Below are 114,242 nucleotides of genomic sequence, written 5' to 3' on the forward strand. Positions count from 1 at the left end.
CATCGCCAGTATGAGCGAAGGCGTCGAGTGGCTCGAATCCGGTAAGCAGCAGATGAACGACCTTGACTCAGGTGGGAAGGCGACGAACATGAACGCTGACATCATCGCCCACTACAAGCGAGCGATCGAAGGTTTGGACCACGTCATCGGCAGGCTCAAGGCCGACATCGCCCACGACAAAGGGGCCTAGTCCTCTTCCCCGGCTTATTAGCTGACAGGCTTCGGTTTCCTGTCGCCTGTTTGCTGAGAGTGTGCGTTATGCACAAGAAAACCCTGGGGTCCTACATTGACGATGAATACGTTTGTAGGCACATGTAACCAATCCGGTGCGGAGATTTCCGTCTGGATAAGGGGTGCCGGTGGGGAACGCTGAGGTTTGGACGCCCAGCGTCCCCCTCCGACTAGCGCAGTGATCGCTACCTCAAATCGGCTTGGACTCCGATTCGCATTGGTCCGGTCTCGACTGGCCTATATCCCGTGTAATGCCTGCAGTGACGCGCTGACAAGAGTCCCATGTGCTTAACCCAGGGGTATTTTGAGTTTCCCACAGGTTGACCCGGCCCTCAGTCTCGCCTGAGTTTATGCCGATCCAGTGCCATCTCGTAGATCACACGGTTCGCCGCCGACATCGCAGCCAACGTTAGGAACCCGAAGAGTGCCCCGTGCCAGAAGGTTCCAAAGGCCATGTAGCCAAGGAACGCTCCTATCGCTGCCATCGCCGTCGTTTCCCAAAAGACCATCAGTCTCCCCTCGCTTGTCACTTCTTACGCAAAAGCTCCCAAAGGACCGCCACGGCCATGAGGCAAAGGACGGCGGGAACGTAGATGAGATACAGGACCCCTGCCTTCGTGCTAAACCCGGTGTAGCCCCAGAAGGCCATTATGGCGAGTATGCCGATCAGGCCCATGAAACGCTTCATGCCGATATCTCGGGGAGCAGCTTTCCCTCCTCCTCGGCTGCAGCCCTAAAGGGTCCCCTGACGCTCTCCGGTGGGACCTCATCGGACATCGCAGTAACACACGCTTGGACAGCTTCGGTCCACCGAGGGCCTCGCTTGGTCCACGTCATGAGAACCTCAGCGCAGGCCTCCACGCTCCCGACGTTGTAGCGGTGCCCCTCAAGGTTCCTCACGGGCACCTTGGGACTGAACCAATGCTCGGCCATCTGCACGTTCTCCGAAGGGGACCTCAGGGTTCCTCCAGGGTCGCGACCTTTGTCAGAAAAATTCGTATCCGCTAATGTTAGAGAGGGGTAGCCTCAGTCCCCCCGTGGGGGATCCCTATAGTACCTAATGTCCACCTATACGCGCGATCATTGGCACGCTGTTTTAGGACGACGATGCCTTTCATCAGCATCAAATCAACGGCCCGAAATCCGCGTTTCGAGCTATGCGCCCAACACATTCCGTAGAATAAAAGCTAAGTCTGGCACAAGCTCTGATCGACCACCCTTACGACATGAGGACGGGGCCCCAGCGGGCCCCGTTTTCGTTTTGTCGACACATCCTGCACCGGTGATGCTCGATACCCGCCGGCGGCTATCCAAACCGACGCCGGCGCCGTCGAAACCCCGTCAATCATCTTGAACGGCAGATGAACGCCGGCATCAGAGCCGGTTCAGTTGCATCAGGGCATTCTCCGGCGTGTTGAAGGAGACCGACCCGATGCTTGCTCGCCGCTTCACCATCGTCTGCCTGCTGGTGAGCCTGTTTGGAATGTTCTTCGCCATCCTCGTCGCCGAAGCGGGCCGTCCGGCCCGCGCCTGGGACGAAGCCAGTTCCAGAACCTGCCGCCTCGCCTGCCCCACCCATCTTCGCAACTGAACAAAGAACCAAGACCTCGAAAAGAAAAGCTGAAACACCATGAACCGCATCGCCGCCAACGCTCTCAAGACCCTTCGGCTTCTGCCGCGGGCGGCGCTTATCCTGGCGGTTCTGGCCGCTCCGGTTCTGGCCGTGCCGATGATGCGCTCAGATGCCGGCTCGACGATCGACGCACCAGCCCTGAAGAAGTCCGGCGTCGGCTTTGTGCTCCTGGTCAGCCTGCAGCGCGGTTGAAGAAAAACGGCGCGTTGGCCGCCTTCGGTCGCGACACCCCTCCCAAGTGCCGATCCAAGTCTCTATATTGAGCTATGGAAAAGCGAATCTACCCACAAGCCATCGAATCTGTCGTCATGCCGGAGCCTTTTGGCCGGCAAAGCTTTGATAGCGCCGAGAAAGCCGTCAAGGCACTGCAGGCGCTTTACGACCGCAACACCAAATTCCTGCGCGACTCGTTCGCAGAGCTGGCGGCAGCAGGCGGCGACAATGGCAAGCGCTACCGGGCCTTTTATCCGGAGATCGGTGTCACCACCAACTCGTTCACCCAGATCGACTCGCGCCAGGCCTATGGCCATATGCCGACGCCCGGGCATTTTTCCACCACCATCACCCAGCCGGGCCTGTTCGAAAGCTACCTCGTCGAGCAGTTGCGCCTGATCATGCGCAATCATGGGGTTGCGGTCACGGTGTCGGAATCGACCACACCCATCCCGCTGCATTTCGCCTTCCTTGAAGGCACCCATGTCGACGGCGCGACGGCAGAGCGCATCAAGCGGCCGATCCGCGACCTGTTCGACGTGCCGGATCTCGATGGCACCGACGACCAGATCGCCAACGGCACCTTCGAAGTCGCCTTCGGCGAGCCGAGGCCTCTGGCGCCCTTCACGGCGCAGCGCATCGATTATTCGCTGCACCGGCTGTCGCACTATACGGCAACCACGCCGCAGCAGTTCCAGAACTTCGTGCTGTTCACCAATTATCAGTTCTACATCGACGAGTTCGTCGCCCGCGCCCGCGACCTGATGGCCAATGGCGGCGGCGGATACACGGAGTTCGTCGAGCCGGGTAATGTCATCACCAAGAGCGGGCAAAGCGCGCCTAGCGAAGGCGTTGCACCGCCGCGCCTGCCGCAGATGCCGGCCTATCACCTGAAGAAATCGGGACATGGCGGCATCACCATGGTCAATATCGGCGTCGGGCCCTCCAACGCCAAGACCATCACCGACCATATCGCGGTGCTGAGGCCGCATGCCTGGGTGATGCTCGGCCACTGCGCCGGCCTGCGCAACACCCAGGCGCTGGGCGACTATGTGCTGGCGCATGCCTATGTGCGCGAGGACCATGTGTTGGACGACGATCTTCCGGTCTGGGTGCCGATCCCGCCGCTGGCCGAGATCCAGGTGGCGTTGCAGGAAGCCGTCGCCGAAGTCACCGGCCTTTCCGGCTACGACCTGAAGCGCATCATGCGCACCGGCACCGTCGCCACCATCGACAATCGCAACTGGGAACTGCGCGACCAGCGTGGCCCGGTACAGCGTCTGTCGCAATCTCGCGCCATCGCACTCGACATGGAATCGGCGACCATCGCCGCCAATGGCTTCCGCTTCCGCGTTCCCTACGGCACGCTGCTGTGCGTTTCGGACAAACCGTTGCATGGCGAGTTGAAGCTGCCCGGCATGGCGACCGAATTCTACAAGCGCCAGGTGGCGCAGCACCTGACCATCGGCATCAGGGCGATGGAGAAGCTCGCGGAAATGCCGATGGAGCGGTTGCATTCGCGCAAACTCAGAAGTTTTTCGGAAACGGCGTTCCAGTAGGCCGATGCCACGCATCGAGGCGGCATTTCTCATCTTGATTGGGCCGCATTTCTGCCGATAAGCAGGCGGCATGGAGAGAGCGAGCCTCGGGACATTGCTGATTTCGGTTGCATTCCTGGCAATGCTGGCCTGTTCGATCGCGCTGGTGGCCGGGTTTTTCGGAACGCTGCATCCCGCCTTCGATTCCTTCTCGCATTTCCGCGTCCACCTTGCCGTGCTGATGGCGCTTTGCGCGCTGCCGCTGCTGGCCACGACATTTCGCCTGCAGGCGGCCGTGGCACTGCTTTTTGCCGTGGCGGCCTTCGCCACCACTTCCGGGTCGCTGTCCTTCTCCCGCCTGTGGCCGGTTCAGGCCGCCTATGAAGCCAAGAACGAAGACCGCGCAATCTACAAGCTGCTGCAGATGAACCTGCGCTACGACAATCCGACGCCGAAGAAGGTGCTGTCGCTGATCGGCCGGACCAATCCCGACGTGATCACCCTCGACGAGGTATCGGCGATGTGGGCGACCGAGCTTGGCTATATCAGCAGCGCCTATCCATACCGGGTCCTCTGTCCCTATCCCAACGGCATATTCGGCGTCGCGTTGCTCTCGCGGAGGCCCTTTGCCGCGGGCACCGAGGCGCGTTGCGAAAGGCGCGGCGCCATGGCGACAGCGACCGTCGACTTCGGCGGCATCGACGTCGATGTCGCGGCGATCCACCTCAGTTGGCCGTGGCCACGCGAGCAGTACTGGCAGATCGGCGAATTGACGGAGCCGCTTTCCGCGCTCGGCGAGACGGCCATCATGGCGGGCGACTGCAATGCCGCGCCATGGAGTGCCGCCGTGCGGCGGGTCGCGGCGCTTGGCGGGCTGACCGTGATGCCGTCCGCCGGCCCGACCTGGATCCACATCAAGCTGCCGGACTTCCTGCGGCGCTTCGCCGGCCTGCCGATCGACCAGGTTTTCAGCAAGGGCGGCGTGACCATCCATTCCGCGACACGGCTGGAGGACACCGGCTCGGATCACCTTCCGGTCATGGTGGAGTTCTCGCTCAGGCTGAACCAGCAAAAGCCGCTCGATGAACATGAAACCGCGACCGCGGCCATAAGCCAGACCGGCAAGACGCCAGGCTGAAGGATCAGGGCCTGACCAAAGCGATGACGAGATGCTGGACATGGCCGCCATCGCGATGCTCGCGCGCATCGAAAGCGAGCTGCTTGGCCTCATATGCGGCATTGGTGGCCTTGATACGTCGCTGTGCCTCGCGACGTGTCTTGTAGCAGAACCGGTCGTCGGCAATCCTGAGGCCGGAGATCGATCTTTCCGTGGCCTGCATCATCTCCCTGGCGATACGGCCATGGGTTTCCTCATGGGCGCGGACGCCGGCGAAGAACCGCGTCCATCGCTTCCGGAGCGTCGGCGTGGTGGCCGAGGCGACACGCGGAAACGTATAGAAGAGATTGAGCGTGCCGTTGGCGCGCCGCAAGCGGCAAACGCCATTGTCCTGGCTGGTGTCAAGGTCCCAATCCACTGCGTAGCCGGTCAACGCGATGGCGTGCGTCATGAAGCCGTGCTTCGGCCCCTTGCGGTCCATAGCCTGCATCAGCGCCAGCCCCGTGGTCCCGGTGATGTCGTAGGTCCGCGTCTTGACCACCACCCTGGTGCCGGCCGAGGCCGCCGAAGCCAAACCGAACAGCGCACCGATCGCCACAAGGCATGCCAGAACCGCCAGGCGCATTGGCCATCTCCTTATCGTCAAGGAATGGAACCATAAGCGCGCGGCAGTTTCAACAGTCCTAATGTTTCACATGCGACGGGAGACCCGAGCCGTCGTCGGGTCCTTTGCACGCTGTGGCCGGCGCGGGCCTACATGCCCTGGTAGACCGGGCCTTCTCCGCCTTGCGGCGGCACCCAGTTGATGTTCTGGTTCGGGTCCTTGATGTCGCATGTCTTGCAGTGGACGCAGTTCTGCGCGTTGATGACGAAGCGCACATCCTTGGCCGTGGGATCGGCGGCGGCATTGCCGTCCTTGTCGACCCACTCGTAAACCCCGGCCGGACAGTAGCGCGTCGAGGGGCCCGCAAAGACATCGTGCTCGGAACGTTTCTGCAGTTCCATGTCGCCGACAAGCAGGTGGACCGGCTCGTTTTCCTCGTGATTGGTGTTGGACAGGAACACCGAGGACAGCCTGTCGAAGGTCAGCACGCCATCTGGCTTCGGATAGGCGATCTTCTTGTGCCGGGCGGCAGGCTCGAGCGTCGCATAGTCGGCCTTGCCATGCTTCAGCGTGCCGAAGGGCGAGACACCGAACAGCGTGTTCAGCCACATGTCGAGGCCGCCGAGGCCGACACCGACGATCGTGCCGAAGCGCGACCACAGCGGCTTGACGTTGCGCACCTTCTTCAAATCCTTGCCGATGTCGGTCGCGCGCCAGGCTTCCTCGTAGGAAGCGAGTTCGTCGTTGGCGCGCCCGGCACCGATCGCCTCGGCGACATGCTCGGCCGCCAGCATGCCGGACAGCACGGCATTGTGCGAGCCCTTGATGCGCGGCACGTTGACGAAGCCCGCCGCACATCCCATCAGCGCACCACCGGGGAAGGAGAGTTTCGGCACCGACTGCCAGCCGCCCTCGGTGATGGCGCGCGCGCCATAGCCGAGGCGCTTGGCGCCGTCGAAAGTCCCGCTGATCGCCGGATGGGTCTTGAAGCGCTGGAATTCCTCGAAGGGCGACAGATAGGGGTTCTTGTAATTGAGGTGGAGGACGAAGCCGACCGCCACCTGATTGTCCTCGAGATGGTAGAGGAACGAGCCGCCGCCGGTCTTCAAGTCAAGCGGCCAGCCGAAGGAATGCTGGACCAGGCCCGGACGGTGGTTCTCCGGCTTGACCTGCCAGAGTTCCTTCAGGCCGATGCCGTATTTGCCCGGTTCGCGGCCATCGGAAAGCTTGTATCTGGCGATCAACTGCTTGGCGAGCGAGCCGCGAGCGCCCTCCCCGATCAGCACATATTTGCCCATCAGCGCCATGCCGGGTGCGAAACCCGGACCGTGCGTTCCGTCCTTCTCGACGCCCATGTCGCCGGTGACGATGCCGGTGACGGCGCCTTGCTCATTGTAGAGCAGGCCGGCGGCGGCAAAGCCCGGATAGATCTCGACACCGAGCGCTTCGGCCTTGGTCGCCAGCCAGCGGCAGACATTGCCGAGCGAGACGATGTAGTTGCCATGATTGTTCATCAGCGGCGGCATCAGCATGTTGGGCAGGCGAAACGAGCCGGCAGGACCAAGGACCAGGAAATGGTCCGATGTGACCCGCGTCTTGAAGGGATGGCCGTCCTCGTCGCGCCAGCCCGGCAAGAGCCGGTCGATGCCGATCGGATCGACAACGGCGCCGGAGAGGATATGGGCGCCGACCTCACCGCCTTTCTCCAGGACGACGACCGAAAGCTCGGGATTGACCTGCTTGAGGCGGATGGCGGCGGCGAGGCCCGCCGGTCCGGCACCGACGATAACCACGTCGAATTCCATGCTTTCGCGTTCGATGTCGCTCATCAACCCCTCCGCACTGGCTTATCCCATTCGGGTATCTTGCTGGCTCCCGCGCTGCATAGCGCATCAATTGACGACAGGAAACCGGCGCATACGTGACAATGCCGTTTTGGCCAAAAAGTCGCGCATTGCGAGGCTGGAAGACTGCTTTTCGCCCGGCATTGCCTGCGAGGCGCGCGTTTTTAATTGTTCGACGGCTTGCTTATCGGCCATACTTCACGCCATGCGCATTCCTGGGCCAGCCGGCTTTTCATCGACGCGCTTTCTTTTCCCGCCCGGCCGGATCCGCCGGGCGCTCCTTTTGGCCCTTCTGATGCTGGCGCCGCATCTCGCTGCCGCCGACGAAGTGAAGGTCTGGGCGGCAGGCGCCTACTCCTTCTCCGACGAGCTTGGCGGCTTCCGCATCACCGGCGCCTCGGGCATCGGGACGAAGGATGATCCGTTCGTCATCACCGAAGAACTGAATTCGTCAACGCCGGTGACGCTGACGATCCGCACGACAAAGCCGATCCAGGCCTTCGGCAAGGCCGGCGAATTCGCCAACGGCATGATGTATATGCGCATCGAGGTGCTCAACAACAGCGGCCAGGCCTGGGTCGAATTCCAGTTCGAATTGCAGGAGATCCTGAATCGGCCGAGCGTGTTCGGCGACGGGCTTTCCTTCGACCAGCGCAACAAGACGCCGGACAATATCTTATCGAGCAATTTCGCCGATTTCGATCGCGATTTCGAACCCTATGACCGGCTGCTGTTCAGGAATGGCAAGGTCGACCCGCTGAAAACCGCCAGGTTCGAATTCCTGATGACTGATTACACACCGCGATGGACCTTCTATCTGGTGCAGGATCCGCGCATACCAACGGGGTAGAGAAGCGGACGCGGGGACGCGCGCTCCCCCCTCGAGGGGGAAATGTTGCCGAAGGCGACAGAGGGGGTCGGCACGACCGGACGCGACTCCCCTTCGCCGACAGAGGAGGCTGGCGCTCTACGCGCGGCGACCCCCTCTGGCCTGCCGGCCATCTCCCCCTCAAGGAGGGAGATCAGCTTTCACCGCCGCTTTCGCCAATCACCGATGTTGCAAATCGCCTCTCGGCAGACGAATGTGCCAGGCATGACTGCCGCCTCCCCCAACAACCGATCCGACATTGCCGACCTGCTGGCCTTTTATGCCAGCGTGGGCGTCGACGAGGCGCTTGAAGACCAGCCCGTGAACCGGTTTGCCGAGGTTGCGCCAAAGCCCATGGAGCGCGCGGCGGCGTCTTCGGGCGATATCGCCCCACCGCAGCGTTCGACGAATATGTCTCGCCCCGAACCAGGTGACAGATCAAGTGCGCCGCCGGTTGCGCGCCCAACGTCGGCCACCGTTCCCGACGAAGCGCAGGCGGCACTTGCCCGCCAATTGGCGACCACAGCAACGACGCTGGACGAGCTTCGCCAGCACATGGCGGCATTCGAAGGCTGCAATCTCAAGGCCACCGCCAAAAGCCTGGTGTTCGCCGACGGCAACCCGGAAGCCGCCGTGATGCTGGTCGGCGAGGCACCCGGCCGCGACGAGGACATCGAGGGCCTGCCCTTCGTCGGCCGATCGGGCCGGCTGCTCGACCGCATGCTGGCGGCGATCGGGCTCGACCGTACTTCAGTCTATATCGCCAATGTCATTCCCTGGCGGCCGCCGGGCAATCGCACGCCGACGCCGTACGAAACCGAGATCTGCCGGCCGTTCATCGAGCGGCAGATCGAACTGGTCAATCCGAAGGTGCTGATCAACCTTGGCGGCCCGTCAGCCAAGACCTTGCTCAACACCTCGGAAGGCATATTGCGGCTGCGCGGCAACTGGCGCGCCCACACGACGGCGTCCGGCATCGCCATCCCGGCCATGCCGACGCTGCATCCGGCCTATCTCCTGCGAACCCCGTCGCACAAGAAGCTGGCGTGGCGGGATTTTCTCGAAGTCAAGGCGAAGCTGCGCGCACTTGGGTGATTGGCCAATCTCCTCCACGAGGGGGGGAGATTGGCTGTCATCTCCGCTTTCGCCAATCTCCAATGTGGATAGGCGAACGCCGGCAAGAACTATGACCTCAGACGTAATTGAAATGCCCCCCTCTCCAGTCTAACCATGCCCTCATGACAACAGCCCAAACCTCCGCCGGCAGCCTCATTCGCGAGTGGCGCACCCGCCGCCGCATGTCTCAACTCGACCTCGCCATGGAGGCCGAAATCTCGCAGCGGCATCTGAGCTTCGTCGAAAGCGGCCGCGCCGCGCCCTCACGCGACATGGTGCTGCATCTGGCCGAGCAATTGTCGATGCCGCTGAGGCAGCGCAACCAGTTGCTGCTCGCCGCCGGCTTTGCGCCGAGCTTCGGCGAGCGCTCATTGACCGACACCACGATGGCGCCGGCGATGGCGGCGGTCGAGATCGTCCTCAAAGGCCACGAGCCGTTCCCGGCACTCGCCGTCGACCGCCACTGGAACCTGGTTTCGGCCAATGCCGCCATTGCCCCCTTCCTTGCCGATGTCAGCGAGGCTTCGCTGCTGACGCCGCCGGTCAACGTGCTTCGCCTCAGCCTGCATCCCGGCGGCATCGCGCCACGCATCGTCAATCTCCAGGAATGGCGGACGCATCTGCTCGAGCGCCTGAAACACCAGAATGACGCGAGCGGCGACGCGGTGCTGATCGAACTCGAGCGTGAGCTGAGGACTTATCCGTCCGGCTTGAAAGGCAGCCGGCCGGTGTCGGTAGAGCCGAACCCCATCGTGCACCCGCTCAGGCTTGCGCACGGCGACCAGGTGCTGTCGTTCATCAGCACCATCACCGTGTTCGGCACGCCGCTCGACGTGACCCTTTCGGAACTGGCGATCGAATCGTTTTTTCCAGCCGACGAGCAGACGAGGACGGTGCTGGTTCGGTTGGCGAAGGAGCGAGCCGAGCTGTCGTAATCACCCTTCAGGCAAAGATGCCTTGCGCGTGCGGGTCCGCTCCAGGCCAAGCTGGCGTTCGCGCCAGATGATGAAGATGCCGGCGGCGACGACGATCAGGCCGCCGGCAAGCATATGGAGCGTGGCGACGTCGCCGAAGACGAGATAGCCGACGACGACGCCGAGGATCATCGACGTATATTCGAACGGCGCCACGACCGAGGCTTCGGCATGGCGATAGGCTGCCGTCATCAGTATCTGCCCGAGGCCGCCGCAGAAGCCGGCGGCAACAAGGAGAGCCGCCTGGAGCGGCGTCAGCGCCTGCCAGCCGAATGGCAGCGACAGCAGCGACATGACGCTCGCCGTCACCGAAAACCACAGCACGATGGTCGCCGTGCGCTCGCTTTGCACGAGATTGCGCACCAAGAGCATGGCGACGGCCGAGATCGCCGCGGCGACAAGAGCGGCGATGACGCCAAGCACTTCCTGGTCGTCGAGCGCCTCGTCGGAACTCAGCAGCGTCAGTTCCGGCCAGGAGATGATCAGCACGCCGACCAAGCCGACCGCGACCGCACTCCAGCGATAGACACGGATGGCCTCGCCGAGGAAGATGGAGCTGAACACCACCACCAGCAGCGGCTGCGCGTAGTTCAGCGTGATCGCTTCCGGCAGCGGCAGCCGGGTCAACGCAAAAAAGCCGAGCCCCATGGCGCAGACGCCGACAAGGCCGCGGGCGATGTGGTTGAACGGACGGTTGGTGGTGAAGGCAGTGCCGAGTTCTTTCCTGAAGGCCAGGAAGGCGATGATCGGGAAGATAGCGAAGAAAGAGCGGAAGAAGACAATCTGGCCGGCCGGAACCGTGCCTGCGGCTTTGATGCAGGTCTGCATGCCGACGAAGACCGCCACCGACACGATCTTGAACATGATGCCGGTTAGCGTGTTGTGCCCGCCGGCATCATTGCCGGCTGTGGCCGGGGGGCTGCCGGGGCCTGCTGTCACGCTCCCGACGCTTCTCGGATGGTCGCCCAGATACGCGCCGGCGTTGCCGGCATGTCGATGTGCTTGACGCCATAGGCGCGCCAGAGCGCGTCAGTCACCGCATTGAGTGCCGCCGGCGTCGAGCCGATGGTGCCGGCCTCGCCCGCGCCCTTGATGCCGAGTGCATTGGTGGTCGAAGGCACGTTGCGGGTCTCGAAATGGAAGAACGGGAAATTGTCGGCGCGCGGCATGGCGTAATCCATGAAGCTCGCCGTCAAAAGCTGTCCGTCCTCGCCATAGATGGTGTCCTCGGTCAGTGCCTGGCCGATGCCTTGCACGACGCCGCCATGCACCTGGCCGGCGAGCAGGATCGGGTTCACGGTGACGCCGAAATCGTCGACGATGGTGTAGCGGACGATCTCGGTCGCGCCGGTGTCGGGATCGATCTCGACCTCGCAGATATGAGTGCCGTTGGGATAGGTGCATTCGTCCTGCACGAACTCGCCAAAGCCCTTGAGATCATCCGGCGTCTTGGCGGCCTTGGCGATGGCGGAAAAATCGATCGAGCGATCGGTGCCGACGATGCGGGCAACACCATCAGACAGCTCAATGTCGCCGGCCGAGGCTTCAAGCTCGTCGGCGGCGATGCGCTTGATCTTGTTGGCCAGATCCTCGCCCGCGCGGGAAGCCGATACACCCCCCAGCGGTATGGAGCGCGAGCCGCCGGTGCCGCCGCCGGCTTTCAATTCATCGGTATCGCCCTGGCGGACATGGATCTTGTCGATGTCGAGATTGAGCTTTTCCGACAGGAACTGGGCATAGGCGGTGGCGTGCCCCTGTCCGTTGGTCTGGGTGCCGATCTTCAGCGTCACCGTGCCATCGCCGTTGAGTTCGACGAAGGCCGGTTCGGAGCCCGGAAAGGCACAGGCCTCGATATAGGTCGCCATGCCGAGGCCGCGGATTTTTCCGCCGGCCTTCGATTGCGCCAGCCGCTCGGGAAACGCTTTCCATTCGGATTGCTCAATAGCGCGCTCCATATGGCCTTCGAATTCACCGGTGTCGTAGAGGCGGCCGGTTTGCGTCCGGTAGGGAAATTGCTCCGGCCGGATGAAGTTGCGGCGGCGTATCTCCTCGACAGGCAGGCCGAGATCGTGGGCGCAGGCATCGACCAGCTTTTCCAGCAGGAAGGCTGCTTCCGGCCGGCCGGCACCGCGATAGGCATCGACCGGGCAGGTGTTGGTGTAGAGGCCGGTCACCGAGACGTCGAGCGCCTGGATATCGTAGACACCGGTCGACATGGTGACGCCGATATAGGGGATGAACGGGCCGTATTGCGAGATATAGGCGCCGATGTTGGCGAGCAGGTCCACCTTCATGCCGAGAAAGCGGCCGTCCTTGTCCAGCGCCATCTCAGCCGTGACGACATTGTCGCGGCCTTGCGCGTCGGTCAGGAAGTGCTCCGTGCGGTCACCGGCCCATTTCACCGGGCGGCCAAGCCGCTTTGCCGCTTCCAGCACCAGCGGATATTCGCGGTAGACGAAGCTCTTCGGCCCGAAACCACCGCCGACATCAGGCGTGATGACGCGCAGCTGGTCCTTCTTGATCTTGAACACGCTGGCCAGGATATACTGCATGGAGTGCACGCCTTGCGACCCGGTGGTCAGCACGAAGCGCTTCTCCTCGACGTTCCATTCGCCGATCGCGGAGCGCGGCTCCATGTAGTTGCACACCAGCCGGTTGTTGACGAACTCGATGCGGGTGACATGGGCGGCCTTGGCGAAAGCCGCTTCGCTCTTTTTCTTGTCGCCCATGTGGTAGCTGAAGGCGCGGTTGGAACCAAGCTCCGGCCAGACCAGCGGCGTGCCTTCGGCCAATGCCGTTGCCGTCCCGGAGGCCGCATCTTCGCCGTCATAGTCGACATCGATCAGTTCGGCGGCATCCTGCGCCAAGGCTCGGCTGTCGGCGACGACGAAGGCAACGGCATCGCCGACATAGTTGACGCGGTCGCCGCACAGGATCGGGATGTCGCGCGTCGGAGCCTTGGTGCCGTCCGGCTGTTCCTGCATGACGCCGGATTTCAGATCGCCGAGATGGGCAAGATCCTTGCCGGTCAGCACCAGATGGACGCCAGGTGCCGTCTTCGCCGCCTCGGTCGAACCGATGGTGAAGCTGGCCTTGGCGACCGGCGAGCGCAGGACATAGCCATGCAGGACGCCAGCCGGCTGGATATCGTCGGTATAGCGGCCCTGGCCCTGGATGAAGGCGGCATCCTCGCGCCGCAGCACGGATGCGCCCATGCCGAATTTCGGTGTGACGACGGTCATGGGTGCCTCGTGATGATGACAGGAGAAGGAACGCCTGAAATAGGCATTGCCTCAGTTTTGTCGAGGGGCCGTTTCGTGTAAAGAGCGCGGACTTCAAATTTCTTGGACCAGCGGACACAATCCGCCGCAACGCAATCGACAGGAAAACCCACGGAATGCGCACGGACACCGGCCAGGTCTTCAAACTCGAAGACTATCGCCCCAACGACTACCTCATTCCGAAAACCGACCTTACCTTCCGCCTTTCGCCAGACGCAACGCGTGTCACCGCCGTGCTCACGGTAGAACGCCGTGACGACGTCTCCGTGTCGGCACCGTTGGTGCTCGACGGCGACGGGCTGACGCTCAAGCGCATCGAGATCGACGGCAAGAAGGTAAAACCGGCGGATCTGCTGGCGACGCCTGACCAGTTGACCATCCTCAAGCCTCCGGCGGCGCGTCGCTTCCAGTTGCTCATAGAGACCGAGGTGGCGCCGGCCGGCAACGAAGCCCTGATGGGCCTCTACCGCTCGAGCAATGTCTACTGCACGCAATGCGAAGCGGAGGGCTTTCGCCGCATCACCTATTTCCTCGATCGTCCCGACATCCTGTCCGTCTACACGGTGCGCATAGAAGCAATGCGTGACGAAGCGCCGCTGCTCCTGTCCAACGGCAACCTGGTCGACAGGGGCGACCTCGGCGACGGCTGGCACTATGCAGTGTGGCACGACCCTTTCCACAAGCCATCCTATTTGTTCGCGCTGGTGGCCGGCAATCTCGGCCAGCTTGCGGACAGTTTCGTCACGCTGTCGGGCCGCACGGTCGAACTCGGCATCTATGTCGAGCCCGGCAAGGAGAAGCTGGCCGGCTACGCGATGGATGCCCTGAAGCGGTCGATGAAATGGGACGAAGAGGCATTCGGCCGCGAATACGATCTCGACGTCTTCAACATCGTCGCCGTGTCAGACTTCAACATGGGAGCGATGGAGAACAAGGGCCTCAACATCTTCAACGACAAATATGTGCTGGCCGACCGGGAGACCGCGACGGACGCCGATTTCGCCAATATCGAGGCGATCATCGCGCATGAGTATTTCCACAATTGGACAGGCAACAGAATCACTTGCCGCGACTGGTTCCAGCTCTGCCTGAAGGAAGGCCTGACGGTTTTCCGCGACCACGAATTCTCCGCCGACCAGCGCTCGCGCGCGGTCAAGCGCATCGCCGAAGTGCGCACCTTGCGCGCCCACCAGTTTCCCGAGGACCAGGGCCCACTGGCGCATCCAGTGCGGCCGCGCCGCTACCGCGAGATCAACAATTTCTACACCGCCACGGTCTACGAGAAGGGCTCTGAAGTGGTGCGCATGATCCGCACAATTCTCGGTGCCGACGTCTTTCGCGCCGGCATGGACCTCTATTTCGAGCGGCACGACGGTGACGCAGCGACGATCGAGGATTTCATCAAGGTGTTCGAGGATGTGTCCGGCCGCGACCTGTCGCAGTTCGCGCTCTGGTATCATCAGGCAGGCACGCCGAACCTGACGATCAGTTCGACGCACAATCCGGCGGCGCAAGAGTTCACGCTCGAAATCGAGCAGTCGGTACCGCCGACACCCTCCGAAAGCCGCAAGCGGCTGATGCACATCCCGCTGGCTTTCGGCCTGATCGGCGCCGGCGGCAAGCCTGTGCCGTATAGCGGCGTCGAGGGCGCCAGCGTCGAGGACGGCGTCATCCATATCCGCAAGCGTCGCCACATGGTGCGGTTTTCAGGCGTCACCGAGCGCCCGGCCGTGTCGCTCAACCGCGGCTTTTCGGCGCCGGTGACATTGTCCGTCGAGCAGAAAGCCGACGACCAGTTCTTTCTCGCCCGCCATGACAGCGACGCCTTTTCGCGCTGGCAGGCCTTCAATACTTTGCTGACCGATGCACTGATCACCGCCTTCCGCGAGATCCTCGGCGGCAAGCAGCCGGCCTTTGCACCGCGGCTGATCGAACTCGCCGGCAGCATCGCCGGCGACGAGACGCTGGAGCCGGCCTATCGAGCACTGGCGCTGGCATTGCCCGGCGAAGCCGACATCGCCCGCGACATCGGCCGGAACATCGACCCCGATGCTATCTATGCGGCTCGCGAGGCACTGGCGTTGGCGATCGGCACTGCGAACCGGGACGCTTTTTCGGGCCTTTACCGCGGCCTTGCAGACAAAGCAGCGTTCAGCCCCGACGCGGCGAGCGCCGGACGACGCGCCTTGCGCAACACCTTGCTGGATTATCTGTCGCTGCAGCCGGGTGGAGCAGCACTCGCCGCCAGGCATTTCCAGTCGGCGACCAACATGACCGACCGCGCGGCAGCACTTGCCGTGCTCGCGCATCGTCACCACGGTTCGCCCGAGGCGGTCGAGGCGCTGGCGGCTTTCGAGACGACCTATGGGTCCGACCCGCTGGTCATGGACAAATGGTTCCAGATCCAGGCCAGCGTTCCGGGACCGCAAACCGTCGACACCGTGAAGGCCCTGACCAACCACCCGGCCTTCTCGATGGGCAATCCGAACCGGGTTCGCTCGCTGATCGGCACCTTCTCCAGCGCCAACCAGACCGGCTTCCATCGTGCTGACGGCGAAGGCTACTGGTTCTTTGCCCAGACTGTGCTCGAGGTTGAAAAGCGCAACCCGCAAGTGGCGGCCAGGCTGGCGACGGCGCTCAGATCGTGGCGTTCGCTCGAACCTTTGCGGCAGGCCAAGGCCAGGGAAGCGCTGCTGTCGATCGCCGGCGCCGAAAACCTGTCGGCGGATCTGCGGGATATTGTCGAGCGCACGCTGGCGTAGGGAGAGCGATCTCCCCCACGAGGGGGGAGATCGACCATTTCGACGTTATTTTAGTCGATTTTTAATCTTTTTTGGCCGGACCACTGGACAAGGCGAATCACCTTTGATTCTTTACTGACGATTCGGATGTGCGGCGTTTGCCGGATCACCAAGCAGCATAGGCAAATTCGGGGAGTGCCATTTATGGCGAAGGCGGACGCGTGGGGCGCGCCCGGAGGGACGGCTTTTGCGCGTCGTGAGACGCGCGGCGACGGTCTTGCCGGGAATACGCGGCTCATCGCCGAACCGGCCTATCGACGGCTTCTGGCCGCCGAGCCGCTGCTGCGCCGATCGATACCCGTCCTCATCATCACCTTCCTGATCGTCATCGCGGCGCTGCGCGTGCTGTCGCTGATGAACGAGCGCGACGATGTCGAGCGCAATGCCAAGGCGATCCTGACGCTGGCGGCGGGCCAATTGGCCAGTTCGCTCGCCACCACCTCGGAAACGATGCCCGGCGCCATACAGGACCTGCTGGAGACCACCAGCCGTCAGGGCGCGATGGGCCGCAGCCATGTGCTTGTCATCACCGACAGCGCTTTCAAGATCGTCGCGGTGACGCCGCGCTCCATGCCATGGCAGGGCCATTCACTCGACGGCCTCGTCGAGGGCGGCCAGCCCTTGTTCATGTTCGGCGATCGTGCCGGCGTCATGGACGTCAACATCGACGGACGGGATTGGTACGCGGCGGTCAGCCTGGCGGATGGCGGAAAGGGCGCATCGGCGGCCCTGGTGCCACAGGACGCGGTTTTCGATGCCTGGCGCAAGACCGTTTCACTGAACGTCACCCTGTTCGTGCTGACGGCCGGCGTGCTGATCGTCATCCTCTATGCCTATTTCGGCCAGGCGGCACGTGCGCAGGCGGCTGACCGCATCTATCTCGAAGCGCATCAGCGCATCGATATGGCGCTGGTGCGCGGCCGCTGCGGCCTGTGGGACTGGGACATGGTGCGCGGCAAGATGTACTGGTCGCGCTCGATGTACGACATGCTCGGCTACAAGCCCTGCGACACGATGCTGTCCTTCGGCGAGGTCGATCAGATCATCCATCCCGAGGACGGTGACCTGTTCGAACTCGCCAACAGAATTGTCGCACGCGAGATCGATCATATCGACCAGGTGTTCCGGATGCGGCATTCCGACGGCCAATGGGTCTGGATGCGCGCACGGGCACAGGTCATCGATCCGGAAGCGCCGGAGATCCAGCTGATCGGCATTGCCGTCGACGTCACCGAACAGCGTCATCTGGCGCTGCGTTCCGAGGCTGCCGACCTTCGCCTCAGGACGGCGATCGAGAACATCAACGAATCCTTCGTGCTGTGGGATTCGACGCAGCGCCTGATCATGTGCAATTCCAAATACCAGCAGGACAATGGGCTTTCGGACTGCGACGTGATGCCGGGCACCGCGCGCGCGGCGCTGGAAGAACGCATGCTGGCCTTTGCTTCCGAACGGCGGCTCGCCCACACCAGCGGCCTGCAGGGCGGCGCCACTTTCGAGCGCCAGCTGGCCGACGGCCGCTGGCTGCAGGTCAACGAACTGAAGACCCGGGACGGCGGCATCGTCTCGGTCGGCTCCGACATCACCCAGATCAAGCTGCACCAGGAGAAGCTGGTCGACAGCGAGCGCCGGCTGATGGCGACGATCCATGATCTCAGCCTGGCGCGGCGGGCCGAAGAGGAGCGTTCGCGCGAACTGGTCGACCTCAACCGCAAATACATGAAGGAAACCGAACGCGCCGAAGCGGCGAACCGGGCCAAATCCGAGTTCCTGGCCAACATGTCGCATGAGTTACGCACGCCGCTGAACGCCATCATCGGCTTCTCCGAACTGATGGAACAGGGGCTGTTCGGCCCGCTCGGATCGGAGCGCTACGAGGAATATGCCACCGACATCAACAGCAGCGGCAAATATCTCCTGGGCGTCATCAACGACATTCTCGACATGTCCAAGATCGAAGCCGGCCAGTTTTCGCTGGACCGGGAAGAGATCGACCTCGGCCCGCTGATCAGCGAAACCGTACGCGTCGTTTCGCTGCAGGCGGCGCAAAAGGCCATCACCGTGGAAACGCGCATTGCCGATGCGCTGACGCTGGTCGCCGATCGCCGTGCGATCAAGCAGATCGTCATCAACCTTTTGTCCAATGCGGTGAAGTTCACCGGCCAGGGCGGCCACATATCGGTCAGGGCCCGCAACACATCCGGCGCGCTGGTGCTGACGATCGAGGACAATGGCTGCGGCATCCCCAAGGATGCGCTCGGCAAACTCGGACGGCCTTTCGAGCAGGTGCAGAACCAGTTCTCCAAGAGCCATGCCGGGTCCGGCCTTGGTCTTGCCATCTCACGTTCACTGGCCGAACTCCAGGGCGGCGCGCTGAAGATCCGGTCGAGCGAAGGAGTCGGCACGATCGTGTCGGTGCGCATCCCGGTGAAGAAGGCCGCGCCGGCGATCAAGGCCGCAGCCTGAAGATTTCATCACCATTCCAGGCTTGATCCCACCTCGCAGGCCCGAGGTGAGATGCTTTGACAAAACTATCTATTTTATCTATTTTAGATAGAAAAGAGAGGCATTGCTATGCGAGTGACTTCAACAGAATTCCAGCAGAATGTCGGGCGTTTCCAGGACGTTGCCCAGCGTGCGCCGGTCGCAATCACAAAGAATGGCCGGACCCACACGGTACTCCTGTCGGCGGCGATGTTCGAGGTGTTGGTCAAGGGACGAGTCGCCCGTAACGCGGAAGAATTGGACGATGAGACGCTGAACGCCATCGCCGAAAGCGCCGTACCGAGCGAATATGCCGGGCTCGATGCGATGCTTAAAGACTGGACACCGTGAGCCTGCCCAAACCTATCCCGGGTCTGTTGATTTCCTATTCTTACCTCTGGGTGAGAGAACACGAAAAGGGTGCCGAAGAAGGTCGCAAAAACCGACCATGCGCCATTGTCGCCGCGCGCCGGGTCGTGGAGGGCCGTGAAGTTATAACGGTCGTTCCGGTCACACACTCGCCACCGGCTGATCCTGCCGATGCAGTAGAAATACCTGCGCTACTCAAAGCCCATCTCGGCCTCGATGATACGCCGTCATGGATCGTCGTGACCGAAACCAATGACTTCCTCTGGCCGGGTCCCGATCTCAGGCCCATCGCGGGCAGCAAACCGTCCCGATCGACTATGGCATGCTGCCGCCGCGTTTCTATGCCTATCTGCGCGACCGGATTTTGCAGTCTCACGCGAGCCGGGCGCTCCAGCAGATTCGGCGAACAGAGTAGCTGCATGAGACCGGAAGAGCACGAAACGTCTTCGGTTCCAGGGGACGATCGCTTCACGGTCATCCCGTACGAAGCAAAAGATCGAAATCCTTCCTGACCGTCTGCGACGTCTCCTTGAGGTGTGCTTCCAGCACACCGAAATCCGGCAGGTCGGTCACCGCCAGAAGCAGATCCGAAAGCCCCGGCGGAACGTCGTCGCGCTCAAAGGCTCCGGTGAGGCACAGCCGCGTCATCTGGGTCAGTGCAAGATAGAGCGCGTAGGCGTCGCCAAGCTCCTGCCTCACCCCGGCATCGGCGAAGCCCGGTGCCAGGCGCGACAGGATCTCGGCGGTGCCGGTGGCGCGGCGCCCGGTCTCGACCTGCCCGGTAATGACGGCCACCTGGGCGATGAATTCCAGATCGATCAATCCTCCGGGAATAAGCTTGATGTCCCAGAGATCGCGCGGCGGCTTTTCCTTCTCGATCATAGCCCACATGTCCGCAGCCTCGGCCATCACCTTTGCAGCATCGCGCGGCTGGCCCAGCACCGCCGCTACTTCCGCTTCAACCTCGCCACACAGGCTGGCGTCGCCAGCAATGGCACGGGCGCGGGCCAGCGCCATGTGTTCCCAAGTCCAGGCTTCCTGGCGCTGGTATTTCTTGAAGGCATCGATATGGGTGGCCACCGGTCCCTTGTTGCCGGACGGCCGCAGGCGCAGGTCGAGTTCGTAGAGCACCCCCTCCGCCGTCGGCGCGGACACCGCCGCGATCAGCCTTTGCGTCATGCGGGTGTAGTAATGCGAAGGTGCCAGCGGCTTGTCGCCATCGGACTCTTCGGCATCCGGCGCGTGGTCGTAGAGCAGGATCAGGTCGACGTCCGATCCGGCGGTCAGCTCGCGGCTGCCAAGCTTGCCCATACCGAGCAGCGCAACCACACCGCCGGCAATGGTGCCGTGGCGGGCCGCGAATTCGGCCGTCACCGCCTGCAACGCAGCCTCGATGGTGAGATCCGCCAGATCAGAAAAGGCGCGGCCGGCCCGCGCCGGATCGATCGAGCCGGCGAGCAGCCGGACACCGATCAGGAATTTCTGCTCGGAGACAAAAATGCGCAGCCGGTCGAGCACATCCTCGTAAAGCCGGTCGCCCTCGACGAAGGCGGAAAGCCGCGCCGACAGATAGGCGCGGTCCGGTAGTTCGGTGAGCAAGGCCGGGTCGAGCAAACCATCGAAGACATGCGGCCTGCGGGTGATGATCGCCGCCAGCCGGGGGGCGGCCCCCATGATCGTCGCCAGAAGCTTCAGCAGGGCAGGATTGGACTGCAGCAGGGAGAACAGCTGGATACCAGCCGGCAGGCCGGCGAGAAACTCGTCGAAGCGCATCAGAGCTTCGTCGGCCCGGCGCGTCTGGCCGAAGGCGCGCAGCAGCGCCGGCGTCAGTTCCGTCAGCCGCTCGCGTGCCTCCGCCGACTGGGTGAGGCGATAGCGGCCGAAATGCCAGCCACGGATGACGCGGCAGATGTCGCTTGGCCGCTGAAAACCGAGCCCGTGCAAGGTCTGCAGCGTATCGGGATCGTCCACATCGCCGGTGAAGACCAGGTTGCCGATGCCGGTCGACAGTTCGGGTGCTGTTTCGAACAGTGCCGCGTAGTGGCGTTCGACCTGCTGCAGCGAGGCACGGAACGCTCGAGAAAAGGCAGAAGCATCGGCAAAGCCGAGCATGCGGGCGATGCGCTCCAGGCCTTCATCATCTTCCGGCAGCGTGTGCGTCTGCTCGTCGGCAACCATCTGCACGGCATGTTCGACGCGGCGCAGGAACCAGTACTGGCGGGCAAGCGCATCGCGCGCCTCGGCGGTGATCCAGCCGCGGGTCGCAAGCTCGCCGAGCATCGGCACGGTCTCGCGGCCACGCAGTTCAGGGAAGCGTCCGCCGGCGATGAGCTGCTGGGTCTGGACGAAGAACTCGATCTCTCGAATGCCGCCGCGGCCAAGCTTGACGTTGTGGCCCTTGACCGCAATCTCGCCATGGCCCTTGTGGGCGTGGATCTGGCGCTTGATCGAATGGACGTCGGCAATCGCCGCATAATCCATGTATTTGCGCCAGATATAGGGCTGCAACTCCTTGAGGAAGGCCGCACCCGCGGCCAGATCGCCTGCCACCGGGCGTGCCTTGATCATCGCGGCGCGCTCCCAGTTCTGGCCGCGTGCCTCATAGTAGCGCAGTGCCGCCTCGACCGGGATCGCCAGCGGTGTCGAACCGGGGTCTGGGCGCAGTCTCAGATCGGTGCGGAAGACATAACCGTGTTCGGTGCGGTCCTGCAGGATGCGCACCAGGCGGCGCGTCAGCCTCGAAAACAACTCGGTGGCATCGAGCGGATCGACGACGGCGGGCGCTTCCGGATCGAAGAAAACCACCAGATCGATGTCGGAGGAAAAATTCAGCTCATGCGCGCCGAGCTTGCCCATGCCGAGCAGGATCCAGCCCGACTGTTTCGACGGATTGCCGACATCCGGCAGTTTGAGTTTGCCCTGGCCATGCGCGTCACGCAGCAGGAAGTCGACGGCCGCACGGGTGCAGGCGTCTGCAAGATCGCTCAATCGCCGGACCGTCAGCGCCGTTTCGGCCTCGCCGGCAAGATCGGCCAGCGCGATGAGGAAATGCGCCTCCGCCTTCCACTGGCGCAGCTCCATCATCAAGCCGGATTCCGAGACTGCTTCGGCTAGATGCACCTGGTCGATGGCGGCGCCGATCACCTTCAGTCGAGCCTCGATCGTCTGCTCGAACAGCCCGTCCAGGATTTGCGGCCGGCGGCGTGCCGTATCGCGCAGGAACGGCGACAGATCGAAGACGGCGGCGAGGAAATCCTGGCCCTCGCCCTTGCCGGCCAGGAACTTGGCCAGCCGCGTCAGCCTCTCTTCGCGCGCGGCGGAAGCGATCTCGGCCAGTTCCAGCCGCGCACGCTCCTTGTCGAGCGGGGCAAGCCTGGCAGCCGGCTTCAGCAGCCATCCAGTCTCCACCCGCTTGGCTGAAGTGCTCATCAGTGATCCTCCCGAGCCGGGAAACTCATGACCACGGATAGTCCAGGATTGCCAGGCAAGAGTTCAAGCCGGCCATTGTGGAACGTCATGACCGCCTTGGCGAGGCTGAGGCCAAGACCGGAACCCGGCTGCGAACGGCTCTTCTCCAGCCGCACGAAACGTTCCGTGGCCCGCGCCCGGTCGCCATCGTCGGGAATGCCGTGTCCATTGTCGGCAACCGACAGGCGAACGTCCGTACCGGCTCGCTCGAGCGTGACGCGCACCGCCGGCTGGGCATTGGCGCCGGTCGAATATTTGATGGCGTTGTCGACGATGTTCGACAGCGCCTGACCGATCAGTTCGCGGTTGCCGTTGACGGACACCGCGTCGCGCGCGTCTGCTTCCAGCGACACGCCTGCCTCTTCCGCCACCGGCTCGTAAAGCTCGACAACGTCGCGCACGGCCTCCGCCAGATCGACGCGGTTGGTGTTCTCCGAGGAGTAGCCAGCCTCCAGCCGGGAGATCATCAGGATGGCGTTAAACGTTTTTATCAGCTGGTCCGACTCGGCAATAGTGCCTTCCAGCGCCTGCCGGTAATCGGTGGGCTTTTGCTTGCCCGAAAGCGTCGCTTCGGCCCGGTTGCGGAGCCGGGTCAGCGGCGTCTTCAGATCATGCGCGATGTTGTCGGAAACCTGCTTCAGGCCTTCATTCAGCGTGGCGATCCTGGCCAGCATGGCATTGAGATTTTCGGAGAGCCGGTCGAACTCATCGCCAACCCCCGTCACCGGCAGCCTGCCCGACAGATCGCCGCCCATAATGCGGCGGCTGGCTTCCGACACGCTGTCGATGCGCTTCAGCGCGGCGCGGCCGACAAAAAACCAGATCAGCAATCCGCCCAGCCCCATCATGCCGAGCGCCAGCATCAGCGCACGGCGGATGACCGCACGAAACCGTTCCGGCTCGCCAAGGTCGCGGCCGACCAGCATGATCATCTGGTTCGGCAACCGCAGCACCAGCGCAATGGCGTTGTGGCCCTTTTCGCCCTGCGCCTGCGCATCGTTCTGCTCGGATTGGGTGGTGGTGCCCTGCTCGGCGGGAAGGTTGCGCAGGCGCTCGAGCTCTCCCTCGCCAAAACGCTGATAAGAGAACGGACTGCTGGTCCAGCCTTCGGTTTCGAGAACGCCCGGCTCCAGGCTCTGCACATTGCCGGTCAGGATCTGTCCGTTGGCGTCGGCGATCAGATAGAGGTTGGCGCCGGGCTGGCGCGAGCGGGCCTCGACTACACGGACCAACACCGGCAGACCGCCACGTTGATAGGCGCGAGCCAGACCGAGCACCTCGTCATTGATGGTGTCCTGTGTCTGCCCGGTCAGCATGCGCGCCGACAACGAGGTCATGTAGAAGACGAGCGCCACCGCGCAGAGCGCGAAGAGCAGGAGGTAGAGCGCCGAAAGCCGCGCTGCCGTCGTCTTCATGATGGCTGGCACGGAAAGAGCCATGCCGCAGCTAGATCAGCATGAGGTTTGGTCGAATCGTCATGCCGATCTAGCTCTTTGTTGGAGCATGATCTTTTCCGAAAACCGGTTCCCACTTTTCGGGATCATACTCTAGCCGCTCTTCAGCATATAGCCGGCGCCGCGAACCGTATGCAGGATGGGCTTGTCGAAGCCCTTCTCGATCTTGCCGCGCAGCCGCGAGACATGGACGTCGATGACATTGGTCTGCGGATCGAAATGATAGTCCCAGACATTTTCGAGCAGCATGGTGCGCGTCACCACTTGGCCGGCATGCCGCATCAGATATTCGAGCAAGCGGAATTCACGCGGCTGCAGCGTTATCTCGCGTGACGCACGGCGTACCGAATGCGACAGCCTGTCGAGTTCGAGATCGCCGACGCGGTAGACGGTTTCGGCTTCCTTGGCGCTGGCGCGACGGTTCAGAACCTCGACGCGGGCGAGAAGTTCGGAGAAGGCATAGGGCTTTGTCAGGTAATCGTCGCCGCCGGCGCGTAGACCCGTGACCCTATCATCGACCTCGCCGAGCGCCGACAGGATCAGCACCGGCGTTGTGTTGCCCCTGGACCGGAGACCGGCAATGACCGACAGGCCGTCGCGACGCGGCATCATCCGGTCGATCACCATCACGTCGTAGTCGCCGGCGTCGGCGAGCGCAAAGCCGGTTTCGCCGTCACCAGCGACATGCGCGGTGTGACCGGCCTCGGCAAAGGCTTTCTGCAAGTAATCCGCAGCCTCGCGATCGTCTTCTATGATGAGAATCTTCATAGGGCTGTTATACGCGATTTCGCCGGAAGGTTGAGTGGCAGACATCTGCATTGTGGCCTTTGCCAAAGCGCACCGCGATCAAGATTGCCGAAGCCGTACGCGATAAAGCTGCTCGCTGCCGATGTCATTTTGCGTCGGATCGCGGAAGCGCTTTTGAAAGTGTGCGGCAGCGGACGATGGGAAGCCCGCTGCCGCCGGGGGAAGGCGCGATGACTGACTAACGCGCGCTTCTCCATGCTTTCCCCTACGGCGGCTCGGGGGTGTTGAAACTGCCGCACTGGAAAAGTCCAACGTGCCGCCGGAACGCCCTCACCCACCTGGAAAGGCCGAGAGATCGCTCCGGGGCCAACCTCAGCCCTTGGCGACGGGCAGCGCGACGAAACGATTGGTGTCGTCGCGGGTGATCTGCATCAGCACTGCCTTGCGGCCGGATTTGACTGCATCGGTCATCGCCTTGGTGACGTCGTCGGTGCCGTTCACTTCGGTCGAATTGACCGATGTGATGACGTCGCCCGGCTGGATACCGCGATCGGCGGCATCGCTGTCGGGATCGACATCGGTCACCACCAGTCCCTTGCCGTTTTCAGACTTGGTAACGGTCAGGCCGAGATCGGCCAGCGTGTCGGGCTTGGCCGGGGCGGCGGGCTGCTGCTGGTCGACAGAGGCCTGCTTGTCGCTCGAGGGCAGTTTGCCGAGATCGACCTTGACCGTCTGGCTCTTGCCGTCGCGCCACACGGTGACGTCGACCGACTTGCCAGGCGAATAGGCGCCGATCAGCCGGGCCAGTTCCTTCGGCGAAGCGACATCCTTGCCGTCGACCTGGGTGATCACGTCACCGGCCGTAATGCCCGCCTTCTTGCCGGGACCATCGTCCTGGGCACTGGAAACCAGTGCGCCGTTGTTGGACTTCAGACCAAGCGACTCAGCGATGTCGGAGGTGACCGGCTGGATTTCCACACCGAGCCAGCCCCGCTGCACGGAACCGCTCTTCATCAGGTCCTGAACGACCTGCTTGGCGGTCGAAGCGGGAATGTCGAAGGCGATGCCGACGCTGCCGCCGGATGGCGAGAAGATCGCGGTGTTGATGCCGACGACCTGGCCGTTGAGGTTGAAGGTCGGACCGCCAGAATTGCCGCGGTTGACCGATGCGTCGATCTGGATGAAGTCGTCATAAGGGCCAGCGCCGATGTCACGGCCGCGGGCGGAGACGATGCCGGCGGTGACGGTTCCACCAAGGCCGAACGGATTGCCGACGGCCACCACCCAGTCGCCGACGCGAACCTTGGAGTCATCGGCGAAGTCGACATAGGTAAACTTGCCGACGCCGTCGACCTTAAGCACGGCGAGATCGGTGCGCGGGTCGGTGCCGACCAGCTTGGCGTCGAGTTCCTTGCCGTCATGCATCACCACGGTGAAGGCCGAGCCTTCCGAAACAACGTGATTGTTGGTGACGAGATAGCCGTCATCCGAGATGAAGAAGCCCGAGCCCTGGGCAACCGGCCGCGGCTGGTCGTTGTTGCGGTCGCGGTGGCTGAAGCGCCTGTTGCCGCCACCCTGGCCGTCCTGGTCACCAAAGCCACGGAATTCCTTGAAGAAGCGGCGCAGCTGTGGATTGTTGGGCAGGTTGTTCATGCCATCCTGGTCGTCGGACGGGTCGGAGCCATCATCGGCGGCCGGGCTGATCTTGGCCTTGACCTTGACACTGACAACGGCGGGAGAAACGCGCTCGACGACATCGGCGAAGCCCGGCACCTGCGGCGCCTCGACGCGTACGGCATCGGCCAGAACAGGGCTGGTTCCGCTGGTCAGCGCGCCAACGCCGATCGCACCGGCCACGGCGACAGATGCGACGGCAGCCATGAGACGCTTGCGGGTGACGGAATATGAATTGGGGGCAATATTCATGGATCTCTTATCCTCTTTCAACGGACGCTGCTTGGTCGGCATCCTCGGAAAGGAGAATTAGAGCGGCACACATTACAGCGCCATTTCCGACACATGAAACTTTGGTAATGTTTGGGAGTGACGGCGGACGTCAGTCGCGGCGCAATATGGCGTCCAGCGCCGCCTGTTCCTCAGTGGTCAACGCATTGGTCGCCAGCACGCGGCGCGACCGCGCGGTCAGCACGATGAAAACACCTCCAACCAGCAACAGCAGGACGGGCGTGCCCCATAGCAACGCATTGCGCAGGTCGAAACGCGGCTTCAGCAGCACGAACTCGCCATAGCGCGAAACCACGTAGTCCATGACCTGCTGGTCGGTGTCGCCGGCGACGAGGCGCTGACGCACAAGGACGCGCAGGTCGCGGGCAAGGTCGGCATCGGATTCGTCGATCGACTGGTTCTGGCAGACCATGCAGCGCAAGCCTTCCGACAGCGCCCGCGCCCGCGCCTCCAGCGTCGGATCAGGCAGCACCTCGTCAGGCTTCACCGCCGAGGCCGTGCCGGCAAAGAACAGCGCCAGCAGCAGGACAATGGAGGTCAGAGAAAACCGCGCGTTCATGGCAGGGTCGCGGATGGCACCGCGCTCGCCTGCTTGCGCCGCCGCGACGGCGCGCCGACGCGCAGGCGCCGGTCCATCAGTGACATCGCCGCGCCCGCCATCATCATCAGGCCGCCGCCCCAGATCAACGTCACCAGCGGCTTCCACCACAAACGCACGACGACGGAACCGTCATTGCCCTCGTCGCCGAGCGAGATGTAGAGCTGCGAGAAACCAATCGTCCTGATGCCCGATTCCGTCGTCGTCATCTGCCGCACCGGATAAAACCGTTTGGCGGAGCTGATTTCGCCAACAGGGCTGCCGCTGACGCCGATCAGTTCGAAGCGGCCGAGATCCTCACTGTAATTCGGTCCCTGGGCCGGATAAAGCCCGACGAAACGCAGCGTATGGCCGGACAGTTCGACGGTCTCACCGGCATGCATCGACAGGATCTTCTCGGTGCCGAAGCAAAGTGTGCCGACGATGCCGAGCGTGGTCAGGCCAAGGCCAAGGTGAGCGAAGGCAGTGCCGAAGACCGAGCGCGGCAGGCCGAGCAAGCGCCTGACCATGATCCCGGCGGCGACATTGCCGACCCCCGATTTGACGGCGAGATCGGTGAGCGCGCCAAGGATCAGCCAGACGGCAAGGCCAACGCCCAGGGCTGCGAACACCGAGGCGCCGTCGATGAACAAAGCGGTGACCAGCGTCGCCAGCAGCGCCGCTGCAAAGGCCACCATAAGCCGCTGCGCGACGGCGAAGACATCGCCGCGCTTCCAAGCCAGCAACGGCCCGAACGGAACCACGAGCAGCAACGGTACCATCAGCGGTCCGAAGGTGAGATTGAAGAACGGCGCGCCGACCGAGATCTTGTCGGCTGAAAAGGCTTCGACGGCGAGCGGATAGAGTGTGCCGACGAGGACGGTCGCCGTCGCCGTCGTCAGGAACAGATTGTTGAGGACCAGCGCCCCTTCTCGGGAAATCGGCTGGAACAGGCCGCCGGTCGTCAGCCGGGAAGCGCGCAGCGCAAACAGCGCCAGCGAGCCGCCGATAAACAGCGTCAGTATGCACAGGATAAACACGCCGCGCGTCGGATCGGTGGCAAAGGCGTGCACCGAGGTCAGCACGCCTGAACGCACGAGGAAGGTGCCGAGCAGCGACAGCGAAAAGGTCAGGATGGCGAGCAGCAGCGTCCAGATCTTCAGCGCCGAGCGCTTCTCCATGACGATGGCCGAATGCAGCAGCGCTGTGCCCGCCAGCCACGGCATGAAGGAGGCGTTCTCGACCGGATCCCAGAACCAGAAACCGCCCCAGCCAAGTTCATAGTAGGCCCAGTACGATCCCATGGCGATGCCGCCGGTCAGGAACATCCAGGCGACCAGCGTCCACGGCCGCACCCAGCGCGCCCAGGACGCGTCGATGCGGCCTTCGATGAGAGCGGCGACCGAGAAGGAAAAACAGATCGAGAAGCCGACATAGCCGAGATAGAGGAACGGCGGGTGTATGGCGAGGCCGAGATCCTGCAGGATCGGGTTGAGATCGCGGCCTTCGATCGGCGCCGGATTGAGCCGGATGAACGGATTGGACGTCGCCAGGATGAACAGGAAGAAGGCGGCGCCGATGGCGCCTTGCACCGCAAGCACATTGGCGCGCAGCGTCGCCGGCAGGTTGGAGCCGAAAGCGGCGACGAGCGCGCCGAAGAAGGTCAGGATCAACACCCAAAGCAGCATCGAGCCTTCATGATTGCCCCAGGTTCCGGTGATCTTGTAGATCAACGGCTGCAAGGAATGTGAGTTTTCCCACACGCTTGCCACCGAGAAATCGGAGCTTGCATAGGCACTCGCCAACGCTGCGAAAGACAGCGCCGTCAGGGCAAAGCCGGTCACCGCGACCGGACCGCCGACGGCCATGAGGCGCTGGTTGTTCAGGCGCGCGCCAAACAGCGGCACCACCGTCTGCACCAGCGAAAGCGCAAACGCCAGGACGAGGGCGAAATGTCCGGTTTCAACCATGCCCGTGATCCATTGTCGCTCTCCTGCCGGAGCTATTCACTCTTGTTCTCCTGCCAGACGCCCTTGGCCTTGAGGCCGTCCGCAACCTCCTTGGGCATGTAGCGCTCATCATGCTTGGCCAGCACGCTATCGGCAACAAAAACCCCGTCCGGGCCGAAAGTACCCTCGGTGATGACGCCCTGCTCTTCGCGGAAAAGGTCGGGCAGGATGCCGGTGTAGGTGACCTTGACCGATTTGTGCGTGTCGGTCACCGAAAAGCCGACCGTGGCCCCCTGCCCGCGCTGGATCGTGCCTTTTTCGACCAATCCACCCAACCGGATGCGCTGGCCAGGCTGGACACTGGCGGTGGTGAGATCGGCCGGCATGTAGAAAAAGGAGGCCTTCTGGCCAAGCGCGTAAAAAGTCAGCCCGGTCGCGGCACCCAGGAAGACCAGCCCGCCCGCGATCACCGACAATCGTTTCTGCTTGCGCGTCATGTCTTGTTCTACTCCGTCGCCGCAAGGCCAAGCGAAGCGGCAAAGGCGGTGAATTTCTTCGCCTGCTCACTGTCGGCTCCAAAGACGGCGATGGCGCGACCGAGCGCCTCACGCGCCTGATCGGCTTTGCCGAGCACGACATAGGAACGAACGAGCCGCATCCATCCTTCCGGATCACGCGGATTTTGCCGCAGTTTGTCGTCGAGGCCGGCGACCATCGTGTTGATCATGGTCTCCCGATCCTGCGGCGACATCGAGGATGCGGCGTCGAAATCGCCGGCATCGGGACCGTTGGTGGCGCCGGAAGCGACGTCGGAGCCTCCGGATTTGGCGAGCGCCTGCTCGACGGCACCGCGCCATGGCGAGTCCGGCGGCAATCTGCCCAGCATCGCCTGCCATGCCGTGGTCGCTTCCTTGGCGCGCCCCTCCTGCGCCAACGCCATGGCCAGGTAGAAACTCGCCTTCGCGTTGGCCGGATCGAGCTTCAGGGCTGCCTCGAAAGCATCCTGGGCATCGGCCGAGACAATGCCGCCTGCCGCGCTGGCGATCGCCTCGCCGAGACCGGCCTGGCGAACGGCGCTGTCGCCATCGAGCCGAATGGCGTTGCGATAGGCTCCCGCCGCGTCGGAAAAGCGCTGCATGCGCAGATAGACCGGTGCCAGCACGTCCCAGCCCCTGCCGTCAGTGGGATTGGCGGCCAGATGGGCTTCGGCCCGCGCCACCAGCTCGTCGACCGAACTGTCGGCGGGATTCTTGGCCAACCGCTCGCTGAGCGGTTGCGACGGCAGGTCAGGAGAGCCAAGCTGGACATAGAGCCCCCAACTGACCAGCGGCACCGCCAGCACGGCTACGGTTGCCACCAGCCTTGCCGTGATCGACGCTCGGCCAGGGTTTGCGCCGCCGGCGGTACCCGCATTGTCAAGGCGAAGGATGCGGCGAGCGATCTCGGCGCGGGCCTCGGCGGCTTCGGCCGGCTGGATCAAGCCACGCGCGGCGTCGCGGTCAAGCTCGGACAATTGGTCCCGATAGACTTCGAGATCATGTTCGCCGCTCGACGACCCGCCCTTGGCGCTGGCGGCCAGCGGCAGCAGCACCGCCAAGCTTGCACCCAGCGTGAGAATGGCGGCTATGACCCAGAACAGCATGGTTCTTCCAATACCGGCAGAGCTCTGCCGTGCCAACAGATGCATGCTGCGACGCTTTGACGACGCCAGCCGCCAATCGTCGGCAGACGGTCGTCAGGTCAGCGGCGTCCAGCTGCCATCGGCGTTGCGGCAAGCGGTTCCACGCGCCGTGACCCCGGCGCCGGCGGAAAACACCGTCTGCGTGTACTGGCGGCAGTCCTGCGAACCGACGCGGTACGGCTGGGCCGGAACCACCTCGCCGTAGCGCGAAGCCTGAGCGCCTTTCCACGTCACCTTCTGGCCGCTGGTCGTATATTCCAGCGCCTTGTATTCAGCCTCGAGCGCGCTGCGCTTCTCGGTCTCGCTGAGGCCGTTGCCGATCGTCCCGCTGATGAGGCCGCCGCCCATCGCCGAAATGATCGTCGTGGTCACCTTGCCGCTTGAAGGAGGTGTCGAGGCCGGTGTCACTGCTATGGCTGGACCCTTGCCGCTCAAGGTGGTGCAGCCGGAAACGGCCAGCAATGCGGAAACGAGAGCGACGCGAATCTTCATGCCAACAACCGATTTTCTTGAGTGGGAGCCTGCCATGGATGCGCCGGGGGCCGCGTCATCGGAGAAGTTGGCGTGGCCATAGTATTGATATTTGTCGGAAATTTGGCCGTTGGCAGCTGCGAGACCAATCGACATGCCGCCAATAACATCTCCCGTCCCTCTATGTCGATTGGCCCTGGTGAACATCACTGAAGGCTCCGCAATCGCACCACCGCCTTCAATCCGCCCATACCGGACCGTTCGAGCGCCAGAACGCCTCCATACTCGTTGACGAGGTCTGCGACAATGGCCAGCCCCAGACCTGTTCCGGGCTTTGTCTCGTCCAGACGCCGTCCTCGCTTCAGCGCCTCGCGCGCCTTGTCCTCGGGAATGCCCGGACCGTCATCCTCTATGCTGATCTCGAACAGGCCGGCCGGGTCGTCCTTGCCGGTCAAGGGCACGACCGAAACCTGCACCGCGCTCTTTGCCCATTTCATCGCGTTTTCAAGGAGATTGCCCAGCAATTCCTCAAGATCCTCGCGCTCGCCGGCGAAGACGATTTCGGCCGCCGGCAGCGACAGCGACAGATTTGTCTGCGGATTGAGCTTCTGCAGAACCCGCACCATGCGCTGCACCAGCGGCGTCACCGGCGTGCGGTAGACGACGCTGTCGCGCTGTGCCGCGACGCGGGCGCGCTGGAGATAGTGTTCGACCTGCTTCTGCATGGAAGCGGCCTGTTCGGCGATCAGCTGCCCCTTGGCGCCGCCGAGCGCGCGGCCCTCGTTGAGCAGTACCGCCAGCGGCGTCTTCAGCGAATGGGCGAGATTGCCGACCTGTGTTCGCGACCGCTCGACGATGCGCCTGTTGTTTTCGATCAACGCATTGGTTTCATTGGCAAGCGGTTCGATCTCGGCCGGGAAGCGGCCGTCGAGCCTCTGGGCGGTGCCTTCGCGCACCATGGCGAGCGCGTTCCTGACCCGGCGCAGCGGCTGCAGGCCGAGCAGGATGGCGATCGCGTTGATGGCGATCATGCCGACGCCGAACAGGCTGAGATAGGTCAGCAGGCGGCGCTGGAAGGTAGCGATTTCCTGTTCAAGTTCGCTCTGGTTGCCCATGACGCGGAAACGCGCGGCCCGGTTCTTGGCGTCGAGAACGAATTCGCTCTCGAAAACTTCGAGTTGTTCGCCGTCGATGCCTTCGGCTGCGTAGCTGCGCTGAAAACTGGCATTGAACGGCACCTCGGCAACGCTCGGTGATGGGATCGTCGTGGTCATCGACGACGAGTGGAGATCGCCATGCACGCCCTCCGAAGCGGGCTCGACCGACCAGTACCAGCCCGAATTCGGCTCCGAGAACCGAAGGTCGCCGAGGTCTGGCGCGCCAGTCAGCGCCCCGCTGTCGGAGATGCCGATCGAACCGATCAGGTTGAACAGATGCGCCGAAAGCAGGCTGTCGAAGCCGCGCTCGCTGGCCTGGCGGTATAGGGTGGTGATCAAGGTGAAGATGACAACGAGCGTCACGATCGCCCAGACCGTGGAAAAGGCGATAACGCGGAACGTCAGCGAACGCGGCCACGAACGCAGCGAAAGCGGCGTCCTTGCGGTTGGTTTGAGCGGTTCCGAGTTACGCCTCCGGCTCACGCATGCGGTAGCCCATGCCGCGCACGGTTTCGATCATGTCGATGCCCATCTTCTTGCGCAGCCGCCCGACAAACACCTCGATGGTGTTGGAATCGCGGTCGAAATCCTGATCGTAGAGATGCTCGACCAGTTCGGTCCGCGAGACCACTTCGCCCATATGGTGCATCAGATAGGCGAGCAGGCGGAATTCGTGCGACGTCAGTTTCAGCGGCACGCCGTCGACATCGGCCTTGGAGGCCTTGGTGTCGAGACGCAGCGGCCCGCAGATCAGTTCGGACGAGGCATGGCCGGCTGCTCGCCGGATCAGGGCTCGTAACCTCGCCAGCACCTCCTCGATGTGGAACGGCTTGGTGACGTAGTCATCGGCGCCGGCATCGATGCCGGAGACCTTGTCGCTCCAGCGGTCGCGCGCCGTCAGGATCAGCACCGGCATCTTGCGGCCGCCGCGCCGCCAGCGCTCGACCACACTTATGCCGTCCATCTGCGGCAGGCCGATATCGAGCACGACCGCGTCATAGGGCTCCGTGTCGCCAAGGAAATGCCCTTCCTCGCCGTCGAAGGCGCGGTCGACGACATAGCCGGCATCGACCAGCGCATCCGATATCTGCCGATTGAGATCCTTGTCATCTTCGACGACGAGTACACGCATGCGGAGTTCGATACCTGTTGAAGAGCTTTGTCAGATTGAAGGGCTTGGTCAGATTGAAGAGCTTTGTCAGATTGAAGACTGGGGCAGATATAGGCCGATTCCGGCGGCCTGGGAAACGTAGCCTAAGGTTGATTGGGTCAGTTCAGCGGAACGACGATCTCGGAACGGCGCGGACGTTGTCCGTCCTTGCCTGGAACGAGCACCACGATGACACAGACAGGCTGACCGCCGCGCGTCGATTGCGAGGCCTTGGCCAGCGTTCCGCCATTCTGCTCGGCCACCTGCTGGCCGATGGCGTAGCAATCGGACGCCGCCAGTACGATCGGACTGGCCAGGTCGGGCGGCGCGATGACCGGCATCGCCATCGCCCGCGACGCGAACAGCCCGGCAGCACAAAGCGCCAGTGTCGCGATTCGGAAGTGGGAGCGAAGCGTTTTCATGACCGGCGTTGTAACGTATCGGTGCTGAACGTGAAATGAACGGTGAATGCCGCTGAAAACATCCTCGCCACACCCCTGCAACGCGAGACAATCAACCTGGAATTTCACCGCCTCGAACAGGTGAAATCCCGCGAAAGTCCAGTCTAGACTCGGTTTTGACCATATTGAAAGGGCATCAGGCATTTTCCTGCGTTATCGCGCGAAAACGCAGCAGCCCGTGATGGACGAGCAGATCCTCGTCATGGCGGGCTTCGGCGAATTCCAGCGACAGTCGTGTCTGGCCGCGAGGGCCAATCACCAATGCTGCGTCGGCAAGGCGCGCCTGGATGGCGGCCATGATGGCAAGCGTTTCGGCGTCGCCATGGGCTTTCGACCAGACATGCAGCGTAATCAACTGATCATCAGTGTTCTCGGTGCTCGTATCCCAGTCAAAAGCGGAGGTCTGGCCGCAGGTCACGTACGGAAAAGCGGCATTGTCGGTTGGCCGTTCGAGCAGTCCGGCGCCGCCCAGCAAGGCCGACAGCGATGCATCGCTTTTCAGCCTGAGAAACAGTGCCTGCTGTAAATCGTCTGGCGCGGTCATCGTCTTTTCCTCCAGTTCCTGCGCTGCCGATTATTGCTTTTCGGAAGCTGTCCGCGTTCTGCGTGTTCTGACAAATATAGCCATTCGACGCGCGGAGGCGATGGCGATTCGTCATCGGAATGATGGATGCCGATGATCTCGAAAGGGCGACTTTGCCAACACCATCGTCCGCGGGCACCGCGCCGCGAACATGGACTCTCGATTCCTGGTTACATATTCTCGCTACAGGGTCGCATGACGATCCACGAAGCAATTTCGGAAGCTGATGATGCTCGATGCAGAAAAGACCAGGGCTGCCTCGCGGTTGTTGGTAGGCCACTGGGACCAGGGCACCCGTCTCGGCGCCATACCTGAGGCGTTGCGCCCACAAACACGGCTCGAAGGTTACGCCATCCAGTCGCATGTCCTGGATCGCTCGGCGGCCTCGCTTTTCGGCTGGAAGATTGCCGCGACCAGTCTGGCCGGACAAAGGCACATCAACGTCGACAGGCCGATGGCCGGACGTCTCCTGGCCGAAAAAGCGGTGGAGGTCGGCGGGACCGTTTCGCTGGCGACGAGCAAGATGCGCGTGGCCGAGATCGAGTTCGCTTTCCGCTTCGGCCGCGAGTTGCCGCCTCGTCCTGCGCCCTATGAAATCGCCGAAGTGATGAAAGCCGTGGCGACCTTGCACCCGGCGATCGAAATTCCGGACTCACGCTATGACGATTTCTGCGCCGTCGGGGCGCCGCAGCTCATTGCGGACAATGCCTGCGCCAATCTGTTTGTCATCGGCGAGGCGGCGGAAGACGACTGGCGCGGCGTGGATCTTGCAAAACACCCCGTGGTCGCGTCCGTTTCCGGAAGGTCGCAACATAGCGGATCGGGAGCGGCCGTGTTGGGCGATCCTCGCATCGCGCTCACCTGGCTCGTCAACGAGCTGTCGGGCCTGGGCATAGCGCTCCAACCGGGACAGGTGGTGATTACAGGCACCTGCGTGACGCCGATAAGCGTCGAGGCAGGCGACGAAGTCACCGGCGATCTCGGCCGGTTTGGCCGCATCTCGGTGCGGTTTGTCTAGGCTCCGCGCTGCCTGGCCACGAAGCTGCGCACCGCCAGCACCAGCACGGTGATGATGATCAGGATCACCGAGAGCGCGGCGATCGCCGGGTCGATGTTGTCGCGCAGGCCCATCCACATCAGCCTCGGCAGGGTGATGGCGTTGACCGAGGTGATGAACAGGGTGACGCCGATTTCTTCCCACGACAGCACGAAGGAGAGCAGTGCCGCTGTGATGATGCCGAACTTGATGTTGGGCATGATGATGCGAGTGGCGCGCTCCCACACAGTGGCCCCTAAGCCCCGCGCGGCAAGGTCGATGCGCCGGTCGAGCTGGCTGAGCGAGACCAGCATCAGCACGGTGGCGAAGGGCACCGTCATCACCGAATGCGCCATGGCGACGCCGAGCCATGTGTCATAGCCGAAGAACGTGCTGAAGCCCGAGATCGAGGTCAGCAGGAAGTAGAGCGTGATCGCCGAGACCACCGGCGGCACCACCATCGGCAGTAGCACGAAGCCGACCAGGGCCGCGGTGAAGCGGGGCTGGAACATCCAGACGCCGAGGCTGAAGCACAGCGCGAGCACGGTTGAAAAGGCGCTGCTGACGACACCGATGCGGATTGAGAGCAGGATCGATTGGAGCCAGCGCGGGTCCTCGACCAGCGCCCGGTAGTGGCGCAGCGACAGTTCGCCCGACGGCATCGCCAGCATGCGGCTCGGCGTCAGCGACACCGGGATGACGGCGAGCAGCGGCATCAGCAGGAACAGCGCCACGAGGGCGGCGATGATCAGCGAGACGGGACCGGGGCGGTAGGTCGGCATCAGATCAACTGCTTCGGTCTGACATATCGGAACAAAAGCGCCATCAGCGCGCCGACGAACAGCACCAACACGACGCTGATCGCCGCCCCCAGGCCCCAGTCCGGGCTCTGGAAGATCCTGAGATAGATCAGCTCGGCGATCATGACGCTGCGGCCGCCACCGAGGATCGCCGGCGTGACGAAGAAGCCGAGCGAGAAGACGAACACGATCATCGCCGCGCCGATGATGCCGGAGCGCGTCATCGGCACGAACACTGTCCAGAAGGTGCGCATGCGGCTGGAGCCGAGCCCGCGCGCGGCCAGGAGCACGCGGTCGTCGAGGCTGCGCATAGCCGATGCCAGCGGGAAGACGGCGAAAGGAATGAGAAAATGCGTCATGCCGACGATGACGCCGAATTCGTTGCGCACCAGCGCCAACGGTTCGGAAATGAAGCCGATCGCCTGCAGCCAGCTGTTGATCAGGCCGCGATTGGAGAGCAGCGCCACCCAACCGAAGGCACGGGTCAGCACGGAAATCCAGAAGGGAACGAGAATGCAGAACTCGGCGACCAGGCGCTGTGCCGGGGTTCCACGCACCCAGACAACGGTGATGGCGTAGGCAGCGGCCACCGAAACCACGGTGACGACCGCCGCGATGCGCAGCGTGCGGATGAACACCGACTGCACGAGATCGTCGGTAAGCAGCGCCTCATACTGGCCGAGGCCGGGCGTCGGCAGCGTGAAGCTCCATTTGACGACGCCGAGGAACGGCCAGGCATAGGCCAGGACAAGAAACAGGAGCAGCGGCGCCATCAACAGCGCCGCGCCCATCCTGTCGGAGAGATAGGATCTCATGTCGACCCGATTACCCCTGCCCTGATCAGGCCGAGATGATCTTGGTGTATTCGTCGAGCGCCGGCCCGTAGTTCTTGGCGTACCAGTCCATGTCGAGCGCGATCTGCTTCTTCATGTTCTCGGGATCGACCGGGTTGATGCGCTTCTTGTCGGCAGGGATCAGCGCGTCTGCCGCCGGGTTTGCAGGACCTTGGCCGAGCTTGTCGAACATGACCAGCTGCTTTTCAGGGTCCTGGGCACTGGCGATGAACTTCATCGCAGCGTCCTTGCCGCCGGGATTGTTCTTGAGCACGGCCAGCGCGCCGGGCGAGATCAGGCCCTGGTCCCAGATGAACTTGATCTTGCCGCCGCTATCCTGCTCGATCAGTGATGCACGGGTCGACCAGACGATCGCCATCGAGGCCTCGCCATTGAGCAGCACGCTCTGGCTTTCGGCGCCGCCACCCCAATAGGCAACGACGTTTTCCTTGAAGGCGGCGATCTTGTCATGGGCGCGCTTCAGGTCGAGCGGGTAGAGCGACGCAGGCGCGATACCGTCGGCGAGCAGCGCCGCTTCCCAGCTCGACACGCCCCATTTGTAGAGCGAGCGCTTGCCGGGGAACTTCTTCACATCAAAGAAATCGGCCATGCCGGTCGGCGCGTCCTTGCCGTACTTCTCGGAATCATAGGCGATGACATAGGAGAAGAAATAGGTCGAGGCGGCGTATTCCCAACCAAAGCCGGGCCGCATCTTCTTCTTGTCGACGATGTTGTAATCGATCGGCTCGAGAGCCCCTTGGGCGCCGAGCGTGATGGCTGAGAACGGGTCTACGTCGACGAGATCCCAGGTCGGCGCGCCGCTCTTGAACTGCGCCGCGATGGCGCCTTCGGTCGGACCCGAACCGTCCATCTTGACGGTGATGCCGGTGTCCTTGGTGAAGGCCTGGCCATAGGCGGCATCGTAGGCAGTGATGGCATCGCCACCCCAGTTGACCAGCACAAGTTCCTTGGCCTGCGCAAAGGCACCTGTCGAGCGCAGCAGCATCGGCGTGCCGGCCAGCACGAGTGCCGCCAGCTGCGTGAACTGCCGGCGCGAGATCTCACCGCGGCCTGCCCTGGCGGACAGGTTCTCGATGGCTTGTTTCTTGGTATCATGTGTCATGTCAGTTCCCCTTTTTTGTTGTTGATAGTGGCGGAAAACGGTGCTGCGATATCTCGCCACACCGTTCGTCATTGCCCTCCATGCGGAAGGAGGAAACCCTTTTCCGCCGGCCAGGTGAGCCAGACGGAGTTGCCCTTGCTCAACGCCGCGGCAGCCACCTCGTTCGGCACCGAGACCGTGACCTTGGCGCCTTGCCGCGTCGTCAGGTCGAGCCGCGTTGCCGCGCCGAGATAGGTGGAGTTGGTGGCGGTAGCGGCGATCCCATTCTCACCATCTGCCGCCTCGCTCGATATCGACATGTATTCGGGCCGGATCGCCAGGATGGCATCGCCGCGCACGAGTTCGGCCTTGCAGCCCATGCTGACCGCGCGGTCTTCGCACAGGCCAGTCGAGCCATTGCCGGCGGGCTTGACCCCCTTTAGCGGCAGCATGTTGATCTCTCCGAGGAACTCGGCGACGAAGCGGTTGTCCGGCCGGTCGTAGACCTCGTCGGGCGGTCCAACCTGCAGCAATTTGCCGTGATTGAAGATGGCGACGCGCGACGACAGCGCCAGTGCCTCGCTCTGGTCGTGGGTGACGAAGACGAAGGTGGTCCCGGTCTCCTGGTGCAGCCGCTTCATCTCGGCCTGCATCTGTCCGCGCAGGCCCTTGTCGAGCGCGGAAAACGGTTCGTCGAGCAACAGCACGCCCGGTTCGAACACCAGCGCGCGGGCCAGCGCCACACGCTGCTGCTGACCGCCTGACAACTGCGCCGGCAGTTTTTTCTCGTGGCCCTTGAGGCCGACGCGCTCGATCATCTCGCCGACACGGCGCTTGATGTCGGCGGCCGATTTCTTGCGCACCTTGAGTGGGAAGGCGATGTTGGCTTCGACGCTCATATGCGGGAACAGCGCGTAGCCCTGGAACACCATGCCGGCGGCACGTTGCTCGGCCGGCCGGTCGGTGATGTCGACGCCGTCGCTGAACAGCTTGCCTTCGGTCGGCTGCACGAAGCCGGCAAGGATCATCAGGAAGGTGGTCTTGCCCGAACCGGACGGCCCGAGCAGGGTCAGGAACTCGCCACGGCCGATATCGAGCGACAGATTGTCCAGCGCACGGAACGAGCCGAAGCTCTTGCCGATCCCGATTGCCTTGATCTCTGCGGCACGGCCGGGTTGCTGCATACTGCCCTTTCCCTAACGCTTGTCGAAATCGTAGGCAGGGTGCCGGCTCACCGCAACCGAATAGTTTTCGCGTGATCGGCAAATTTCATTCATCTATGGCGAGATGTCGCCAACTGCCCTCAATACGGCAGAATGCGGTTCTCCTGGAGTTTCGACCGCAGCCATCCTGCGAACGCTTCCAGAACCGGATGCGAAGCCTTGGCGTGTTCGGAGACCAGGAAATAGGAGCGCGGCGACTTGATCGCGATGTCGAACGGCCTGACCAGCCGGCCCTCGCTCAGCGCCCGCCGGCTGGTCAGTTCGTCGCCCATGGCGATGCCCTGGCCGGCAATCGCCGCCGAAAAGACGAGGTTCATGTCCGAAAAGAAGATGCCGCCCTCAATGTCGGGGTTTTCCACCTTGGACAGCGCCAGCCAGCGTGCCCAATCCTCGGTGTCATCGAGATGCAGCAGGTTGGCGCGCAGCACGTCCGACGGCCGGGAAAAACCGCCGACCTTGTTGAGCAGCGTCGGGCTGCAGAGCGGCGTGAACGAGATTTCGCAGAGCGGCTCGACCGCCCGGTTCGGCCAATTGCCGACACCAAACGCAATGAAGGCATCGGCATCGGCATTGCTGACATCGTCGAGCCGGCGCGGCGTCAGGATGCGCAGCGCCACGTCAGGATACATCTGCCGGAACTCGCCGATATGGGTGCACAAGAACAGCGAGGCGAAGCCGGGCGTGCAACTGACGGCGAACGAGCCGCCGACTCCGGTGCCGGCATCGCGCGTCACCGCGTCGCCCAGAACGGTGAGCGCCTTGCGCACATCGCTGGCGTAGCGCTGGCCGCGCGGCGTCAGCGCCACGCCCTTGCCGATGCGTTCGAGCAGGTCGAAGCCGAGGTCGCGCTCCAGCAGGCGAAGCTGATGGCTAACAGCGCTGCGGGTCAGGTGCAACTCGTCGGCGGCGCGCCAGACGCTGCCGTGCCGGGCGAAGCTGTCGAGCGCACGCAGCGCTTGTGTCGATGGTATACGCAAGGAACCTCAGGTGAACCGAATTTGCACGAACCGGGAAAACATATCACTTTTTAGCGACCCGCTTCACTGCTTTCTTCTCATGCCATGGAGAAACCGGTGGCCACCTCGGCGCAAGCAACCGCCCTTGCCTGTCTCGACGGCATCCAGCCGTTGTTGTCCGCGTGGACACGCACCATCTTCGATTACGGCGAGACCGCGTGGCGGGAGTATCAATCAGCCGCCTGGTATGTCGAGCGGCTGAAACTCGAAGGCTTTTCCGTCGAAGAAGGCTCCGCCGGCATGCCGACCGCCTTCTGCGCGCATTGGACCAACGGCCCCGGCCCGACCATCGGCATGTACGCCGAATACGACGCGGTGCCGGGCAATTGCCAGGATGCCGCTACGGTCGAGCGTCCGCGCCGGGGACTTGGCAACCAGGCCGGCGGCCACACCGACCCGCATTCCGGCCTCGGGATTTCGAGCCTCGGCGGGCTGCTGGCGACCAAGGCGGCGATGCAGCGCCACGGCATATCAGGCACGCTGCGCTTCACCGGCGAGCCGGCGGAAAAGGTGCGCGGGTCAAAGCCGATCCATGCCGCCAAGGGCTATTATGACGGCCTTGCCGGCATGATCTCCTTTCATCCGTTCTACATGCTGCCGCTCTGCAACACGGCGCGCTGGGACACGCATTGCGGCGCGGCCTACGCGATGATCTATCGCTTCATCTGCGACCAACCGGAGCGCTGGGCGCTGGCTGCGGGTGCTGCACCCATTCCGCAAGCACATTCGGCGGCGCGCGCCCCCGGCGCCAACGACGCATTGTTGATGATGTACATGGCCTCCAAGGCTCTGCGCGATTCCATGCTGCCGCACCAGGGCGGCTGGTCGATCAGCGAAGCGATCCTGACGGCGGGGCAAGCAACCGCCGACAATTTGCCGGCGGGGCTGGCCGAGATCCAGTACATGATCCGCGTGCCGACGCTTGCTATGGCCGAGCAGGTCACCACGGTGCTCGACCGCAATGCCGAGGCCGCTGCCAGCATGAGCGGCTGCCGCCATGAGCGGCATTGGGTGTCGAAGTCACGACCGGGACTTGCCAACCATGCCATGGCCGAAATCGCCTATGAAGCGCTGTCGACGGCTGGGCCGCCGCGCTGGGACGAGGACGCCAAGGCAGTTGCCCGCGAGATACAGGTCAATGCCGGGCGCATGGCGAGCGACGAGCCGTTCATCGAAGAACTCGAGCGCTTGATCGAGCCGCAGGCGGCGGAAGCGATCCTGCGCCGCGATCTGCCGCCCTCGCAAGTCAATTCGACCTCCGACGATTACACCGACATGAGCTGGCATACGCCGACGGCGCGGTTCTATGTCGCCCGCCCGGCGCTGCGTTCGGAGACCGGCTACCCCTATCCGGCTTGGGTGATGAATGCGCTGGGCGGCATTTCGGCGACGATCGACCCGATGGTCATCTGCGCGTCCAAGACGGTCGCGCTGGCGGCGCTCCGCCTGCTGGAAGACCAGACCGCCCGCGATGCGGCGATGAATGAATTCGTCGCCCGCACCGGCGGCGGAATCGGCGGCTCGAACTGGATCGCGCCGCTCTGCGATTACGAACCGCCGATTGGATTTCGCTGGCCTGAATATGTCACCACCCCGCGCGGACGGGACTGGTGGATACCGAGCAACCAGACACCCCAAGCTGCCTCACGAGGAGAACCCCATGACCGTTCATGACCGCATCGTCGCCGAACCGTTTTCACTGCAGCGCCGCAACCCCGCCGGCGGCACCGAGCCGCTGACCGCCTGGGGCTTCGCCAACGAGACCGACGTGCTGACCGACGTCCTGCTTGGCTCACCCAATTTCCTGCGCCATCTGTCAACCAGCTCGCTGTCGCGAAAGCATCTGCGCGAGGCGCCCTGCAACGTCCAGATCGCCCAGGCGCAGCACAAGGACCTGGTCGCCGCCTACGAGCATTTCGGCGTCAACATCCACTGGCACGAGCCGACGCCTGAGCTGCCGATGCAGGTCTATTCCCGCGATTCCAGCGTCATGACGCCTTACGGCGCCTTCATCACCGCCATGGCCAACTGGTGGCGGCGCGGCGAGAACTATGCCGCGATCCGCACCTACGAAAAGCTCGGCATCCCGATCTACGACATGGTCACCGCAGGCACGTTCGAGGGCGGTGACTTCAACGTCATCGAGGACGGCGTCGTGCTGATCGGCTGCGGCGGCGCCCGCACGCAGGAGGAAGGTGCGCGCCAGGTACAGGCCTGGTTCGATAAGGAGGGTTGGGAAACCCGCATCGCCTTCATCGACGAATACTACGTCCATATCGACCTGATGGTGGTGCCGATCGCCGAGAAACTGACCGCTGTCTGCCTCGCCTGCACCGAACCCGGCATTGTCGACTGGTTGAAGGGCAAGGGCCACGAGATCATCGACGTGCCGTTCCAGGATACGATGGCGCTGGGCTGCAACTTCATGTCGCTGGGCAGGGACCGGGTGATCGCGCCGACCTCCAGCCAGGCGCTGATCGGTCAGCTCAAGGCGCGCGGCTTCGAGGTCGCGGCCGTCGACATGAGCGAGATCTCGAAGACCGGCGGCGGCATCCACTGCATGGCGCAGGCGCTGAAGCGCGAACCGGCCTGAGGAGTGGGATAGCGCTACGCTGCTTCGCTCACATTCGCATCAGCATGATCGGCATCCTGGCGGCCGAGGGTGCAAGGTCGCGCGCGCAAAACGGCTGAGATCGCCGGCTGGCGGCACCATGTGCCCCGCTTGCGAGTCGCAACGCTGGCCGACGCGAAACTTGCGCGATAGCTAATATAAGCGCACAGTAAGAACGTCTTTTGGGAGAGGACAGCTCATCTGCAAATCGGGAGGAAACCATGAACACCATGAGCCTCACCACGCTTGAACGCGGAAAAACGACAATCGACGCCGCAGCCCTGGAAGCGTTTTCGGCACAATTGCGCGGCAAAATGCTGAGCGAAGGCGATGCCGCGTACGACGAAGCACGGACCGTCTGGAATGCCACGGTCGACCGGCTGCCCGGGCTGATCGTGTGCTGCGTCGGCGCTTCCGATGTCGTCAGTGCCGTGAATTTCGCCAGGGAGAACAGGCTTCTCGTCTCCGTGCGCGGCGGCGGCCACAACATTGCCGGAAGTGCGGTCTGCGATGGTGGCCTGATGATTGATCTGTCATTGATGAAATCGGTGCGGGTCGATGTCGCTGCGCGGCGGGCATGGGTCGGGCCTGGCGCGACGCTTGCCGATGTCGACAAGGAAACGCAGGCCTTTGGGCTGGTGGTGCCGACCGGCATCAACTCGACCACCGGCATATCCGGCCTGACGCTGGGTGGCGGCTTCGGCTGGATCACCCGCAAATTCGGCCTGACCATCGACAATCTTGCCTCCGCCGATGTGGTCACCGCCGACGGCAAACTGCTCCGGGCCAGCAAGACTGAAAATCCCGATTTATTCTGGGCGCTGCGCGGCGGCGGCGGCAATTTCGGCGTCGTCACGGCATTCGAGTTCCATCTCCATGAGTTTGGACCGCAAGTGCTGGCAGGGCTTGTCGTCCATCCCTTCGCCGATGCCGAAAAGGTGCTGCGGGAGTATCGCAAGGCGCTCGAAACCGCTCCTGACGAGTTGACCTGTTGGGTAGTCATGCGGCAGGCGCCGCCGCTGCCCTTCCTGCCCGCGGAATGGCATGGCAAGGAGGTTCTGGTTCTGGCCATGTGCTATTGCGGCGACATCGAGGCAGGTGAAAAGGCGACGCAAGAGCTTCGAGCCATCGGCACGCCGATTGCCGATGTCGTGGGCCCCAGCCCGTTCACCGGCTGGCAGCAGGCATTCGACCCACTGCTCACGCCCGGCGCCCGCAACTACTGGAAGAGCCATGACTTCACCGAGTTTTCCGAGGAGGCGGCTGCGGTCGTCAGGGGGGCAATAGCCAAGCTGCCGGGACCGGAATGCGAGATATTTATCGGCCATGTCGGCGGCGCGGCAGGTCGTGTCAAGGCAGACGCAACGGCGTTCCCACAGCGCAGTTCGCATTTCGTCATGAACGTTCACGCCCGCTGGCGCGAACCGACGATGGACAAGGCTTGCACCGACTGGGCTCGTTCAATCTACGAGGCGGCCAAACCTTATGCCGCCGGCACCGCCTACGTGAACTTCATGCCGGAGGACGAGGTCGACCGGGTCGAAGCGGCCTATGGTGGCAACCATCGACGGCTTCTGGAAATCAAGCAGCGCTACGACCCGCTGAACCTGTTCCGCATGAACCAGAATTTGCACCCGAAAGAAAGCCTGCGAGCCGCTTGAGGCGCGCCCGTGCTGCAGTGATAAAAAAGCTCACGTCTCCGCTGGAGGCGCGGGCTTTTGCGTTCACGTGCTGTTGGTCATCGGGCTGTATTCCCGGCCTGCCCCATCAGCAACAAACCCGATACTGTGTCTTCGCCGCCCTTGTGAGTGCTGGAAAAATGGAGGAATAGTCTCCCGGAATGCATCGCCCTGAAATTGCCGGTTTGCGGTTCTCAGGTCGTGCAATTGCTAGCCGGATTCCGAATGGCCAGTCCCGAACCGCGCAAAAGAAGAGGTCCGATCGCCGCCCGGCTGCTGGCGCTCGATGCGTGGATCGATTCCTCGCTCTATGAGATCGGCTTCAAGGCGCGCCAATTCTGGGAATCAGCGACGATCTTCTCGCGGCGCTTCCGCGTCAACGGCTGGCGCCGTGGCATCATCGAACTGTTGAGCGAAGGTTTCACGCTCGGCGCCGTCGGCATCGTGGTGATGCTGGCGCTGGCCATTCCGGCTTTCCAGGACACGGCTGGCGACTGGCGCGCCCAGGGCGACTTCGCCGTCACCTTCCTCGACCGCTATGGCAACGAGATCGGCCAGCGCGGCATCATCCAGCGCGATTCCGTGCCGGTCGACGAGATGCCCAATCACGTCATCAAGGCGGTGCTTGCCACCGAGGACCGTCGCTTCTTCGATCACTACGGCATCGATGTGCTCGGCCTGTCGCGCGCGATCTTCGAGAATGTGCGGGCGAACTCCGTCGTCCAGGGCGGATCGAGCATCACCCAGCAGTTGGCCAAGAACCTGTTCCTCACCAATGAGCGCACGCTGGAGCGCAAGATCAAGGAAGCCTTCCTGTCGCTGTGGCTCGAGGCCAATCTGTCGAAGAAGGAGATCCTGCAGCTCTATCTCGACCGCGCCTATATGGGCGGCGGCACGTTCGGCATCGAGGCTGCCGCCGACTTCTATTTCGGCAAGAGCGTCAAGGACCTGAACCTGGCCGAGGCGGCGATGCTTGCCGGCCTGTTCAAGGCGCCGACCAAATATGCGCCGCACATCAACCTGCCGGCGGCGCGCGCGCGCGCCAATGTGGTGCTGTCCAACCTTGTCGATGCCGGTTTCATGACCGAAGGCCAGGTTCTGCAGGCCAGGCTGCATCCGGCCGATGTCGTCGACCGCGGCGAACAGAAAAGCCCTGACTATTATCTCGACTGGGCGTTCGACGAGGTCAAGAAGATCGCCAAACCTGGCCAGCACTCGCTTCTCGCCCACACCACCTTTGACGCCAACATCCAGAAGGCGGCGGAAGAATCGGTGGAGTTCCACCTGCGCCAGTTCGGCAAGGAGTACAACGTCACCGAAGGTGCCGTCGTCGTCATCGAGACCAACGGCGCCGTGCGCGCCATCGTCGGCGGCCGCGACTATGGTGCCAGCCAGTTCAACCGCGCCACCAAGGCGCTGCGCCAGACCGGCTCGTCATTCAAGCCCTATGTCTACGCAACCGCGATGGAACACGGCTTCACCCCCAACTCCATCATTTCCGGCGGCCCGATCAGCTGGGGCAGCTGGTCGCCGCACAATTACAACGGCGGATCGGCCGGCAACGTCACGTTGATCATGGCAATGGCCAAGTCGATCAACACCGTGCCGGTGCGGCTGGCCAAGGATCATCTCGGCATCGGCCCGATCAAGGCCATGGCCGAGGCGATGGGCGTGGAATCGCCGATCGAAGCACATAAGACGATGGTGCTCGGCACCTCGAGCATGACGGTGATGGACCAGGCGACGGGCTACAGCGTGTTCGCCGACAACGGCTTCGTCGGCTCCCGGCACGGCATCAGCCAACTCGTCACCCGCACCGGCGAGGTGGTCTATGATTTCGCCAAGGACGCGCCGCCGCCACACCGGGTGCTGTCCGAGCAGGCGCTCAAATCGATGAACACCATGCTGGCGGCAGTGCCGGTGATGGGTACGGCGCGGCGAGCCCAACTTCCCAACATCGTCGTCGCCGGCAAGACAGGCACCACGCAGTCCTACCGCGACGCCTGGTTTGTCGGCTTCACCGGCAACTACACGGCGGCGGTATGGATGGGCAATGACGACTTCACGCCGACCAAGAACATGACCGGTGGCTCACTGCCGGCGATGGTGTGGCAGCGACTGATGGTCTACGCGCACCAGAACATCGACCTCAAGCCGATCCCTGGCATCGACAAGCCCTTCGTCGATGAGGAGATCGCCGCCAAGGCCGAGGAAGCACAGAAGAAGAGCGACGATCAGGCGGCGGCCGATGCAGCCGCCGAACGGCCGCCGGTGCTGTCCAGCCGCACGACCCAGACGCTGCGGGACATGACCACGCTGTTCCATTCGGCGCCCGTCCTCAGTACGCCGCAACTGCCGGAGACGCTATCGGCGCTGTGATTGGCGCCGAGACAGTTGAGGGGTGATGGCCGGATCACCGCCATTGCCAAGCTGGAACACCCCTCATCCGACCGAGCTTCGCTCGGCCACCTTCTCCCGCAAGGGGAGAAGGGAGAGCCGTCTGCAATTCTACGTCGGCCCGCTTGCCACAAGGCCCCACGCCGCGATATCCCCGAGCGGCAACTCTTCGTGTTCCCGGCCCCTCATGCTCAAAACTGCCTTCCTGACGCTGCTTTCGCTTGCCATAGCCATCGTCGGCGGTGGCGGCAGCGTCTGGTATGCGCTGAAAATCCAGGATGGCGTCGGCGCCATCAGGATCGGCCAATGGACGGCCTTTCCCGATATCGGCACACCGGCCGCCGATCCCTATTCCAAGGCCCGCGTGGCGCGCGAGGGTGTGCTTGCGCTCGGCCGCGCCGAGGGGCTGTCCTTCGTCGCCGAGCGAGACGCGGCCGGCGCCGAGCTCAAGCGCGAATGCACCTACACAATCGAGGGTGATTTTCCGACGGCACGGTTCTGGACGCTTTATGCCGCCGACCAGTCGCTCGGCGTGGTCGAAACCGGCAAACCCCGGCTGGCGGCGCTGCAATCCTACGGGGTGGTGCGCCAGCCCGACAATTCGGTGATCATTTCAGCCGGCCATCACCCGATGCCGGGCAATTGGCTGCTGACAGACGGCTTCGGCAGGATGTATTTCGTGCTGACCTTCTACGACACGCCAATCGCCAGCAGCACCGGCCTGTCGGACGTCTCGCTGCCGCATATCGTCAAGGTCGGCTGCAATGCGTAGTTTTTACGCTGCGATGCGCGGACTTCTGCATGCCGTCCTGCTCGGTCTGCTCGGCGCCGGCATCGTGCACATCGCCGTGCTGCTGCTGGTGCCCGAGTTTTCCGAACGCGATGCCTGGTCGCGGCTGTCCATGGCGTCGGATCTGTACAAGATGACGCGGCTCGATGCCGAGGCCGGTGGCGCGCCCGTGGTGAAATCCGTCGACCCGCTGTTTTACGCGACGGCCTGCCGGTTCGATCTGGGCGAAGGCATGGTCCGCGTCAAGGCACCTGGGCATGTCCCGTTCTGGTCGGTGTCGGTCTATGACCGCAGCGGCCACAACATCTATTCCTTCAACGACCACACAGCGACCGGCGGCGTTCTGGATGCCGTCGTGCTGACGCCGGCGCAGATGATCGACGTGCGCAAGGATCTTCCAGAGGATCTTCAAGGAGCGATTTTCGTCGAAGCGCCGATCGAGGAAGGCATCTTCGTCATCCGCGCCTTCGTGCCCGACAGCAGCTGGAAGCCGATCGTGTCGCGCTTCTTCGAACAGAGTTCCTGCGAGTTGCAGGACTTCTAGAGCGTGTCGCGTCTGAACGGATTCAGGCGACCCGCTTTGGATCTTTGTTTTTATGCATGTCGTTCTCCCAAAACCGAGGTCACTTTTGGGCGACATGCACTAGACATGATCCCGGACCAAAGGTCCGTGGCCGCCGAAACTCAGTGGTGCGGGACCGGTTTTGGTCCAGGCGAACCCGGCTTGTCGGGATCGACCGGCCGCACTTCGCCGGCATGCGGCCGCTCGTAGCGGATGCCGGGAAAGATGATCACCGCTGCCGGCATTTCGGCGGTTTGCTTTACTCTGGTGTTTGGTGCCGTACGCGGCACGAAAGACAGTACCATGCCCATGGTTCGCGCATTCCTCTCGGTTTCCCCGGAGCACAACGCAACGCCTCCAAATGTCATTAAGGCCGGCAGAGGGTTAACGGAACGCTAACGGATCGTCGCTAACTTGAACTTTGTTCTTGGCACTCTCGGAACCGACACGGTCCCGGTCGAGCGTCGTCAAGGTTGTGTCGAGTACGGGCGTATCCTTCGTGTCATCTTCGGACTTCAGGCAAATCGCGGTGCGAAAAGACTCGGGAAAGGCCGAAAGGCTGTTCCGCGCCGCGGTGTCGGCATTCTGCTCGCTCACTCGCCCTTCACGCCGCGAGATCGGTCAACTCGAAGACCTGACGCTGCCGCTGTTCAATGACGTGTCCGTCGAATCTCGCCGTTACGTGGCAGCCGCCCTTTCCGAATGCGAATACGCCCCCGCCGCCCTGGTGCGCCGCCTTTGCGAGGAACCGGTCGACATTGCCGCGCCGCTGCTCATCCGCTCACGCGCCGTCAGCGACATCGATCTCATCGCGCTGATCGGGCGACATGGCCTGCCGCATGCGCGTGCCATCGCGCGCCGCAAGGGTTTGAACCCGACCATCGCTGATCTGATCAGGGCCCTCGAGAGGCCAACCCTGGTGCGCGCGCCGCAACCGGATGCGAATGCCGCCGCGGCAGACAAGATCGCGCCAGCGAGCACGGAAACCGCCTCTGACGAGCCCGCCCGGGAACAGGCACTCGGCATCGCGGCTGAGAATGCACGGCGCAGGCTGCGCTCGATGATGCGCACGGGCGACGAGGCGGCAGCGACGAACGCCGATCCTTTCAAGGGCGCCGACACCTATGTGAAATTGCGCGAGACAGCGCTGACGGGAAACGCCGCGTTCTTCCAGACCGCGCTCGCCGATGCACTCGACATCGATTTCGAGATCGCGCGATCGCTCACCGCCAACCAGAATTATGCCTCGCTGCTTGCCGCCTTGCGCTCGCTCGACCTCAGCGAAGACAGGGCCTTCCTGATCACGGTTGCCGTCTATCCCGGCCAGTTCCCGCATCCGCAGGCTATCCGCACCTTCCTCGACCGTTACCGGCTGCTGCATCGTGAAGCGGCCCAGGACAAGATGCGGTCGTGGAGAGCGGAAACCCTTTCAAGGGTGGTTCGCGGCGCAGCACCTGCCAACGGCGATACACGCACCGCCTTGAACAGCGACGATGCGGCGGCTTCGTCCGGCCTCAGGGCGTCTTCACGGAAATAAGCTCCTCGACGGGCACGGTGCCGGCCTCGATCTCGACCACCCAGATGTCGGGATCGAATTTTTTCTCCCTTTCCAGCCTGGCCTCGAGCACCACGGCATCGTCGCCTGCTCCGAGCAGAGTGAAAAACCGGTCGTCGGGCTTGGCCGAATCATAGCTTGTCTGCGGCGCCGGCCCGAACAGGGCAACCTCACCCAGCCTGCCCCGCGCCAGCACGAACACAGCGCCGGCCTCGGTCGCGCCGCGCTTGACCACGGCGGCAAATCCACCGGCGCTGAAAACCCGGCGCAACAGGGCCGAGACCCACAGATCCGATGTGACGCGCATGAGAGAGCTCCCGAAACTGCCGGTTCTCTATCGATATTTCCGCCGCTGGGCGAGCCGTCGTTTCAGCCGTCAGTTGGTCAGGCCGATCTCGCGCATCTTGACGTAGACGATCTCATCGGGCTCGCCGGTCTGCGGCAGCCCGAACAGCGACTGGAATTCCTTGATCGCCGCCTTGGTGCGCGCGCCGACGACACCATCCAGCTGCATGTCGTCATTGCCGAACGCCTTGAGCCCGGCCTGGATCTTGACGATGCGGGCATCGGGCGCTTGCGTCTCGGCATCCGCCTGCCCGGAATTTGTCTGTCCTGAACCTGTCTGCAAAGACACCGGAACGGCGGCCGGCATATCCGGGCGCGGCTGCGGCCTGGGTACGACGGAAGCGGTTTTCGGCGTCGCGCCCAGTTGATCGAGCAGAAGCGCATCGATCTCGCCGGACGCGTTGAGCCCGACCTTCTGCTGATAGTCCTGGATAGCCTTGCGGGTGTTGGGTCCGGAAATGCCGTCGACCGTTCCCGAATAGAAATCAAGATCCTTCAATATGCCTTGCACCTGCTCGACAACCGGATCGCCCTTGATCGGTGCCGGCGCGCCGGATGGCCGCACGATGTTGAACGTCGTTTCCGGCTCGTCGGGCGCCGCGTGCGGAAAGCCCGCAATGCTGCGGGTCGCGAAGAATGCGCCGGCATGCGGGAAAGGCTGGTACCACAAGGCATTTGCGGAGACGTAGAACAGCGTCACCAGGAATGCCGTCGAGCCGCCCACCAGGACAGGGTTGCGCGAGATCATTCCGCCGACGGCGACAGCGCCGTCCTGAAAGGCGTTGCTGCGGCGCTTGACCGCCTTAGCCTGTTTTGCGGAGCGAGCCATTTCTGTCCCCTTTCGCCATCGCTACAGGCATGGTCAGCACGCCGGCCTTCTCCGCCTGATGTCCCTTCGGTCCGTTCACCGGCAGGCTGATGGTCACCGTGGTGCCCTCGCCCGGCATGCTTTCGATGGACATCGTGCCTTCGTGCAGCGCCACAAGGCCCTTGACCAGTGAAAGGCCAAGACCAGTCCCCTCGAAACGGCGGGTATAGTCGTTCTGGATCTGCATGAAGGGCTTGCCGAGATTGGCGAAATCCTCCTCGGCGATGCCGATGCCGGTATCCCTGACCCAGAAATGCAGGCGCGAACCGATCCGCTTGGCACCGACGACGACGTCGCCGCCGTCGGGGGTGAACTTGATCGCATTGGAGACCAGGTTGATCAGCATCTGCTGCACCGCGCGCTGGTCGGCATTGATGTCGCCGGCGTCCGGCGCGATCTGCGCCCGCAGATCGATGTTCTTGGCCTGCGCCTGCAACTGCATCATCGACTGGCACATGTCGACCGCTTCCGCGAACCGGAACGGCTCCGGCTCGGTCGCATAAACGCCCGATTCAATCCTGGACACGTCGAGTATCGAGGTTACGACGGCGAGCAGATGCTGGCCCGAATCCCTCACCAGGCCGACATATTCCTTCTGGCGCGGATCCTTGAAGCCGCCGAACATCTCATGCAGCAGCATATCCGAGAAGCCGATGATGGCATTCAACGGCGTGCGCAGTTCGTGGCTGACCACCGCCAGGAAGCGGCCCTTCGCCACTTCGGCGGATGCGGCCGCCTCATTGGCCGCCGCGAGATCCTCGCGCAACCGGGCGATCTCGTCATTCTCGCGCAGGACGAGCGTAAAGACGTCACCCTGTTCCTCACCGCACACCAGATCAAGCGAGAACGGGCGGTAATTGTCGGCCGTCAGGCTATTGCCGTTCTGAGGCAGGCGGATGCGCAATTCGAGCCGGCGCGACAGCGCACCGTCGCGCATGTCGGCCATTGCGCTGAGATAGGAAACGCGATCCGACAGATGGACGCGATCGAAGAGGCCGTTTCCAGACAGCAGTTCGGGCGGCAGTTTCAAAAGCGTGCGCGCTTTCGGCGACGCGTCCAGGACCTCGCCATGGCGGGCGACCCGCAAGACCACCGCATCGATGATGTCTTCGAGCCGGTCGGCAGTGTCGACCACAGCCGCGTCGGCGGTGTTCTGAAACGCCGATGCACGCGGCATCAGCGTAAGCGCCCACGCCAACGGCACCAGCCAGTGCCACGCCGCGATCTGCGCTCCTGCGAACGGAAATACGGTTCCAGCCAAAGGCTGAGCCAGGATGGCGACAGCGGCCGACACGGCTCCCCACAGTGCTGCACGTCGCGAGCCGCCGATCCACCAGGCTTCGAAAGGCAGCGCCAGGACAAGCATGGCGACAGGCGAACTCAGCCCGCCCGCGGCGGCAATGAGACTGCCGAGAGAAATGCCGGCCAGCACCAGGGCGAGCCCACTCGCTATCGCCATCTTGCCGGTCGCCGCCACCAGCAAGGCGACGAACCAGCACAGGCCAAAGGCGGCGAAGATGGCGGCCATGGTGACGGCAACGCCCATGCCTGAAGTGACCAGGGTGACCGCGGCGCCGGCGGCAAAGAAAGGAGCGGCGAGCATGACGCCGATGAAACGGCGCTGGCGCTCGCGGTCGCTCCGCCCAAGGATGGACGGATGGACCATACGTTCGCAACCGGCAGAAATCGCGCCAGGCAATTCAACGTATCTGGCCTTGATTGAACTCAACTCAACGCACTCGCACTTGTCGTGGACAGCTCTGCTTTGCAGATGGTTCTGGTTGGCTTTGAAACTGGCATCCAGCGTTTAAGGAATGGATAAGGCAGGGCCGACCAAGGCCCTGGCCTGCGGCAAATATCGGGATGCCGGCCGCCGAAAGCACGGGCAAATGCAGCCATAGTAAACGGAGAGTTATCCGGCGACGGCACCTATCGGACAGGCGCACACGGCACCCGGACTTGCACATTCCAAGAAAAATACAGGAAAATCATGGGGATGTATGGTTATTTGTTGTTAAGGAAAATCACTGGCAATTGAGACAAATCGATTGCAGAACGCTTCGTTTCGAATTTGCCTAAAATTTGAGGAAAATTCTCTCTTTGCCCGCAAGCCGTCCTTTGCGCCTGTGTGCCAAGATCCTGCCTACAAAAGAGGTCATGCCATATGGATGCATGATCCGGTCACGACGAGAGGGCAAGGGCATGGTCTTCCTCATAAGAATGGCTTTCTGGTTTTCGCTGGTACTGCTGGCGCTGCCGCTGGCTGTCGGCCCCGATGAATCGGGCCGCGAAAGCGTCGGGCCGATCCAGGCCTTGTTTGCGGCACGCGAAGCGGTTGGCGATATCGCCGGCATTTGCGAACGCAAACCCGATGTCTGCGAGACTGGCAAGTCGGCGATGCACACCATCACCGCCCGCGCCAAGGAGACCGCCAAGATCGCGGCAGCGATGATGGACGACAAGTCCGCCGCCGGCCCCGACACGTCGACGATGACTGGCAGCCTGCCCGAAGAAATCGTCTTGCCCGAGACCGTCAACCTGCCGCCTCAGAATTAAGCCGTTTCGACGGCGCACCGCGGGCTGTCTGCCCTCTCGACGCCCGCGGTGTCCTTGTTTTTTCCGTGACGCGGCGCCGCCGCGTGACTATATCCGGCATTATGACCACGACGATCCAGACGATCCGCGACGATTTTTCGTTCCTCGAGGAATGGGAAGACCGCTATCGCTATGTCATCGAACTCGGCGAGGCGCTGCCGCCATTTCCCGACGAGCAGCGCAGCGCCGCCAACAAGGTGCCGGGATGCGTCAGCCAGGTCTGGTTGACCACCGAACGCGGGGCTGGAGCCGACCCAGTCATCACCTTCACCGGCGATTCGGATGCTCATATCGTGCGTGGGCTGGTCGCGATCATGCTGGCGCTGTTTTCCGGCAGGACCGCCAGCGAAATCCAGCAGACCGATGCGGAAGCGACATTGAAAGAACTCGGCCTCGACGAACATCTGTCGCCGCAGCGCGCCAACGGCCTTCGCTCGATGGTCAAGCGTATCAAGCGCGACGCCGAGGCAGCGCTCAAGCAGACCGCCTGACACCTCCATACCGGATCCGCGCCTCGCGGCGCAAAAATCAAACGGCGCCCAAAGGCGCCGTTGATGTCGATCCGATCTGGCTTATTTTGACGCAATCCCCAAGGGAGAGCTCTATGCGCTTTCCCGGGAAAACCGTTTCACTTTTCCTTGAATTGCTCTGGCAGCGATTACCGCGCTTTGCGCTTGCGGCCGAGGCCCATCTTCTTGGCAAGCTGTGACCGGGCAGCCGCATAGTTGGGTGCAACCATCGGATAGGTCGGGTCAAGGTTCCACTTTTCGCGATACTGGTCCGGTGTCAGGTCATAGTGGGTCATCAAATGGCGCTTCAGCGACTTGAATTTCTTGCCGTCTTCAAGGCAGACGATGTAGTCGTCATGAACCGACCGCTTCGGGTTGACCGCCGGCTTCTGCTTGTCGGCAGGCGGCTGTTCGGCGGTTCCGCCCACACGCCCGAGCGCAGCATGGACATCGGATATCAGGTTCGGCAATTCGCCGACCGGCACGGGATTGTTACTGACATAGGCGGCCACCACATCGGCGGTCAATTCGATCAGCGCATCGCTGTTTCTGGAAGGTGTTTCGACAATATCCATGGTCTTCGGGCCCCAACAAGAGTTACATCGATCTGCGCCCTTTTTTACAAGCAGGGCATCGCACGAATTTTGTGCAGGTAGAGTTTCTACGATTCGTGTCGCGGGCACATCAATGAGCGCCCAGACCAAGTAAGTCAATTCGGCCCTTACGCTATATTGAACGATATTGATCAATTATTCCGCGATCAGCTTCAATCTTTCGTGCATTGTGTAATTTATCGATATTTCGCGCGCTCGTCGGCAACGGCTGACGCAACGTCAGCTCGCCGTTACATTCGCGGCATCCCACGGAATGGGTTTTAATGTTTGATTTTGCTTGGCTATCGTCGGGCAATATTGGTTGTTCATATTTGTCCACAAAACCACAGGTTGCCGTGGTCATACGCAAGCAATCAGGCGACATGCCTGTCATCCGGCGGATCGGCTGATTGCTGCCGGATCAATCAATGCGGCGTGATGTATTTGCCATACGCCCAGCTGGTGACGAATTTGCCGTTCTGGGCCGGATCATGCCAGACTTCGCACCAGCGAAAACGAATCTTTTGTTCCTCCTTCCATGCCGGCTGGTTGGCGATGTCGAGCAGGTTTATTCCGCCGGTGCATCGCCCGGTCATCTGCAGAACGGTCCCGTTCGGATATGCCGCCTGCTTCTGGGATGCGCCCGAAGGGTATTTGCGCACATTGAGCGTGTCGCCGAACGGCACATTGGCCACTTGCCAAGCCGCGAATACGGTCGCATGAGACTGGCCGGCAAAGGCCAGAGTTAGTGAAGCAACGGCGAAAGCCGCAGCAGTCCGAGACCAAATAGTCATCATCTCTCCTCCCGGCTCATCTCCTGGAGCCGACACAATCCATACGCTCCGGCTCTTGAACCTGCCCTGATCGGCGTGTTCATTCGCCGTTCAAGATATTCTCCATTCGAGATGGTCCATTCAAGATACTGGCCCATTGAAGATACTGGCCCATTAAAGATACCGGCAAAGCGAGACGCAATGACCAAGACATCCATATTTCCGATCGTCAGCCCGCCAACGCCCGAGAAGCGGCCGGTTTCCGACACGCATCATGGCATCACGCGAACCGACGACTATGCCTGGCTGCGGGCCGACAACTGGCAGGAAATGTTTCGCGACCCGTCATTGCTCGATACCGGGATCCGCGCAGAACTCGAGGCGGAGAATGCCTACCAGTCAAAGCTGATGGCCGACACGGTCGAACTGCAAAAGCAGCTTTTCAAGGAGATGAAGGGCCGTATCAAGGAAGACGATTCTTCCGTGCCGATGAAGGATGGGCCCTATGCCTATGGCTCGTCCTTCAAACTTGGTGGCGAGCAGCCGCGCTATTTCCGCATGCCGCGAGACGGCGGTGCCGAGCATATCCTGCTCGATGGTGACGCGGAGGCCGCGGGCAAGGCCTATTTCCGTCTTGGCGGCGTCGACCATTCGGCCGACCACGCAAGGCTGCTGTGGGCATTCGACGACAAGGGCTCCGAATTCTACACGCTTCGCGTGCGTGACCTTGCCGACGGCAGGGAACTTGCGGACCAGATCCCCGACACCGGCGGTTCAGGTGTCTGGAACGCCGGCAATGACGGCTTCTTCTATACACGTCTCGATCCCAACCACCGCCCGTCGAAGGTGCTGTTCCATGCGCTTGGCGACAGCCCGCAAAGCGACCGGCTGATCTATGAGGAAACCGATCCCGGCTTCTTCATGAATGTCGACGGCACCCGCAGCAACGAGTGGATCATGATCGGCATCAACGATCACGAGACCTCGGAATACCGCCTGATGCGCGCCGACGATCCGTTTGCCGAACCGAAACTGGTGTCGCCGCGCGAGATTGGCCTGCAGTACGAGTTGGAAGAAGGCGGCGATATCTTCTTCATCCTGACCAATGCCGACGGCGCCAAGGACTTCAAGATCATGACTGCACCAGCGGGCGATCCCGTGCGCGCCAACTGGCAGGAACTGGTGCCGCACGAGCCCGGCCGGCTGATCCTGTCGGTGATCGGCTTCAGGGACCACATGGTTCGGCTCGAACGCAAGGAGGGCCTGCCGCGCATCGTCGTGCACGACCGCACCAGCGGCGAGGAGCATCTTTTGTCCCTCGACGAGGAGGCTTTCTCGCTCGGCCTGTCGGGTTCCTATGAGTACGACACCGAGATCATGCGCTTTTCCTACTCGTCGATGACGACGCCGGCCCAGGTGTTCGACTACAATATGCGCACCCGCGAGCGGGTATTGCTGAAGACCCAGGAAGTGCCATCCGGCCATGATGCGGACCACTATGTCACGCGGCGGCTGATGGCGCCGGCCAGCGATGGCGAACTGGTGCCGATCTCGCTTTTGCACCATCGCGACACGCCGCTGGACGGATCCGCACCTTGCCTGCTTTACGGCTACGGCTCCTATGGCATCACCGTGCCGGCCGCCTTCAACACCAACTGGTTCTCGCTGGTCGACCGGGGCTTTGTCTTCGCCATCGCTCACATTCGCGGCGGCAAGGACAAGGGCTATGGCTGGTACGATGACGGCAAGCGGGAGAACAAGATGAACACGTTCACCGATTTCATCGCCGTCGCGCGCCATCTGGTGACGGAGCGTTACACGGCGCATGACCGTATCGTCGCCCAGGGCGGTTCGGCCGGCGGCATGCTGATGGGTGCCGTCGCCAACATGGCGCCGGATTGTTTTGGCGGCATCGTCGCCGAGGTTCCCTTCGTCGATGTCCTCACCACCATGCTCGATGCGACCCTGCCGCTGACGCCGCCGGAATGGCCCGAATGGGGCAACCCGATCGCGTCCGCCGACGACTACCGGACCATTGCCGCCTACTCGCCCTATGACAATGTCGCTGATCACGACTATCCGCCGATCCTGGCGCTGGCCGGTCTCACCGATCCGCGCGTCACCTATTGGGAACCGGCCAAATGGGTGGCCCGGCTGCGCGACCGCAAGAGCGGGGACAATCCGGTTCTGTTCAAGATCAACATGGATTCCGGCCATGCCGGTGCCTCCGGCCGGTTTTCGCGGCTGGAGGAGATCGCCTACACCTATTCCTTCGCGCTGAAGGTGATGGGTAAGGCGCAGCCTACGGGAGAAATCGACCGATGATCGATCTCGCTACACTGATTGCTTATGTCGCGGTTGTGCTCGGCTTCGTCTTCATCCCCGGCCCGGCCACGCTCCTTACCATAGCGCGGGCAACGAGTTCCGGAACCAAGGTTGGCATCGCGACCGGCGCCGGGATCGCTGTCGGCGACATCTTTCACACCGTCATGGCCATGATCGGCATATCGGCGATCATCGCCGCATCGGCGACGCTGTTCAGCGTCATAAAGTACATCGGCGCGGCCTACCTGGTTTATCTCGGCATTCGCGCGATCATGGAGAAAACACCAGGCGGCCCGGCTGCCGGCGCGCTTGCGATCTCTGCCGGGAAGGCGTTTCGACAGGCTGTCCTGACCGAAGTGCTCAACCCCAAGACCGCTCTGTTCTTCCTTGCCTTCCTGCCTCAGTTCGTGCGGCCTGAAAACGGGACGGTGATGCTTCAGATGACCGTGTTGGGGGCCATCTTCGTCGTACTGGGCCTTTTCAGCACGGTCGTCTTTGCCGTGAGCGCTGGCCGGCTCGGCACGTTCCTGCGCCGAAATCCGTCGGTGTTACGATGGCAGGGCAAAGTTGTCGGCGGCATCTACTGCGCTTTGGGCGTCCGTCTGGCGCTGCAGCAACGCTGACTCCAGACGATAATCGACGCGCCTTCCGAAGAGGCTGCGTGATCAGGGCTTTTTAAGTTCCCGTTGCTCATTTTCACTCGCAATTGCGATGACCGCGCGCTACCCAGTGCGCGGTTTTTCCCGGCCCGACAGCCTCCAATCGCGTAAAGGTCCATTATGCTGCTCGTCGACGTCTATCTCGACAAATCGCCTATCCAGGGAATCGGCGTCTTTGCCAAGAACCACATTCCTCGCGGCACTCTGATCTGGAAGCTGGACCCAAGGTTCGATCGGCTCATCGAGGTCGAGACTTATGAACGTGCGGCCGGCCCGGTGAAGAGCTATCTCGATCGCTACTCCTATCCCGACCGCCGCGATCCGAACTACATCGTCTTCGAAGCCGACGACGCGCGCTACATGAACCATGCCGACGAGCCGAACTGCGACGTCTCCTCACCGGAGGAGAGCTTTGCGCTGCACGACATCGCGCCTGGCGAAGAGCTGACCTGCAACTACAACCATTTCTTCGAGACGGGTTTCGATTTTCTCGGCGACCGCCACCTGTCTGAAGACTCGGTCTAGTTTGCCGTCTTCTTGCGGGCCGGATAGCCGTTTGGATGCGCCGGTATCGCCTTCAGATAGGCGGCGATGGCCGCACGGTCCTGCGGCGTCAGTTCGGCCATGTTCCGTTGGACATCGACCATGGCCCCGCCGACCGAATCGAAATCGGGCGTGAAGCCGGTTTCGAGATAGTTGGCGATATCGGCCTCCGACCATTCGGCGAGACCGCCCTCGCCCGATGTGATGTTCGGCACGACGCCATTGCCTTCGGCGGCCACGGCGCCCGCCAGCCACTCGTTCTTCTTCGTGCCGCCCGCAAGATCGCGCGGCGTGTGGCATTCGCCGCAATGGCCTGGCCCTTCGACCAGATAGCGGCCTGCCATCACCGGATCAGGCTTGCCTTCGGGGAAGGCAACAACCGGCTGATCGCCGAGATAGAGCAATTTCCACAGGCCGATGCCGCGGCGAATATTGAAGGGAAAACCGAGCGAATTGCCCGCTGCCTTGCCGGCGACGGCCGGCAACGTCTTCAAGAAGGCATAGAGATCGCCAATGTCAGCCGGATTCATGCGCGCGTAGGATGCATAGGGAAACGCCGGATAGAAATGCTCACCAGAAGGCGACACGCCCTTCAGCATGGCATTGGCGAGGTCCTCGACAGACCATGCGCCGATACCGTCCCTGGGATCTTGCGAAATGTTGGGCGGCACGAAGGTTCCGAACGGCGTCTTGAGTTCAAGGCCACCCACGAGTTGAAGCCGGGCGTCGCCCTGTGAGCCCGGCTTTGCATGGCAGGATGTGCAACCGCCGGCATAAAAGATGCGCTTGCCCCTGGCTGCGTCGCCAGGACCGAGCTTGGCCAGGGTTTCCCTGTCGAGCGTCACCGGCGCCGACAGGACCCACCCGGCAACCGCGCCGACGCCGCCCAGAATGACGACGGCGCCAACAAGTTTCTTCAGCCATGCCATGGCTGGTGATCAGCCCTTCTTGATTCTGTAGCCTTGATGGCAGGTGCCGCAATCCGAGCCGATAGCGCCGACTTGCGCCTTCAGCGCGTCGGCATCGGCGGGAGCCGCAGCGACCGCGGCCTTCACGTCTGCGAGATATTTGTCCTCGGCTGCGTTGAAGCCAGCCATGTCTTGCCAGATCTTCGGCGAGGCCGTGGTAGCGCCGGTGTCGCTGCCGGCCGGAAACAGCGCATCGGCATCGAATTTTTCCGCATTCGCCTGCAACGCCTGAAGTTGCGTCAGCACAGCCGCGGCATCAAAGGGCTCCTCGCCCTTGACAACTTTCGACAGGCCGCCGACGATCTTTCCACGTTCCTTCATCAGTGCCTGCCGGTCGAGGACCGGGTCGGCAAAAGCCGCCGAGGCCGCGAGTGCGAGCATAGAGATGGCGATAACAAGCTTTCTCATTCAATTGGCTCCATGATGAAGGCATTTCGGGACAGGACGTTAACGGATGCCGTAGGTGGAAAATTCCCTCCCCGGACGACTTTTGCCAGATCTTTGCTTTTTATGGGACACTGAAAAAGAAAAGCCCCGGGTGATACCGGGGCTTCCTGGAAATCGATCACTTCGCCTTTTCGTACAATTCAAGGACATGGTCCCAGTTGATCAGGCTGTCGACGAACGCCTCGAGATATTTCGGCCGGGCGTTGCGATAGTCGATGTAATAGGAATGCTCCCAGACATCGACCCCGAGGATCGGCGACGCGCCATGGACGAGCGGGTTCTCGCCGTTCGGCGTCTTCGAGATCGCCAGCTTGCCATCCTTGACGGAAACCCAGGCCCAGCCGGAACCGAACTGGGTCGTGCCGGCGGCAATGAAGTCGGCCTTGAACTTGTCATAGCCACCGAGATCGCTATCAACTGCCTTCTGCAAGGCGCCCGGCAGCTTGTTGCCGCCGCCGCCTTTCTTCATCCACTTCCAGAAATGGATATGGTTGTAGTGCTGGGCGGCATTGTTGAAGAGGCCGGCATTCTTGCCGAACGACTGCTTGACCACCTCTTCGACCGACAGATCACCCAAGCCTGCCTCGGCGGCGAGCTTGTTTCCGTTATCGACATACGCCTTGTGGTGCTTGTCGTGGTGATATTCCAGCGTCTCTTTCGACATGTAAGGCTGCAAGGCCTCATAGTCGTAAGGCAGAGCGGGCAATTCAAAGGCCATGGATAGTACTCCCTCGTGGAAAAATCCGGTGTCGACACCGGAGTAAGATAGGTCTGGAATGGATTGGGACAACTCCGGATGAAGCGTCGGTCGCCTTTTTATCCGCTCAAGCAGCGGAAGTCGAATGCGCCCAATCCCAATAGAGTTCGCGCGCCTTTTTGGCCACCGGCCCGGGTTGCAGATTGCGATCCTCGATACGCGTGACCGGCACGACCTTGGAATGGTTCCCGGTCGAAAAAATTTCGTCCGCTTCGAGGAAATCGCGCACCGACAGCGTCTTTTCCGTGGTCTTGAACCCATACTCGCCAAGCAGCGTTATCGTGCGCGAGCGGGTGATGCCGGACAGGAAGGTGCCGTTCGGCGCCGGTGTAAAGACATGACCGTCCTTGACCAGGAAGATGTTCGAGGTCCCGGTCTCGGCAACGTTGCCCAGCATGTCGAGCACCATTGCGTTGTCGAAGCCGCGCATCTTGGCTTCGAGAATGGCCCGACCGTTGTTGGGGTAAAGGCAGCCGGCCTTGGCGTTGGTCGGCATGGTTTCGATGGTCGGACGCCGGAACGGCGACACGGTCACCGAAAAGCCAGTCGCCGGAATCATCGGCGATTCATAGAGGCAAAGGCAAAAGCGGGTAGACGCCGGATCGGCCGGGACGCCCATATAGCCGCCATGCTCGGCCCAGTACATCGGCCTGATATAGACCGCCGTCTTGCCGTCGAACTTCTTCAACCCGTCCCATGTCAGCCCGACGATCTTGTCGGCGCTCATGTTCGGCTTCAGGCCGAGTGCGATCGCCGAAGAATTCACCCTGGCGGCATGGAGGTCGAGATCCGGCGCCACGCCTTCGAACCAGCGGCCACCGTCGAACACGCTGGTGCCGAGCCACATGGCGTGGCTGCGCGGCCCCAGAATGGCGACGTTGCCCTCGTGCCAATCACCATCGACGAAAGTCCATGTCGCGGATTGCGCCGCAGCCGCCAGTGTCATCGTGTGGTCCCGCCTCAATCGGTCTCGTGTGACGGCCATTGGAAGATGCTTTGGCGGGCGCCGTCAACCGGCATCATGGAGTTTTGTTGAGGCCAGTGCCGGGGCGCAATGCAATCAAAGCTTGCACCTTGTCGCACCTGCCCTCAAAACTGTTGTCATGCAATACGCCGCCTATGTCTTCGACGCCTATGGCACGCTGTTCGACGTGCATGCCGCCGTGCGTCGTCATGCCGACCGGATCGGGCCGGACGGCCAATTGTTGTCCGATATCTGGCGCGCCAAGCAGCTCGAATATTCCTGGGTGCGCACGCTGATGGGCGCCTATGCCGATTTCTGGCAACTGACCGAACAGGCGCTCGATTTCGCCTTGCGCAAAGTTCCCTCGGCTGACCCCGGTCTCAAGGCGATATTGCTGGATGCCTACTGGCGGCTGGATTGCTATCCGGAAGTGCCGGCCGTGCTCAAGGCGCTCAAGGCTTCGGGAGCGAGGCTGGCGATCCTGTCCAACGGCTCGCCCGAAATGCTGCAGGCGGCGGTCAAGTCCGCCGCGCTCGACCAGGTTCTGGATGACATCTATTCCGTCGATAGGGTGCGGCGCTTCAAGACCGACCCGGCGGTCTACGATATGGTCGCCACCGGCTGGCGCCTCTACCCCGGCGCGGTTTCCTTTCAGTCGTCCAATCGCTGGGACATTGCTGGCGCCACCAAATTCGGTTTTCGCACGGTGTGGATCAACCGCTCCAACCAGCCCGAAGAATACCGGGATTTTCCACCGGCCCTTATCCTGCCGTCGCTCGAAGCCCTTGTGCCCGGCAGCTAGGAAACCTGTGTCTCTGGCGCCACAGTAGCAGCCTGGTCACAGCTTCGCCTTTGTTTGCCCACGTTCGGGCCAGAATCGGAACCGCCTATCGTCCCAGGTGTTGTCAGGCACCCGCGCAACTGTCGGCGAATTCACGTTTTGTTGCGATTTGAGACTTAAAGAAGGCAACCATGTCCATAACCGAAATCGAATCTTTTCGCCTGAGCCGTCGCGGCTTTCTCAACGCCGCAGCCCTGGGCGCCGCTTCGATCGCGGTTTCCGCATGCGCTACCACCGGGCCGGGTCCGGTCGAGCCGCCGCCACCAACCTATGTCGAGCCGCCTCTGGCCGATTATGTGACGATGTACGCCGCTGTCAGCGACGGCGGCTTCGATTTGCCGGCCATCCCCGTCGACAAGATCGATCCGCAGTTCCTGCGTCAGATCGTTCCCGACCCGACGGGACAGAAGCCGGGAACCATAGTCGTCGATACCACCGGCCACTTCCTTTATCTGGTTCGTCCAGGCGGTCAGGCGATACGCTACGGCGTCGGCCTTGGCCGCGCCGGCTTCGAATGGTCCGGCGACGCCGTCGTTCAGTGGAAGCAGAAATGGCCGAAGTGGACGCCGCCGGATGAAATGATCGCCCGTCAGCCGGAATTGAAGCCCTATAGCGCCGACAATGGCGGCATGCCCGGCGGCCTGAAGAACCCGCTCGGCGCACGCGCGCTCTATCTGTTCCAGGGCAATGTCGACACGCTCTATCGTCTGCACGGCTCGCCTGAGTGGCGGTCGATCGGCAAGTCGGTCTCGTCAGGCTGCGTGCGTCTGATGAACCAGGACATTATCGACCTCTATGATCGCGTGCCCTCGAAGACTCCGGTCGTCGTGACCAGCGACGCCAGCCAACCCATGGTGGCGACGGCCAACCGACAGGCGATTCCGATCGACGCCGGCGTGCCGGACGGATCGGTGCTGCTTGGACCGGTCAAGGCGATCACCAATTCGATTTTCTGATCAGGCGAAGGAGCGGCGGTTGCGACGCTCCTTCACCGGATTGTCTCTCTGAAACGGAAACGATTCTGCGTCGGCGGAGACCGGTCTGTCGCGTGGCGTCCCACTGCGATATTCTGGGGTGATGAAACTCAGCCAGAGCATACGGTTCTGCACGTCCGAGGACGGTACCCGCATCGCTGTCGCATCGTGCGGGGAAGGCAAGGTGATCGTTCGGGCGGCGCACTGGCTGAGCCATGTCGACTATGATCTCGCAAGCCCGGTTTGGCGGCCATGGCTCCAGGCCCTTTCGGCCCACAACCAGTTTGTTCGCTACGATCCACGCGGCTGCGGTCTGTCGGATCGCCATGTCGCCGACCTCTCGATCGAAGCGTGGCACGCAGACCTGGACGCCGTGACGGCGACCATTGAGCAGCCAAGTTTCGTTCTGCTCGGTCTTTCGCAAGGCGGCGCTCTCAGCATCGCCTATGCGCTGCGGCATCCTGAGCGGGTGTCGCATCTGGTGCTGCTGAATGCCTATGGCCAAGGTGCGAGAGTTCGAGCACACACCGAGGCCGAGCGGTTGGAAGCCGAAACACTCGTCAATTTCGTGCGCATCGGCTGGGGACGTGAAAATCCTGCGTTCTGCCAGTTCTTCACCAACCTTTTCATTCCCAACGGGACACAAGAACAGCATCGCTGGTGGGGCGATCTTGAGCGCGTGACGGCAAGCGCCGACGTAGCCGCCCGCCTGCTCTGGCAGATGCAAGGGATCGACGTCCTCGACCTCGCGGTAAAACTCCGCGTCCCGACGTTGATCGCGCACAGCCGCGGGGACATGCGCGTGCCGTTCGATGAAGGCTGCAAGCTTGCCGCAGCGATCCCTGGAGCCCGCTTCCTGCCGCTTGAAAGCAAAAATCACGTTCTCCTGCCGACCGAGCCAGCCTGGAAGGTGTTCCAGGATGAACTCGATGCCTTCCTCGGACATGAGCGGCCCAGGCAGCCACGCGCAATCCGAGAGGCTGGCCTGACACCTGCAGAGGCGGCGCTTCTTGATCTGGTCAAACAGGGACTGGACAACCGCGCGATCGCGCAGCGCTTGAGCAAGAGCGTGAAGACCGTGCGCAATCAACTGTCGATGACCTTCAGCAAGCTCGGCGTCCACAGCCGATCGCAGGCAATCGTGATGACGCTCTCCGACAGAGAACGAGCGCCCCAGCCCGATTGAGTTCCTCGCAGACCACAAACAAGGGACTTCTGTCCCTATTTGCGTTCGCTTTCACTTCCCCCACGGGACCGCTGCATCATGCCCATCATCAGAGGGGGGCTCATCCTCGGAATCGACGGAACGACAAGCCGTCGTCCGAAGATCAGGAGGAACCCGACATGACGCAACTCAATGAAACCAAGCTCAATGAACTGGTAGGCCGCGTTCTGGCAGACCTTGGTGGTGCAGTCAGCGTGCCGCTGGTTCGGATCGGAGATGCGCTGGGTCTCTACAAAACGCTCAAGGAAATCGGCCCTGCGAAGGCCGACGAACTTGCCGATGCTGCAGGATGCGCGCGTCGCTACGTTCGTGAATGGCTGTCGGCGCAGGCGGCGTCCGGCTACGTGTACTATGAACATGGACGGTTTTCGCTGACGCCCGAGCAGTCATTCGTATTTGCCGAATCCGACAGCCCGGTCCATCTGATTGGCGGGTTCGACACCGCGGCTGCTATGGTCGAGAACCAGCCAAAAGTGGAATCGGCTTTCAAGACCGGGCGAGGCGTTGCCTGGGGCGATCAGGCAGGGTGTCTGTTTTGCGCCGTGTCACGTCTGTTTCGGCCGGGTTATGTCAATGCCCTGGTGAAGGACTGGCTGCCGGCGCTTGACGGTGTCGTAGCCAAGTTGAAGGCAGGGGCATCGGTGGCCGACGTTGGGTGTGGGCACGGTCTGTCGACGATCCTGATGGCGCAGGCGTTCCCCGCCTCCCGCTTCATAGGTTACGACTTCCATCCAGCCTCGATTGCCGCCGCGACCGCGCATGCCCTGTCGTACGGACTGACGAACCTGAGTTTCGAGGTCGGCCGGGCGCAAGATTTTGGCGGGCGTGACTTCGATCTGATCACCTGCTTCGACTGCCTACACGATATGGGCGACCCAAAGGCCGCGGCGGTGCATATTCGCAAATCGCTAAAAGAGGGCGGCACCTGGATGGTTGTCGAACCAATGGCGGGAGATACTCTGGAGGAAAATATCAATCCCGTCGGACGGCTGTACTACTCGGCCTCGACAATGATCTGCGTTCCCACATCACTGGCACAGGAGACAGGCCTCGCGCTCGGCGCTCAAGCAGGAGAGAACCGGCTGACGGAGGTGATCCGGTCAGGTGGGTTCTCTCGCGTCCGGCGGGCCGCCCAGACCCCACTCAACATGGTGCTCGAAGCGACCTGACGCAGAAAAGGTCGGTTCAGGCCCTACTCGAACCGGCCAACGTCTTTCCGGCAAAACCGGCTGTCCCAGTGCCGCTTATCCGATGCGGCTCCAAGCCACGGACATTTCGCCAAAGCGGATGCCCCTGCCTTGGATCCGAAGCTCATCGTCCCCTCGACAGACTCCCCAATATGCCGCGCACGATTGCCCGGCCGACCGACGAGCCAACCGAGCGCACCACCGACTTGATCGCCGCCTCGGCCACCGTCTGGCGGTTGGACGGGCGCGGTGCAGATGTGCGCCTGCCACCCGATTGCGGCGCGGGATCGTCATTGCCGAAGCCCGGAATGGTCCAGCGCGAGCCGCCGCTGCCGGCCTGCTGGGCCTGCTCTTCGGCATCCTGCGCGTCCTTAGCTTTTTTTTGCAGCATTTCGAAAGCCGACTCGCGATCGACGGCCTGATCGTACTGGCCGGCGACCGGGCTTTCCTGGATCAGCTTTTGTCGCTCGGCTGCCGTTATCGGTCCAAGGCGCGACGACGGCGGGCGGATCAGGGTCCGCTGCACCATGGACGGGACACCCTTGGCCTCCAGCGTCGAGACCAGCGCTTCGCCCGTGGCAAGCTGGGTAATGGCGGTCATGCAGTCGAAATCGGGATTTGGCCGGAACGTTTCGGCCGCCGTCCTCACCGCCTGCTGCTCACGCGGCGTATAGGCGCGCAGCGCGTGCTGGACGCGATTGCCGAGCTGGGCCAGGACTTTTTCAGGGATATCCAACGGGTTCTGCGTGACGAAATAGACGCCGACGCCCTTCGAGCGGATCAGTCGGACCACTTGTTCGACGCGATCGATCAGCACCTTGGGTGCTTCGTCGAACAGAAGATGCGCCTCGTCGAAAAAGAACACCAGCTTCGGCTTGTCGGGGTCGCCGACTTCCGGCAGCACCTCGAACAGTTCCGACATCAGCCATAGCAGGAAGGTCGCGTAGAGCCGCGGATTCATCATCAGCTTGTCGGCGGCAAGCACGCTGATGGCGCCGCGTCCGTCGCGGGTGGTGCGCATGATATCGGCGATACGCAGTGCCGGTTCGCCGAAGAAATTTGCGGCTCCCTGTTGCTCCAGGACCAGCAGCGTGCGCTGGATAGCCCCGACCGATGGCTTCGTCACGTTGCCATAGCGTGAGCCGATCTCGTCGGCGCGCTCGGCGATGTTGGCGAGCAGCGCCTGCAGGTCCTTCATGTCGAGCAGCAGCAGGCCTTCCTCGTCCGCCAGGCGGAAGGCGATGTTCATGATGCCTTCCTGCGCCTCCGTCAGGTTCATCAGGCGCGACAGCAACAACGGCCCCATTTCCGAGACCGTGGCGCGGATGGGATGACCCTGCTCGCCGAACAAGTCCCAGAAAATAACGGGAAATTCCTGGAAGTCATAAGGATCTAGCTTGACCTGTTCGGCCCGCTTGACGAGGAAATCCTGTGCCGTGCCCATCATCGCGATGCCCGATAGATCGCCCTTGATGTCGGCGCAGAACACCGGCACGCCGGCGTTGGAAAATCCTTCGGCCAGGATCTGCAAGGTGACAGTCTTGCCGGTACCGGTGGCGCCGGTCACCAGGCCATGACGATTCCCATATTGCAGCAACAGTTGCTCGGCACGCTGATAGCTGTCGTCGGGCTTGCGGCTGGCGCCGATGAAAATACTGGTGTCGTCAGCCATATGTCCGGTCTCCGCAAACTGATGTGTCTAAAGCCAGGGGCCTTGCCGCAGGTATAGTGAGGCCATTGCGCAGCGACAATGCCATTCGTCCAAATCGGGGCCCTTCGTCCAAATCCGGGCCATTCGCCCAAATCCGGGCCATTCGTCCAAATCGCCCCATTCGGTCAAATCGGGTTTTTGGAGCTTGCGGATTTTGCCGCTGTTTGGCAATCGTCGTCCATGCGGACTGACCTATATCTGATGGATCGAATCCGGTCTCTGAAAGCGCATTGCATTGCGATATCGGACCGGGGACCGTAGACTGGACCGCTCCCGGCTGGTGCGGCCGTATGAAACGAGGAGGACGGATGGGCGCCGGAGCCTTGATCCAGGACGTGGAACCCGAAAACATCGAGCGCCAGCGATGGCTCGCCTTGGCGGAAAAGGCTTTGGCAGGCGCTTCCTTCGAGGAAAGGCTGGTCTCGCACAGCGACGACAACATCCGTATCGAACCGCTCTACGACCGCAGCACTGCGGCGGAACCGATCGTGCGCGCAAACCCGAAATCGTCATGGATCGTCAGCCAGCGGGTCGACGATCCCGACACCAACCGCGCCAGAAGCCAAGCGCTGGAAGATGTGGCACAGGGTGCCACGGGATTGTCGCTGGTCTTCGAGGGGGCGCCGAACGCGTTCGGATACGGCTTGCCGAGAACGGCGGAGGCGTTGGAGGCGGTGCTGGACGGCATACCGCTCAACCGCATCCAGGTTCGCATCGACGCCCATCCCTGGAGCCGCGCCGTGGCCGACTGGCTGGTCGCTTTCCTGAGCAAGCGGCGGTCGGACCCGGCAAAACTCAACCTCTCCTTCGGCATCGATCCAGCAGCGATCTTCGCGGGAACGGGTCGGCTGCGCATGTCGATCGAGGCGCTGCGGGCCTCCATGCCGCAGTCGCTGGCGCATTTCTTCGCGATGGGCGTTCCGGGCGTGCTGCTGGAAGCTGACGGGCGCGTGTTCCACAATGCCGGCGCCACGGAAGCGCAGGAACTTGGCATCATGCTGGCTTCGGCTGTCTCCTACCTCAGAATGTTCGAGACGGCGCGGCAGCCGCTTGTCTATGCCGCACCTCATATCGGTTTTGCACTCAGCGTCGACCAGGACCAGTTGCTGTCGATAGCCAAGATGCGGGCGCTGCGCAGCCTCTGGGCGCGGGTGCAGGAGGCTTGTTCGATCCCGACATCCACGGCCAGTATCCATGCCGAGACGTCGTTTCGCATGATGACGGCGATGGACCCGGAGACCAACATCCTGCGCACCACCATTGCATGCTTTGCCGCGGCGTGCGGCGGCGCCGATTCGATCTCCATCCTGCCGCACACGATCGCGCACGGTCTGCCGGCGGGTTTTGCCCGTCGTGTTGCCCGCAACACGCAGCTGATCATGGCCAATGAAAGCCATATCGATCATGTCACCGATCCCGCCTATGGTTCCGGCGCTGTGGAAGCGCTGACCGCGGAATTGTGCGAACTGGCCTGGGCGGAGTTGCAGACGATCGAAGCCGAGGGCGGTGTCCTGTCCAGCCTTCAGGACGGACACATCCAGAAGCGCGTCCACGCAGCGGCGGAGCAGCGCAATGCAGCCTACCGCACAGGCCAACGGGCCATCGTCGGCACCACGCTCTATCCATCGAAAGACGAACGTCCGGTCGAGACGCTGGCGGCGGAACGGCGGCCGGCCTTCACCGAAGGCGTTGCCGTCTGCGAGCCGCTGTTTCCAGTCCGCATCGACCAATCGATCGGAGCCGGCTCTTGATCCCGGACTTCGGCCAGATCGGCTGGGTCCCGCCACGCCGCACGCCTGTCGAGGTCAAAGGCCAGCGGACCACGCCGGAAGGGCTCATTGCCAAGCATCTGTACAATCAAAGCGATCTCAAGGGGCTGCCGCATCTCGACACCTATCCGGGGCTGCCGCCCTTCGTGCGCGGCCCCTACCCGACCATGTATGTCCAGCAGCCCTGGACGATCCGGCAATATGCCGGTTTCTCGACGGCCGAAGATTCCAACGCCTTTTACCGGCGCAACCTTGCCGCCGGCCAGAAGGGGCTGTCGGTCGCCTTCGATCTCGCCACGCATCGCGGCTATGACAGCGACCACCCGCGCGTTGCCGGCGATGTTGGCATGGCGGGCGTCGCCATCGATTCCATCCTCGACATGCGGCAGCTCTTCGACGGCATTCCGCTCGACGAGATGACGGTATCGATGACGATGAACGGCGCGGTGCTGCCGATCATGGCGCTTTACATCGTCGCCGCGGAAGAACAGGGCGTTGCACAGAGGGATCTCGCCGGGACCATTCAGAACGACATTTTGAAGGAGTTCATGGTCCGCAACACCTACATCTATCCGCCAAAACCTTCGATGCGGATCGTGTCGGACATCTTCTCATACACATCGAAGAACATGCCGAAGTTCAATTCGATATCGATCTCCGGCTATCACATGCAGGAGGCCGGCGCGACGGCCGACCTTGAGCTCGCCTACACGATCGCCGATGGCATCGAATATGCCCGCGCCGGCGTCGCGGCGGGCCTCGACATCGACCGCTTTGCGCCTCGCCTGTCCTTCTTCTGGGCCATCGGCATGAATTTCTTCATGGAAGTCGCCAAGCTGCGGGCCGCGCGCCTGTTGTGGGCGACCCTGATGCAGAAGAATTTTTCGCCCAAGGACGAGCGCTCGCTGTCGCTGCGCACCCATTGCCAGACTTCTGGCTGGTCGCTGACGGCGCAGGATCCCTACAACAACATCATCCGCACCATGATCGAGGCGATGGCTGCAACGCAGGGCCACACCCAGTCGCTGCACACCAATTCCTTCGACGAGGCGATGGCGCTGCCGACCGACCACTCGGCGCGGATCGCCCGCAACACCCAGCTCATCCTGCAAAAGGAATCCGGCACCACGCGCATCATCGACCCGTGGGGCGGTTCGGCCTATCTCGAACGGCTGACGCATGATCTGGCGGCGCGCGCTCTTGCCCACATCGAGGAGGTCGAGGCGCTCGGCGGCATGGCAGCGGCGACCGAACAGGGCATTCCCAAGCTGCGCATCGAGGAAGCCGCCGCGCGCACGCAGGCGCGCATCGATTCCGGCGAGCAGATGCTGGTCGGCGTCAACGCCCATCGGCCCGAGACCGACATCGAGGTCGACGTGCTGAAGATCGACAATGCCGAGGTCAGGGCCCGGCAATTGTCGAAGCTGCAACGGCTGAAGGGCACGCGCGACGTCGCCGCCGTCGAAAGCGCGCTCGATGAGCTGACCCGTGCCGCGCAAGGCAATGAAAACCTGCTGGAATTCGCCATCCGAGCGGCGCGCGCCAATGCCACGGTCGGCGAGATTTCATTCGCGTTGGAAAGGGCGTTTGGGCGCCACGTCGCCACGGTACAGACCATTTCCGGGGTCTATCGGAAGGCGCTTGGCGATCATCCCGTGGTCGACGGTCTGCAGGACAAGCTTGACGCCTTCGAGAAGAAGACCGGCGGCAAGCCGCGCATCCTGGTCGCCAAGATGGGACAGGACGGCCACGACCGCGGCCAGAAGGTCATCGCCACGGCCTTCGCCGATCTCGGCTTCGACGTCACCGTCGGCGCGATGTTCCAGACACCGGAGGAGATCGCCAAGCTGGCGGTCGCACAGGACGTCCACATCGTCGGCGCCTCGTCGCTGGCGGCGGGACATCTGACGCTGATCCCCGAACTGCGCGACGCGCTGAAAAAGCTCGGCTGCGGCGACATGCTGATCGTCGCCGGCGGCGTCATCCCACCGCAAGACTATGACGCGGTGCGACAGGCCGGCGCTGCCGAGATCTTCCCGCCGGGAACTGTTATTCCGGAGGCGGCGGATCGGCTGCTGGACCGGCTGCTGGCGGTCCGCTAGGCTTGTTATAATACCTGTTGCAACTTCTCGCCGGTCGAGTTATAATCGGCGTTGCAACAGGATATCTGTCATGAACACGACCATTCGCAAGATCGGTAATTCGGAAGGTGTGATCCTGCCCAAGGATCTGCTCGATCGTCTGAACATGAAGACAGGTGATCAGCTCCAGATCGTCGAAACGGACAAGGGCATTGCCCTTGAGCCGATGGACGACAGTTTCGAGCGGCAGATGGAAGCTGCTCGCAAGGTCATGGACAAATACAAGGTCGCGCTTCAGAAGCTCGCCGAATGAGCTGGGAGTTCCTTACCCGGCGTGCGGTTGAAGCGATGCATGCCGAGCAGTTGCGCAGGCATGGCGGTGCTCAAGGTTTGAGAGATGAAAATGCTCTCGAATCTGCGCTCGCGCGTGCCGAGAACAAGGCCAACTACGAAAACCCTTCGGTTGAAGACCTAGCAGCCGCCTATGTCTTCGGCATCGCAAGAAATCATGCCTTTGTCGACGGCAACAAGCGCACGGCCATAGTTGCAGCCGGTGCATTTTTGATCGTGAACGGCCATGTCCTGACAGCCGACAACGGCACGCTCTACGAATTCGTCATGGCCGTTGCTTCAGGCGAGATCGATGAAGCCGGAGCCGCGGCGTTCTTCCGCGACCATGTCGTCAAGATCGAGGATTAGCTCTCGGAAAGCTTGACGATTTCCCATTCCTTGCCGTTGACGCTGGCCAAGTCGCCGATCTTCTTGCCGAATAGGGCGACCGCCATCGGCGAAACATGCGAAATGCTACCCTTGGTGGGATCAGCCTCGTCTTCGCCGACAATTTTCCAGTGGACCTTCCTGCCGTCGTCGCCCTCGATCGTGACGCCCATGCCGAAGCGCACCACGTCGCTGCCCGGCTCCGGTACGGAGAGTTCGGCGCTTTCACGCCGGGCGGTCCAATAGCGCAGGTCGCGCGACGCGACCGCGATGCGCTCGCGGTCGGCTTTGCGTTCGGCCTTCGCCAGTATGTCGCGCAGATCGGCGAGATTGTCCTCGATCTGCGCCAGGCCGCGTTCCGTCACCAGATTGCGATGGTGGCTGACCGGCCGCTCACCGACGCCGGCGATGGCATTTTCGCTGTCTTCCTCGCGGGTGAAAGCTCTGCTCATTTCCTGAACTTAGGCCCGCAGAGGCTGCTCGACAAGCCATTGTCGCGCGCTCGGCAGGAGAGACAGAACGGCTGGCACGATTCCTGCGATAGCTGGCTCAACGCTGGGATTCTGTGCCGATGTTGAACAGGCGAACGCTGCTGACTGGGACCGCCGGCTTTGCCGTCATGGGGCTTGCGCTCGGCAAGGCGGTGGCCGCAAGCTTGAGCGGCATCGAGAAAGCCTCGATGCGCGGCTCGATCAATGCCACAGAACTCGGCGTGCAGCCCGGCACATCAGACGATCAGAGCAAGACCTTCGCCAAGCTGCTGCGTGACGCCAATGCCCGCGATATGCCGGTGTTCCTGCCGCCCGGCACCTATGTCGTCTCCAATCTTTCACTGCCCGGCCGCGTACGTCTTTCCGGGGTGCCGGGCGCGACGCGCGTCGTTTACGGCGGTGACGGCCACCTTTTCATGGCCGAACAGGCTGACCATATCGAACTCAGCGGTCTGGTCTTTGATGGTTCGAACCGCACGATGGGCGATTACACGCAAGGGCTGCTCGATCTGCGCCGTATCGCGCACCTCGCCATCGACAATTGTCAGATCACCGGCAGCAGCAAGAACGGACTGGCGCTGGAACACGCGATCGGCCGGATCGAGCGCAGCGAGATATCGGGCGCCGCCGATGCCGGCATTTACTCGGTCGAGGCTGGCGGGCTGTCCATTACGGGCAACACCGTCTCCGATTGCGCCAGTGGCGGCATCCTCGTGCACCGCTGGCAGGTGGCCGAAGACGGCACCATGGTCACCGGCAACCGCGTCCAACGGATCCAGGCACGCAGCGGCGGAACCGGGCAGAACGGCAACGGCATCAATGCCTTTCGCGCCGGCAATGTCGTCATCTCGGGCAACATCGTCTCGGACTGCGCCTTCTCGGCGATCCGCGCCAACAGCGCCAGCAACCTGCAGATATCGGGCAACACCTGCTCGCGCTCGGGCGAAACGGCGGTCTATTCCGAGTTCTCGTTCGAAGGCGCCATCATCAGCAACAACATCGTCGACGGCGCCGCCAACGGCATCTCGATCGTCAATTTCAACGAAGGCGGCCGCATGGGCGTCTGCTCCGGCAACATCGTGCGCAATCTGTCGACCAGCGGTCCCTACCCCGCCGACTCGCCGGGATTTGGCGTCGGCATCGGCGTTGAGGCCGACACCACCGTTTCCAACAACGTCATCGAGAACGCGCCGCTTTATGGCATGCAGATCGGCTGGGGTCCCTACCTGCGCAATGTCGTCGCTACGGGCAACATCATCCGCAAGGCCGGAACCGGTATCGTCGTGTCCGTGGTCGAGGGTGCCGGCACGGCGGTCATTTCAGACAATATCATCGACGGCGCGCTCAACGGTGCGGTTGTCGGCCAGCGCTGGGCCGAGCCCGCAACGGGCGACCTCGCCTCGTCAAACGATACCGGCTATGCGCATCTGACCGTCGAGCGCAATCACGTCAGTTGAGGGCTGCCGTCGGCCTCAGCGCCCCGACCTTGGCACCGTTGCGGTTTTCTATGGGCGTGTTTGCCAACTCGCTCAGCTTGAACGCCAATGCCTCGTCGGCGCGCAACAGTTTGGCGAGGACGGTGGCAATCATGGCTTCGCCGGCGCGGCCGGCGCCATCATCGCATTTGAGCGCGATGCCGAGACCAAGCTCCGGAATTGCGGCACAATGGACGCCCTCGGCGCCGCCTTTGGTGAAAATCCGCCCTGGTGCGGCCTCCATCAGTGCGACGTCTTCGCGGCCTGTGCCGGCAACGAAGAACGGCTCGGCCATGCAGGCGGCCAGCAGCCGCCTCGCGGCCTTGGCTCGCTCGGGGCCAAAACCTGATGTCGTGGCCATGCGGGCAAAGCCGATCGCAAAGCTCCTGAGCGGCACCGCATAGGTTGGGATCGAACAGCCATCGATGGCCCGCTGGTCCTCACCATGGACAGCGCCCGTCACCGATTGCATGGCGTCGCGCACCAGTTCCTGCAAGCCATGTCCCGGCTTGACATAGCCACGATGCGCAATGCCCGCGTGGACGCAGGTGCAGAGGAAGCCGGAATGCTTGCCGGAGCAATTGTTGTGCAATGCGTTCGGCGAGCCGCCGGCGCGGGCGAGCGCAATCTCGGCGTCATGATTGGACGGCCAATGCGTGCCGCACTCGAGCGCCGACCCATCCAGCCCGACCTTGGACAGAATGGATCGCGCCAGTTCGACATGGGCCGGCTCGCCTGAGTGGGACGCACAGGCGAGCGCCAGTTCGCGGTTGCCGAAGCCATAGGCATCGGCCGCACCGCTTTCGACCAGCGGCAGTGCCTGGATCGCCTTGACCGCCGAGCGCGGAAACACCGGCTTGGCTGTGTCGCCGATCTCCCAGACGGGCTTGCCATCGCCATCGAAGACCGCGACTGAGCCGCGATGCGCGCTCTCGACGATCGCGCCGCGCAACACTTCGATCAGAACCGGATTTGTCATGAACCCTCCCGTAAATGCGGGCGGTTTACCTGATCCGGTCGAGAATGGAAACGTAGTTGGCGACCGCGGCACCGCCCATATTGAAGATGCCGCCAAGCTTGGCGCCCGGCACCTGGATGCCGCCGGCCTCGCCGACAAGCTGCATGGCGGTCAAGACATGCATCGACACGCCCGTGGCGCCGATCGGATGGCCCTTGGCCTTCAGCCCACCGGAGGGATTGACCGGCAGGCGGCCATCCCTGGCCGTTGTGCCGTCCAGCGCAAGCTTGGCCCCCTCTCCCGGCTTGGCAAGACCCATCGCCTCATATTCGATCAGTTCGGCAATGGTGAAGCAGTCATGCGTCTCGACGAAGGACAGATCGTCGAGCGTCACGCCGGCTGATTTCAACGCCCGGTTCCAGGCCTGTTCGCAGCCTTCGAAGGTCAGGATGTCGCGCTTCGACATCGGCAGGAAATCCTGCACATGCTCGTTGGCGCGGAAGGCAACGGCACGGCGCATCTTCAGCGCCGTGGCGGTGTCGGCAAGGATAAGGGCGGCGGCGCCGTCGGAGACCAGCGAGCAGTCGGTGCGCTTCAGTGGGCCGGCAACGAACGGGTTCTTCTCGCTCTCCTGGCGGCAGAACTCGTAGCCGAAATCCTTGCGCATCTGTGCATAGGGGTTGTCGACGCCGTTCTTGTGGTTCTTGGCGGCAATCATGGCCAGCGCATCCGACTGGTCGCCGTGGCGCTGAAAATAGGCCTGCGCGATCTTGCCGAAGACGCCGGCGAAACCCGCCGGTGTCTCGCCGTCCTCGGGCAGATAGGACGCCTTGAGCAGGTTCTTGCCGATCTCCGGCCCCGGCGTCGTCGTCATCTGCTCGGCGCCGACCACCAGCACGATGCGGGCGGCATTGGCGTCGATGGCGCGGATGCCCTGACGGACCGCGGCCGATCCGGTGGCGCAAGCGTTCTCGACGCGCGTCGCCGGCTTGAAGCGCAGCCGGTCGTCGGCCTGAAGCACCAGGCTGGCGGTAAAATCCTGCGCCGAAAAGCCGGCGTTGAAATGGCCGAGCACGATCTCGTCGACCTCGTCGGGACCGACGCCGGCATGGTCGAGCGCGTCGGTTGCCACCTTGACGATCAGATTTTCGAGCGTTTCGCCCTCGAGCTTGCCGAAGCGCGAATGCGCCCAGCCAACGATGCATGCGGTCATGGCGGTCTCCATCCTTGGCGCCAGCCTAACATGTGGGCTCAGGGCGCATTTCGCCTTTATTGTTCAAATATAAACAATCCTGCCCACTTCGTGAAGGACAATCGCTTGGTACAGCCAAGATCGCGGTCGATTTTTTTGTTGATTGACGCGTCAATAAAAAATAATCCTGTTTTCTCAAAGGATCATCGCGAGATGCCGAAAGTCGGAATGGAACCGCTGCGCCGCAAGGCGCTGATCGACGCGACGATCTCGGCGATCGGCGAGCGCGGCTCGCTCGACGTCACCATGTCCGAGATCGCCGGACGCGCCGGGGTTTCGTCGGCTCTTGCCCATCACTATTTCGGCGCAAAGGACGAACTGTTGCTGGCGACGATGCGGCACATCCTGGCCGAACTGACCATCGACATGCGACGCGCCCTTCAATCGGCTGCCACCCCGCGCGAACGCGTTTCGGCCGTGGTGGCTGTCAATTTCTCCGACATCCAGTTCCAGCCGGAAACCATCGCCGCCTGGCTCGCCTTCTATGTCGAAGCGCAGAAATCGTCGGCCTTGCGCCGACTGCTCAGGGTCTATGCGCGGCGACTGCATTCGAACCTGATGAGCGGGCTGACCGGCATCTTGCCCAGAGCCGAAGCCGACCGCGCAGCCGAAGCGACAGCGGCGATGATCGATGGGCTCTACATCAGGCGGGCGCTGAAGGACGGCGTGCCCGACGCCGCGACCGCGATCGCGCTGGTCGAGGACTATCTCGGAACCAAACTCGGTGAGCGGTGCAAACAGTGACAATGAAGCGACCCAACTTCCTGATCGTCATGGTCGACCAGCTCAACGGCACCTTGTTTCCCGACGGTCCGGCGGAGTTTCTGCACACACCGCACCTGAAAGCGTTGGCCGCACGATCGGCGCGCTTTGCCAACAACTACACGGCGTCGCCGCTCTGCGCACCGGGCCGTGCCTCGTTCATGAGCGGGCAATTGCCGTCGCGCACCGGCGTCTACGACAATGCCGCCGAATTCGCCTCGTCGATCCCGACCTTCGCCCATCATCTGCGCGCCGCCGGCTACTACACCTGCCTGTCGGGCAAGATGCATTTCGTCGGGCCGGACCAGTTGCACGGTTTCGAGGAACGGCTGACGACCGACATCTACCCTGCCGATTTCGGCTGGACGCCGGACTACCGCAAGCCCGGCGAGCGTATCGACTGGTGGTATCACAATCTGGGCTCGGTGACCGGCGCCGGCGTTGCCGAGATCACCAACCAGATGGAGTATGACGACGAGGTCGTGTTCCTAGCCACACAGAAGCTCTATCAGCTTTCGCGCGAACAGGACGATGCGAGCCATCGGCCATGGTGCCTCACCGTCTCGCTGTCGCACCCGCACGATCCCTATGTCGCGCGCAAGCAGTATTGGGATCTCTATGAGCATTGCCAGGCGCTGGATCCGGAAACCGGGTTCATCGCGCATGACGAGCAGGATGCGCATTCCCGGCGGCTGTACCACGCCAGCGATTATCCTTCCTTCGAGATCACGCCGGAACAGGTGCGTCGTTCGCGGCAGGGCTATTTCGCCAACATCTCCTATGTCGACGACAAGCTGGGCGAGATCCTGGATGTTCTCGAGCGCACCCGCATGGCCGACGACACAATCATCCTGTTCTGCTCGGACCACGGCGACATGCTCGGCGAGCGCGGCCTATGGTTCAAGATGAGCTTCTTCGAGGGCTCGGCGCGCGTGCCGCTGATGATTGCCGGCAAGGGCGTTCACGCCGGGCTGATCGAGACGCCGGTTTCCAATCTTGACGTGGCGCCGACGCTTTGCGACCTCGCCGGCATCGACATCGCTGCAATCGCGCCGTGGACCGACGGCCAGTCGCTGCTGCCGCTCACCAAGGGTATTGAGCGCACCGCGCCGGTGCTGATGGAATATGCGGCCGAAGGGTCCAACGCGCCCTTGGTTGCGATCCGCGACGGCAGATACAAATTCGTCCATTGTGAACTCGATCCGCCGCAACTGTTCGATCTCGAAGCCGATCCGCTCGAACGGGACAATCTGGCCGACGACGCGGCCAATGCGGGCCTGGTGGCGGCATTCATGGACAAGGTCCAGGCGCGCTGGGACATGGCCGGCTTCGACGCCGCTGTCCGCGAAAACCAGGCGCGCCGCTGGGTCGTCTATCCGGCGCTGCGCAACGGCGCCTATTACCCCTGGGATTTCCAGCCGCTGCAAAAAGCGTCCGAGCGTTACATGCGCAATCACATGAACCTCGACAATCTCGAAGAGAGCAAAAGGTATCCGCGAGGCGAATGATGTCAGACCTTCTCGTCCCCTCCCTCGACCACCTCAAGCAGGCCTATGCCGTCACCTCCAGGGCGACGCAGATCACACCGCTGCTGGAATCGGCGGCACTGGCCCGCGAGACGGGTGCGGCCCGCGTCTTCATCAAGCCGGAATCGCTGCAATGGGCCGGATCGTTCAAGGTGCGCGGCGCCTATTGGCGCCTGAAGCAGCTTTCCACTGATGAGGCCAGGAAAGGCGTCGTCGCCTACTCCTCCGGCAATTTCGCGCAAGGGCTGGCGGCTGCCGGCCAGGCGCTCGGCATTCCCGTCACCATCGTCATGCCGATCGACGCACCGACCGCCAAGCGTGATGCTACGGCCGGCTATGGCGCCCGCGTCGTGCTGACCGACCATGGCGAACGCGCGCGTGAGGAAGTCGCCGCCGCCAAGGCACGCGAGATCGCCGAGACCGAAGGCTTGGCCCTGCTGCATCCATTTGACGATCCGGAGATCGTTGCCGGCCAGGCGGGCGCCGGCCTCGAAGCGCTTGACCAACTCGAAGCCAAAGGCGCCAGCGCCGATCTTTTGTTCTGCTCGGTCGGTGGCGGTGGGCTGATCGGCGGCGTTTCGCTCGCCTTCCACTATCTGTCGCCCGCCACTGAGATCATCGGCGTCGAACCTGAAGGTTTCAACGGCATGGGCTCGTCGCTGGCACATGGCAGCATCGAGACGATGCCGATCGGGCCGAAGTCGATCTGCGACGGGCTGATGTCGCGACGGCCGGGCGACGCGCCTTTCGCGGCAGTCAAGACCGCCGGTGTTCGCGGCATCACCGTCGACGACCAATCGGTGTGCAGCGCCATGCGGATCGCTTTCGAGCGCATGAAGCTGGTGCTCGAGCCCTCGGGGGCCGCCTCGCTCGCCGCACTGCTCGGCGGCAAGGTGGATGTGAGGGGCAAGACCGCCCTTGTTGTGGCTACCGGCGGCAATGTCTCGCTCGCCGATTTCATGGCGCATATGAACCATGCTTGAAGCAGATTTCGTCATCATCGGCTCCGGCTCGGCCGGCTCGGCCATGGCCTATCGCCTGTCTGAAGACGGCAAGCATTCGGTCATCGTCATCGAATTCGGCGGCAGCGATATCGGGCCGCTGATCCAGATGCCGTCGGCGCTGTCGATCCCGCTCAACATGAGCCTCTATGACTGGGGCTTTGCCAGCGAGCCGGAACCGCATCTCGGCGGCCGTGTGCTGGCGACACCGCGCGGCAAGGTTATCGGCGGCTCGTCCTCGATCAACGGCATGGTCTATGTGCGCGGCCACGCCCGCGATTTCGACCATTGGGCCGAAGAGGGTGCGGCCGGCTGGGGCTTCGCCGACGTGCTCCCCTATTTCAAGCGTATGGAAGATTCGGACGGCGGCGAGGATGGCTGGCGCGGCCACGGCGGGCCGCTGCATGTGCAGCGCGGCTCGCGTAAAAATCCGCTCTATGGCGCCTTTGTCGAGGCTGGTCGCCAGGCCGGGTTCGAACTGACCGAAGACTACAATGGTTCCAAGCAGGAAGGTTTTGGGCCGATGGAGCAGACCATCAGCGGCGGTCGCCGCTGGTCGGCGGCATCGGCCTATCTGAAGCCGGCGCTGAAGCGCAAAAATGTGAGTCTGGTCAAGGGCTTTGCGCGGCGCGTGATTATCGAGAATCAGCGCGCCATCGGCGTCGAGATCGAAGCTCACAAACAGATTCAGGTTGTTAAGGCGCGACGTGAGGTGATCGTCGCCGCATCGTCGATCAATTCGCCCAAGATACTGATGCTGTCCGGCATCGGCCCGGCCGAGCATTTGCGCGAAAACGGCATTCCGGTGGTGGCCGACCGGCCCGGTGTCGGCCGCAATCTGCAGGATCATATGGAGCTCTACATCCAGCAGGAATCATTGCTGCCGATCACGCTCAATTCGGTGCTGAATCCGTTCTCGAAAGCGCTCATCGGGGCGCAGTGGCTGTTCCTCAAGACCGGGCTTGGCGCCACCAACCATTTCGAAGCGGCGGCCTTCGTGCGCTCGCGCGCCGGCGTTGACTACCCCGATATCCAGTACCATTTCATCCCGGCGGCAGTCCGCTATGATGGCAAGGCGGCTGCGAAATCGCACGGCTTCCAGGCGCATGTCGGACCGATGCGCTCGAAGTCGCGCGGTTCGGTGACGCTGCGTTCGCCGGACCCGAAATCCAAGCCGGTGATCCGCTTCAACTACATGTCGCATCCAGACGATTGGGCGGAGTTCCGCCACTGCATCAGGCTGACGCGCGAGATCTTCGGGCAGTCGGCGTTCGACCCCTATCGCGGCAAGGAAATCTCGCCGGGCAGCCACATGCAGTCGGACGACGAGCTCGACATCTTCATCCGCGATCATGCCGAGAGCGCCTACCATCCTTGCGGCACTTGCAAGATGGGCCGCGCCGACGACATGATGAGTGTCGTCGATCCGGAGTGCCGGGTCATCGGCATCGAAGGCTTGCGGGTCGCCGATTCGTCGATCTTCCCGCGCGTCACCAACGGCAATCTCAACGCGCCCTCGATCATGACCGGCGAGAAGGCTTCCGACCACATCCTTGGCCGCACGCCGCTGGCGCCGTCCAACCAGGAACCATGGATCAATCCGCGCTGGCAGGCGTCGGACAGATAGAGCATGATCGTGTGACTGCACGATCCGCATGCCGCGAAAGACAATCTGGAGACTTCCATGCGCGCTCAGCCCACGGCATCGCACTATGTCAACGGACGCTACATCGAGGACGAAGGCGGCGCGCCGCTGCCGGTCATCTATCCGGCAACCGGTGAGATCATCGCCATGCTGCGCTCGGCGACGCCGAACGTGCTGGAACTCGCCGTCGAGGCAGCGCGGGCGGCGCAGCCCGCCTGGGCGCGGCTGAAGCCGGTCGAGCGCGGGCGCATCCTGCGCCGCGCCGCCGACATATTGCGCGCCCGCAACGCCGACCTCGCCCGCATCGAGACATTGGATACCGGCAAGGCGATCCAGGAAACGCTGGTGGCGGACGCCCCTTCGGCGGCGGACTGCCTTGAATATTTCGGCGGTGCGGTTGCCGCCTACAATGGCGAGTGGGTCGATCTCGGCGGACCCTTCGCCTACACAAGGCGCGAAGCGCTCGGCGTCTGTGTCGGCATCGGCGCCTGGAACTACCCGATCCAGATCGCCGGCTGGAAATCGGCACCGGCGCTCGCCATGGGCAACGCCATGGTGTTCAAGCCTTCGGAAAACACACCGCTTTCAGCACTCGCGCTGGCCGAGATCTACAGCGAAGCGGGGCTGCCTGACGGCCTGTTCAATGTCGTGCAGGGCTATGGCGATGTCGGCGCCGGGCTTGTCGGCCACGATGTCGTCGCCAAGGTCTCGGTGACCGGCTCGGTGCCGACCGGCCGCAAGGTGCTGTCGCTCGCCGGCTCGAAGATGAAGCACGCGACGATGGAGCTTGGCGGCAAGTCGCCGCTGATCGTGTTCGACGATGCCGACATCGAGAACGCCATTGGCGGCGCCATGCTCGGCAATTTCTATTCGACCGGGCAGATCTGTTCCAACGGCACGCGCGTCTTCGTGCAGAGCGGCATTCACGACCGCTTCGTCGAGCGTCTGATCGAGCGGACCAAGAAAATCCGCATCGGCGACCCGCTCGACCCCGAAACCCAGATGGGGCCGCTGGTTTCCAAGGCGCAGCACGACAAGGTAGTGGGCTATATCGAGATCGGCAAGCAGGACGGAGCAACGCTTGCCTGTGGCGGCAACGTGCCTTCGCTGCAGGGTTTCCAGGGCGGATTCTTTGTCGAGCCAACGGTGTTCACCGGCGTCACCGACACAATGCGCATCGCCCGCGAGGAGATTTTCGGGCCTGTCATGAGCGTGCTGAAATTCGACGGTGAGGACGAGGTGATCGACCGCGCCAACGACACCGAATTCGGCCTTGCCGCCGGCGTCTTCACGCGCGACCTGCCGCGCGCCCACCGCGTCATTGCCGAGCTGCAGGCCGGCACCTGCTGGATCAACGCCTACAATCTGACGCCGGTGGAAATCCCGTTCGGCGGCTTCAAGCAGTCGGGCATCGGACGTGAGAATTCATTGGCGGCGCTGGCACTCTATTCGCAGCTGAAGTCGATCTATGTCGAGACGGGCGACGTGGCGAGCCCGTACTGATCAACCCTCTACGCCTTCGGGTCGGCCGTGCTGTCCAGATACTGGGTCAGCGCACAGACCAGATGATAGAAGATGCTGGCCGGCACGTCCGATGCCAGTGAGCGGCCGCGCTCGTCGATGCGGTCGATCCACAGGCCGAGCGGCGCCGGGTCGATGTGCCAGCGAAACAGCCGGCCGACGCGCGCTTCGATCTCGGGCTTCAGGTCCGGCCCGCCCGAACCATCCAGCGCGATAGCCGCCTTCACCGCTTCGGCCTGCGGCCAGCTGCGTGATATCAGGTCGAGCGGCAGGCCCTGCCGCGAGACGGCGCCATAGGCAAGGCCGGTGGCGCGGTTGAGGCCATTGGCAGTGGCCGACGCGTAAAGTTTTCTGGCAAAGCCGCTCAATTCGGCCTGGCCGCTGCGTCCAGCGAAATCGACCAGCAGCGAGGCCCACTCGAAATGGTGGCCAGGCTCGGTCCATGACCCTTTCTCTCCTGCGGATGGCTTCCATTCGGCATCGAAATACTCGCCAAGCGTCCAGCTTTCCGGATCGAAGAAATGACTTCGGAAGAGGTCGATGATGCGCGCTGCGCGGCGCAGATGGGCGCGCTCGCCAGTCGCCTGATGCCAAGCGAGGAAGGCCTCGAGCAGATGCATATGCGGGTTGGAGCGGCGCTCGCCTTTGCCGTCCGATGTCTCGAGGAAGCCGGTCATGCGGCTGTCTTCGAGATGCGCATCGAGAAAGGCGAAGGTTTCCTCGCCGAGGCGCAAGGCGTCTGGATTGCCAGACATATGCGCATGCGCGAGCGCCAGGAGCACGCAGGAATGATCGTAGGCATCCTCGGTGGCGTCGGCGACCGAACCGTCGACATTCAGCGTCCGAACCCAGCCGCCCTTGTCGGTGCGGCCCTTGCCGGCCATGAAGGCGATGCCGTGGCTGATCAGCCGGTCGGCCGGACCGTCCCAGCCGCGCGCTCGGGCGACGGCGAAAGCATAGACCTGCCTTGCCATGGTGCGCATGCGCTTGGGCTTCATCAGCGGCGAGGCGTCCAGGCCGAGCGCTTCGTGAAAGCCGCCATGGCGTTCGTCGACCCCCGATGTCGACCACAGCGGCAAGGTCTCCTGAAACAGCCAGTGATGCACGCGCCGGCGCCAGGCGCCGCTTTCGATGACGCGGTCATGCGCCGGCGTGAACCTGGTTTCCAGGCGACCCGATTTTTCGAGCTGCTCGACGATCTTCTTGACGTGCTGGCTGTGGCTGACCGGGGCGACGAAGGTGGCATCCGATGTCGAAACGATGGCGATGTCCTTCATGCCGATCGCCGACAGCAGGCGGCCATCACTGCGAATGTAGGAATTCTCGCAATCGATAGCGACGACATCGCCGATGATGACATTGCCCCGGTCGTCGGCGGGGCCGACATCGAGCAGCGACTGCCAGGAGCCGAGATCGTTCCAGCGGAAGCCGGCCGGCACCATGGCGATGTCTTTTGCCCGCTCCATGATGGCGTAGTCGATCGAGTTCGACGGAATGGCGGCGTAGAGTTCTAGCGGCATGTAAAGGCCGGACAGATCCGATGTCGCTGCCCTGTAAGCTGCTTCGGTGGCCAGCCAGATATCCGGCTGGAACGCTATGAAGGCATCACGCATGGCGACGGCGCGAAACAGGAAGATACCGGTGTTCCAGTAGAAATTTCCGGCCTTGAGATAGCTTTGCGCAGTCTCAATATCCGGCTTTTCGACGAAGCGCGACACATCGAAGGTGCCGCCGCTTTCGGCCGCGACCTCGATATAGCCGTAGCCGGTCTCGGGCTGTGTCGGCTTGATGCCGAACACCACCAGCCGTCCACTGCGCGCTGCCTCGGTGCCGGCTTCGACGCTCTGCCAGAATTGGCGCGGGGTCGATATCTCATGATCCGACGGCACCACCAGCACCAGGCTGTCACCGAATTCGGACAGCGTGCGCAGCGTCGCCAGTGCGACGGCGGCGGCTGTGTTGCGCCCGGTCGGCTCGAACAGCGGACCGCCGCCGGCGAGGTCGAGACCAGCAAGATCGGCGTGAACGCGATCAGCATGGCGCTCCGCGGCGATCAGGAAGATCGGCGTTTCGCCTTCCGGCCGGGCCGTCAGCCGACGCAAGGTCTTGGCCAGCATCGAGCCATCGCCGGACAGATCGTGGAACTGCTTGGGGTTGTCCTCGCGCGACAGCGGCCACAACCTCGAGCCGACGCCGCCGCTCATGACAAAACTGACAATCCGCTCGGTCATTCAACTACCATTCAAAAGGTCTGGTTGTAGGCGCCCACCTCGGGGCTGCGGCGCAGCACGGCGTCGACAGCCTCGAACATCTCCCGTCGACGCTGCGACGACACCGGGCTTTCGACCACCACGACCAGTTCCGGTTTGTTCGATGAGGCGCGCACCAGCCCCCAGGTGCCGTCGTCGGCGACGACGCGCACGCCGTTGACGGTGATGAGGTCTGCGATCTTCTGGCCGGCGAAAACCATTCCATCCCGTTTCATGGTCTGAAAATCGGCAACCACCCGTTCGACCACGCCATACTTCACCTCGTCCGCGCAGTGAGGCGACATGGTCGGCGTGCCGAAGGTCAGCGGCAGCGCGCGATAAAGATCGGCCATCGAACTGCCCGGGCTGCGATCCAGCATTAGGCAGATGGCGATGGCGGTGACCAGCCCGTCGTCATATCCGCGCCCGATCGGCGGATTGAAAAAGAAATGACCTGACTTTTCGAAACCGGCGACAGCACCGAGTTCGGCGACGCGGCGTTTGATGTAGGAATGGCCGGTTTTCCAATAGTCAGTGACGGCGCCATTGGCGCGCAGCATTGCGTCGGTATGGAACAGGCCGGTCGATTTGACGTCGACGACGAAGGTCGAGTTGGGATGCTGGCTGGAAATATCCCTTGCCAGCATCACACCGACCTTGTCGGCAAAAATTTCATTGCCTTCATTGTCGACGACACCGCAGCGGTCGCCATCGCCGTCGAAGCCAAGGCCGATGTCGGCGCCTGATGCCAGCACCTTGTCCCGGATGGCATGCAGCATCCGCATATCCTCGGGATTGGGATTGTAGCGCGGAAATGTATGGTCGAGTTCGACGTCGAGCGCGATGACCTCGCAGCCGATGCGCTGCAACGCTTGCGGCGCGAAGGCGCCGGCAGTGCCATTGCCGCAGGCTGCGACCACTTTCAGCTTTCGGGCGATGCGCTTGTCGCGGGTCAGATCGTCGAGATAGGTCGCGCGAAAATCGCGGATGAAATCGTAGGAGCCGCCGCCGACGAGATCGAAATCACCAGCCAGCACGATCGCCTTCAGCGCGCTCATCTCTTCCGGGCCGAAGGTCAGCGGCCGCGCAGCACCCATCTTGACGCCAGTCCAGCCATTTTCGTTGTGCGAAGCGGTGACCATGGCGACCGAGGGCGTATCCAAAGCGAACTGGGCGAAATACGCCATCGGCGACAACGCCAGTCCGATGTCCCTCACCCGTGCGCCTGCGGCCATCAAACCGGACACCAGGGCCAGTTTGATCGACAGCGAATAGGAGCGGAAATCATGCCCGGTGACGATATCGGGACCGGCGCCGAGACGGCGGATCAGCGTACCAAGCCCCATGCCGAGCGCCTGGACGCCGATCAGATTGAGTTCCGGTCGTTGCGCGGAGCCGGGATGGCCGAACCACCAGCGCGCATCATATTCGCGAAAGCCGGATGGCTTGATCAGCGCTTCGGTTTCGAATTCGAAACTGTTGGGCCGGGCGTCGCCAACGATGCTGAAGGACAAGACTGGAAACTCCGAATGGCAGAAATTACGAATTGTCGAGGGCTGCGGCTTAGCACACAAGGCTTTAGGCCACGTTTATTCCGGAAGGGAATCCGGGCCTTTCGGGCAATGCTCGACGAAAGCCGACGAAATGCGACAGAAGTGCCGCCGTGCCGCTTGCAGGAACCAAGTGTGGCGGCTATAAGCCCGCGGTCTGGTCACGGAGTGTAGCGCAGCCTGGTAGCGCACCTCGTTCGGGACGAGGGGGTCGCAGGTTCAAATCCTGCCACTCCGACCAGAAAAAACAAAGAGTTAGCGCATCCCGACTTCGGCGCTCCACCTGCCCCTCAAGCGAGACTACTCGCGTCCCCGTCAGTCGGATGGCGAATTTCTATTCGCCGTGCCTCTGTGACTCGACCGACAGCGATGCCTGTTGCACTGGACAGTAACCAGACGGTCCAACCGGCCGCCTGATGTTTTCATGCGTGCGCTCGCGGACAGCTTCTGGAAAGATCCTGACGGATACGCGCGTCTCCGCTCAGCGGAGGCCAAAAAAGCTCAAGATCGCTATCACGATGACTACAGCTCCAACGAGCCAAATGATGTTGTTCATGATCTCTCTCCTGTTGCCTGGGGAAGCCCGCGCCTCTGGCGGAGAACGCGGGCCGACCAGCCTTTGCCGACTGATCTGCAGCAGACACCAAATCGTGATCCCGGCTGCGAGAATAAACCATCAGGCACGCCTAATGTTCCGTCGTGCGTCCTATGATCATAGGCGCCGGCATCATCACCACGACAGCGCTGTCGTGACAGGTTCCGTCCTCACCCATCGGCACCATCCCGTGGTGATCGAACGACGGGTACCGACGCTGGGATCCGGCCCCGATTCTTGATGGGAGTCGGGTCTTGATGGGAGTGGGGCCACGAGAGGCCTTTGGCACGCATCCCAATCACGCCCGCAACCAGACTTAAGTCCAGCCCCTGCCCGACCGAAGTCCAGGTTGGAAACGCTTGCCCTTGCCCCAAATTCGGGTGGTGGGCGAAAAATGATCAATGAAAACTAAAGAGCAGCAGCATGTCGAACCGTGAGACCAAGAAATCCCATGCCCTGGGCATGCGCATGACAGAGATCAAGGCCAGGATGCAGGAAGCCCAGATTACCGAAGACGAGATGAAGACCTTCCAGAAGGTCGCGGCCATCATGGAGGGCGACGAGGGCCGAATCGAGGTTGACGACCTGATTGCCGCGTCATTCCTCACCGACACGACGCTGAACAGCCAGAAGCGTTAAGCGACCATGCCGACGATTAGCAGACTTTTTGATTCCCCCGCCGATGCGGCGCGGGTCGCCAGCGACTTGGTGGCGGCCGGAATTCCTCGCGTACAGATCGCCATCATCGGGCCTTACAATAACGAGGCGGGATTTCTTAGGGTTTCCGCTTTGGGATCGTTACTTGGCGCTGCCGCCGGCGTGTTGGCCTGCCTGAGCGCCGTTGCGGCCTATGGCACCAATCCTGTTGCTGCGAGCGTGTTGCCAGCAGCGGTGGCGGGCGCGGTCTGCGGCGGCGTTGCCGGCGGTCTGCTTGGAACATTCGCCATGACAGCCATAGAGGCGGATGGTCAGGACGTTGCCGAGGGGGTGGTTCTGGTGACGGCGCATGTCGATGAAAATGACGCCGACATCGCTCAGGCAGTGCTCGGCGGTCGTCCCCCGTCGACGTTCGTGGCTGAAGCAGCGTAGGAAAGGCCCGCCCGACGTTGCCGAGACGCGCTCTCTGCGTTCACCAGTGATTGAACCCAACACGCGCCAGATAGCAATTCGAGTGGCAGAGAATGTTCCTGCGCCGGACGCAAAGCTGGCCGGTAGCAGGTTTCTTCGCGGGCCGCATATTTTGACGAAAAGGTCCGTCGGCTTTAGGGTTGATGGACCTGATGGAGTCAGCGAAACGGCGGGCCGAGTGCGACATGAATTTGAATTCAACCACAGCCCCGCCCTTGATTCTTGTGATGACGCTGGTTCTCTTCGCTGGCTGTTCATCGCTCGGCAGAACCGTCGATGCAGCGAAATACGATTCGATGACGTGCACCGACCTCAACAGGGCGATGGGAGACGTCGCCCGTGACATCTCGCAAACGGCAATCACGCGCGGCAAGGTGGCCAACACCAATGTTCCACGCTGGCTGCTCGGCGGCTCACGCGTGAAGACCGCGGTAGCCAACCGTGAAACAGCCAGGATCGACCGGCTTAAGCAGCAACAGGATGCCATTGCCGCTGTGCGAGCACGCAAGTGCCTCAGGTCCGCGAATTGAGCGGACAGCCAATGCCTCGGTGCGGAGCCCGGTTCAGGCGCTCAGGCGAAATCGCGTCACGTCGATCGCCGCGGCCATCAGCGTCTGTGTGTAGGCGTGCCGCGGATCGATGAAGATCGCCTCAGTCGGCCCTTCCTCGACGATCTTGCCCTGTTTCATGACGATGATGTAGTCGGCCATGGCGCGCACGACCGACAGATCGTGGCTGATGAAGAGATAGGACAATTCGTGGTCCGCCTGCAGCTTGCGCAGCAGTTCGACGATCTGTTTCTGCACAGAGCGATCGAGCGCTGAGGTCGGCTCATCCAATACCACCAGCCTGGGCTTCAGGATCATGGCGCGAGCAATGGCGATGCGCTGCCGCTGGCCGCCGGAGAATTCGTGCGGGTAGCGATTGCGTGCGTTGGGGTCGAGGCCGACCTCGCGCAAGGCGTCGACCGCGCGTTGATCACGCTGCTTGCCCGAAAGATCAGGCTCATGCACCAGAAGTCCTTCGGTGATGACCTGGCCGACGGTCATGCGCGGCGACAGCGAGCCGAACGGGTCCTGGAAGACGAGCTGCATCTGGCGCCGCAGCGGCCGCATCGCCTGCCTGTCGGCTTGGGAAATGTCGCGATCGCCGAAGCGGATAATTCCGTCGCTCGGCAACAGCCGCAGCAAGGCGCGGCCGAGCGTCGACTTGCCCGAGCCGGATTCACCAACGATGCCGATGGTCTGGTTTCGCTGCAGCCGGATCGAGATGTGATCGACGGCACGCAGCATCAGCGGTTCACCAGCAAGAAACCCGCCGCCAATCCTGAACGTCACTTCGACATTTCTGCCTTCGAGCAGCACCGGAGCATTGGCGGGCGGCGGCGCCTTGCTGCCGGTCGGCTCGGCCGCCAGCAGCATTTTCGTGTAGGCATGCTGGGGATTGACGAAGATGGCCTCCGCCTCCCCCTCCTCGACAACCTCGCCTTGGCGCATGACATAGACCCGGTCGGCAAAGCGGCGGACGATGCCAAGATCGTGGGTGATGAAGACGATCGCCATGCCGAGCTTGCGCTGCAATTCGGCCAGAAGCATCAGGATCTGCGCCTGGATGGTCACGTCGAGCGCCGTCGTCGGCTCGTCGGCGATCAATATGTCAGGGTCGTTGGCGAGCGCCATCGCGATCATCACACGCTGGCGCTGGCCACCTGACATTTCATGCGGATAGGATTTCATCCGCCGCTCGGGATCGGGAATATGCACCAGCCGCAGCAGCTTGAGCGCCTCTTCCCGCGCCTCGGCGGCATTCAGGCCCCGGTGCCGGCGGATCGGCTCGATCAACTGATTGCCGATCGAATAGAGCGGATCGAGCGAAGTCATCGGCTCCTGAAAGATCATGCTGATCTTGCGGCCACGAACCTGGTTGAGCTCGGATTTGCTGAGCGTCAGAAGATTGCGGCCGCGATAATCGACGCTGCCTGTCGCTTCGCCGTTCGATGCCAGCAGGCTCATCGCCGCCATCATCGTCTGGCTTTTGCCGGACCCGGATTCGCCAACCACGGCAACGGTCTCGCCCGCATTGACGTGGATGCTGATGCCCTTCACCGCCTCGACTGCGCCGTCGAGCGTGCGGAAGCGGACACGCAGATCCTTGACGCTGAGGATCGTTTCGGAAGCAGCCATCTTAGCGATCCCCATCTTATCGATCTCTCGGGTCCAGTGCGTCGCGCAGGCCGTCGCCGACGAAGTTCAGCGCGAACAGCGTCGAGACGAGGAAGAAGGCGGGAAACAGGAGCAGCCAGTTGGCGGTGCCGATGTTCTTGGCGCCGACCGAGATCAGCACGCCCCAGCTGGTCATCGGCTCCTGCACGCCGAGGCCGAGAAACGACAGGAAGCTTTCCAGGATGATGACCTGAGGCACCAGCAGCGTCATGTAGATCACCACCGGGCCGAGCAGGTTGGGGATGACGTGGCGCAGCAGGATACCGCGCTGGCCGACACCCATGGCTTCCGCCGCCTGGACATATTCCTGCCGGCGGATCGACAGCGCCTGGCCGCGCACGATGCGCGCCATGTCGAGCCACAGCACGGCGCCGACCGCCAGGAACATCAGCACAAAGTTGCGGCCGAAAAACACTACCAGCATGATGACGAAGAAGATGAAGGGCAAGGAATAGAGCACGTCGACGATGCGCATCATCACCTCGTCGACCTTGCCGCCGGCAAAGCCGGCAGCGGCCCCGTAGACCACGCCGATGACCACCGCCACGACACCCGCGAGCAGGCCGATGGCCAGCGATATGCGCCCGGCCATCAGCGTGCGCGACAACAGATCCCGGCCGGTGTTGTCGGTGCCGAACAGGAAATATTGCTGCTTGATCGAGGCGCTCATCGTCACTTCGAGACCGTCGGGCGACTTGCTCTCGATCTTGGTGCCGTCAAAGGCATCGGAACGGTCGAGATAACGGATGTTGCGATCGTCGATCGGCCTGGTCGACTTGACGGTGACGAAGACCTGGTTGCCTTCCTGCCGCCACTCCTTGATGTCGACCCGCATGCGCTTGATCGCTTCGGTGAGCGCCGTCTCGATCATGTCGGCCTTCGGATAGGCTGACAGGCTTGGCGGCATACGCACATAGTCGGCATAGATGGTGGTGTATTGATGTGGCACGAACCACGGCCCGAACACGCTGACGACACCGATCAGGGCAAGGTAGTACAGGCTGAACATGGCGGCGCGATTGGCCTTGAGCCGCGCCCAGGCATCCCCCCAGAGCGAACGGCCGATGACGGTGGGGGCTGTGGCTGCGATGTCAGTCATAGCGCACCCTCGGATCGACGACCGCGTACATGACGTCGACGATCAGGTTGAAGACAATGGTAAAGATGGCGATCACCACCACCGTTCCCATCACCAGCGTGTAGTCACGATTGAGCGCGGCATCGACGAAATAGCGGCCGACGCCTGGAATGGAGAAGATCGTCTCGACAATGACCGAGCCGGTCAGCAATGCCGCCGCCGCCGGACCGGTGAAGGAGACGATCGGCAGGATGGCACCGCGCAGCGCGTGCTTGACCACCACCGACCAATCGGACAGGCCGAGCGCGCGCGCCGTGCGGATGTGGTGGGACCGCAAGGATTCGATCATCGAGCCACGCATCAGCCGGGCGACGATGGCGATCTGCGGCAGAGCGAGCGTCAACACCGGACCGACCTTGTTGATGAAAGCGCCATCGCCCCACCCACCGATCGGCAGCAGCCTCCAGTTCAGCCCGAACAGGAGTTGGATCACCGGCGCGATGACGAAGGTTGGGATGGTGCTGCCGGCCGTCGCCAGCGCGATCACCGTATAGTCGCCAAGCTTGTTCTGGTTAAGCGCCGCAATGGTGCCGAGCACACAACCGAGCAGCAGCGCCAGGACGAGCGCCGAGGCACCGAGCTGAACCGATATAGGCAGGCCCTTGGCGAAGAGTTCGGTGACGGTGAAGTCCGGCATGTTGTAGCTCGGGCCGAAATTGCCGCGCAGCAGATTGCCGAGATAATGGACGAATTGCAGCCAGAGCGGATCGTTGAGGCCGAACTGGGCTTCGAGATTGGCCCTGATCTCGGGGCTCAGCCCCCGCTCCTGGTTGAATGGGCCGCCCGGCGCGACGCGCATCAGGAAAAACGCCATGGTCACGATGACGAACAGCGTCGGGATGGCGGTCAGAAGCCGCCGTAATACGTATCGCAGCATCGGTGCCCCGCTTGACCCAGAGCAACGCGCGTCCAGTTGGACGGTTGCGCCCTAGCCTTCAAATCTTCGCACCGACATGCCGAAAATCGATTCCGGTTCCCGGGCCGATGCGATGGCAAACCAGCACCGCCGCGCATCGAGTTGCGCGGCGGCCCAGCTAAGGATCAGTCCTTGCTGATGAAGCGGGACGGATGGATGTCCATCACATTGTCGTCGAAGCCATGCAGCTTCGAGGAAACGATGTCGTGGAAGCTGTAGTAGAGAAGCGGAATGTTACCGACGTCATCGACAAGGATGCGCTCGGCCTCAGTGAGGTCCTTCATGCGCTCTTCCGGCTTGCCGCCGGCAGCCGCAGCCTTGTCCATGGCCGCTTCATATGCCGGGCTGACATAGCTCGAATAGTTGTTGCCGCTGGCCTTGCGGGTGATGCCGAGGAAGGTCTCCGGATCCTTGTAGTCGGCGATCCAGGCGGCACGCGCCACGTCGTAGTCGCCCTTCTGCTCGAGGAAGGAGTAGTGGGTCTTGGTGTCGGTGTTGACGAGCGAGACGTCGATGCCGAGCGGCTTCAACTGTTCCTGGATGGCGACGGCCGTGTTCTTGTGGTTTTCCGAAGTGTTGTAGCGGATCTCCATCTTCAATGGATGCTCGGGCGTATAGCCGTGTTTCTCGAGGGTCTTCTTGGCAGCGTCCTCGCGGTCGATCTGCGACATGTCGGCGTATTTGGCCATTGCCGGCGTGTAGCCCGCGATTCCCGGAGGCACCATCGAATAGCCAGGCAGCATCGAGTTCTGCCAGACCTTCTCAGCGAGGAAGTCGCGGTCGATCGCCATCGAGATGGCGTTGCGCAGTTCGACATTGTCCCAGGGCGCCTTGTCGGTCTTGATCGCATAATAATAGGTGCCGAGATAAGGTCCGACGCGGACCTGGTCGCCGAACTTGGTCTTGAGGTCAGCGAGCTGTTCGGTCGGCAGGTCGCCGTAGCTGTCGAGTTCGCCGGCCTCGAACCGCTTCATTGCCGATGAGCGGTCTTCGGTCGGGATATAGTTGACGACGTCCATCTTGACGGTCGCGGCGTCCCAGAATTTCGGATTCTTGACCAGCTTCATGTGGTCGTTGGGAATCCACTCGGCCAGCGTATAGGCGCCGTTCGAAACGAGATTACCCGCCTTGATCCAGTCGGCGCCGAGCTTTTCGATCGAAGCCTTGTTGACCGGATAGGTGGCTTGGTGGGTCAGCATCTCCAGGAAGTAAGGCGTCGGCGCCTTCAGCGTGACTTCGAGGGTATTTGCTTCAATCGCTTTGACACCCATATCTTCCGGCTTGCCCTTCTTGGTGTTGACGTCCTCCGCACCCTTCACCGGGTACAGCATCGAGGCGTATTCGGCAGCGGTGGCCGGATCTTCCAGCCGACGAAACGAATAGACGAAATCGTCCGCCGTCACCGGGCTGCCATCCGACCAGAAGCCATCCTTGCGCAGCTTGAAGGTGTAGACAGTGCCGTCGTCGGACACTGTCCAGCTTTCGGCCGCGCCCGGAATGAGGTTCGTCTTCTGGTCATGCATGACCAGGCCCTGGAACAAGTCGCGTATGATATCGGCTTCGTAGACTGTCGAGGTCTTGTGCGGATCGACCGTCTCCGCTTCGGCGGCGCTACCTCTGTTATAGACGGTCTCGGCGAAAGCCGGCGTGTAGAACGTGCCGGCGGCCAGCGCCATGGTCGTGGCGAGCACCGTCGCCTTCAGCATGTTTTTCAGCATGAAGTTCTCCCTGTCGGCGCTGCCGTTGGCGCGCCTAGTAAGTGTTGACGCCCTGGAGTCGATATCTGACCCCTTTGAGCGCGCCGCTGGTTCCCGTCCTGCGGCTCGTGCCCAGACACTAACGCGGAGAATTTTTATTTCAACAGACTCTCTGGGTCACCCAAAGTAAGGCGGACGAAAGCTATGGCGTGGCCACTGAAACACCAGCCGAAACCAGAAGCTTGACTTGGTTTCTTCACCTAGACGCCATTTTTCACCGCGAATCGGAGCCATGCCAGTTTGCCGGAATGTCTTAATGCGTTCTTAAGCAACCTGGGGTTACATTATGAGTACCTTCTATATGGTTCGAACTTCAGACGCGTGGCGGCTATGAGTAACAGAGAAAGTAAATTGCCCAAAATCCGTCAATTAACGCGGAAATTTCAAGAAGAACGGGGCACTTCTGCGGTCGAATTTGCCTTACTTTCACCGATTTTCATTCTCCTTCTACTCGGAATGGTTGCGTATGGTATATACTTCGGCGCCGCCAACTCGATCCAACAGATCGCAGCGGATGCCGCCCGCACGGCAATTGCCGGATTGAACCAGACCGAACGCCAGACGCTCGTAGCCAGCTTCGTCAGCAACAATGCCGGCGGATATCCTTTCGTGGATGTCAGCAAGTTGACCTACCAGGCCAACGACAGCACGGCTGATGGAAGCCAGTTCGTGGTTTCCATCCAGTACGACGCCCGCAACCTGCCGATCTGGAACCTTTTCCCGGGCATAGCCATGCCCGGGACCACGATCAAGCGTCAGTCAACGATCAGGGTCGGGGGCATTTGAATGCTGCTGCACGCGTGCAATGGGATCGGCCGCCTTGCCCGGTTGATGCTGAGTGACAGGAAAGCGAACTTCACTGTCATGGCGGCATTGAGCGCGCCGGTGGCGCTTGCGCTGGCCGCGGTGGCCATCGACGAAGCCTCGATCTACACCGAGCGCCGCGAAGCCCAGGCAATGGTGGATTTGGCGGCGATCACCGCCGCCTCGAACATGACCAAAGTCAACACAGCGGTTGTCACCACGCTGACCGACAACGGCATGCCAGGGGTTGTCGTTCAAAGCTCGGGACAGACGATCGAGCCGTCGGCCGGCAAAACCGTCGTGACGGTCACGCCCGGGCGATATGTGGCATCCGGTGCCAATGTGGGCCAGCGTTTCCAGGCCAGCGTAACACCCTACAATGCCGTCCGTGTCACCCTGAAGAAGATCCCGGCCCGCTATTTCGCGAGTTCGCTGATCCCCACCCCCGTCATCGGCACCCAAGCCATCGCCAGCATGACGCCGCAGGCGACGTTCTCGGTCGGATCGAGGCTCGCCAGCCTCGATGGCGGTATCCTCAACGCGCTTCTCGGCGGACTTCTCGGCAGCAACATCTCGCTCAGCGTCATGGACTACAACGCGCTGCTCTCCGCGGATGTGAGCGTGCTCTCCTTCGTCGACGGCCTTGCCACACAGTTGAACCTGACCGGCGTGTCGTATTCGGATGTGCTGGCATCGAAGGCGACCGTCGGCCAAATCGCCACGGCCATGGCCAATGTGCCGGGGCTTGGCAACACGGCCAAGTTCGCCCTGCAGACGATCGCTTCCAAGTCGACCAGTACGGTCCAGATCCCGCTCAGTCATCTGATCGATCTCGGCTCCGTCGGCAAGTTGGGCCTCGGTCAAAAGCCGGCCGGCCTTGGCGTCGATGCCAGCGCGATGGGCATGCTGACCGCCGCCGCCGGACTGGCAAACGGTTCGAAGCAGGTCGACGTCGCCCTCGGCGCCGCCATTCCGGGGGTGCTGTCGACCACGCTCGCCATCGCCATCGGCGAACCGCCGCAATCCTCGCCGTGGCTGGCGGTTGGAGAAGCCGGCACCGTGGTTCGCACCGCGCAAACGCGCATCAAGCTGCTGGTCACGGTCGGCGTCGGCAATCCAAACCTGGGCGGCGGTATCAGCCTGCTGTCAGTCAAGCTGCCGCTGAATGTCGAAGTGGCCTACGCCGAAGCAAAGCTGACCGACATCAGTTGCCCAACCGGCCCCGACAGCCTGAAGGTTACCATTGCCGCGAAGCCCGGCATCGCGGCGGTGAACCTTGCCGCCAGCGATGCCGATAACAGCCCCACCGCCTTCGCGGATTTCAGCAACCCGCAGTCGTTCTCCGACGCCAACATCGCGGATGTCAGCCTCAATCTGCTGCTGTTAAAAATCCCGCTAATACTGGTGAAGGGTTCGGCGGGTGCCGACATCACCAACGTCAGCCCGACCAACCTGGTCTTCAACAAAACCGAGATCGCCGCCAAAACCATCAAGACGACGCCAACACGGGACATTACCCAGACGCTGACAACGTCACTGGTCGACAAGTTGTCGCTTTCCGTCAATGCGCTTGGTATCCTCGGGCTTGACATAACGGCGTTGCTCGGCACCGTGAAGCCAGCTGTGACGACGCTTTTGAAAACCGTAACGGCACCAGTCGACACATTGCTTTACAACCTGCTCGATACGCTCGGCGTGCATCTCGGCGAGGCCGATGTCCGGGTCACCGGCGCGACATGCGGACGTGCCGTGCTGGTGCAGTAACGGTCCGGGTATCAGTCGAGCCTGCCAAAAAAGACTCCGAGCGCTGGCAGCAAAAGCTCGGTCGTGACGATCGCGGTGCCATCCAGCTGTACAACCGCTCCGATATTCCCCGGCAACGGCCAATTGGCCGGTCCTCCAGCGAAATTGAAGACACAGAGCAGTCTTTCACCGCCGCCCTCGCGAATGAAAGCGAGCACGTCACCCTCGGCGTCGAGAAAGCGGATCGAGCCTGATACCAGAGCCTCATGCTCCCCGCGCAAGGCCAGCGTGGTCCGATAGGACTTCAGCACCGAGGCCGTGTCGGCATTCTGGACGTCGACCGCGCGGGCGCGATGGCTGGCCGGTATCGGCAGCCACGGCCTGGCCGTGGAGAAGCCCGCATTGTCGGCGCCGGCCTCCCAGACCATCGGCGTGCGACACCCATCCCTGCCCTTGACGCCTGGCCAGAAGCGGATGCCGACGGGATCGCGCAGATCCTCATAGGCCAGTTCCGCCTCCTCCAGGCCCAGCTCCTCGCCCTCATAGAGGCAGATCGAGCCGCGCAGGCAGGACAACAGCATGATCGAGAATCTTGCGACCGCGTCGGGATCGCTGCCCGGCCTTGTCCAGCGGCTGACATGGCGCACCACGTCATGGTTGGAGAACGCCCAGCAGACCCAGCCGTCGGAAACGGCCGCTTCGAAGGCTTCGACGCAGCCACGCACATGCGCGGCCGAGAACTGCGGACCGAGCAGGTCGAAGGTGTAACACATATGCAGCTTGTCGCCGCCTGACGTGTAGGCGGCGAGCGTCTGCAGCGAGCGGCCTTCATCACCGATTTCGCCGACCGCGGCGCGGTCGTCATATTCATCGAGCAGCGTCCTGAAGCGGCGCAGGAACGCCAGGTTTTCCGGCTGCGTCTTGTCGAACAGATGCTCCTGGTAGAGGTAGGTGTTGGTCTCGCTGTTAGTGCCGGCGACGCTCGACGCCAGGGGCGGATTGCTGCGCAGCCAGCGGTCATGGACATAGTAATTGACCGTATCGAGCCGGAAACCGTCGACGCCCCGCTCCAGCCAGAAGCGCACCGTGTCGAGAAGCGCGTCCTGGACCTCCGGGTTGTGGAAATTCAGGTCGGGCTGCGAGGCTAGGAAGTTGTGCATGTAGTATTGCCGGCGGGTCGAATCCCATTCCCAGGCCGGGCCACCGAACACCGAGAGCCAGTTGTTGGGCGCGCCGCCATCGGGCTTGGTATCGGCCCAGACATACCAGTCCGACTTGGGGTTATCGCGGCTGGCGCGGCTTTCGACAAACCAGTCGTGCTTGTCGGACGAATGCGACAGCACCTGGTCGATGACGATCTTCAGGCCGAGACGATGCGCCTCGGCGACCAGCGCATCGAAATCTTCGAGCGTGCCGAACACCGGATCGACATCGCAGTAATCCGACACGTCGTAGCCCATATCGGCCATCGGCGACTTGAAGAAAGGCGACAGCCAGACGGCGTCGACACCAAGCGAGGCGACATGGGCGAGCCTCGACGTGATACCCGCGAGATCGCCGCTGCCGTTGCCGGTCGTGTCCTGGTAGGAGCGCGGATAGATCTGGTAGATGACGCAACCGCGCCACCATCCGGTCTTGTCACTCGCCGCCATCGCGCTTCTCCCCTGTGCCGGCTTGCGCTCGTTCGATCATGAAGATCACCGCCCGTCCCGATATCGGTCGCGAGCTGTCCGCCGCATCCGGCGCTTCGATGGCTGGAGCCCAGAAGAATCCGTCTCGCTCAGGCAAGGTGAACATGCAGGCCCGGCGATCGCCGTTGATAAGCACCGCAAGACGGCGGTCATCCTCGGCGGCCAGGATCATGACCAGGCGGTACCGCTGCGGATCCTGCCAGCTCTGTTCGTCGAGCGGCGCGCCTGTCTCGGTCAGCCATGCGACGTCCGGTATCTCCGAACCTGCCGGTGGCTGGCCAGTGAGGAAGCTTGTGTCGGAAAGCGCCGGCATCGACCGGCGCAGCCTCGAGAGTTCCGCCGTGTAGCGCTCCAGCGCCTGGTCGCGGCCGGCCCAGTCGAGCCAGGTGATCTCGTTGTCCTGCGCATAGGCGTTGTTGTTGCCCTGCTGGGTACGGCCGAACTCGTCGCCTGCGGTCAGCATGATGGTGCCGCGCGAGGCAAACAGCGTGGCGAGCAGCGCGCACTGATCGTTCTGGCGAGACTCCCATACGGCCGGATCGTCCGCATCCCCTTCGACGCCGCTGTTCCAGGACAGGTTTTCATTGTGACCGTCGCGGTTCTGCTCGCCATTGGCTTCGTTGTGCTTGCGCTCGTAGCGCACGATATCGGCGAGCGTCATTCCGTCATGGGCGGCGATGAAATTGACGGTCCGACTGGCGTTTTGCCTGTTCGTTGCGAACACATCGGACGAACCGGCAAGCCGGGTCGCCAGCGCACCGACCATGCCGGCGTCGCCGCGCCAGAAGCGCCTGACGTCATCGCGATACTTGTCGTTCCATTCGAGGAATGGCGGCGGAAAATTACCGAGCTGATAGCCGTCGGAACCGATGTCCCACGGCTCGGCGATCAACACCCGATCGGCCAGCAGCGGGTCGTCGCGCATCGCTCTCAGCATCGGCGCCTCGGCATCGAATGTTCCTTCAACCCTGCCCAGAATTGGCGCCAGGTCGAAGCGGAAGCCGTCGACGCCGGCATCCCTGACGAAATGGCTAAGCGTGTCGAGGACCATCTCCTGGACGACAGGATGATCGCAAGCGACCGTGTTGCCGGTGCCGGTATCGTTGGCCAGCCCGCCGTCTGATGAGTGCCGGTAGTAGGCCTGGTTGTCCAGGCCGCGCAGCGACAACGTCGGGCCAAGCCAGTCGCTCTCGCCGGTGTGGTTGAAGACGAGGTCGAGGATGACGCCGATGCCAGCCTCTCGCAGCACGGCGACCGTGTTTCGCAACTCCATGATGCCGCCTGGCGCCAAACGCGGATCGAGGGCCATGAAAGTCACGGGATTGTAGCCCCAGGCGTTGCGCAGCCCGAGCGGCGGCAAATGTCGCTCGTCGATCGACGCGGTCACCGGCATCAGTTCGACCGCGTCAACCCCCAGTTCTTTCAGATGCTCGATAACCGCCGGGTGAGCAAGTGCGGCGACTGTTCCGCGCAATTTTTCGGGAATGTCCGGATGCAGCATGGTGAAGGCGCGCACCGGCACTTCGTAAATAAGGCCGCCCGGCTGGAATAGCGGCGGGGCAGCCTGCACCGGCTTCGGCAGCGCAGCGGCAATCGCCTTCGGCATCAGCGGCGCGGTATCGGCGCCCTCGCCCCGGCGCTGGGCCAGCCGCCAGTCATAGACATAGGACCTGTCGATCTCGACGGCATATGGATCGGTCAGGAGCTTGGCGGGATCGAACCACAGTCCGCGTTCCGGCGCGTAGTCGCCATCGGCGCGAAAGCCGTAGCGGATGCCCTGGCCAAGGCCCGCAATGAACAGCGCATGGACGCCCTCACCTTCCGGCTGCAGTTCGAGCCGTTCGATTTCCCGGTTGCCCTGCTCGTCGAAGATCGAGACCCAAAGCCGACGGGCCGCCTGCGACCAAGCGGCAAAGCGGATGCCTTCGCGGGTGACGGTGGCGCCGAGCTGGGTCATGCAGTCTCCCCCTTCGCCCCTTGTGGGAGAAGGTGTCGCCGAAGGCGACGGATGAGGGGTGTTCCAGCTTGGCAAGGACAGCGATCCTTCGCGCACCCCTCAATCGTCTCGGCGCTACGCGCCGATCCACCGCCCTGGGGCGAGCCACGGGTCTCGCCCCGTCCTTCGAACCCCACAAGGGGAGAAGGGAAAGCGCGAACCGCCACCCTCAAGTAATCACGCTTGGCTTGGGGCGGCCGGTATGGCTGTGAATCCCGGCAATATCATCGGCTGCGGCTATCAGATCGGCAAGGGCGGCCTGGGTGTCGAGGTCGTGCCTCGATTTGTCCGGCTCGTAACGTTCGATGTAGACGCGCAGCGTCGCGCCCGACGTGCCGGTGCCGGAGAGGCGGAAGACGACCCGCGAACCACCTTCGAACAGCACCCTGATGCCCTGATGCTCGCTGATCGAACCGTCGACCGGATCGCGATAGGCAAAATCGTCCGCGCTGGCGATTTTCATGCCGCGCACGCTGGTACCCGGCAGCGCGCCGAGCTTGGCGCGCAGTTCGTCGACCAATGCGTTGGCGCGGTCGCTCTCAACCTCTTCATAATCGTGCCGCGAATAGTAGTTGCGACCGTAGGTCGCCCAGTGCTCAGTGACGATCTGCTTGCAGCTTTCGCCGCGCGCGGCAAGGATGTTGAGCCACAAAAGCACCGCCCATAGGCCGTCCTTTTCGCGGACATGGTTGGAGCCGGTGCCCGCACTCTCCTCGCCGCAGATCGTCGCCATGTCGGCATCCAGCAGATTGCCGAAGAACTTCCAGCCGGTCGGCGTCTCATAGAGGGCGATGCCGAGTTTTTCAGCGACGCGGTCGGCAGCGCCACTGGTCGGCATCGAGCGGGCGATGCCCTTCAAACCGGCCTTGTAGCCGGGCGCCAGGCGGGCATTGGCGGCGAGCATGGCAACTGAATCCGACGGGGTAACGAAAATGCCCTTGCCGATGATCAGATTGCGGTCGCCGTCGCCATCCGAGGCAGCGCCGAAATCCGGCGCGTCCGGTCCCATCATCTCGTCATAGAGGTGCTTGGCATGGACGAGGTTCGGATCCGGGTGATGGCCGCCGAAATCCGGCAGCGGCTTGAAATTGCGGCAGGTGCCGTTGGGCGCGCCGAGCCGATTTTCCAGGATCTCCTTGGCGTAGGGGCCGGTCACCGCGTGCATGGCGTCGAAGCGCATGCGGAAGCCGGATTTGAACAGTTTGCGCAGGGCATCGAAATCGAACAGGCTTTCCATCAGTTCGGCATAGTCGGCGACCGGGTCGATGATCTCGACCGTCATGCCGGCGGCCTTGACCGTGCCTGTTGTGTCGATGTCGATCGGATCGATATCGGCGATCTTGAAGCTTGAGATCGTCTTGGTTTTCTCGAACATCGCGTCGGTCAGCTTTTCGGGCGCCGGGCCGCCATTGCCGGCATTGTACTTGATGCCGAAATCCTCATGCGGGCCGCCGGGATTATGGCTGGCCGACAGGATGATGCCGCCAAAGGTCTTGTACTTGCGGATGACATGCGAGGCGGCTGGCGTCGACAGGATGCCGCCCTGCCCGACCATCACCTTGCCGAAGCCGTTGGCGGCGGCCATGGCGATGGCCTTCTGGATGACCTCGCGATTGTAGAACCGGCCGTCACCGCCAATCACCAGGGTCTTGCCCTTGAAACCGTCAAGCGCGTCGAAGATCGACTGGATGAAATTCTCGGCATAGTGCTCCTGCTGAAAGACAGGCACCTTCTTGCGCAGGCCCGACGTGCCGGGCTTCTGGTCGGAATAAGGCTTGGTGGGGACGGTCCGTATCATGCTTCAGGCAACCCTTTTCGAAAGCAGCGAGCGATAGAGTTCGACATATTTTTCGGCGCTCTTGTCCCACGACACATCGGCCTTCATGCCCTGGCGCTGCAGCGATTCCCAGACCGTCGGACTGGCATGGGCGTCGACGAGGCGGCTAATGGCGTGCAGCAAGGCACCGCCATTGTTGGGCGCGAACTGGAAGCCGGTGGCGACACCGGCAGAGACGGCGGCCTCATTGGCGTCGATGACCGTATCGGCGAGGCCGCCGGTGCGCGCGACCACCGGCACGCAGCCATAGCGCAGGCCGTAAAGCTGCGTCAGCCCGCACGGTTCGAAGCGCGAGGGGATGACGATGGCGTCACAGCCACCCTGCATGATGTGCGACAGCCCCTCATCGTAGCCGACGACCACACCGATACGGCCGCGATGCCGGGCGGCAGCGGCAAGCAGCGCGCCTTCGAGACCGGCATCGCCCGATCCGAGGATGGCCAGCCGCGCGCCAGTGGCAACGATGCCGTCGATCACCAGCGCCAGTATGTCCATCCCCTTCTGCCAGGTCAGCCGGCTGACGACGCAGACGATCGGGCTGTCGTCACGCTCAAGGCTGAAGCGGTCCTCCACGGCAGTCCTGTTGGGCGCGCGCGCCTTCAGTGTGCTCGCCGTGTAGGGGGACACCAGATGCTTGTCGGTTTCCGGATCCCAGATGCCGGTATCGATGCCGTTGACGATGCCATAGAGATCGCTGGAGCGCATGTTGATGAGGCCGTCGAGACCCATGCCGAATTCCGCCGAGCGGATCTCCTGCGCGTAGGTCGGGCTGACCGTGGTGATCGCCCAGGCGGCCTGCAGGCCAGCCTTGAGGAAGCCGACACCACCATAATATTCGACGCCGTCGAGCGCCATCGCCGCCGCCGGCAAGCCGAGTTCACCGAAGATGCCGGCGCCGAACTGGCCCTGGAAGGCGAGATTGTGGACGGTCATCATCGAGGGAATGCCAACTGCCTTGCCGTAGCGCATGTAGGCCAGGGTCATCGCCGACTGCCAGTCATGGGCATGGACGATGTCGGGTTGGTAGCCCGAGATGGCGCCACCGGCGATGTCGCCGCCGACCTGGCTCAAGGCCGCGAAACGCCGCCAGTTGTCTGGCCAGTCCACGCCGGTGGCATTGCCGTAGGGACCGCCGGGACGGTCAAACAGATGCGGCGCATCGAGCACGAACAGTTCGAGCCCAGCGAGTTGGACTGAATGGACGGAGGCCTTGCCGCCCTGCAGCAAGGGATATTGCAGAACCGCCCGCTTCTTCTTGAAGGCGGCCATGACGGTCGGAAAGCCCGGGATGAGCGTGCGCACGGTCACGCCCTTGGCCGCCAAGGCGATGGGCAGCGCGCCGGTCACGTCGGCAAGCCCTCCGGTCTTGATCAGCGGAAAGATCTCGGGCGTGACCGACAGAACCTGCATGCGTTAGAGCCCTAACTTGTCGATCATGTCCTGCGTGACCAGGCAGATGCCCTTTTCGGAAACGCGGAAGCGCTTGGCGTCGAGAATAGGATCTTCGCCGACCACCAGCCCTTCCGGTATCCTAACACCATGGTCGATGACCACGCGCTTCAACTTTGCGTTCCGGCCGACATGAACGTCGGGCAGCATGACGACTTCTTCCAGCGTCGAATAGGAATTGATGCGCGCGCCGGTGAAGATCAGGCTTTTTTTCAGCGAAGCCCCCGAGACGATGCAATCGCCCGAGACAAGCGAAGACACAGCCGAACCGCGGCGGCCATCCTCGTCATGCACGAACTTTGCCGGCGGCTTCAATTCGGCATAAGTCCAGATCGGCCAGTCGCGGTCGTAGAGATCGAGCTCGGGCGTGATATCGGTCAGGTCGATATTGGCTTCCCAATAGGCGTCGACCGTTCCGACGTCGCGCCAGTAGGCCTCGTTCTCGGCGGTCGAGCGGACGCAGGATTTGGCGAAGCGATGCGCGATCGCCTTACCGTGCTGGACGATGTAGGGGATGATGTCCTTGCCGAAGTCGCGGCTCGAGCCCGGCTCGGCCGCATCGCGGCGCAATTGCTCCATCAGGAATTTGGTCTTGAAAACGTAAATGCCCATCGAGGCCAGGGCAAACTCCGGCTTGTCGGGAATGCCGGGCGGATCGGCAGGCTTTTCGACGAAGGCGATGATGTTGTCCTTGGCATCGACATGCATGACGCCGAAGCCGGTGGCTTCCATGCGCGGCACTTCGAGGCAGCCGACGGTGACATCGGCATTGGCATCGACATGCTGGCGAAGCATCATCTCGTAGTCCATCTTGTAGATGTGATCGCCGGCCAGGATGACCATGTATTCGGGCCCGTAGGCCTCGATGATGTCGATGTTCTGGTAGACGGCGTCGGCGGTGCCTTCATACCACTGCGTTTCCGAGACGCGCTGGCTGGCCGGCAGGATGTCGAAACTCTCGTTTCGTTCAGGGCGCAGGAAGTTCCAGCCGCGCTGCAGATGGCGGATCAGCGAATGCGCCTTGTACTGAGTGGCGACACCGAGGCGGCGAATGCCGGAATTGAGCGCGTTGGAAAGCGCGAAGTCGATGATGCGCGTCTTGCCGCCGAAATAGACGGCCGGCTTGGCACGCCGGTCGGTCAGTTCCTTGAGGCGGCTCCCACGGCCGCCGGCCAATACATAGGCCATGGCATCGCGCGCCAGCGGCTGGGTCCGTTTCAGGTCTGCCATTTCTACCCTCCCAAGTTACTCGATATCGACATGGCTCAGTCGGCAACGAGTTCAAGCATGATCGTCGACAGCGGCGGCAAAAGCATCGTCGCTGAGATGTTTCCTCCCTCCGCCCGCGCCTCGACCATGCCGCCATTGCCCTTGCCGGAACCGCCATATTCCGAAGCGTCGGTGTTGATGATCTCACGCCATTTGCCTGATGTCGGCAACGGCACGCGATAATTGTCACGCGGCACCGGCGTAAAATTGGAAATGACGGCCACCGGGCTGCCGCCCGGTGCACTGCGCAGCCAGGCAAAAACCGAATTCTGGCTGTCATCGACGATCAGCCAGGAAAACCCTTCCGGCTCACAATCACGGCCATGCAGTGCCGGGCGCGAACGGTAGAGATAGTTGAGATCGCGCACCGTCTGCCAGACGCCGCGATGCGGCCGGAATTCAAGCAGGTTCCAGTCGAGCGCGCGCGCCTCGCTCCATTCGCGGCGCTGCGCGAACTCCTGCCCCATGAAAAGCAGCTTCTTGCCGGGATAGCCCCACATGAAAGCGTAGTACGCGCGCAGCGTCGCAAACTTCTGCCAGTCGTCGCCGGCCATCTTGCCAAGCAGCGTGCCTTTGCCGTGCACAACCTCGTCGTGCGAGAGCGGCAGCACGAAATTCTCCGAAAAGGCGTAGGTCAGGCCGAAGGTGAGGTCGTTGTGGTGGTGTTTTCGGAAGATCGGTTCCTTGGAGAAATACTCCAGCGTGTCGTGCATGAAGCCCATATTCCACTTGAAGCCGAAGCCCAGCCCGCCTTCATGCACCGGTGCCGAGACCTTCGGCCAAGAGGTCGATTCCTCGGCGATGGTCATCACGCCCGGATGGTGGCCGTAGACCTCCTTGTTCATCTTCTGCAGGAAGCTGACCGCCTCGAGATTCTCGCGGCCGCCTTTCTCGTTGGGGATCCATTCGCCGGCCTTGCGCGAATAGTCGAGGTACAGCATCGAGGCGACCGCATCGACGCGAAGACCGTCGACATGGTATTTCTCGGCCCAGAACAACGCATTGTTGACCAGGAACGACACCACCTCGCGGCGGCCGAAATTGTAGATCGCGGTGTTCCAGTCGGGATGAAACCCCTTGCGCGGATCGGCATGTTCATAGAGCGCGGTGCCATCGAAATTGGCCAGGCCGTGCTCATCGACCGGGAAATGCGCGGGCACCCAGTCGAGAATAACGCCGACGCCGGCACGGTGGGCGCCGTCGACGAAGCGGGCAAAGCCGTCCGGATCGCCAAAGCGGGCCGATGGCGCGTAGAGGCCGGTCGTCTGGTAGCCCCAGGACGGGTCATACGGGTGTTCGGAGATCGGCATGAATTCGATATGGGTGAAGCCGGTCTCGACCACATAGGGGATCAGCCGGTCGGCCAGTTCGTCCCATGACAGGAACGTACCGTCGTCGCGAAGCTGCCAGGAGCCGGCATGGACCTCGTAGATCGAAATGGCTTCGCGCCGGTGATCGGCATTGCGCCAGAAATTGCGATGCGCCTCGTCGCCCCACTCATGCGCCGGCGGCACGGCCACGACCGAAGCGGTGGCCGGACGCAGTTCGGACTTTAAGGCGAACGGATCGGCCTTCAGCGGCAGCCTGACGCCGTCGGGGCCGATGATCTCGTATTTGTAGGGCCGGCCGGCACCGATATCGGGAATGAACACCTCCCAGATGCCGGTGTCGCGGCGATCCCGCATCGAGTGCCGGCGGCCGTCCCATTCGTTGAAATCGCCGACCACAGAGACACGCCGCGCATTGGGAGCCCAGACGGCGAAATGCACGCCCGTGGCGCCTTCGTGCTCGATGACATGGGCGCCGAGCTTGTCGAACAGCCTGAGATGCGATCCCTCGGCGATGTAGTAGTCGTCCATCGGCCCGAGCACCGGACCGAACGAATAGGGATCGGTCAGCCACCAGTCGCCGCCGGCATTGCGCGCGTGATAGCGAAGCGGTTGCCGCTTCTTGATCGAGAGCTTGCCTTCGAAAAAGCCGCCATCGTCGCGCCTGGACAATTCACCCGCGATGGTGCCGGTCAGCGTATAAGCGGTGACGAATTCGGCATTCGGAACAAAGCAGCGGGCCACAAAACCCTTCCCAGCCTCCTGAACACCGAGAATGGCAAACGGATCGCCATGCGTGCCGGCAACAATCGCCGCAACATCGCTGGCTGCCGCCAGTCCGTCCGGCCCGCTTGTCGCAGCGGTCGCGCGCGGCTTCTTCATCAGGCAGTGTCCCTCCCCAGGCACCGAGTGTTTGTTTCTAGTGGTGTGATCCGACTTTCAAGTCACACCACCGGGACCACACTGTTTGCGGCCTCATGCAATCACATCAGGCAGGCACGTTCCAGATTTCTTTCGCATATTGGCGGATCGTGCGATCGGAGGAGAACCAGCCGACACGCGCCACATTGCGGATTGCCCTGGCGTACCAGTCGGGACTGTTGCGCCAGACCGCATCGACCTCGCGCTGGGCGGTGGCATAGGCGTCGAAATCGGCGGCGACCATGAACCAGTCGCTGTTGTAGAGGCCGTTGACGAGGTCGCGGTAACGCTCCGGATCGTCCGGCGAAAAGACGCCCGACGAGACGGCAGCGACCGCTTGCGCGAGCTCAGATGATCCTTCGATGACGGCGCGCGGATCGTAACCGTTGTTGCGCCGCTCGGCGACCTCGGCGGTGGTCAGGCCGAAGATGAAGATGTTGTCGTCGCCGACGCATTCCTTGATCTCGACATTGGCACCGTCGAGCGTGCCGATGGTCAGCGCGCCGTTGAGCGCGAACTTCATGTTGCCGGTGCCCGACGCTTCCATGCCGGCAGTCGAGATCTGCTCGGAAAGGTCGGCCGCCGGCATCATGATCTCGGCCAGACTGACATTGTAATTCGGCACGAACACCACCTTCAGCAGACCGCGCACGGCCGGATCGCGGTTGATGACTTTTGCGACATCGTTGGCGAGTTTGATGATCAGCTTGGCATTGTGGTAGCTGGGCGCCGCCTTGCCGCCGAAGAATTTCACGCGCGGCATCCAGTCGCGCTCGGGGTGCGAGCGGATCTGGTCATAGAGGGCGATCGCCTCGAGAATGTTCAGAAGCTGGCGCTTGTATTCGTGGATGCGTTTGATCTGGATGTCGAAAAGCGCCGAAGGATCGACCTTGATGCCGAGCCGGTCGGCGACGAGGTTGGCCAATCGCGCCTTATTGGCGCGCTTGACGGCGGCGAACTTGTCGCGAAAGGCGGCGTCGCCGGCGAAACCGTCGAGATCCTTAATGGCGTCGATGTCATCGAGAAAACGGTCGCCGATCGCCTCACGGGCGAGCGACGTCAGTCCGGGATTGCATTGGATCAACCAGCGCCGCGGCGTGATGCCGTTGGTCTTGTTGTTGATACGATCGGGATAGAGCTTGTGCAGATCGGCGAACACCGTCTCCTTCATCAGGTCGGTGTGAAGAGCCGAAACGCCGTTGATGGAATGCGAGCCGACAAAGGCCAGATTGCCCATGCGCACCCGACGGTCGCCATTTTCCTGGATCAGCGAGATGCGGCCAATCTGCTCGTCCGAGAACTGGTTGGAAGCACGCGCCTCCAGAAGCACTTCAGCGTTGATGGCATAGACGATCTGCATGTGGCGCGGCAAAAGCCGCTCGAACAGCGGCACCGGCCAGCTTTCCAGCGCCTCGGGCAGCAGTGTGTGGTTGGTGTAGCCGAAGGTGCGCTGGGTGATATCCCAGGCCTGGTCGAAGTCCATGCCGTGGACGTCCATCAACAGGCGCATCAACTCCGCCACAGCGATGGCCGGATGAGTATCATTAAGATGGATCGCCGCCTTGTCGGGCAGCGACTTCAGGTCGCCATATTGGCTCAGATGGCGCTGCACGATGTCCTGCAGCGAGGCGGTAGAGAAGAAATACTCCTGCCGAAGCCGCAGTTCCTGCCCGGCCTTGTGGGAATCGGCGGGATAGAGCACGCGCGACAAGGCATCGGCCTTGTTGCTTTCGGCGAGCGCGCCGATGTGGTCGCCGGCATTGAATTTGTCGAGCAGGATCGGATCGATCGGCATGCCCGACCAGAGCCGCAGCGTGTTGACGCGATTGGCCCGCCAGCCGACGACGGGCGTGTCATAGGCGACGGCCAGCACATGCTCGGTCGGTTTCCAGACATGGCGTTCGAGGCGCCCGTCCTTGGAGGTGATCGATTCCACCGAACCGCCGAAACCAACCTCGAAGGAGCGTTCGCGACGTTCGAATTCCCACGGGTTACCGTGATCAAGCCAGGTCTCTGGCAGTTCGACCTGCCAGCCGTCGTGAATCTCCTGCCGGAACATGCCATTGGCATAGCGGATGCCGTAGCCATGCGCCGGAATGTCGACGGTCGCCATGCTTTCCATGAAGCAGGCCGCGAGCCGGCCGAGGCCGCCATTGCCGAGCGCCGCATCGGGCTCGAGTGCTGCAATCAAGTCGAGATCGACACCGAGAGAGGACAGCGCCTCGCGCATGTTGTCCATCAGGCCCAGATTGGAGAAGGCATCGCGCATCAGGCGGCCGATGAGGAATTCCAGCGACAGATAATAGACGCGCTTTTCCTTCTGGTCGTAAGCCTCTCTCGTCGCCTGCATCCAGTGATCGACGATCCGGTCGCGCACGACCTTGATCGAGGCGGTCAGCCAGTCGTACTGGGTCGCAACGGTGGTGTCCTTGCCGACCCTGTATTTGAGGGCAACCAAGACTTCACGTGCGAGTGTCTTTGGGTCAGGATTTTCGAGCAGTGGAGGAAGGGGTTCGGATGTCATCGCGCTCGTCATGATGCCTCTCGTGCGGTTGCCATGATCATACCGGCTTTCATCGCTCCTCCCAGCCCATGCTAGCTGATACCGCCATATATTCAATCGATTTAAACAGGTTCGATCCGGCTTGCCCCCTGCGGCAATTTGGCAATTCTGAAGGGTGACGCGCCAAGACGGCCCGCGCGCCGCGCTTCAAATCCCTGTTCCGTGCTTGCCGTTGTCGCCATGCGCCAGCCACTTGGGCGAGATGTATCAAGCCGCCAGCGCCGCCTCCGGCGGGGCCTTGGCTCCTGTCATGAAGGCGACGGCGTCGGACATCGTATATTGCTTGGGGTCGATGACGGCGAGGCGACGGCCCAGCCGATGGATGTGAATGCGATCGGCCACTTCGAAGACATGCGGCATGTTATGCGAGATCAGCACGATCGGGAGGCCGCGCTTCTTGACGTCGAGGATCAACTCGAGCACGCGGCGGCTTTCCTTGACGCCAAGGGCGGCCGTCGGCTCGTCCATGATCACCACACGACTGCCAAAGGCGGCCGCACGCGCCACGGCAACGCCCTGCCTTTGGCCGCCCGAGAGCGTCTCCACAGCCTGGCTGATGTTCTGGATGGTCATCAGGCCAAGTTCGGTAAGCTTGTCGCGGGCGCGCTTTTCCATCGCCGGGCGATCGAGCATGCGAAGCCAATCGCCCAGAAAACCCGGTTTACGGATTTCGCGGCCAAGGAACATGTTGTCGGCGATTGACAGCGCCGGCGACAGCGCCAGGTTCTGGTAGACGGTCTCGATGCCGGCTTCGCGGGCCTCCATCGGCGATTTGAAGGAGACGGGTTTTCCTTCGAGCCGGATCTCGCCTTCATCGGGCACGGCAGCGCCGGAAATCGCCTTGATGAGCGACGATTTGCCGGCGCCATTGTCACCGATGACAGCAAGGATTTCGCCGGGGTAGAGGTCGAAGTCGGCGTTGTCGAGGGCGGTGACGCGGCCGTAGCGCTTGACCAGGCCACGCGCGGTAAGAATGGGTTCCTGGGTCATGGTCATGCCGAAACCTTTCTGATCCATTGGTCGACCGCCACGGCGCCGATGATCAGCACACCGGTGAGCAGCACCTTCCATTGCGGATCGGCGCCCAGCATGTTGAGGCCCATGGAGACGACGCCGACGATCATCGCGCCGAACAGCGTGCCCAGGATCGAGCCGCGTCCGCCGAACAGGGAAATACCGCCGATCACCGTCGCGGTGATCGCCTGGAGATTGTAGTCGGTGACGGCAGCCGACGGCGAGATCGAGCCGTTGCGGCCGATGGAGACCCAGGCAGCGAAAGCGGCGATCAGCCCGGCAAGGGTGTAGACCGTCATCAGCACCTTCTTGGTCTGGATGCCCGACAGCTTCGCCGCCTCCTGATCATCGCCAACGGCGTAGACATGGCGGCCCCATGCCGTGTGATTTAGCACGTACCAGAGGATCATCACGAGCACGACCGTGGCAATGACGCCGAGCGTCAGCACCGCCGTGCCGACCTTGAAGCTGATGGCAAAGAGATGCAGCAGCGGCGCCTGGGTGTCGACATCGGTGTCGCGGATCGTCTCGTTGGCCGAATAGATGAAGTTCGTGGCCATGACGATGTTCCAGGTGCCAAGCGTCACGATGAAGGGCGGCAGCTTCATGTAAGCGACAAGCACCCCGTTAAGCAGCCCGCATGCCGCGCCGGCGGCAAGCCCGATCGCCACGGCGAGCGCGCTCGGCATACCGTAGCTGACGGCGCAATTGCCCATGATCACCGCTGAAATCACCATGATCACGCCAATCGACAGGTCGATGCCCGCGGTCAGGATGACCAGCGTCTGCGCAGCACCCAGAATGCCGATAATGGCGATCTGCTGCAGGATAAGCGTCAGCGTGTAGGACGAAAAGAACCGGCCACCGATGGTGATGCCGAAAACGATGATCGCCAGAACCAGGACGATCAGCGGCACCGCGGCCGGCGTCGAATGCAGGAAATGCTGGATGCGCTTGACGGCCGATTTGTGCTCGTCAAAAGCAGCAACGCTGGTGTCGCTGCTCGAGAGAACCTTCTCGAATTCCTGAGCTTGAGCCATGTTTACTCCCCATAGGCTTCAGCCAAACGCCGACGCCAGTCCACGCCTTTCCGGTCTGCTGCCGGGATTGTTCGCGGTCACGCGAGCCATCGTCCACCCGAAGCGGCCGGGGATCAAGCCCCGACCGCCCAGGTTCGGTAGATGCCTGTCAGACCGGCATCAGCCCCAGCATTTGGCGAGGCCTTCCTTGGTGTCGATGGACTTCACGCCGGTGGCCGGCTTGTCGGTCACCAGGTTGACGCCGGTATCGAAGAAGTCCTTGCCTTCGGTCGGCTTCGGCTTGGTTCCGTCCTTGGCGAAAGCAGCGATCGCCTCGATGCCGAGTGCTGCCATCTGCAACGGATATTGCTGCGACGTCGCGCCGATGACACCTTCGGCCACCGACTTCACGCCGGGGCAGCCGCCGTCGACGGAAACGATCAACACCTGGCTTTCGAGGCCGACAGCCTTGAGCGCCTGATAGGCGCCGACAGCGGCCGGTTCGTTGATGGTGTGGATGACGTTGATGGTGTTGTCCTTCTGCAGAAGGTTCTCCATCGCCTTGCGGCCGCCCTCTTCGTTGCCATTGGTGACGTCGTGGCCGACGATGCGGGGATCGTCCTCATCGCCGATCTTGTTGGGATCCTTCACATCGATGCCGTAGCCCATCATGAAGCCCTGGTCGCGCAGCACGTCGACAGTCGGCTGCGAAGGCGTCAGGTCGAGGAAGCCGATCTTGGCGTCCTTGGCCTTGTCGCCGAGCGTGGCGGCTGCCCAGGAACCGATCAGCTTGCCGGCTTCGAGATTGTCCGTCGCAAAGGTCGCGTCGGCGGCGTCGATCGGATCGAGCGGCGTGTCGAGCGCGATCACCAGCAGGCCGGCATCGCGCGCCTTCTTCACGGTCGGCACGATGCCCTTGGTGTCGGATGCAGTGATCAGGATGCCCTTGGCGCCGTCGGCGATGCAGCTCTCGATCGCCGCGACCTGGCTCTCGCTGTCGCCGTCGATCTTGCCGGCGTAGGTCTTGAGGTCGACGCCGAGTTCCTTGGCCTTCGCCGTGGCGCCTTCCTTCATCTTGACGAAGAAGGGATTGGTGTCGGTCTTGGTGATCAGACAGGCACCGACACCGGCCGCGGATGCGGACGACGCAAACGCCACCAACCCCAGAGCCGCGGCGGCAAACACGGTCGATTTCAACAGTTTTGTATTGGTCACGATTTCCTCCCAGTGG

Annotated in this window: 99 protein-coding genes and 1 tRNA gene (1 of these 100 only partly in view); 44 read left to right on the forward strand and 56 right to left on the reverse strand. The window is 62.6% G+C overall.

Features of this window, described 5'->3' with window-relative positions:
* Window positions 1-190 carry the 3' portion of a hypothetical protein gene (locus AC0L2U_RS03870; RefSeq protein ID WP_473601423.1) on the forward strand. Its footprint begins 41 nt before the window's first position, so 190 of the gene's 231 nt are visible here — the last part of the coding sequence; its start codon lies beyond the left edge, outside the window; its stop codon occupies window positions 188-190.
* Between the two features lie 567 nt (window positions 191-757).
* Here the strand turns inward: AC0L2U_RS03870 and AC0L2U_RS03875 are convergent.
* Both AC0L2U_RS03875 and AC0L2U_RS03880 read right to left on the reverse strand, forming a co-directional pair.
* Window positions 758-919, reverse strand: coding sequence for a hypothetical protein (locus tag AC0L2U_RS03875; RefSeq protein ID WP_473601424.1), 162 nt, complete (start codon window positions 917-919; stop codon window positions 758-760).
* On the reverse strand, window positions 916-1,164 hold the full coding sequence (locus AC0L2U_RS03880; RefSeq protein ID WP_473601425.1) for a DUF982 domain-containing protein: 249 nt from the start codon (window positions 1,162-1,164) through the stop codon (window positions 916-918). The genes AC0L2U_RS03875 and AC0L2U_RS03880 overlap by 4 nt, the downstream gene beginning before the upstream one ends.
* Window positions 1,165-1,663: 499 nt before the next feature.
* On the opposite strand from AC0L2U_RS03880, the gene AC0L2U_RS03885 reads away from it, so the two are divergent.
* From AC0L2U_RS03885 to AC0L2U_RS03900, 4 genes are all read left to right on the forward strand, one after another.
* Window positions 1,664-1,822 carry a hypothetical protein gene (locus tag AC0L2U_RS03885; RefSeq protein ID WP_023812838.1) on the forward strand — a complete coding sequence of 53 codons (159 nt, stop codon included), beginning with the start codon at window positions 1,664-1,666 and terminating at the stop codon, window positions 1,820-1,822.
* 39 nt (window positions 1,823-1,861) lie between these two features.
* Window positions 1,862-2,056 carry a hypothetical protein gene (locus AC0L2U_RS03890; RefSeq protein ID WP_127292634.1) on the forward strand — a complete coding sequence of 65 codons (195 nt, stop codon included), beginning with the start codon at window positions 1,862-1,864 and terminating at the stop codon, window positions 2,054-2,056.
* A gap of 116 nt (window positions 2,057-2,172) precedes the next feature.
* A complete protein-coding gene (locus AC0L2U_RS03895; RefSeq protein WP_245466279.1) occupies window positions 2,173-3,636 on the forward strand; it encodes an AMP nucleosidase in 1,464 nt (487 codons plus the stop codon).
* Between the two features lie 70 nt (window positions 3,637-3,706).
* Complete coding sequence (locus AC0L2U_RS03900; RefSeq protein WP_127810908.1) at window positions 3,707-4,753, forward strand: endonuclease/exonuclease/phosphatase family protein; 1,047 nt, start codon at window positions 3,707-3,709, stop codon at window positions 4,751-4,753.
* Between the two features lie 4 nt (window positions 4,754-4,757).
* Here the strand turns inward: AC0L2U_RS03900 and AC0L2U_RS03905 are convergent, their stop codons facing one another.
* The 3 genes from AC0L2U_RS03905 to AC0L2U_RS03915 all read right to left on the reverse strand — a co-directional run bounded on the left by AC0L2U_RS03905 (window position 4,758) and on the right by AC0L2U_RS03915 (window position 7,375).
* Window positions 4,758-5,357, reverse strand: coding sequence for a DUF922 domain-containing protein (locus tag AC0L2U_RS03905; protein WP_127810909.1), 600 nt, complete (start codon window positions 5,355-5,357; stop codon window positions 4,758-4,760).
* Window positions 5,358-5,485: 128 nt separating this feature from the next.
* Complete coding sequence (locus tag AC0L2U_RS03910; RefSeq protein ID WP_128288779.1) at window positions 5,486-7,165, reverse strand: electron transfer flavoprotein-ubiquinone oxidoreductase; 1,680 nt, start codon at window positions 7,163-7,165, stop codon at window positions 5,486-5,488.
* A gap of 63 nt (window positions 7,166-7,228) precedes the next feature.
* The gene (locus tag AC0L2U_RS03915; protein WP_155930595.1) at window positions 7,229-7,375 is read right to left on the reverse strand and encodes a hypothetical protein; all 147 of its coding nucleotides are present in this window, start codon (window positions 7,373-7,375) and stop codon (window positions 7,229-7,231) included.
* 10 nt (window positions 7,376-7,385) lie between these two features.
* Between AC0L2U_RS03915 and AC0L2U_RS03920 the strand changes: the two genes are divergently transcribed.
* From AC0L2U_RS03920 to AC0L2U_RS03930, 3 genes are all read left to right on the forward strand, one after another.
* A complete protein-coding gene (locus tag AC0L2U_RS03920; RefSeq protein ID WP_127810911.1) occupies window positions 7,386-8,030 on the forward strand; it encodes a hypothetical protein in 645 nt (214 codons plus the stop codon).
* A 243-nt stretch (window positions 8,031-8,273) separates the two neighbouring features.
* Window positions 8,274-9,143 carry a uracil-DNA glycosylase gene (locus AC0L2U_RS03925; protein WP_473601427.1) on the forward strand — a complete coding sequence of 290 codons (870 nt, stop codon included), beginning with the start codon at window positions 8,274-8,276 and terminating at the stop codon, window positions 9,141-9,143.
* 143 nt (window positions 9,144-9,286) lie between these two features.
* Window positions 9,287-10,099 carry a helix-turn-helix domain-containing protein gene (locus tag AC0L2U_RS03930; RefSeq protein WP_127810913.1) on the forward strand — a complete coding sequence of 271 codons (813 nt, stop codon included), beginning with the start codon at window positions 9,287-9,289 and terminating at the stop codon, window positions 10,097-10,099.
* Here the strand turns inward: AC0L2U_RS03930 and AC0L2U_RS03935 are convergent, their stop codons facing one another.
* A complete protein-coding gene (locus tag AC0L2U_RS03935) occupies window positions 10,100-11,077 on the reverse strand; it encodes a DMT family transporter (protein ID WP_128362519.1) in 978 nt (325 codons plus the stop codon). It abuts the gene before it with no gap.
* Window positions 11,074-13,380, reverse strand: coding sequence for a xanthine dehydrogenase family protein molybdopterin-binding subunit (locus AC0L2U_RS03940; RefSeq protein WP_128288780.1), 2,307 nt, complete (start codon window positions 13,378-13,380; stop codon window positions 11,074-11,076). The genes AC0L2U_RS03935 and AC0L2U_RS03940 overlap by 4 nt, the downstream gene beginning before the upstream one ends.
* Before the next feature lie 155 nt (window positions 13,381-13,535).
* On the opposite strand from AC0L2U_RS03940, the gene pepN reads away from it, so the two are divergent.
* From pepN to AC0L2U_RS03955, 3 genes are all read left to right on the forward strand, one after another.
* On the forward strand, window positions 13,536-16,181 hold the full coding sequence (gene pepN, locus AC0L2U_RS03945) for an aminopeptidase N (protein ID WP_292699157.1): 2,646 nt from the start codon (window positions 13,536-13,538) through the stop codon (window positions 16,179-16,181).
* 183 nt (window positions 16,182-16,364) lie between these two features.
* The gene (locus AC0L2U_RS03950) at window positions 16,365-18,686 is read left to right on the forward strand and encodes a PAS domain-containing sensor histidine kinase (protein WP_473601429.1); all 2,322 of its coding nucleotides are present in this window, start codon (window positions 16,365-16,367) and stop codon (window positions 18,684-18,686) included.
* A 108-nt stretch (window positions 18,687-18,794) separates the two neighbouring features.
* Window positions 18,795-19,055, forward strand: a complete 261-nt coding sequence (locus AC0L2U_RS03955; protein WP_127810918.1) for a type II toxin-antitoxin system prevent-host-death family antitoxin — start codon at window positions 18,795-18,797, stop codon at window positions 19,053-19,055.
* Window positions 19,056-19,547: 492 nt separating this feature from the next.
* Here AC0L2U_RS03955 and AC0L2U_RS03960 read toward each other — a convergent pair whose 3' ends face one another.
* The 13 genes from AC0L2U_RS03960 to AC0L2U_RS04020 form a co-directional block, all read right to left on the reverse strand.
* A complete protein-coding gene (locus tag AC0L2U_RS03960) occupies window positions 19,548-22,502 on the reverse strand; it encodes a bifunctional [glutamine synthetase] adenylyltransferase/[glutamine synthetase]-adenylyl-L-tyrosine phosphorylase (RefSeq protein WP_473601430.1) in 2,955 nt (984 codons plus the stop codon).
* On the reverse strand, window positions 22,502-23,980 hold the full coding sequence (locus tag AC0L2U_RS03965) for a sensor histidine kinase (protein WP_127810920.1): 1,479 nt from the start codon (window positions 23,978-23,980) through the stop codon (window positions 22,502-22,504). The genes AC0L2U_RS03960 and AC0L2U_RS03965 overlap by 1 nt, the downstream gene beginning before the upstream one ends.
* A gap of 108 nt (window positions 23,981-24,088) precedes the next feature.
* Window positions 24,089-24,763 (reverse strand): response regulator transcription factor, encoded by a 675-nt coding sequence (locus AC0L2U_RS03970; RefSeq protein WP_473601431.1) that lies wholly within the window; start codon window positions 24,761-24,763, stop codon window positions 24,089-24,091.
* A 351-nt stretch (window positions 24,764-25,114) separates the two neighbouring features.
* Window positions 25,115-26,668 carry a Do family serine endopeptidase gene (locus tag AC0L2U_RS03975; protein WP_127270962.1) on the reverse strand — a complete coding sequence of 518 codons (1,554 nt, stop codon included), beginning with the start codon at window positions 26,666-26,668 and terminating at the stop codon, window positions 25,115-25,117.
* A gap of 130 nt (window positions 26,669-26,798) precedes the next feature.
* Complete coding sequence (locus AC0L2U_RS03980; protein WP_128362525.1) at window positions 26,799-27,266, reverse strand: cytochrome c-type biogenesis protein; 468 nt, start codon at window positions 27,264-27,266, stop codon at window positions 26,799-26,801.
* Window positions 27,263-29,254 (reverse strand): heme lyase CcmF/NrfE family subunit, encoded by a 1,992-nt coding sequence (locus AC0L2U_RS03985; RefSeq protein WP_127270960.1) that lies wholly within the window; start codon window positions 29,252-29,254, stop codon window positions 27,263-27,265. The genes AC0L2U_RS03980 and AC0L2U_RS03985 overlap by 4 nt, the downstream gene beginning before the upstream one ends.
* Window positions 29,255-29,286: 32 nt before the next feature.
* The gene (gene ccmE, locus AC0L2U_RS03990; RefSeq protein WP_127321624.1) at window positions 29,287-29,730 is read right to left on the reverse strand and encodes a cytochrome c maturation protein CcmE; all 444 of its coding nucleotides are present in this window, start codon (window positions 29,728-29,730) and stop codon (window positions 29,287-29,289) included.
* An 8-nt stretch (window positions 29,731-29,738) separates the two neighbouring features.
* Window positions 29,739-30,875 (reverse strand): c-type cytochrome biogenesis protein CcmI, encoded by a 1,137-nt coding sequence (ccmI, locus tag AC0L2U_RS03995; protein WP_127396031.1) that lies wholly within the window; start codon window positions 30,873-30,875, stop codon window positions 29,739-29,741.
* A 93-nt stretch (window positions 30,876-30,968) separates the two neighbouring features.
* A complete protein-coding gene (locus AC0L2U_RS04000; protein WP_127269161.1) occupies window positions 30,969-31,406 on the reverse strand; it encodes a hypothetical protein in 438 nt (145 codons plus the stop codon).
* Between the two features lie 185 nt (window positions 31,407-31,591).
* Complete coding sequence (locus AC0L2U_RS04005) at window positions 31,592-33,025, reverse strand: ATP-binding protein (RefSeq protein WP_127396032.1); 1,434 nt, start codon at window positions 33,023-33,025, stop codon at window positions 31,592-31,594.
* Entirely contained in the window at window positions 33,009-33,674 is a 666-nt protein-coding gene (locus AC0L2U_RS04010; RefSeq protein ID WP_128363579.1) for a response regulator transcription factor, read from the reverse strand. Before AC0L2U_RS04010 ends, AC0L2U_RS04005 begins: the two co-directional genes overlap by 17 nt.
* 137 nt (window positions 33,675-33,811) lie before the next feature.
* Window positions 33,812-34,114 (reverse strand): hypothetical protein, encoded by a 303-nt coding sequence (locus AC0L2U_RS04015; RefSeq protein WP_127269164.1) that lies wholly within the window; start codon window positions 34,112-34,114, stop codon window positions 33,812-33,814.
* A gap of 175 nt (window positions 34,115-34,289) precedes the next feature.
* Window positions 34,290-34,697 carry a DUF3168 domain-containing protein gene (locus tag AC0L2U_RS04020; RefSeq protein WP_292337611.1) on the reverse strand — a complete coding sequence of 136 codons (408 nt, stop codon included), beginning with the start codon at window positions 34,695-34,697 and terminating at the stop codon, window positions 34,290-34,292.
* A 268-nt stretch (window positions 34,698-34,965) separates the two neighbouring features.
* On the opposite strand from AC0L2U_RS04020, the gene AC0L2U_RS04025 reads away from it, so the two are divergent.
* Window positions 34,966-35,754, forward strand: a complete 789-nt coding sequence (locus tag AC0L2U_RS04025; protein ID WP_473601433.1) for a 2-keto-4-pentenoate hydratase — start codon at window positions 34,966-34,968, stop codon at window positions 35,752-35,754.
* On the opposite strand, the gene AC0L2U_RS04030 is transcribed toward AC0L2U_RS04025, so the two are convergent.
* The 5 genes from AC0L2U_RS04030 to AC0L2U_RS04050 all read right to left on the reverse strand — a co-directional run bounded on the left by AC0L2U_RS04030 (window position 35,751) and on the right by AC0L2U_RS04050 (window position 40,707).
* The gene (locus tag AC0L2U_RS04030) at window positions 35,751-36,554 is read right to left on the reverse strand and encodes an ABC transporter permease (protein ID WP_127267595.1); all 804 of its coding nucleotides are present in this window, start codon (window positions 36,552-36,554) and stop codon (window positions 35,751-35,753) included. The two genes, AC0L2U_RS04025 and AC0L2U_RS04030, sit on opposite strands and share 4 nt — an antisense overlap.
* Complete coding sequence (locus tag AC0L2U_RS04035; protein WP_127267594.1) at window positions 36,554-37,387, reverse strand: ABC transporter permease; 834 nt, start codon at window positions 37,385-37,387, stop codon at window positions 36,554-36,556. The genes AC0L2U_RS04030 and AC0L2U_RS04035 overlap by 1 nt, the downstream gene beginning before the upstream one ends.
* Before the next feature lie 25 nt (window positions 37,388-37,412).
* A complete protein-coding gene (locus AC0L2U_RS04040) occupies window positions 37,413-38,528 on the reverse strand; it encodes an ABC transporter substrate-binding protein (protein WP_292136119.1) in 1,116 nt (371 codons plus the stop codon).
* 68 nt (window positions 38,529-38,596) lie between these two features.
* The gene (locus tag AC0L2U_RS04045; RefSeq protein ID WP_128363575.1) at window positions 38,597-39,691 is read right to left on the reverse strand and encodes an ABC transporter ATP-binding protein; all 1,095 of its coding nucleotides are present in this window, start codon (window positions 39,689-39,691) and stop codon (window positions 38,597-38,599) included.
* Window positions 39,692-39,810: 119 nt separating this feature from the next.
* On the reverse strand, window positions 39,811-40,707 hold the full coding sequence (locus AC0L2U_RS04050; RefSeq protein ID WP_013532647.1) for a LysR substrate-binding domain-containing protein: 897 nt from the start codon (window positions 40,705-40,707) through the stop codon (window positions 39,811-39,813).
* An 84-nt stretch (window positions 40,708-40,791) separates the two neighbouring features.
* Between AC0L2U_RS04050 and AC0L2U_RS04055 the strand changes: the two genes are divergently transcribed.
* From AC0L2U_RS04055 to AC0L2U_RS04080, 6 genes are all read left to right on the forward strand, one after another.
* Entirely contained in the window at window positions 40,792-42,420 is a 1,629-nt protein-coding gene (locus AC0L2U_RS04055) for a zinc-binding metallopeptidase family protein (RefSeq protein ID WP_473601434.1), read from the forward strand.
* Window positions 42,407-43,339 carry a dimethylarginine dimethylaminohydrolase family protein gene (locus tag AC0L2U_RS04060; protein ID WP_292337616.1) on the forward strand — a complete coding sequence of 311 codons (933 nt, stop codon included), beginning with the start codon at window positions 42,407-42,409 and terminating at the stop codon, window positions 43,337-43,339. Before AC0L2U_RS04055 ends, AC0L2U_RS04060 begins: the two co-directional genes overlap by 14 nt.
* Window positions 43,340-43,578: 239 nt before the next feature.
* A complete protein-coding gene (locus AC0L2U_RS04065; RefSeq protein WP_473601435.1) occupies window positions 43,579-45,018 on the forward strand; it encodes an FAD-binding oxidoreductase in 1,440 nt (479 codons plus the stop codon).
* A 243-nt stretch (window positions 45,019-45,261) separates the two neighbouring features.
* A complete protein-coding gene (locus AC0L2U_RS04070; protein ID WP_473601437.1) occupies window positions 45,262-47,415 on the forward strand; it encodes a transglycosylase domain-containing protein in 2,154 nt (717 codons plus the stop codon).
* Between the two features lie 205 nt (window positions 47,416-47,620).
* Window positions 47,621-48,205, forward strand: a complete 585-nt coding sequence (locus tag AC0L2U_RS04075; protein ID WP_127321659.1) for a DUF1214 domain-containing protein — start codon at window positions 47,621-47,623, stop codon at window positions 48,203-48,205.
* Window positions 48,198-48,767 (forward strand): DUF1254 domain-containing protein, encoded by a 570-nt coding sequence (locus tag AC0L2U_RS04080; protein ID WP_127271883.1) that lies wholly within the window; start codon window positions 48,198-48,200, stop codon window positions 48,765-48,767. The genes AC0L2U_RS04075 and AC0L2U_RS04080 overlap by 8 nt, the downstream gene beginning before the upstream one ends.
* A gap of 140 nt (window positions 48,768-48,907) precedes the next feature.
* Here AC0L2U_RS04080 and AC0L2U_RS04085 read toward each other — a convergent pair whose 3' ends face one another.
* Window positions 48,908-49,096 carry a hypothetical protein gene (locus AC0L2U_RS04085; RefSeq protein ID WP_127272037.1) on the reverse strand — a complete coding sequence of 63 codons (189 nt, stop codon included), beginning with the start codon at window positions 49,094-49,096 and terminating at the stop codon, window positions 48,908-48,910.
* Window positions 49,097-49,284: 188 nt separating this feature from the next.
* Between AC0L2U_RS04085 and AC0L2U_RS04090 the strand changes: the two genes are divergently transcribed.
* Window positions 49,285-50,322: a hypothetical protein gene (locus AC0L2U_RS04090; RefSeq protein ID WP_292654513.1), complete on the forward strand. Its 1,038-nt coding sequence runs from the start codon at window positions 49,285-49,287 to the stop codon at window positions 50,320-50,322.
* Here AC0L2U_RS04090 and AC0L2U_RS04095 read toward each other — a convergent pair.
* The 3 genes from AC0L2U_RS04095 to AC0L2U_RS04105 form a co-directional block, all read right to left on the reverse strand.
* Window positions 50,300-50,647 (reverse strand): DUF1491 family protein, encoded by a 348-nt coding sequence (locus AC0L2U_RS04095; protein ID WP_473601439.1) that lies wholly within the window; start codon window positions 50,645-50,647, stop codon window positions 50,300-50,302. The two genes, AC0L2U_RS04090 and AC0L2U_RS04095, sit on opposite strands and share 23 nt — an antisense overlap.
* A 69-nt stretch (window positions 50,648-50,716) precedes the next feature.
* Window positions 50,717-51,514: a peptidoglycan-binding domain-containing protein gene (locus AC0L2U_RS04100; RefSeq protein ID WP_127268164.1), complete on the reverse strand. Its 798-nt coding sequence runs from the start codon at window positions 51,512-51,514 to the stop codon at window positions 50,717-50,719.
* Window positions 51,489-53,219 carry a PAS domain-containing sensor histidine kinase gene (locus AC0L2U_RS04105; protein ID WP_473601441.1) on the reverse strand — a complete coding sequence of 577 codons (1,731 nt, stop codon included), beginning with the start codon at window positions 53,217-53,219 and terminating at the stop codon, window positions 51,489-51,491. The genes AC0L2U_RS04100 and AC0L2U_RS04105 overlap by 26 nt, the downstream gene beginning before the upstream one ends.
* A 536-nt stretch (window positions 53,220-53,755) precedes the next feature.
* Here AC0L2U_RS04105 and AC0L2U_RS04110 point away from each other — a divergent pair.
* Both AC0L2U_RS04110 and AC0L2U_RS04115 read left to right on the forward strand, forming a co-directional pair.
* Window positions 53,756-54,109 carry a DUF5330 domain-containing protein gene (locus AC0L2U_RS04110; protein WP_027035810.1) on the forward strand — a complete coding sequence of 118 codons (354 nt, stop codon included), beginning with the start codon at window positions 53,756-53,758 and terminating at the stop codon, window positions 54,107-54,109.
* A 101-nt stretch (window positions 54,110-54,210) separates the two neighbouring features.
* Window positions 54,211-54,639: a SufE family protein gene (locus AC0L2U_RS04115; RefSeq protein WP_127292519.1), complete on the forward strand. Its 429-nt coding sequence runs from the start codon at window positions 54,211-54,213 to the stop codon at window positions 54,637-54,639.
* 167 nt (window positions 54,640-54,806) lie between these two features.
* Here the strand turns inward: AC0L2U_RS04115 and AC0L2U_RS04120 are convergent, their stop codons facing one another.
* The 3 genes from AC0L2U_RS04120 to AC0L2U_RS04130 all read right to left on the reverse strand — a co-directional run bounded on the left by AC0L2U_RS04120 (window position 54,807) and on the right by AC0L2U_RS04130 (window position 56,044).
* Window positions 54,807-55,232, reverse strand: coding sequence for a Ros/MucR family transcriptional regulator (locus tag AC0L2U_RS04120; RefSeq protein WP_013532660.1), 426 nt, complete (start codon window positions 55,230-55,232; stop codon window positions 54,807-54,809).
* Between the two features lie 151 nt (window positions 55,233-55,383).
* Window positions 55,384-55,614: a hypothetical protein gene (locus AC0L2U_RS04125; protein WP_473601443.1), complete on the reverse strand. Its 231-nt coding sequence runs from the start codon at window positions 55,612-55,614 to the stop codon at window positions 55,384-55,386.
* Between the two features lie 61 nt (window positions 55,615-55,675).
* Window positions 55,676-56,044, reverse strand: coding sequence for an SH3 domain-containing protein (locus tag AC0L2U_RS04130; protein ID WP_473601522.1), 369 nt, complete (start codon window positions 56,042-56,044; stop codon window positions 55,676-55,678).
* Between the two features lie 180 nt (window positions 56,045-56,224).
* Between AC0L2U_RS04130 and AC0L2U_RS04135 the strand changes: the two genes are divergently transcribed.
* The 3 genes from AC0L2U_RS04135 (at window position 56,225) to AC0L2U_RS04145 (ending at window position 59,532) form a co-directional block, all read left to right on the forward strand.
* Window positions 56,225-58,348 carry a S9 family peptidase gene (locus AC0L2U_RS04135; RefSeq protein WP_292678856.1) on the forward strand — a complete coding sequence of 708 codons (2,124 nt, stop codon included), beginning with the start codon at window positions 56,225-56,227 and terminating at the stop codon, window positions 58,346-58,348.
* On the forward strand, window positions 58,345-58,971 hold the full coding sequence (locus AC0L2U_RS04140) for a LysE family translocator (protein ID WP_127269948.1): 627 nt from the start codon (window positions 58,345-58,347) through the stop codon (window positions 58,969-58,971). The genes AC0L2U_RS04135 and AC0L2U_RS04140 overlap by 4 nt, the downstream gene beginning before the upstream one ends.
* A gap of 156 nt (window positions 58,972-59,127) precedes the next feature.
* Window positions 59,128-59,532: an SET domain-containing protein gene (locus AC0L2U_RS04145; protein WP_127269950.1), complete on the forward strand. Its 405-nt coding sequence runs from the start codon at window positions 59,128-59,130 to the stop codon at window positions 59,530-59,532.
* Here AC0L2U_RS04145 and AC0L2U_RS04150 read toward each other — a convergent pair.
* From AC0L2U_RS04150 to AC0L2U_RS04165, 4 genes are all read right to left on the reverse strand, one after another.
* Window positions 59,529-60,479, reverse strand: coding sequence for a c-type cytochrome (locus AC0L2U_RS04150; protein ID WP_292678860.1), 951 nt, complete (start codon window positions 60,477-60,479; stop codon window positions 59,529-59,531). The genes AC0L2U_RS04145 and AC0L2U_RS04150 overlap by 4 nt on opposite strands.
* Window positions 60,480-60,488: 9 nt before the next feature.
* Window positions 60,489-60,926 carry a c-type cytochrome gene (locus tag AC0L2U_RS04155; protein WP_292678863.1) on the reverse strand — a complete coding sequence of 146 codons (438 nt, stop codon included), beginning with the start codon at window positions 60,924-60,926 and terminating at the stop codon, window positions 60,489-60,491.
* Window positions 60,927-61,083: 157 nt separating this feature from the next.
* Window positions 61,084-61,683, reverse strand: a complete 600-nt coding sequence (locus AC0L2U_RS04160; RefSeq protein WP_013532667.1) for a superoxide dismutase — start codon at window positions 61,681-61,683, stop codon at window positions 61,084-61,086.
* Between the two features lie 106 nt (window positions 61,684-61,789).
* Window positions 61,790-62,668, reverse strand: coding sequence for a branched-chain amino acid aminotransferase (locus tag AC0L2U_RS04165; RefSeq protein WP_127269956.1), 879 nt, complete (start codon window positions 62,666-62,668; stop codon window positions 61,790-61,792).
* 157 nt (window positions 62,669-62,825) lie between these two features.
* Between AC0L2U_RS04165 and AC0L2U_RS04170 the strand changes: the two genes are divergently transcribed.
* The 4 genes from AC0L2U_RS04170 (at window position 62,826) to AC0L2U_RS04185 (ending at window position 66,895) form a co-directional block, all read left to right on the forward strand.
* A complete protein-coding gene (locus AC0L2U_RS04170; protein WP_292678868.1) occupies window positions 62,826-63,488 on the forward strand; it encodes a haloacid dehalogenase type II in 663 nt (220 codons plus the stop codon).
* A 170-nt stretch (window positions 63,489-63,658) separates the two neighbouring features.
* On the forward strand, window positions 63,659-64,483 hold the full coding sequence (locus AC0L2U_RS04175; RefSeq protein WP_127269960.1) for a L,D-transpeptidase: 825 nt from the start codon (window positions 63,659-63,661) through the stop codon (window positions 64,481-64,483).
* Window positions 64,484-64,604: 121 nt separating this feature from the next.
* Entirely contained in the window at window positions 64,605-65,687 is a 1,083-nt protein-coding gene (locus tag AC0L2U_RS04180; RefSeq protein WP_127810938.1) for an alpha/beta fold hydrolase, read from the forward strand.
* Window positions 65,688-65,845: 158 nt separating this feature from the next.
* Window positions 65,846-66,895 carry a class I SAM-dependent methyltransferase gene (locus tag AC0L2U_RS04185; RefSeq protein WP_473601447.1) on the forward strand — a complete coding sequence of 350 codons (1,050 nt, stop codon included), beginning with the start codon at window positions 65,846-65,848 and terminating at the stop codon, window positions 66,893-66,895.
* Between the two features lie 142 nt (window positions 66,896-67,037).
* Here AC0L2U_RS04185 and AC0L2U_RS04190 read toward each other — a convergent pair whose 3' ends face one another.
* On the reverse strand, window positions 67,038-68,585 hold the full coding sequence (locus AC0L2U_RS04190; RefSeq protein WP_127415752.1) for a helicase HerA-like C-terminal domain-containing protein: 1,548 nt from the start codon (window positions 68,583-68,585) through the stop codon (window positions 67,038-67,040).
* 347 nt (window positions 68,586-68,932) lie between these two features.
* Between AC0L2U_RS04190 and AC0L2U_RS04195 the strand changes: the two genes are divergently transcribed.
* The 4 genes from AC0L2U_RS04195 to AC0L2U_RS04210 all read left to right on the forward strand — a co-directional run bounded on the left by AC0L2U_RS04195 (window position 68,933) and on the right by AC0L2U_RS04210 (window position 73,173).
* On the forward strand, window positions 68,933-70,375 hold the full coding sequence (locus AC0L2U_RS04195) for a methylmalonyl-CoA mutase subunit beta (RefSeq protein WP_127810941.1): 1,443 nt from the start codon (window positions 68,933-68,935) through the stop codon (window positions 70,373-70,375).
* Window positions 70,372-72,495, forward strand: a complete 2,124-nt coding sequence (scpA, locus tag AC0L2U_RS04200; protein ID WP_127810942.1) for a methylmalonyl-CoA mutase — start codon at window positions 70,372-70,374, stop codon at window positions 72,493-72,495. The genes AC0L2U_RS04195 and scpA overlap by 4 nt, the downstream gene beginning before the upstream one ends.
* Window positions 72,496-72,565: 70 nt before the next feature.
* On the forward strand, window positions 72,566-72,787 hold the full coding sequence (locus tag AC0L2U_RS04205) for an AbrB/MazE/SpoVT family DNA-binding domain-containing protein (RefSeq protein ID WP_127269970.1): 222 nt from the start codon (window positions 72,566-72,568) through the stop codon (window positions 72,785-72,787).
* Window positions 72,784-73,173, forward strand: a complete 390-nt coding sequence (locus AC0L2U_RS04210) for a type II toxin-antitoxin system death-on-curing family toxin (RefSeq protein ID WP_127269972.1) — start codon at window positions 72,784-72,786, stop codon at window positions 73,171-73,173. Before AC0L2U_RS04205 ends, AC0L2U_RS04210 begins: the two co-directional genes overlap by 4 nt.
* Here the strand turns inward: AC0L2U_RS04210 and greA are convergent.
* The gene (gene greA / locus AC0L2U_RS04215) at window positions 73,170-73,643 is read right to left on the reverse strand and encodes a transcription elongation factor GreA (RefSeq protein ID WP_473601448.1); all 474 of its coding nucleotides are present in this window, start codon (window positions 73,641-73,643) and stop codon (window positions 73,170-73,172) included. The two genes, AC0L2U_RS04210 and greA, sit on opposite strands and share 4 nt — an antisense overlap.
* A gap of 119 nt (window positions 73,644-73,762) precedes the next feature.
* Between greA and AC0L2U_RS04220 the strand changes: the two genes are divergently transcribed.
* Complete coding sequence (locus AC0L2U_RS04220) at window positions 73,763-75,139, forward strand: TIGR03808 family TAT-translocated repetitive protein (RefSeq protein ID WP_128364574.1); 1,377 nt, start codon at window positions 73,763-73,765, stop codon at window positions 75,137-75,139.
* Here the strand turns inward: AC0L2U_RS04220 and AC0L2U_RS04225 are convergent.
* A complete protein-coding gene (locus AC0L2U_RS04225) occupies window positions 75,132-76,136 on the reverse strand; it encodes an asparaginase (protein WP_127810945.1) in 1,005 nt (334 codons plus the stop codon). The genes AC0L2U_RS04220 and AC0L2U_RS04225 overlap by 8 nt on opposite strands.
* Window positions 76,137-76,161: 25 nt before the next feature.
* Window positions 76,162-77,328, reverse strand: coding sequence for an acetyl-CoA acetyltransferase (locus AC0L2U_RS04230; RefSeq protein WP_127810946.1), 1,167 nt, complete (start codon window positions 77,326-77,328; stop codon window positions 76,162-76,164).
* A gap of 192 nt (window positions 77,329-77,520) precedes the next feature.
* On the opposite strand from AC0L2U_RS04230, the gene betI reads away from it, so the two are divergent.
* The 5 genes from betI to betB are packed head-to-tail and all read left to right on the forward strand — an operon-like array spanning window position 77,521 to window position 83,804.
* On the forward strand, window positions 77,521-78,111 hold the full coding sequence (betI, locus tag AC0L2U_RS04235; protein WP_127810947.1) for a choline-binding transcriptional repressor BetI: 591 nt from the start codon (window positions 77,521-77,523) through the stop codon (window positions 78,109-78,111).
* Window positions 78,108-79,637, forward strand: coding sequence for a choline-sulfatase (betC, locus tag AC0L2U_RS04240; protein WP_473601450.1), 1,530 nt, complete (start codon window positions 78,108-78,110; stop codon window positions 79,635-79,637). The genes betI and betC overlap by 4 nt, the downstream gene beginning before the upstream one ends.
* On the forward strand, window positions 79,637-80,638 hold the full coding sequence (locus AC0L2U_RS04245; protein ID WP_127810949.1) for a threonine/serine dehydratase: 1,002 nt from the start codon (window positions 79,637-79,639) through the stop codon (window positions 80,636-80,638). Before betC ends, AC0L2U_RS04245 begins: the two co-directional genes overlap by 1 nt.
* Window positions 80,631-82,283, forward strand: coding sequence for a choline dehydrogenase (gene betA / locus AC0L2U_RS04250; protein ID WP_292699198.1), 1,653 nt, complete (start codon window positions 80,631-80,633; stop codon window positions 82,281-82,283). The genes AC0L2U_RS04245 and betA overlap by 8 nt, the downstream gene beginning before the upstream one ends.
* 57 nt (window positions 82,284-82,340) lie before the next feature.
* A complete protein-coding gene (betB, locus tag AC0L2U_RS04255) occupies window positions 82,341-83,804 on the forward strand; it encodes a betaine-aldehyde dehydrogenase (protein ID WP_127397156.1) in 1,464 nt (487 codons plus the stop codon).
* A gap of 8 nt (window positions 83,805-83,812) precedes the next feature.
* On the opposite strand, the gene AC0L2U_RS04260 is transcribed toward betB, so the two are convergent.
* Window positions 83,813-86,053: a mannose-1-phosphate guanylyltransferase/mannose-6-phosphate isomerase gene (locus AC0L2U_RS04260; protein WP_127810952.1), complete on the reverse strand. Its 2,241-nt coding sequence runs from the start codon at window positions 86,051-86,053 to the stop codon at window positions 83,813-83,815.
* Between the two features lie 11 nt (window positions 86,054-86,064).
* Window positions 86,065-87,585 carry a phosphomannomutase/phosphoglucomutase gene (locus AC0L2U_RS04265; protein ID WP_127396722.1) on the reverse strand — a complete coding sequence of 507 codons (1,521 nt, stop codon included), beginning with the start codon at window positions 87,583-87,585 and terminating at the stop codon, window positions 86,065-86,067.
* Between the two features lie 200 nt (window positions 87,586-87,785).
* Here AC0L2U_RS04265 and AC0L2U_RS04270 point away from each other — a divergent pair.
* From AC0L2U_RS04270 to AC0L2U_RS04285, 4 genes are all read left to right on the forward strand, one after another.
* Window positions 87,786-87,862, forward strand: a tRNA-Pro gene (locus AC0L2U_RS04270).
* 777 nt (window positions 87,863-88,639) lie between these two features.
* A complete protein-coding gene (locus tag AC0L2U_RS04275) occupies window positions 88,640-88,855 on the forward strand; it encodes a hypothetical protein (protein WP_164874012.1) in 216 nt (71 codons plus the stop codon).
* Between the two features lie 6 nt (window positions 88,856-88,861).
* Complete coding sequence (locus AC0L2U_RS04280; protein WP_245481754.1) at window positions 88,862-89,305, forward strand: hypothetical protein; 444 nt, start codon at window positions 88,862-88,864, stop codon at window positions 89,303-89,305.
* A gap of 224 nt (window positions 89,306-89,529) precedes the next feature.
* Window positions 89,530-89,874, forward strand: a complete 345-nt coding sequence (locus AC0L2U_RS04285; protein WP_127396723.1) for a hypothetical protein — start codon at window positions 89,530-89,532, stop codon at window positions 89,872-89,874.
* A 33-nt stretch (window positions 89,875-89,907) separates the two neighbouring features.
* On the opposite strand, the gene AC0L2U_RS04290 is transcribed toward AC0L2U_RS04285, so the two are convergent.
* The 4 genes from AC0L2U_RS04290 to AC0L2U_RS04305 all read right to left on the reverse strand — a co-directional run bounded on the left by AC0L2U_RS04290 (window position 89,908) and on the right by AC0L2U_RS04305 (window position 95,338).
* Window positions 89,908-91,527, reverse strand: a complete 1,620-nt coding sequence (locus AC0L2U_RS04290) for an ABC transporter ATP-binding protein (protein WP_127810954.1) — start codon at window positions 91,525-91,527, stop codon at window positions 89,908-89,910.
* 16 nt (window positions 91,528-91,543) lie between these two features.
* Window positions 91,544-92,665 (reverse strand): ABC transporter permease, encoded by a 1,122-nt coding sequence (locus tag AC0L2U_RS04295; RefSeq protein WP_127267925.1) that lies wholly within the window; start codon window positions 92,663-92,665, stop codon window positions 91,544-91,546.
* A complete protein-coding gene (locus AC0L2U_RS04300; RefSeq protein WP_473601453.1) occupies window positions 92,658-93,581 on the reverse strand; it encodes an ABC transporter permease subunit in 924 nt (307 codons plus the stop codon). The genes AC0L2U_RS04295 and AC0L2U_RS04300 overlap by 8 nt, the downstream gene beginning before the upstream one ends.
* 164 nt (window positions 93,582-93,745) lie before the next feature.
* Window positions 93,746-95,338: a peptide ABC transporter substrate-binding protein gene (locus AC0L2U_RS04305; RefSeq protein ID WP_473601455.1), complete on the reverse strand. Its 1,593-nt coding sequence runs from the start codon at window positions 95,336-95,338 to the stop codon at window positions 93,746-93,748.
* Between the two features lie 369 nt (window positions 95,339-95,707).
* Between AC0L2U_RS04305 and AC0L2U_RS04310 the strand changes: the two genes are divergently transcribed.
* Window positions 95,708-96,163: a TadE/TadG family type IV pilus assembly protein gene (locus AC0L2U_RS04310; RefSeq protein WP_473601457.1), complete on the forward strand. Its 456-nt coding sequence runs from the start codon at window positions 95,708-95,710 to the stop codon at window positions 96,161-96,163.
* The gene (locus AC0L2U_RS04315; protein WP_127396102.1) at window positions 96,164-97,945 is read left to right on the forward strand and encodes a TadG family pilus assembly protein; all 1,782 of its coding nucleotides are present in this window, start codon (window positions 96,164-96,166) and stop codon (window positions 97,943-97,945) included.
* 11 nt (window positions 97,946-97,956) lie between these two features.
* Here AC0L2U_RS04315 and bglA read toward each other — a convergent pair whose 3' ends face one another.
* The 10 genes from bglA to AC0L2U_RS04365 all read right to left on the reverse strand — a co-directional run bounded on the left by bglA (window position 97,957) and on the right by AC0L2U_RS04365 (window position 114,226).
* Window positions 97,957-99,576 carry a beta-galactosidase BglA gene (gene bglA, locus AC0L2U_RS04320; RefSeq protein ID WP_127396101.1) on the reverse strand — a complete coding sequence of 540 codons (1,620 nt, stop codon included), beginning with the start codon at window positions 99,574-99,576 and terminating at the stop codon, window positions 97,957-97,959.
* On the reverse strand, window positions 99,563-101,572 hold the full coding sequence (gene glgX, locus AC0L2U_RS04325; RefSeq protein WP_127810958.1) for a glycogen debranching protein GlgX: 2,010 nt from the start codon (window positions 101,570-101,572) through the stop codon (window positions 99,563-99,565). Before glgX ends, bglA begins: the two co-directional genes overlap by 14 nt.
* Window positions 101,573-101,780: 208 nt before the next feature.
* A complete protein-coding gene (locus AC0L2U_RS04330) occupies window positions 101,781-103,409 on the reverse strand; it encodes an alpha-D-glucose phosphate-specific phosphoglucomutase (RefSeq protein ID WP_127398063.1) in 1,629 nt (542 codons plus the stop codon).
* Between the two features lie 3 nt (window positions 103,410-103,412).
* The gene (glgA, locus tag AC0L2U_RS04335; protein ID WP_127327162.1) at window positions 103,413-104,858 is read right to left on the reverse strand and encodes a glycogen synthase GlgA; all 1,446 of its coding nucleotides are present in this window, start codon (window positions 104,856-104,858) and stop codon (window positions 103,413-103,415) included.
* Between the two features lie 3 nt (window positions 104,859-104,861).
* The gene (glgC, locus tag AC0L2U_RS04340) at window positions 104,862-106,127 is read right to left on the reverse strand and encodes a glucose-1-phosphate adenylyltransferase (protein WP_127810959.1); all 1,266 of its coding nucleotides are present in this window, start codon (window positions 106,125-106,127) and stop codon (window positions 104,862-104,864) included.
* Between the two features lie 35 nt (window positions 106,128-106,162).
* A complete protein-coding gene (gene glgB, locus AC0L2U_RS04345; protein ID WP_127397875.1) occupies window positions 106,163-108,376 on the reverse strand; it encodes a 1,4-alpha-glucan branching protein GlgB in 2,214 nt (737 codons plus the stop codon).
* 106 nt (window positions 108,377-108,482) lie between these two features.
* Window positions 108,483-110,951, reverse strand: coding sequence for a glycogen/starch/alpha-glucan phosphorylase (locus tag AC0L2U_RS04350; protein WP_128288271.1), 2,469 nt, complete (start codon window positions 110,949-110,951; stop codon window positions 108,483-108,485).
* Between the two features lie 234 nt (window positions 110,952-111,185).
* Entirely contained in the window at window positions 111,186-111,995 is an 810-nt protein-coding gene (locus AC0L2U_RS04355) for an ATP-binding cassette domain-containing protein (protein ID WP_245472424.1), read from the reverse strand.
* Window positions 111,971-113,032, reverse strand: coding sequence for an ABC transporter permease (locus tag AC0L2U_RS04360; RefSeq protein ID WP_127269995.1), 1,062 nt, complete (start codon window positions 113,030-113,032; stop codon window positions 111,971-111,973). The genes AC0L2U_RS04355 and AC0L2U_RS04360 overlap by 25 nt, the downstream gene beginning before the upstream one ends.
* A gap of 159 nt (window positions 113,033-113,191) precedes the next feature.
* Window positions 113,192-114,226: a sugar ABC transporter substrate-binding protein gene (locus tag AC0L2U_RS04365; RefSeq protein ID WP_127398255.1), complete on the reverse strand. Its 1,035-nt coding sequence runs from the start codon at window positions 114,224-114,226 to the stop codon at window positions 113,192-113,194.
* Window positions 114,227-114,242: the final 16 nt, after the last annotated feature.

The sequence above is a fragment of the Mesorhizobium sp. WSM4808 genome (genome assembly GCF_055811675.1).

What these genes read in the sequence shown, in the direction of transcription:
- AC0L2U_RS03875 (WP_473601424.1), bottom strand. Translation starts at nt 919, where the DNA reads ATGAAGCGTTTCATGGGCCTGATCGGCATACTCGCCATAATGGCCTTC.
- AC0L2U_RS03880 (WP_473601425.1), bottom strand. Translation starts at nt 1,164, where the DNA reads ATGGCCGAGCATTGGTTCAGTCCCAAGGTGCCCGTGAGGAACCTTGAG.
- AC0L2U_RS03885 (WP_023812838.1), top strand. Translation starts at nt 1,664, where the DNA reads ATGCTTGCTCGCCGCTTCACCATCGTCTGCCTGCTGGTGAGCCTGTTT.
- AC0L2U_RS03890 (WP_127292634.1), top strand. Translation starts at nt 1,862, where the DNA reads ATGAACCGCATCGCCGCCAACGCTCTCAAGACCCTTCGGCTTCTGCCG.
- AC0L2U_RS03895 (WP_245466279.1), top strand. Translation starts at nt 2,173, where the DNA reads ATGCCGGAGCCTTTTGGCCGGCAAAGCTTTGATAGCGCCGAGAAAGCC.
- AC0L2U_RS03900 (WP_127810908.1), top strand. Translation starts at nt 3,707, where the DNA reads ATGGAGAGAGCGAGCCTCGGGACATTGCTGATTTCGGTTGCATTCCTG.
- AC0L2U_RS03905 (WP_127810909.1), bottom strand. Translation starts at nt 5,357, where the DNA reads ATGCGCCTGGCGGTTCTGGCATGCCTTGTGGCGATCGGTGCGCTGTTC.
- AC0L2U_RS03910 (WP_128288779.1), bottom strand. Translation starts at nt 7,165, where the DNA reads ATGAGCGACATCGAACGCGAAAGCATGGAATTCGACGTGGTTATCGTC.
- AC0L2U_RS03915 (WP_155930595.1), bottom strand. Translation starts at nt 7,375, where the DNA reads ATGGCCGATAAGCAAGCCGTCGAACAATTAAAAACGCGCGCCTCGCAG.
- AC0L2U_RS03920 (WP_127810911.1), top strand. Translation starts at nt 7,386, where the DNA reads ATGCGCATTCCTGGGCCAGCCGGCTTTTCATCGACGCGCTTTCTTTTC.
- AC0L2U_RS03925 (WP_473601427.1), top strand. Translation starts at nt 8,274, where the DNA reads ATGACTGCCGCCTCCCCCAACAACCGATCCGACATTGCCGACCTGCTG.
- AC0L2U_RS03930 (WP_127810913.1), top strand. Translation starts at nt 9,287, where the DNA reads ATGACAACAGCCCAAACCTCCGCCGGCAGCCTCATTCGCGAGTGGCGC.
- AC0L2U_RS03940 (WP_128288780.1), bottom strand. Translation starts at nt 13,380, where the DNA reads ATGACCGTCGTCACACCGAAATTCGGCATGGGCGCATCCGTGCTGCGG.
- pepN (WP_292699157.1), top strand. Translation starts at nt 13,536, where the DNA reads ATGCGCACGGACACCGGCCAGGTCTTCAAACTCGAAGACTATCGCCCC.
- AC0L2U_RS03950 (WP_473601429.1), top strand. Translation starts at nt 16,365, where the DNA reads ATGGCGAAGGCGGACGCGTGGGGCGCGCCCGGAGGGACGGCTTTTGCG.
- AC0L2U_RS03955 (WP_127810918.1), top strand. Translation starts at nt 18,795, where the DNA reads ATGCGAGTGACTTCAACAGAATTCCAGCAGAATGTCGGGCGTTTCCAG.
- AC0L2U_RS03960 (WP_473601430.1), bottom strand. Translation starts at nt 22,502, where the DNA reads ATGAGCACTTCAGCCAAGCGGGTGGAGACTGGATGGCTGCTGAAGCCG.
- AC0L2U_RS03965 (WP_127810920.1), bottom strand. Translation starts at nt 23,980, where the DNA reads ATGGCTCTTTCCGTGCCAGCCATCATGAAGACGACGGCAGCGCGGCTT.
- AC0L2U_RS03970 (WP_473601431.1), bottom strand. Translation starts at nt 24,763, where the DNA reads ATGAAGATTCTCATCATAGAAGACGATCGCGAGGCTGCGGATTACTTG.
- AC0L2U_RS03975 (WP_127270962.1), bottom strand. Translation starts at nt 26,668, where the DNA reads ATGAATATTGCCCCCAATTCATATTCCGTCACCCGCAAGCGTCTCATG.
- AC0L2U_RS03980 (WP_128362525.1), bottom strand. Translation starts at nt 27,266, where the DNA reads ATGAACGCGCGGTTTTCTCTGACCTCCATTGTCCTGCTGCTGGCGCTG.
- AC0L2U_RS03985 (WP_127270960.1), bottom strand. Translation starts at nt 29,254, where the DNA reads ATGGTTGAAACCGGACATTTCGCCCTCGTCCTGGCGTTTGCGCTTTCG.
- ccmE (WP_127321624.1), bottom strand. Translation starts at nt 29,730, where the DNA reads ATGACGCGCAAGCAGAAACGATTGTCGGTGATCGCGGGCGGGCTGGTC.
- ccmI (WP_127396031.1), bottom strand. Translation starts at nt 30,875, where the DNA reads ATGCTGTTCTGGGTCATAGCCGCCATTCTCACGCTGGGTGCAAGCTTG.
- AC0L2U_RS04000 (WP_127269161.1), bottom strand. Translation starts at nt 31,406, where the DNA reads ATGAAGATTCGCGTCGCTCTCGTTTCCGCATTGCTGGCCGTTTCCGGC.
- AC0L2U_RS04010 (WP_128363579.1), bottom strand. Translation starts at nt 33,674, where the DNA reads ATGCGTGTACTCGTCGTCGAAGATGACAAGGATCTCAATCGGCAGATA.
- AC0L2U_RS04015 (WP_127269164.1), bottom strand. Translation starts at nt 34,114, where the DNA reads ATGAAAACGCTTCGCTCCCACTTCCGAATCGCGACACTGGCGCTTTGT.
- AC0L2U_RS04020 (WP_292337611.1), bottom strand. Translation starts at nt 34,697, where the DNA reads ATGACCGCGCCAGACGATTTACAGCAGGCACTGTTTCTCAGGCTGAAA.
- AC0L2U_RS04025 (WP_473601433.1), top strand. Translation starts at nt 34,966, where the DNA reads ATGCTCGATGCAGAAAAGACCAGGGCTGCCTCGCGGTTGTTGGTAGGC.
- AC0L2U_RS04030 (WP_127267595.1), bottom strand. Translation starts at nt 36,554, where the DNA reads ATGCCGACCTACCGCCCCGGTCCCGTCTCGCTGATCATCGCCGCCCTC.
- AC0L2U_RS04035 (WP_127267594.1), bottom strand. Translation starts at nt 37,387, where the DNA reads ATGAGATCCTATCTCTCCGACAGGATGGGCGCGGCGCTGTTGATGGCG.
- AC0L2U_RS04040 (WP_292136119.1), bottom strand. Translation starts at nt 38,528, where the DNA reads ATGACACATGATACCAAGAAACAAGCCATCGAGAACCTGTCCGCCAGG.
- AC0L2U_RS04045 (WP_128363575.1), bottom strand. Translation starts at nt 39,691, where the DNA reads ATGCAGCAACCCGGCCGTGCCGCAGAGATCAAGGCAATCGGGATCGGC.
- AC0L2U_RS04055 (WP_473601434.1), top strand. Translation starts at nt 40,792, where the DNA reads ATGGAGAAACCGGTGGCCACCTCGGCGCAAGCAACCGCCCTTGCCTGT.
- AC0L2U_RS04060 (WP_292337616.1), top strand. Translation starts at nt 42,407, where the DNA reads ATGACCGTTCATGACCGCATCGTCGCCGAACCGTTTTCACTGCAGCGC.
- AC0L2U_RS04065 (WP_473601435.1), top strand. Translation starts at nt 43,579, where the DNA reads ATGAACACCATGAGCCTCACCACGCTTGAACGCGGAAAAACGACAATC.
- AC0L2U_RS04070 (WP_473601437.1), top strand. Translation starts at nt 45,262, where the DNA reads ATGGCCAGTCCCGAACCGCGCAAAAGAAGAGGTCCGATCGCCGCCCGG.
- AC0L2U_RS04075 (WP_127321659.1), top strand. Translation starts at nt 47,621, where the DNA reads ATGCTCAAAACTGCCTTCCTGACGCTGCTTTCGCTTGCCATAGCCATC.
- AC0L2U_RS04080 (WP_127271883.1), top strand. Translation starts at nt 48,198, where the DNA reads ATGCGTAGTTTTTACGCTGCGATGCGCGGACTTCTGCATGCCGTCCTG.
- AC0L2U_RS04085 (WP_127272037.1), bottom strand. Translation starts at nt 49,096, where the DNA reads ATGGGCATGGTACTGTCTTTCGTGCCGCGTACGGCACCAAACACCAGA.
- AC0L2U_RS04095 (WP_473601439.1), bottom strand. Translation starts at nt 50,647, where the DNA reads ATGCGCGTCACATCGGATCTGTGGGTCTCGGCCCTGTTGCGCCGGGTT.
- AC0L2U_RS04100 (WP_127268164.1), bottom strand. Translation starts at nt 51,514, where the DNA reads ATGGCTCGCTCCGCAAAACAGGCTAAGGCGGTCAAGCGCCGCAGCAAC.
- AC0L2U_RS04105 (WP_473601441.1), bottom strand. Translation starts at nt 53,219, where the DNA reads ATGGTCCATCCGTCCATCCTTGGGCGGAGCGACCGCGAGCGCCAGCGC.
- AC0L2U_RS04110 (WP_027035810.1), top strand. Translation starts at nt 53,756, where the DNA reads ATGGTCTTCCTCATAAGAATGGCTTTCTGGTTTTCGCTGGTACTGCTG.
- AC0L2U_RS04115 (WP_127292519.1), top strand. Translation starts at nt 54,211, where the DNA reads ATGACCACGACGATCCAGACGATCCGCGACGATTTTTCGTTCCTCGAG.
- AC0L2U_RS04120 (WP_013532660.1), bottom strand. Translation starts at nt 55,232, where the DNA reads ATGGATATTGTCGAAACACCTTCCAGAAACAGCGATGCGCTGATCGAA.
- AC0L2U_RS04125 (WP_473601443.1), bottom strand. Translation starts at nt 55,614, where the DNA reads ATGACCACGGCAACCTGTGGTTTTGTGGACAAATATGAACAACCAATA.
- AC0L2U_RS04130 (WP_473601522.1), bottom strand. Translation starts at nt 56,044, where the DNA reads ATGACTATTTGGTCTCGGACTGCTGCGGCTTTCGCCGTTGCTTCACTA.
- AC0L2U_RS04135 (WP_292678856.1), top strand. Translation starts at nt 56,225, where the DNA reads ATGACCAAGACATCCATATTTCCGATCGTCAGCCCGCCAACGCCCGAG.
- AC0L2U_RS04140 (WP_127269948.1), top strand. Translation starts at nt 58,345, where the DNA reads ATGATCGATCTCGCTACACTGATTGCTTATGTCGCGGTTGTGCTCGGC.
- AC0L2U_RS04145 (WP_127269950.1), top strand. Translation starts at nt 59,128, where the DNA reads ATGCTGCTCGTCGACGTCTATCTCGACAAATCGCCTATCCAGGGAATC.
- AC0L2U_RS04150 (WP_292678860.1), bottom strand. Translation starts at nt 60,479, where the DNA reads ATGGCATGGCTGAAGAAACTTGTTGGCGCCGTCGTCATTCTGGGCGGC.
- AC0L2U_RS04155 (WP_292678863.1), bottom strand. Translation starts at nt 60,926, where the DNA reads ATGAGAAAGCTTGTTATCGCCATCTCTATGCTCGCACTCGCGGCCTCG.
- AC0L2U_RS04160 (WP_013532667.1), bottom strand. Translation starts at nt 61,683, where the DNA reads ATGGCCTTTGAATTGCCCGCTCTGCCTTACGACTATGAGGCCTTGCAG.
- AC0L2U_RS04165 (WP_127269956.1), bottom strand. Translation starts at nt 62,668, where the DNA reads ATGACACTGGCGGCTGCGGCGCAATCCGCGACATGGACTTTCGTCGAT.
- AC0L2U_RS04170 (WP_292678868.1), top strand. Translation starts at nt 62,826, where the DNA reads ATGCAATACGCCGCCTATGTCTTCGACGCCTATGGCACGCTGTTCGAC.
- AC0L2U_RS04175 (WP_127269960.1), top strand. Translation starts at nt 63,659, where the DNA reads ATGTCCATAACCGAAATCGAATCTTTTCGCCTGAGCCGTCGCGGCTTT.
- AC0L2U_RS04180 (WP_127810938.1), top strand. Translation starts at nt 64,605, where the DNA reads ATGAAACTCAGCCAGAGCATACGGTTCTGCACGTCCGAGGACGGTACC.
- AC0L2U_RS04185 (WP_473601447.1), top strand. Translation starts at nt 65,846, where the DNA reads ATGACGCAACTCAATGAAACCAAGCTCAATGAACTGGTAGGCCGCGTT.
- AC0L2U_RS04190 (WP_127415752.1), bottom strand. Translation starts at nt 68,585, where the DNA reads ATGGCTGACGACACCAGTATTTTCATCGGCGCCAGCCGCAAGCCCGAC.
- AC0L2U_RS04195 (WP_127810941.1), top strand. Translation starts at nt 68,933, where the DNA reads ATGGGCGCCGGAGCCTTGATCCAGGACGTGGAACCCGAAAACATCGAG.
- AC0L2U_RS04205 (WP_127269970.1), top strand. Translation starts at nt 72,566, where the DNA reads ATGAACACGACCATTCGCAAGATCGGTAATTCGGAAGGTGTGATCCTG.
- AC0L2U_RS04210 (WP_127269972.1), top strand. Translation starts at nt 72,784, where the DNA reads ATGAGCTGGGAGTTCCTTACCCGGCGTGCGGTTGAAGCGATGCATGCC.
- greA (WP_473601448.1), bottom strand. Translation starts at nt 73,643, where the DNA reads ATGAGCAGAGCTTTCACCCGCGAGGAAGACAGCGAAAATGCCATCGCC.
- AC0L2U_RS04220 (WP_128364574.1), top strand. Translation starts at nt 73,763, where the DNA reads ATGTTGAACAGGCGAACGCTGCTGACTGGGACCGCCGGCTTTGCCGTC.
- AC0L2U_RS04225 (WP_127810945.1), bottom strand. Translation starts at nt 76,136, where the DNA reads ATGACAAATCCGGTTCTGATCGAAGTGTTGCGCGGCGCGATCGTCGAG.
- AC0L2U_RS04230 (WP_127810946.1), bottom strand. Translation starts at nt 77,328, where the DNA reads ATGACCGCATGCATCGTTGGCTGGGCGCATTCGCGCTTCGGCAAGCTC.
- betI (WP_127810947.1), top strand. Translation starts at nt 77,521, where the DNA reads ATGCCGAAAGTCGGAATGGAACCGCTGCGCCGCAAGGCGCTGATCGAC.
- AC0L2U_RS04245 (WP_127810949.1), top strand. Translation starts at nt 79,637, where the DNA reads ATGTCAGACCTTCTCGTCCCCTCCCTCGACCACCTCAAGCAGGCCTAT.
- betA (WP_292699198.1), top strand. Translation starts at nt 80,631, where the DNA reads ATGCTTGAAGCAGATTTCGTCATCATCGGCTCCGGCTCGGCCGGCTCG.
- betB (WP_127397156.1), top strand. Translation starts at nt 82,341, where the DNA reads ATGCGCGCTCAGCCCACGGCATCGCACTATGTCAACGGACGCTACATC.
- AC0L2U_RS04260 (WP_127810952.1), bottom strand. Translation starts at nt 86,053, where the DNA reads ATGACCGAGCGGATTGTCAGTTTTGTCATGAGCGGCGGCGTCGGCTCG.
- AC0L2U_RS04275 (WP_164874012.1), top strand. Translation starts at nt 88,640, where the DNA reads ATGTCGAACCGTGAGACCAAGAAATCCCATGCCCTGGGCATGCGCATG.
- AC0L2U_RS04280 (WP_245481754.1), top strand. Translation starts at nt 88,862, where the DNA reads ATGCCGACGATTAGCAGACTTTTTGATTCCCCCGCCGATGCGGCGCGG.
- AC0L2U_RS04285 (WP_127396723.1), top strand. Translation starts at nt 89,530, where the DNA reads ATGAATTTGAATTCAACCACAGCCCCGCCCTTGATTCTTGTGATGACG.
- AC0L2U_RS04290 (WP_127810954.1), bottom strand. Translation starts at nt 91,527, where the DNA reads ATGGCTGCTTCCGAAACGATCCTCAGCGTCAAGGATCTGCGTGTCCGC.
- AC0L2U_RS04295 (WP_127267925.1), bottom strand. Translation starts at nt 92,665, where the DNA reads ATGACTGACATCGCAGCCACAGCCCCCACCGTCATCGGCCGTTCGCTC.
- AC0L2U_RS04300 (WP_473601453.1), bottom strand. Translation starts at nt 93,581, where the DNA reads ATGCTGCGATACGTATTACGGCGGCTTCTGACCGCCATCCCGACGCTG.
- AC0L2U_RS04305 (WP_473601455.1), bottom strand. Translation starts at nt 95,338, where the DNA reads ATGCTGAAAAACATGCTGAAGGCGACGGTGCTCGCCACGACCATGGCG.
- AC0L2U_RS04310 (WP_473601457.1), top strand. Translation starts at nt 95,708, where the DNA reads ATGAGTAACAGAGAAAGTAAATTGCCCAAAATCCGTCAATTAACGCGG.
- AC0L2U_RS04315 (WP_127396102.1), top strand. Translation starts at nt 96,164, where the DNA reads ATGCTGCTGCACGCGTGCAATGGGATCGGCCGCCTTGCCCGGTTGATG.
- bglA (WP_127396101.1), bottom strand. Translation starts at nt 99,576, where the DNA reads ATGGCGGCGAGTGACAAGACCGGATGGTGGCGCGGTTGCGTCATCTAC.
- glgX (WP_127810958.1), bottom strand. Translation starts at nt 101,572, where the DNA reads ATGACCCAGCTCGGCGCCACCGTCACCCGCGAAGGCATCCGCTTTGCC.
- AC0L2U_RS04330 (WP_127398063.1), bottom strand. Translation starts at nt 103,409, where the DNA reads ATGATACGGACCGTCCCCACCAAGCCTTATTCCGACCAGAAGCCCGGC.
- glgA (WP_127327162.1), bottom strand. Translation starts at nt 104,858, where the DNA reads ATGCAGGTTCTGTCGGTCACGCCCGAGATCTTTCCGCTGATCAAGACC.
- glgC (WP_127810959.1), bottom strand. Translation starts at nt 106,127, where the DNA reads ATGGCAGACCTGAAACGGACCCAGCCGCTGGCGCGCGATGCCATGGCC.
- glgB (WP_127397875.1), bottom strand. Translation starts at nt 108,376, where the DNA reads ATGAAGAAGCCGCGCGCGACCGCTGCGACAAGCGGGCCGGACGGACTG.
- AC0L2U_RS04350 (WP_128288271.1), bottom strand. Translation starts at nt 110,951, where the DNA reads ATGACGAGCGCGATGACATCCGAACCCCTTCCTCCACTGCTCGAAAAT.
- AC0L2U_RS04355 (WP_245472424.1), bottom strand. Translation starts at nt 111,995, where the DNA reads ATGGATCAGAAAGGTTTCGGCATGACCATGACCCAGGAACCCATTCTT.
- AC0L2U_RS04360 (WP_127269995.1), bottom strand. Translation starts at nt 113,032, where the DNA reads ATGGCTCAAGCTCAGGAATTCGAGAAGGTTCTCTCGAGCAGCGACACC.